Origin of the sequence: Thalassospira sp., from assembly GCF_002709775.1 — a bacterium.
Classification (GTDB): Bacteria; Pseudomonadota; Alphaproteobacteria; order Rhodospirillales; family Thalassospiraceae; genus Thalassospira.
This window is the reverse complement of record NZ_PAQR01000004.1, coordinates 1-107,983: the sequence shown is the minus strand read 5'-3', so window position 1 is coordinate 107,983 and position 107,983 is coordinate 1. Positions and strand designations below refer to the sequence as shown.

General features: G+C 55.7%; 90 protein-coding genes, 2 tRNA genes and 1 riboswitch. Of the genes, 47 read left to right on the top strand and 45 right to left on the bottom strand.

Annotation, left to right across the window (positions count from 1 at the left end; all coding sequences use genetic code 11):
* Both mdoH and CMO10_RS02120 read left to right on the top strand, forming a co-directional pair.
* Window positions 1–2,013: glucans biosynthesis glucosyltransferase MdoH (gene mdoH / locus CMO10_RS02125; protein ID WP_297018665.1), on the top strand; the 2,013-nt coding region annotated here is incomplete at its 5' end.
* A gap of 137 nt (window positions 2,014–2,150) precedes the next feature.
* Window positions 2,151–2,630 carry a hypothetical protein gene (locus tag CMO10_RS02120; protein ID WP_297018664.1) on the top strand — a complete coding sequence of 160 codons (480 nt, stop codon included), beginning with the start codon at window positions 2,151–2,153 and terminating at the stop codon, window positions 2,628–2,630.
* 292 nt (window positions 2,631–2,922) lie between these two features.
* Here CMO10_RS02120 and CMO10_RS02115 read toward each other — a convergent pair whose 3' ends face one another.
* From CMO10_RS02115 to iadA, 14 genes are all read right to left on the bottom strand, one after another.
* Window positions 2,923–3,816: an SDR family oxidoreductase gene (locus CMO10_RS02115; protein WP_297018663.1), complete on the bottom strand. Its 894-nt coding sequence runs from the start codon at window positions 3,814–3,816 to the stop codon at window positions 2,923–2,925.
* Between the two features lie 22 nt (window positions 3,817–3,838).
* Window positions 3,839–4,645, bottom strand: coding sequence for an enoyl-CoA hydratase/isomerase family protein (locus tag CMO10_RS02110; RefSeq protein WP_297018662.1), 807 nt, complete (start codon window positions 4,643–4,645; stop codon window positions 3,839–3,841).
* Window positions 4,646–4,705: 60 nt separating this feature from the next.
* Window positions 4,706–5,236, bottom strand: coding sequence for an acyl-CoA thioesterase (locus CMO10_RS02105; protein ID WP_297018661.1), 531 nt, complete (start codon window positions 5,234–5,236; stop codon window positions 4,706–4,708).
* Window positions 5,237–5,291: 55 nt separating this feature from the next.
* A complete protein-coding gene (locus CMO10_RS02100; protein ID WP_297018660.1) occupies window positions 5,292–7,076 on the bottom strand; it encodes an acyl-CoA dehydrogenase C-terminal domain-containing protein in 1,785 nt (594 codons plus the stop codon).
* Between the two features lie 22 nt (window positions 7,077–7,098).
* A complete protein-coding gene (locus tag CMO10_RS02095) occupies window positions 7,099–9,423 on the bottom strand; it encodes a 3-hydroxyacyl-CoA dehydrogenase/enoyl-CoA hydratase family protein (protein WP_297018659.1) in 2,325 nt (774 codons plus the stop codon).
* Window positions 9,423–10,559 carry a thiolase family protein gene (locus CMO10_RS02090; protein ID WP_297018658.1) on the bottom strand — a complete coding sequence of 379 codons (1,137 nt, stop codon included), beginning with the start codon at window positions 10,557–10,559 and terminating at the stop codon, window positions 9,423–9,425. The genes CMO10_RS02095 and CMO10_RS02090 overlap by 1 nt, the downstream gene beginning before the upstream one ends.
* Before the next feature lie 45 nt (window positions 10,560–10,604).
* Complete coding sequence (locus tag CMO10_RS02085; RefSeq protein ID WP_297018657.1) at window positions 10,605–11,009, bottom strand: MerR family transcriptional regulator; 405 nt, start codon at window positions 11,007–11,009, stop codon at window positions 10,605–10,607.
* Between the two features lie 104 nt (window positions 11,010–11,113).
* Entirely contained in the window at window positions 11,114–12,805 is a 1,692-nt protein-coding gene (locus CMO10_RS02080) for a long-chain-fatty-acid--CoA ligase (protein ID WP_297018656.1), read from the bottom strand.
* Between the two features lie 95 nt (window positions 12,806–12,900).
* Window positions 12,901–14,244, bottom strand: a complete 1,344-nt coding sequence (locus CMO10_RS02075; RefSeq protein WP_297018655.1) for an OmpP1/FadL family transporter — start codon at window positions 14,242–14,244, stop codon at window positions 12,901–12,903.
* A gap of 18 nt (window positions 14,245–14,262) precedes the next feature.
* Entirely contained in the window at window positions 14,263–14,931 is a 669-nt protein-coding gene (locus CMO10_RS02070) for a DUF6134 family protein (RefSeq protein ID WP_297018654.1), read from the bottom strand.
* A 32-nt stretch (window positions 14,932–14,963) separates the two neighbouring features.
* Window positions 14,964–15,260, bottom strand: a complete 297-nt coding sequence (locus CMO10_RS02065) for an SCP2 sterol-binding domain-containing protein (protein ID WP_052657683.1) — start codon at window positions 15,258–15,260, stop codon at window positions 14,964–14,966.
* 236 nt (window positions 15,261–15,496) lie between these two features.
* Window positions 15,497–16,084: an RT0821/Lpp0805 family surface protein gene (locus tag CMO10_RS02060; RefSeq protein WP_297018653.1), complete on the bottom strand. Its 588-nt coding sequence runs from the start codon at window positions 16,082–16,084 to the stop codon at window positions 15,497–15,499.
* Window positions 16,081–16,314, bottom strand: coding sequence for a hypothetical protein (locus CMO10_RS02055; RefSeq protein WP_297018652.1), 234 nt, complete (start codon window positions 16,312–16,314; stop codon window positions 16,081–16,083). Before CMO10_RS02055 ends, CMO10_RS02060 begins: the two co-directional genes overlap by 4 nt.
* 204 nt (window positions 16,315–16,518) lie before the next feature.
* Window positions 16,519–17,688, bottom strand: coding sequence for a beta-aspartyl-peptidase (gene iadA, locus CMO10_RS02050; protein WP_297018651.1), 1,170 nt, complete (start codon window positions 17,686–17,688; stop codon window positions 16,519–16,521).
* Window positions 17,689–17,848: 160 nt separating this feature from the next.
* On the opposite strand from iadA, the gene CMO10_RS02045 reads away from it, so the two are divergent.
* The 8 genes from CMO10_RS02045 (at window position 17,849) to CMO10_RS02010 (ending at window position 26,272) form a co-directional block, all read left to right on the top strand.
* Entirely contained in the window at window positions 17,849–18,481 is a 633-nt protein-coding gene (locus CMO10_RS02045) for a LysE family translocator (RefSeq protein WP_297018650.1), read from the top strand.
* An 82-nt stretch (window positions 18,482–18,563) separates the two neighbouring features.
* Entirely contained in the window at window positions 18,564–19,820 is a 1,257-nt protein-coding gene (locus CMO10_RS02040) for a CynX/NimT family MFS transporter (RefSeq protein ID WP_297018649.1), read from the top strand.
* A 194-nt stretch (window positions 19,821–20,014) separates the two neighbouring features.
* Entirely contained in the window at window positions 20,015–20,182 is a 168-nt protein-coding gene (gene hemP / locus CMO10_RS02035; RefSeq protein WP_082049848.1) for a hemin uptake protein HemP, read from the top strand.
* A 118-nt stretch (window positions 20,183–20,300) separates the two neighbouring features.
* Window positions 20,301–22,361, top strand: a complete 2,061-nt coding sequence (locus tag CMO10_RS02030; protein ID WP_297018648.1) for a TonB-dependent hemoglobin/transferrin/lactoferrin family receptor — start codon at window positions 20,301–20,303, stop codon at window positions 22,359–22,361.
* 60 nt (window positions 22,362–22,421) lie between these two features.
* Window positions 22,422–23,495 carry a hemin-degrading factor gene (locus CMO10_RS02025; protein WP_297018647.1) on the top strand — a complete coding sequence of 358 codons (1,074 nt, stop codon included), beginning with the start codon at window positions 22,422–22,424 and terminating at the stop codon, window positions 23,493–23,495.
* Window positions 23,496–23,502: 7 nt separating this feature from the next.
* Window positions 23,503–24,360, top strand: a complete 858-nt coding sequence (locus tag CMO10_RS02020) for a heme/hemin ABC transporter substrate-binding protein (RefSeq protein WP_297018646.1) — start codon at window positions 23,503–23,505, stop codon at window positions 24,358–24,360.
* 26 nt (window positions 24,361–24,386) lie between these two features.
* Window positions 24,387–25,442, top strand: a complete 1,056-nt coding sequence (locus tag CMO10_RS02015; protein WP_297018645.1) for a FecCD family ABC transporter permease — start codon at window positions 24,387–24,389, stop codon at window positions 25,440–25,442.
* The gene (locus tag CMO10_RS02010) at window positions 25,439–26,272 is read left to right on the top strand and encodes a heme ABC transporter ATP-binding protein (protein WP_297018644.1); all 834 of its coding nucleotides are present in this window, start codon (window positions 25,439–25,441) and stop codon (window positions 26,270–26,272) included. The genes CMO10_RS02015 and CMO10_RS02010 overlap by 4 nt, the downstream gene beginning before the upstream one ends.
* A 12-nt stretch (window positions 26,273–26,284) precedes the next feature.
* On the opposite strand, the gene gcvA is transcribed toward CMO10_RS02010, so the two are convergent.
* On the bottom strand, window positions 26,285–27,217 hold the full coding sequence (gene gcvA, locus CMO10_RS02005; RefSeq protein ID WP_008888607.1) for a transcriptional regulator GcvA: 933 nt from the start codon (window positions 27,215–27,217) through the stop codon (window positions 26,285–26,287).
* A 278-nt stretch (window positions 27,218–27,495) separates the two neighbouring features.
* Between gcvA and CMO10_RS02000 the strand changes: the two genes are divergently transcribed.
* From CMO10_RS02000 to CMO10_RS01980, 5 genes are all read left to right on the top strand, one after another.
* Window positions 27,496–28,683 (top strand): NAD(P)/FAD-dependent oxidoreductase, encoded by a 1,188-nt coding sequence (locus tag CMO10_RS02000; protein ID WP_297018643.1) that lies wholly within the window; start codon window positions 27,496–27,498, stop codon window positions 28,681–28,683.
* A gap of 31 nt (window positions 28,684–28,714) precedes the next feature.
* A complete protein-coding gene (locus CMO10_RS01995) occupies window positions 28,715–30,031 on the top strand; it encodes an aspartate aminotransferase family protein (RefSeq protein WP_297018642.1) in 1,317 nt (438 codons plus the stop codon).
* 60 nt (window positions 30,032–30,091) lie between these two features.
* Window positions 30,092–31,591: an L-piperidine-6-carboxylate dehydrogenase gene (gene amaB, locus CMO10_RS01990; protein WP_044829779.1), complete on the top strand. Its 1,500-nt coding sequence runs from the start codon at window positions 30,092–30,094 to the stop codon at window positions 31,589–31,591.
* 123 nt (window positions 31,592–31,714) lie between these two features.
* Entirely contained in the window at window positions 31,715–31,972 is a 258-nt protein-coding gene (locus CMO10_RS01985) for a CopG family ribbon-helix-helix protein (protein ID WP_297018641.1), read from the top strand.
* Window positions 31,969–32,253: a type II toxin-antitoxin system RelE/ParE family toxin gene (locus CMO10_RS01980; RefSeq protein WP_297018640.1), complete on the top strand. Its 285-nt coding sequence runs from the start codon at window positions 31,969–31,971 to the stop codon at window positions 32,251–32,253. The genes CMO10_RS01985 and CMO10_RS01980 overlap by 4 nt, the downstream gene beginning before the upstream one ends.
* Before the next feature lie 63 nt (window positions 32,254–32,316).
* On the opposite strand, the gene CMO10_RS01975 is transcribed toward CMO10_RS01980, so the two are convergent.
* The 5 genes from CMO10_RS01975 to CMO10_RS01955 all read right to left on the bottom strand — a co-directional run bounded on the left by CMO10_RS01975 (window position 32,317) and on the right by CMO10_RS01955 (window position 37,816).
* Complete coding sequence (locus CMO10_RS01975) at window positions 32,317–32,922, bottom strand: superoxide dismutase (protein ID WP_297018639.1); 606 nt, start codon at window positions 32,920–32,922, stop codon at window positions 32,317–32,319.
* Window positions 32,923–33,218: 296 nt separating this feature from the next.
* A complete protein-coding gene (locus CMO10_RS01970) occupies window positions 33,219–33,557 on the bottom strand; it encodes a hypothetical protein (RefSeq protein WP_235285123.1) in 339 nt (112 codons plus the stop codon).
* A gap of 130 nt (window positions 33,558–33,687) precedes the next feature.
* Window positions 33,688–34,332, bottom strand: a complete 645-nt coding sequence (gene thiE / locus CMO10_RS01965) for a thiamine phosphate synthase (RefSeq protein WP_297018638.1) — start codon at window positions 34,330–34,332, stop codon at window positions 33,688–33,690.
* The gene (gene thiM, locus CMO10_RS01960) at window positions 34,329–35,138 is read right to left on the bottom strand and encodes a hydroxyethylthiazole kinase (RefSeq protein ID WP_297018637.1); all 810 of its coding nucleotides are present in this window, start codon (window positions 35,136–35,138) and stop codon (window positions 34,329–34,331) included. The genes thiE and thiM overlap by 4 nt, the downstream gene beginning before the upstream one ends.
* A gap of 70 nt (window positions 35,139–35,208) precedes the next feature.
* Window positions 35,209–35,325: riboswitch (TPP riboswitch) on the bottom strand.
* A gap of 124 nt (window positions 35,326–35,449) precedes the next feature.
* Window positions 35,450–37,816 carry a Tex family protein gene (locus CMO10_RS01955; protein WP_297018636.1) on the bottom strand — a complete coding sequence of 789 codons (2,367 nt, stop codon included), beginning with the start codon at window positions 37,814–37,816 and terminating at the stop codon, window positions 35,450–35,452.
* 246 nt (window positions 37,817–38,062) lie between these two features.
* Between CMO10_RS01955 and CMO10_RS01950 the strand changes: the two genes are divergently transcribed.
* Window positions 38,063–38,326 (top strand): DUF1674 domain-containing protein, encoded by a 264-nt coding sequence (locus CMO10_RS01950; protein WP_297018635.1) that lies wholly within the window; start codon window positions 38,063–38,065, stop codon window positions 38,324–38,326.
* Between the two features lie 86 nt (window positions 38,327–38,412).
* Here CMO10_RS01950 and rpe read toward each other — a convergent pair whose 3' ends face one another.
* Complete coding sequence (gene rpe, locus CMO10_RS01945; protein ID WP_210515605.1) at window positions 38,413–39,078, bottom strand: ribulose-phosphate 3-epimerase; 666 nt, start codon at window positions 39,076–39,078, stop codon at window positions 38,413–38,415.
* A gap of 132 nt (window positions 39,079–39,210) precedes the next feature.
* Window positions 39,211–40,554 (bottom strand): RsmB/NOP family class I SAM-dependent RNA methyltransferase, encoded by a 1,344-nt coding sequence (locus CMO10_RS01940; RefSeq protein WP_297018634.1) that lies wholly within the window; start codon window positions 40,552–40,554, stop codon window positions 39,211–39,213.
* 199 nt (window positions 40,555–40,753) lie between these two features.
* Here CMO10_RS01940 and CMO10_RS01935 point away from each other — a divergent pair, with 199 nt between their 5' ends.
* The 4 genes from CMO10_RS01935 to purH all read left to right on the top strand — a co-directional run bounded on the left by CMO10_RS01935 (window position 40,754) and on the right by purH (window position 47,399).
* A complete protein-coding gene (locus CMO10_RS01935; protein ID WP_297018633.1) occupies window positions 40,754–41,764 on the top strand; it encodes an MraY family glycosyltransferase in 1,011 nt (336 codons plus the stop codon).
* Between the two features lie 178 nt (window positions 41,765–41,942).
* Window positions 41,943–43,841 (top strand): polysaccharide biosynthesis protein, encoded by a 1,899-nt coding sequence (locus CMO10_RS01930; protein ID WP_297018632.1) that lies wholly within the window; start codon window positions 41,943–41,945, stop codon window positions 43,839–43,841.
* Between the two features lie 223 nt (window positions 43,842–44,064).
* Entirely contained in the window at window positions 44,065–45,477 is a 1,413-nt protein-coding gene (gene hglS, locus CMO10_RS01925) for a 2-oxoadipate dioxygenase/decarboxylase HglS (RefSeq protein WP_297018631.1), read from the top strand.
* 344 nt (window positions 45,478–45,821) lie between these two features.
* A complete protein-coding gene (gene purH / locus CMO10_RS01920) occupies window positions 45,822–47,399 on the top strand; it encodes a bifunctional phosphoribosylaminoimidazolecarboxamide formyltransferase/IMP cyclohydrolase (protein ID WP_297018630.1) in 1,578 nt (525 codons plus the stop codon).
* Between the two features lie 48 nt (window positions 47,400–47,447).
* Here the strand turns inward: purH and CMO10_RS01915 are convergent, their stop codons facing one another.
* From CMO10_RS01915 to hemC, 5 genes are read right to left on the bottom strand one after another with little or no spacing between them, the layout of a single operon-like run.
* Window positions 47,448–48,767 carry an adenylate/guanylate cyclase domain-containing protein gene (locus CMO10_RS01915; RefSeq protein ID WP_297018629.1) on the bottom strand — a complete coding sequence of 440 codons (1,320 nt, stop codon included), beginning with the start codon at window positions 48,765–48,767 and terminating at the stop codon, window positions 47,448–47,450.
* Between the two features lie 30 nt (window positions 48,768–48,797).
* On the bottom strand, window positions 48,798–50,210 hold the full coding sequence (locus CMO10_RS01910; protein ID WP_297018628.1) for a heme biosynthesis protein HemY: 1,413 nt from the start codon (window positions 50,208–50,210) through the stop codon (window positions 48,798–48,800).
* On the bottom strand, window positions 50,207–51,721 hold the full coding sequence (locus tag CMO10_RS01905) for a COG4223 family protein (RefSeq protein WP_297018627.1): 1,515 nt from the start codon (window positions 51,719–51,721) through the stop codon (window positions 50,207–50,209). The genes CMO10_RS01910 and CMO10_RS01905 overlap by 4 nt, the downstream gene beginning before the upstream one ends.
* 57 nt (window positions 51,722–51,778) lie before the next feature.
* Entirely contained in the window at window positions 51,779–52,498 is a 720-nt protein-coding gene (locus tag CMO10_RS01900) for a uroporphyrinogen-III synthase (RefSeq protein WP_297018626.1), read from the bottom strand.
* A gap of 38 nt (window positions 52,499–52,536) precedes the next feature.
* Complete coding sequence (gene hemC / locus CMO10_RS01895) at window positions 52,537–53,481, bottom strand: hydroxymethylbilane synthase (protein ID WP_297018625.1); 945 nt, start codon at window positions 53,479–53,481, stop codon at window positions 52,537–52,539.
* Window positions 53,482–53,770: 289 nt separating this feature from the next.
* Here hemC and tsaD point away from each other — a divergent pair, with 289 nt between their 5' ends.
* From tsaD to CMO10_RS01870, 5 genes are all read left to right on the top strand, one after another.
* On the top strand, window positions 53,771–54,829 hold the full coding sequence (gene tsaD / locus CMO10_RS01890) for a tRNA (adenosine(37)-N6)-threonylcarbamoyltransferase complex transferase subunit TsaD (RefSeq protein WP_297018624.1): 1,059 nt from the start codon (window positions 53,771–53,773) through the stop codon (window positions 54,827–54,829).
* A gap of 51 nt (window positions 54,830–54,880) precedes the next feature.
* A complete protein-coding gene (locus tag CMO10_RS01885; protein WP_297018623.1) occupies window positions 54,881–55,885 on the top strand; it encodes an NAD(P)H-dependent glycerol-3-phosphate dehydrogenase in 1,005 nt (334 codons plus the stop codon).
* Between the two features lie 102 nt (window positions 55,886–55,987).
* Window positions 55,988–56,266, top strand: coding sequence for a YciI family protein (locus CMO10_RS01880; protein ID WP_008888584.1), 279 nt, complete (start codon window positions 55,988–55,990; stop codon window positions 56,264–56,266).
* 3 nt (window positions 56,267–56,269) lie between these two features.
* Window positions 56,270–56,683 (top strand): EVE domain-containing protein, encoded by a 414-nt coding sequence (locus tag CMO10_RS01875; protein WP_297018622.1) that lies wholly within the window; start codon window positions 56,270–56,272, stop codon window positions 56,681–56,683.
* The gene (locus CMO10_RS01870; protein WP_297018621.1) at window positions 56,680–57,015 is read left to right on the top strand and encodes a Rieske (2Fe-2S) protein; all 336 of its coding nucleotides are present in this window, start codon (window positions 56,680–56,682) and stop codon (window positions 57,013–57,015) included. The genes CMO10_RS01875 and CMO10_RS01870 overlap by 4 nt, the downstream gene beginning before the upstream one ends.
* Before the next feature lie 38 nt (window positions 57,016–57,053).
* Here CMO10_RS01870 and CMO10_RS01865 read toward each other — a convergent pair whose 3' ends face one another.
* The gene (locus tag CMO10_RS01865) at window positions 57,054–57,863 is read right to left on the bottom strand and encodes an alpha/beta hydrolase (protein WP_297018620.1); all 810 of its coding nucleotides are present in this window, start codon (window positions 57,861–57,863) and stop codon (window positions 57,054–57,056) included.
* A gap of 57 nt (window positions 57,864–57,920) precedes the next feature.
* Here CMO10_RS01865 and CMO10_RS01860 point away from each other — a divergent pair, with 57 nt between their 5' ends.
* From CMO10_RS01860 to CMO10_RS01845, 4 genes are all read left to right on the top strand, one after another.
* The gene (locus CMO10_RS01860; RefSeq protein WP_297018619.1) at window positions 57,921–59,135 is read left to right on the top strand and encodes a glycosyltransferase family 4 protein; all 1,215 of its coding nucleotides are present in this window, start codon (window positions 57,921–57,923) and stop codon (window positions 59,133–59,135) included.
* Entirely contained in the window at window positions 59,132–60,166 is a 1,035-nt protein-coding gene (locus CMO10_RS01855) for a glycosyltransferase family 9 protein (RefSeq protein ID WP_297018618.1), read from the top strand. Before CMO10_RS01860 ends, CMO10_RS01855 begins: the two co-directional genes overlap by 4 nt.
* A 236-nt stretch (window positions 60,167–60,402) precedes the next feature.
* Window positions 60,403–60,918 (top strand): translation initiation factor IF-3, encoded by a 516-nt coding sequence (infC, locus tag CMO10_RS01850; RefSeq protein WP_044829758.1) that lies wholly within the window; start codon window positions 60,403–60,405, stop codon window positions 60,916–60,918.
* A gap of 51 nt (window positions 60,919–60,969) precedes the next feature.
* Window positions 60,970–61,374: a response regulator gene (locus tag CMO10_RS01845; RefSeq protein ID WP_297018617.1), complete on the top strand. Its 405-nt coding sequence runs from the start codon at window positions 60,970–60,972 to the stop codon at window positions 61,372–61,374.
* Window positions 61,375–61,446: 72 nt separating this feature from the next.
* On the opposite strand, the gene CMO10_RS01840 is transcribed toward CMO10_RS01845, so the two are convergent.
* On the bottom strand, window positions 61,447–62,394 hold the full coding sequence (locus CMO10_RS01840; protein ID WP_297018616.1) for an AEC family transporter: 948 nt from the start codon (window positions 62,392–62,394) through the stop codon (window positions 61,447–61,449).
* A 254-nt stretch (window positions 62,395–62,648) separates the two neighbouring features.
* On the opposite strand from CMO10_RS01840, the gene rpmI reads away from it, so the two are divergent.
* The 4 genes from rpmI to pheT all read left to right on the top strand — a co-directional run bounded on the left by rpmI (window position 62,649) and on the right by pheT (window position 66,818).
* The gene (rpmI, locus tag CMO10_RS01835; protein WP_297018615.1) at window positions 62,649–62,846 is read left to right on the top strand and encodes a 50S ribosomal protein L35; all 198 of its coding nucleotides are present in this window, start codon (window positions 62,649–62,651) and stop codon (window positions 62,844–62,846) included.
* Window positions 62,847–62,863: 17 nt separating this feature from the next.
* The gene (gene rplT, locus CMO10_RS01830; RefSeq protein ID WP_008888574.1) at window positions 62,864–63,220 is read left to right on the top strand and encodes a 50S ribosomal protein L20; all 357 of its coding nucleotides are present in this window, start codon (window positions 62,864–62,866) and stop codon (window positions 63,218–63,220) included.
* A gap of 114 nt (window positions 63,221–63,334) precedes the next feature.
* On the top strand, window positions 63,335–64,405 hold the full coding sequence (gene pheS, locus CMO10_RS01825; protein ID WP_297018614.1) for a phenylalanine--tRNA ligase subunit alpha: 1,071 nt from the start codon (window positions 63,335–63,337) through the stop codon (window positions 64,403–64,405).
* Window positions 64,406–64,409: 4 nt separating this feature from the next.
* Window positions 64,410–66,818, top strand: coding sequence for a phenylalanine--tRNA ligase subunit beta (pheT, locus tag CMO10_RS01820; protein ID WP_297018613.1), 2,409 nt, complete (start codon window positions 64,410–64,412; stop codon window positions 66,816–66,818).
* Window positions 66,819–66,896: 78 nt separating this feature from the next.
* Here the strand turns inward: pheT and CMO10_RS01815 are convergent, their stop codons facing one another.
* Together CMO10_RS01815 and CMO10_RS01810 are read right to left on the bottom strand one after the other, a co-directional pair.
* Window positions 66,897–67,370, bottom strand: a complete 474-nt coding sequence (locus tag CMO10_RS01815; RefSeq protein ID WP_297018612.1) for a hypothetical protein — start codon at window positions 67,368–67,370, stop codon at window positions 66,897–66,899.
* A gap of 122 nt (window positions 67,371–67,492) precedes the next feature.
* Window positions 67,493–69,556 (bottom strand): sensor histidine kinase, encoded by a 2,064-nt coding sequence (locus tag CMO10_RS01810; RefSeq protein WP_297018611.1) that lies wholly within the window; start codon window positions 69,554–69,556, stop codon window positions 67,493–67,495.
* Window positions 69,557–70,100: 544 nt separating this feature from the next.
* On the opposite strand from CMO10_RS01810, the gene lepA reads away from it, so the two are divergent.
* Both lepA and CMO10_RS01800 read left to right on the top strand, forming a co-directional pair.
* On the top strand, window positions 70,101–71,906 hold the full coding sequence (lepA, locus tag CMO10_RS01805) for a translation elongation factor 4 (RefSeq protein ID WP_044829751.1): 1,806 nt from the start codon (window positions 70,101–70,103) through the stop codon (window positions 71,904–71,906).
* Window positions 71,907–72,039: 133 nt separating this feature from the next.
* Window positions 72,040–72,498 carry a heme-degrading domain-containing protein gene (locus CMO10_RS01800; protein ID WP_297018610.1) on the top strand — a complete coding sequence of 153 codons (459 nt, stop codon included), beginning with the start codon at window positions 72,040–72,042 and terminating at the stop codon, window positions 72,496–72,498.
* Window positions 72,499–72,504: 6 nt separating this feature from the next.
* Here CMO10_RS01800 and CMO10_RS01795 read toward each other — a convergent pair whose 3' ends face one another.
* The gene (locus CMO10_RS01795) at window positions 72,505–72,903 is read right to left on the bottom strand and encodes a GFA family protein (protein ID WP_297018609.1); all 399 of its coding nucleotides are present in this window, start codon (window positions 72,901–72,903) and stop codon (window positions 72,505–72,507) included.
* A gap of 36 nt (window positions 72,904–72,939) precedes the next feature.
* A complete protein-coding gene (locus tag CMO10_RS01790; protein ID WP_297018608.1) occupies window positions 72,940–73,962 on the bottom strand; it encodes an NAD(P)/FAD-dependent oxidoreductase in 1,023 nt (340 codons plus the stop codon).
* 230 nt (window positions 73,963–74,192) lie between these two features.
* Between CMO10_RS01790 and tsaE the strand changes: the two genes are divergently transcribed.
* The 5 genes from tsaE to trxA (CMO10_RS01760) all read left to right on the top strand — a co-directional run bounded on the left by tsaE (window position 74,193) and on the right by trxA (CMO10_RS01760) (window position 83,655).
* Window positions 74,193–74,669, top strand: a complete 477-nt coding sequence (gene tsaE, locus CMO10_RS01785; protein WP_297018607.1) for a tRNA (adenosine(37)-N6)-threonylcarbamoyltransferase complex ATPase subunit type 1 TsaE — start codon at window positions 74,193–74,195, stop codon at window positions 74,667–74,669.
* Window positions 74,666–76,549 carry a phosphotransferase gene (locus tag CMO10_RS19770; RefSeq protein WP_363928320.1) on the top strand — a complete coding sequence of 628 codons (1,884 nt, stop codon included), beginning with the start codon at window positions 74,666–74,668 and terminating at the stop codon, window positions 76,547–76,549. The genes tsaE and CMO10_RS19770 overlap by 4 nt, the downstream gene beginning before the upstream one ends.
* Window positions 76,549–79,710, top strand: coding sequence for a double-strand break repair protein AddB (gene addB / locus CMO10_RS01770; protein WP_297018606.1), 3,162 nt, complete (start codon window positions 76,549–76,551; stop codon window positions 79,708–79,710). The genes CMO10_RS19770 and addB overlap by 1 nt, the downstream gene beginning before the upstream one ends.
* Window positions 79,707–83,171, top strand: coding sequence for a double-strand break repair helicase AddA (gene addA, locus CMO10_RS01765; protein ID WP_297018605.1), 3,465 nt, complete (start codon window positions 79,707–79,709; stop codon window positions 83,169–83,171). The genes addB and addA overlap by 4 nt, the downstream gene beginning before the upstream one ends.
* A gap of 163 nt (window positions 83,172–83,334) precedes the next feature.
* A complete protein-coding gene (gene trxA, locus CMO10_RS01760) occupies window positions 83,335–83,655 on the top strand; it encodes a thioredoxin TrxA (RefSeq protein ID WP_008888557.1) in 321 nt (106 codons plus the stop codon).
* A 75-nt stretch (window positions 83,656–83,730) separates the two neighbouring features.
* Here the strand turns inward: trxA (CMO10_RS01760) and CMO10_RS01755 are convergent, their stop codons facing one another.
* The 5 genes from CMO10_RS01755 to CMO10_RS01735 all read right to left on the bottom strand — a co-directional run bounded on the left by CMO10_RS01755 (window position 83,731) and on the right by CMO10_RS01735 (window position 91,529).
* Window positions 83,731–85,416 (bottom strand): methyl-accepting chemotaxis protein, encoded by a 1,686-nt coding sequence (locus CMO10_RS01755; RefSeq protein ID WP_297018604.1) that lies wholly within the window; start codon window positions 85,414–85,416, stop codon window positions 83,731–83,733.
* A gap of 449 nt (window positions 85,417–85,865) precedes the next feature.
* Window positions 85,866–88,316, bottom strand: coding sequence for a DNA translocase FtsK (locus tag CMO10_RS01750; protein WP_297018603.1), 2,451 nt, complete (start codon window positions 88,314–88,316; stop codon window positions 85,866–85,868).
* Window positions 88,317–88,370: 54 nt separating this feature from the next.
* Window positions 88,371–89,561, bottom strand: a complete 1,191-nt coding sequence (locus CMO10_RS01745) for an aminotransferase class I/II-fold pyridoxal phosphate-dependent enzyme (protein WP_297018602.1) — start codon at window positions 89,559–89,561, stop codon at window positions 88,371–88,373.
* 277 nt (window positions 89,562–89,838) lie between these two features.
* Window positions 89,839–91,167 carry an ammonium transporter gene (amt, locus tag CMO10_RS01740; RefSeq protein ID WP_297018601.1) on the bottom strand — a complete coding sequence of 443 codons (1,329 nt, stop codon included), beginning with the start codon at window positions 91,165–91,167 and terminating at the stop codon, window positions 89,839–89,841.
* Between the two features lie 23 nt (window positions 91,168–91,190).
* The gene (locus tag CMO10_RS01735) at window positions 91,191–91,529 is read right to left on the bottom strand and encodes a P-II family nitrogen regulator (protein ID WP_007088725.1); all 339 of its coding nucleotides are present in this window, start codon (window positions 91,527–91,529) and stop codon (window positions 91,191–91,193) included.
* A 575-nt stretch (window positions 91,530–92,104) separates the two neighbouring features.
* On the opposite strand from CMO10_RS01735, the gene ubiH reads away from it, so the two are divergent.
* Both ubiH and CMO10_RS01725 read left to right on the top strand, forming a co-directional pair.
* Window positions 92,105–93,328 carry a 2-octaprenyl-6-methoxyphenyl hydroxylase gene (gene ubiH, locus CMO10_RS01730; RefSeq protein ID WP_297018600.1) on the top strand — a complete coding sequence of 408 codons (1,224 nt, stop codon included), beginning with the start codon at window positions 92,105–92,107 and terminating at the stop codon, window positions 93,326–93,328.
* A gap of 199 nt (window positions 93,329–93,527) precedes the next feature.
* Window positions 93,528–94,184, top strand: coding sequence for an OmpW/AlkL family protein (locus tag CMO10_RS01725; RefSeq protein WP_297018599.1), 657 nt, complete (start codon window positions 93,528–93,530; stop codon window positions 94,182–94,184).
* A 125-nt stretch (window positions 94,185–94,309) separates the two neighbouring features.
* On the opposite strand, the gene CMO10_RS01720 is transcribed toward CMO10_RS01725, so the two are convergent.
* The 5 genes from CMO10_RS01720 to CMO10_RS01700 all read right to left on the bottom strand — a co-directional run bounded on the left by CMO10_RS01720 (window position 94,310) and on the right by CMO10_RS01700 (window position 97,212).
* Entirely contained in the window at window positions 94,310–94,693 is a 384-nt protein-coding gene (locus CMO10_RS01720) for a gamma-butyrobetaine hydroxylase family protein (protein WP_297018598.1), read from the bottom strand.
* Window positions 94,694–94,711: 18 nt separating this feature from the next.
* Window positions 94,712–94,900 (bottom strand): Trm112 family protein, encoded by a 189-nt coding sequence (locus CMO10_RS01715; protein WP_167720321.1) that lies wholly within the window; start codon window positions 94,898–94,900, stop codon window positions 94,712–94,714.
* A 46-nt stretch (window positions 94,901–94,946) separates the two neighbouring features.
* Window positions 94,947–95,636 carry an LON peptidase substrate-binding domain-containing protein gene (locus tag CMO10_RS01710; protein ID WP_297018597.1) on the bottom strand — a complete coding sequence of 230 codons (690 nt, stop codon included), beginning with the start codon at window positions 95,634–95,636 and terminating at the stop codon, window positions 94,947–94,949.
* Window positions 95,633–96,559 carry a thioredoxin gene (gene trxA, locus CMO10_RS01705; protein WP_297018596.1) on the bottom strand — a complete coding sequence of 309 codons (927 nt, stop codon included), beginning with the start codon at window positions 96,557–96,559 and terminating at the stop codon, window positions 95,633–95,635. Before trxA (CMO10_RS01705) ends, CMO10_RS01710 begins: the two co-directional genes overlap by 4 nt.
* Window positions 96,560–96,702: 143 nt before the next feature.
* Entirely contained in the window at window positions 96,703–97,212 is a 510-nt protein-coding gene (locus CMO10_RS01700) for a prolyl-tRNA synthetase associated domain-containing protein (RefSeq protein WP_297018595.1), read from the bottom strand.
* 218 nt (window positions 97,213–97,430) lie between these two features.
* Between CMO10_RS01700 and CMO10_RS01695 the strand changes: the two genes are divergently transcribed.
* The 4 genes from CMO10_RS01695 to CMO10_RS01680 all read left to right on the top strand — a co-directional run bounded on the left by CMO10_RS01695 (window position 97,431) and on the right by CMO10_RS01680 (window position 100,747).
* Window positions 97,431–97,505: transfer RNA gene (locus CMO10_RS01695), tRNA-Gly, on the top strand.
* Between the two features lie 37 nt (window positions 97,506–97,542).
* Window positions 97,543–97,617 (top strand) — tRNA-Gly (locus CMO10_RS01690).
* 270 nt (window positions 97,618–97,887) lie between these two features.
* Complete coding sequence (locus CMO10_RS01685) at window positions 97,888–100,050, top strand: putative bifunctional diguanylate cyclase/phosphodiesterase (protein WP_297018594.1); 2,163 nt, start codon at window positions 97,888–97,890, stop codon at window positions 100,048–100,050.
* 49 nt (window positions 100,051–100,099) lie between these two features.
* A complete protein-coding gene (locus CMO10_RS01680; protein WP_297018593.1) occupies window positions 100,100–100,747 on the top strand; it encodes a DUF488 domain-containing protein in 648 nt (215 codons plus the stop codon).
* A 15-nt stretch (window positions 100,748–100,762) separates the two neighbouring features.
* Here CMO10_RS01680 and fabI read toward each other — a convergent pair whose 3' ends face one another.
* The gene (gene fabI, locus CMO10_RS01675; RefSeq protein WP_297018592.1) at window positions 100,763–101,521 is read right to left on the bottom strand and encodes an enoyl-ACP reductase FabI; all 759 of its coding nucleotides are present in this window, start codon (window positions 101,519–101,521) and stop codon (window positions 100,763–100,765) included.
* A gap of 371 nt (window positions 101,522–101,892) precedes the next feature.
* Between fabI and CMO10_RS01670 the strand changes: the two genes are divergently transcribed.
* The gene (locus CMO10_RS01670) at window positions 101,893–106,728 is read left to right on the top strand and encodes an NAD-glutamate dehydrogenase (protein ID WP_297018591.1); all 4,836 of its coding nucleotides are present in this window, start codon (window positions 101,893–101,895) and stop codon (window positions 106,726–106,728) included.
* 82 nt (window positions 106,729–106,810) lie between these two features.
* Here the strand turns inward: CMO10_RS01670 and CMO10_RS01665 are convergent, their stop codons facing one another.
* Window positions 106,811–107,446 carry a hypothetical protein gene (locus CMO10_RS01665; protein ID WP_297018590.1) on the bottom strand — a complete coding sequence of 212 codons (636 nt, stop codon included), beginning with the start codon at window positions 107,444–107,446 and terminating at the stop codon, window positions 106,811–106,813.
* Window positions 107,447–107,983 lie beyond the last annotated feature (537 nt).

Here is a 107,983-nt window from a genome sequence, read left to right as displayed (position 1 = left end):
GCGCGACGTTTCTTCCTGTTTGGTGCATCAATTGCGGCGACAGCCTATGCGGCGTGGTTGATGACCGATGTTCTGGGTGCGGATCAGCTGACCATCATGGAAATGGTGGTGGTGGCGTTCTTTGCCATCAACTTCGCCTGGATTTCGCTGTCCTTCTTTACCGGGATTGTCGGACTGGTTTTGCGTGGACTTAAACTTGATGCGATCACGCTCAAACGGCTTAAACCCATTGTGCGCAAGGGTCGTTTGCGATCGAAGAACGTTGTGGTGATCCCGGTTTATAACGAAGATCCCAACCGCGTCTTTGCCGGATTGCGTGCAAGCTATGAAAGTCTGGTCGCAACCGGCGAGCTTGATGCATTTCATTTCTTTGTCCTGTCAGACACGCGCGATCCAGACATCTGGATTGCCGAGGAAATGGCATGGGCCAAGGCGTGTTCGGATCTGAATGCACGGGGCAAGATTTTCTTCCGCCGCCGGGCTGAGAACACCGAACGCAAGTCCGGCAACCTCAAGGAATTCTGCGAGACCTATGCGGCAAATTACGATCACATGATCGTCTTTGACGCCGACAGCGTCATGTCGGGCGAGGCCATGGTCAATATGGCCTATCTGATGGAAAACAACCCGGATGCCGGCATCATTCAAAGCCCGCCGCAGCCGACCGGGCGTCAGACCCTGTTTGCCCGCATCCTGCAGTTCATTTCGCGCGTGCATGGCCCGACCATGTCGGCAGGCCTGTCATTCTGGTGCATGGGCAGCTCGAACTATTGGGGCCACAACGCGATCATTCGCACCAAGGCGTTTATCGAATGCTGCGGCCTGCCGGTCTTGTCGGGCAAGCCGCCGATGGGTGGCCATATCCTGAGCCACGATTTCGTTGAGGCTGCCTTTATGCGCAAGGCTGGTTGGCGGTGCTGGCTGATCCCGCAGCTTGAAGGCAGCTGGGAAGAATTGCCGCCCAACCTGATTGATTTTGCCATCCGGGACCGTCGCTGGTGTCAGGGCAATATGCAGCATGCGCGCTTGATGGTGGCACCCGGTTTCAAACCGCTTAGCCGTCTGCATTTCTTTATGGGGGTGATGAGCTTTGTGTCATCGCCGCTGTGGCTTTTGCTGTTGCTGAGCTCGACAATTGCGACGCTTCAGAACACCCAGCTGACCTATAGCTTCTTCCCCGGTCAGTTCACCATGTTCCCGCAATGGCCGGTGGACCGGTCGTTTGAAATGCTGGTGTTGCTGGTCTTTACCATCGGCATGCTGGTTCTGCCCAAGATCATCTCGATCCTGATGGTGTGTCTGGGCCGCGATCGCAAGCAGTATGGTGGTGTGATGGTGCTGGCAAGTGGTCTGCTTGAAACCCTGTATTCCGCCTTGCAGGCCCCTATCATGATGATGCTGCATTCACAGTTCGTGTTTTCGGTCCTGACCGGTAATCAGGTTGGCTGGGATGCTCAGGAACGCGATGATGCCGGGGTGCCGTTCAAGGCAGCGCTTAAAACCCACCGCACCATTATCGTGCTTGGTCTGGTCTGGGGTGCGATTGCCGTCTTTGTTGATACGGCTTTCTTCTGGTGGCTGTCGCCAATTCTGGCTGGTCTGGTTCTGTCGCCCTGGCTGACTCACTATTCCAGCAGCCTTGCCATCGGGCAGGCCGCACGCCGGATGAAGCTTTTTGTCACGCCCGAAGAATATGACAGCCCGGACGAGCTGCGCGCATTGGAACGCATCAACGCCGAAAGCGGTGATGAAGACGTCAAAGACGGGTTGCTGCGCCTGATCGAAGATCCGTATGCCAATGCGCTGCATTCGGCCTTGTTGCCGGTGCGCAAACCTGATGCCCGGACTGCGATCGAGATCGGGATCATCTATGAAAAGCTTGCGAGGCTTGGTGTCGAAAGCCTGACGCGGGATGAAAAGCTTCTGATCCTGTCATGGCCGGTCAAACCGCTTGATCAGATCATGGCAGGACGTGATCACGTGGCGGTTGATGGGCCGAAAACGGCCAGCTAGTGATTTGTTCTAAAAAGATTTTGTGCGCCACAAAAACGCCCAGATTCGAGCAAATTATCCCGCGTTTTTTCAGCGATGCTCATCCTTAACAACACGTTAAATATTGCTGATTGTTCACCGCCCGGAGGGCCTTACGAATGACTGACATGACCGTTGCAAAACAGGGTTTCACCTATGCCGCATTTGAATCGGCGGCGATGACGCGCCTGATCGAAGATACGGCACGTGCGTGGCTGCGGTCGTTTGGTGTAACTGCCCCGCAGGCCAGTCAGCGCATGATCAATGCCCTTCGTGAAGCACTGGCAGAAGACAGCATTGCGGCCAATGACCGGGCCAGCATGCAGGACATTCTTGATCAGGCCGCCCATGATGCAATTGCCAGCTGGTTGACCCAGGTGACAGGCGAGCATGACTGCCATGGCTCAAGCCGTTTTTCGATGCTGCGTTGTGCGTTTCTTTCGGCCAACTGTGATGGCATCTGGTCGGAAGATTTCCTCGATACCAAACGCGATCACCGCGACCTTGGTATGGCGCTTTCGGTCCAGATGATGCTTCCGACACCAAGCCTTGTAGCTTGTGAAATGCCGCGCCAGACATTGGAACGCCGCGCCTCCTGAACCGCCCTGACCCCTTAAATACCTATTCCTTCGCTTCACGCTTTTTCATCATACCCCTCAACGTTTCCCTCAACGTTTGGCGTTTTATAGCGAAGGCGGCACCGCCATTATCCCCGTGGCGGTGCCTTTATGTGCGCAACTTGTATACTGTTTGCGCAAAAAAGAACCCGCCACAAAGGGCGGGTTGAGTTCAGCGGGCGAGTGAGCCCGATTTTCAGTGCAGATCATCTACAGCCGTAAAATCAGGCCCCTACGAGACGCCGAAGCACACACTTCCCCGGCGCCATGACGGTCAGGCTGCTTTGTGAAAGCGGCCCAGTTTCGTAAGAAGTTTTGCAACCTCGGGGTCGTTCTTGCCGTTGCAATCAAGCTCAAGGAAGAAGTCCGGATAGGGCGGTTTGCCCAGTGTCAGGTTGTATTGTTCGAAGTCGGTTACGCCGATGGCTTCCAACACGCTTTCATCGGTAAAGAAACCACCCGTGACGTCGCGCGCGGGTGCGGTCAGGATCGCGTGCGCTGCATCGGCAATGATTTGCGGTGTGCGTGCCCGGCCCTGTTCCAGGCCGGGGATCATGTTGAGGGCTGCGGTCTCGATCACCGTGACTGGCCAAAGCGAGTTCACAGCAACCCCTTCATCGACAAATTCAGCCGCCAGACCAAGGGTGATCAGGCTCATGCCGTATTTTGAAATCGTATAGGCCGTGTGATTGGCAAACCATTGCGGCGACAGGTTTGGCGGTGGCGACATCGTCAGTATGTGCGGATTGTCCGATTTCAAAAGGTGCGGCAAGCAGGCCTGTGCACAGGCAAAGCTCGCGCGCGTATTGACCTGATGCATCAGATCAAACCGCTTCATCGGGGTTTGCAGCGTCGGCGTCAGATTGATCGCGCTGGCATTGTTGATCAGGATGTCGATCCCGCCGAACGTTTCGACTGTTTTGGCAACAGCCTCGGCAATCTGGTCTTCGTCGCGGATATCGGTCTTAAGGGCCAGTGCTTTACCACCGGCTTCTTCGATTTCGGCTGCAGCACTATGGATGGTGCCGGGCAGTTTCGGATGAGGTTCATCGGTTTTGGCAATGATTGCGACATTGGCCCCATCGCGTGCGGCACGCAGGGCGATTTCCTTGCCGATCCCGCGCGATGCGCCGGTGATGAACAGTGTTTTGCCTTTAAGACTCGTCATCAAATTCTTCCCTGAATTCTTTTTATGATTTGCCAAAACGCGCTGTGCGCTTTTCGACAAAGGCTGTAACGCCTTCGCGGAAATCGGCACTTGTCGCGCAATCGCCAAATGATTTGGCCTCGGCCTTCAGCTGGGTCTGCAGATCGGCATTGGGGGCGGCATTGAGCAGCGCCTTGGTGCGCGCAATCGCATCGCGCGGGCCGGTTGCCAGCCGGGTGGCGTATTTCGCGGTAACCGATGGCAACAGATCGGCCGGGACGACCTTGTTGATCAGGCCGCAATCATGGGCCTCGTCGGCGCCAAACCGGTCGCCCAGCAGGGCGATTTCCTTGGCCTTTTTCATGCCGACCAACCGGGTTAGCGAATGGGTCGCACCGCCATCGGGCGAGGTGCCGATGTGGATATAGGCCAGGGTAAAAACGGTTTCCTCAGCCGCAATCGCAAGGTCGCAGGCATTCATCAGGCTGACACCAAATCCGGCAACGGCCCCTTCGAGCTTGGCAATCACCGGACGGGGCAGGTCATTGATGCGCAGAACAATGTCATGGACCCGATCAATCAGTGCCTCGATCAGGGAGCGGGCATCTTCGACCGGACCTTTGCATACCTGATGGAAGAACTTCACATCGCCGCCGGCCATGAACGTGCCGCCCGATCCTTCGATAATAACCGCACCAATATCGGCAATATTGGCCTCGATCTTGTCAATGGCGGCGGACAGACCGCTGACCATTGCCTGATCAAGGGCGTTCATGCGGTCCGGGCGGTTCAGCGTGATGGTTGCGACCGCATCAGTGATGTTAAGCAATACGGCGTCATCAGAAGCCATGGTGTTTCCTCCTGCGCGGTTTTTCCGCATGTGTCCCGGTTTGCCGGTTGTTGGTGTGTGTTAAATCGCCAGTCGTGCTTCAATCGCGGTTTCCATATCAGGCCATCCCGAAAGCCAGTCGGGCATGGAAGGGGATGTTTCATCCGCACCCACCATCCGACAGACATCTTCGGGGGCCACAATGCCATCCGGGCCGACAAAGACGGCCTTCACGACGCCAAGGGCTAGCGTTTTGCCATTCGCGACAAAGCGTTGTTCAAGATAGAACCCTTTGTCGTCCCAATAGAGCGCCTGGGTTTCGAGGGCGAATTTCTGAAACGGTTTGATCGCGCGTTTGAACCGCATGGTCGATCCCGACACGACCGGTTGCCATTTGCGTTTAAGCATCTGTTTGGCAATGCCGTTGCGCACGATCAGTTCCGTCCGCCCCAGATCCATCAGCGCGAAATAGCGCGAATTGGTCATATGCACGTTGATATCAAGATCCAGCGGCCATGCCCGGAAATGCAGGGTCGATGGATCAAGCGGGTGCAGGCGGGGCCGCAACAAGGACAGGATCACCACACGGATCAGTCGGAAAATCAGGTTCACGACAAAGCTCCGTTCGCGGATGACCGGTCTTGATATATGCGGCCCACAGCCATGATCAGAACAGCTCCTCGTCCAGTTCCATCATGGTCGAAGACCCCGACATGATCTGGCTGAACAGCGCACCTGATTGCGGCAGGACGCGTTCCATATAGAACTTGGCCGTCACCAGCTTGCCCTTATAGAAGCCGTCTTCGTCATCACCCTGTTTGGCAAGGGCGATTTCCGCCATCCGGGCCCACATGAAGCCAACAGCCACCAGACCAAACAGACGCAAGAACTCGGTTGCGGCTGCCCCGGCTTCATCCGGGTTTTTCATGCCGCGCTGAGCCAGTTCGCCAGTGGCCTGCTGCAGGCGCATGAAGGCTTTTGCCAGTGGCTGAACAAACTCACCAAGTTCGCCGTTCGAGACATTGGCTTCGATATATTCCTGCACCGGATGGAAGAAACGGCGCAGGTAACGACCGGCCTTGGTCGGCATTTTGCGGCCGACAAGGTCAAGTGCCTGAATGCCGTTGGTGCCTTCGTAAATCTGGGCAATACGGGCATCCCGGACATATTGTTCCATGCCCCATTCGCGGATATAGCCGTGCCCGCCAAAGACCTGCACACCAAGGTTGGTGTTATCAAAGCCCCAGTCGGTGAACAGCGCCTTGACGATCGGGGTCATCAGCTGAACGAACTCGTCGGCCTCTTCACGTTTGACCGGATCTGCATGATGCTTGGCGGTATCAAGTGCACGCGCGACCCACATGCCCATCGCGCGGCAGCCTTCATTGGTTGCCTTGGCGGTCAGCAGCATGCGCCGCACATCGGGATGAACGATGATGGAGTCCGCGGGCTGATTGGGGGATTTCGCACCAGTCAGGGCGCGACCCTGCAGGCGGTCCTTGGCATAGGCACGTGCACCCTGATAGGCCGCTTCGCCCAAACCAAGACCCTGAATGCCAACCGACAGGCGTTCCTGGTTCATCATGGTGAACATGGCGGGCATGCCCTGATGGGGCTCACCGACCAGATAACCAACCGCACCATCAAAGTTCATCACACAGGTGGATGATGCCTTGATGCCCATCTTGTGTTCGATGGAGCCGCATTTGACCGCATTGCGACGCCTAAGCGATCCGTCGTCGCCAACCATGAACTTCGGCACAAGGAAAAGCGAAATGCCCTTGGTGCCGCTTGGTGCGTCAGGCAGTTTGGCCAGAACCAGATGGATGATATTTTCCGTCAGGTCGTGTTCGCCCGCCGAGATAAAGATCTTGGTTCCGGAAATCGCATAGGACCCGTCGCCCAGCGGTTCGGCCTTGGTCTTGATAATGCCAAGATCGGTACCGCAATGCGGTTCGGTCAGGCACATGGTGCCCGACCAGGTGCCTTCGACCATCTTGGGCAGGTATTTGTCTTTCAGTTCGTCCGATGCATGGGCATGCATGGCGGCATAGGCGCCAAAGGACAGACCCGGATACATGCCAAAGGACAGGTTGGTCGAACAGATCATTTCCTCGACCAGGGCATTAAGTGATTTCGGTGCGCCCTGACCACCATATTTCGGGTCGCAGGCAATCCCGGTCCAGCCGCCTTCGGCAAAGGTTTGGTAAGCTTCCTTGAAGCCCTTGGGGGTTGTAACAACCCCGTCATCCCAGGTGCAGCCTTCCTCATCACCCGACCGGTTGATCGGGTAAAGGACTTCTTCGCAGACCTTGGCGGCCTCCTCGAGGACGGCATCGACCACATCAGGGGTGAAATCCTCGCAACCGGGCATCTGATTGATATCGTTGTAATCAAACAGCTCGGTCAGGACGAAGCGCATATCGCGCAGGGGTGCTTTATATTCAGCCATTTTATGTTTCCTCCCGGACCGGTCAGTTGCGCAACGGCTTGCCGGTCAGCAGCATATGCTCGACCCGGGCCATGGTGCCTTCGTTGCGGACCAGACGCATGAAGCCTTCGCGTTCCAGTTCAAGAATATCGTCTTCGGAAAGTTCCTCGGTAACGTCGGTGTCACCACCGGCCAGAACCTTTGCCAATTCACCGGCGACCACACGGTCATAATCGGTGGCCTTACCAAGACGGTGGAAGCCATCGACCGCCATTTCAAAGGCAACCCGGGCCGCTTCGCCCGGAAGACGATAGGTGAATTCCTCGGGTGCTTCGTAACCATCAACCATGGAAAGCGCGCGTTCCTTGGCATCAGCCAGCAAACGGTTGCGGTTCATGGTGATGCCGTCACCCTCGCGGAAGAACAGGTTTTCCTTGGCCTCCATCGCCGATTTGGCAACGGTCGCGACCGAGATGATCTCGAACGCCTTCGCACTTGGCGCCATCGGGCCTTTAACAAACTTCGGATTTTCCGCCCAGCGACGGATCATTTCCTTACACCCGCCCCAGGCAGGGATCAGGCCCACACCGGGCTCAACCAACCCGATATAGGTTTCACCGTGCGCCTGAACCGCATCACAATGCAGCAGAACTTCACAACCACCACCAAGGGCAAGACCACTTGGGGCACCAACAACCGGGAAGGGCGAATATTTCAGCGCCTTGTAGGTTTCCTGACCGGTTTCAACGAGGTTTTCGATCTCTGGCCAGGCGGCGATATTGGCGGCAAACAGGGCCAGACCAAGGTTGGCGCCTGCTGAGAAATTGCTGCCTTCGTTATAAATCACCATCGCTTTGAACTGCTTTTTGACAGTCCGGATGGATGTCTTGATTGCACCAAGCACGTCAGCATCAAGCGCATTCATTTTGGTATGGAATTCAAGGCAGGCGACACCATCGCCGATATCCCAAAGTGACGCTGCACGATTGCCGGCAACGCGTTCGGATTTGCGTTTGATATCTTCGAGCAGGATGACGCCATCCGGGCGGGTGACCTTGGCGTATTCACCATCGAAACCAAGGAAATAAAGGTCACCATCCTCGATCTTGTAGAACGACTTGCCTGCGGCCTTTTTCAACAAGGCCGGGATTTCGACGCCGTCTTGTTCGAGCATCGAAATCAGGGCATCTACGCCGATGGCATCCATTAGCTCAAACGGCCCGGTTTTCCAAGCGTAACCCAGCTTCATCGCGTCATCTACATCAACGATGGAATTTGCTGCTGCCTCTGCGATAAAGGCGGCATAGGCAAGGGTCTTGCCCATGACTGCGCGGCCATATTGGCCACCCTTGTCAGATGCTTCCATCATCTTGCGGGGGTCTTTGCCAGCGGCCCGGACACTGCCAAGGCGCGCCTTTTCGGATTTGGCAAATTCACCGGTTTGCAGATCAACCGACTCTTTCACCTTCTGACCGCCATCACGGTTCAGGCGGTAAAAACCACCCTTGCCCTTGCGCCCGGTATAGCCATCGGCAATCAGTTTGCTGACCAGATCGCTTTCGCGGTAGATGGCGTGGAACGGATCGGATTTATCGAGAAGGCCGGCCATGCTTGATTGCACGTGGGGCATCAGATCAAGGCCAACCAGATCCATCAGGCCAAATACCCCGGTTTTGGGAATGCCAAACGGGCGGCCAATGACACTGTCGGCTTCTTCGACGGTCAGTTTGCGGTCCATGGCTTCGACCATGGCGGCCTGAATCCAGTAGACACCCAGGCGGTTGGCGATAAAGCCCGGCTCGTCATGGCAGGTGACACAGGTCTTGCCCAGTTTGCGATCGGCAAAATCGGCAACCGCATCAATCACGCCATCACGCGTGACACCCGACCCAACCAGCTCCAGCAAACGCATATAGCGCGGCGGGTTGAAGAAATGGGTGATGATGAAGTCCTGTGCGAAGCTTTCATCCATCCCGTCAATCAAAGTGGCGAGCGGAATGGTCGATGTGTTCGATGACACCACCGATCCCTTGGCGCGCACCGCATCAATCTTGCGATAGAGATCCTGCTTGATATCAAGGCGTTCAATGACAGCCTCGATCACCCAGTCACATTTGGCGATCTTATCAAGGTCATCCTCGATATTGCCGCACGTGATCAGCTTGGCGACCCGTTTGGACATGAAGGGTGCCGGGTCGGTTTTAAGCATCTTGGCAACCGCGCCTTCGGCAACCGCATTGCGGTTTTTGGCCCCTTCGGGCACGATGTCAAGCAGCAGGACAGGCGTCCCGGAGTTGGCGATATGGGCAGCGATCCCCGCCCCCATAACACCGGCGCCAATAACGGCGACCTGTTTGATGGTGGTCATTACATCGCCTCCAGAATGGTCGCGATCCCCTGACCCCCGCCAATGCACTGGGACGCCAGCGCATATTTGCCGCCATCACGTTTGAGGATTGCAGCAGCCTTGCCAACGATGCGCGCCCCGGTCGCACCCAGCGGATGACCAATTGCAAGCGCGCCGCCATCGATATTCACTTTGGCCGCATCCAGACCCAGATCGGAAATGCTTGCCATCGCCTGGGACGAGAAGGCTTCGTTAAGCTCGGTCACGTCAATATCGGCCGCTGTCAGACCAGCCCGCGCAAGCGCCTTTTTCGATGCCCCAATTGGGCCGATGCCCATGATTTCCGGCAGGCAGCCATCAACCGCAACCGATTTGACGCGTGCAATCGGGGTCAGGCCGTTTTTGGCGGCATATTCTTCGGAGCAAACAAGAACCGCCGACGCGCCATCGGTCAGCGGGGAAGAGGTTCCTGCTGTTACAACACCATCTGCCTTGAAGGCAGGCTTGAGGTCCGCCAAACCTTCGGCGGTGGTTTCCCCACGGATGCAGCCATCTTCGGAGACAACGCCGTCTTTGGTCTGGATCGGGATGATTTCATCAACAAACTTGCCGGCTGCCTGTGCCGCTGCGGCACGTTTGTGGCTTTCAACCGCAAAGGCTTCCTGGTCGGCACGGGTCAGGCTGTATTTGGCCGCAACATTTTCGGCGGTATCGCCCATGCCCATATAGGCTTCGGGCATGGCTTTATAAAGCTCCGGATTGGGCAGCGGGTTAAAGCCCATCATCGGAACGCGGGTCATGCTTTCAACACCGGCACAGATAAAGGCATCACCAGCGCCAATCGCAATTGCGCCAGCAGCCTGATGGATTGATTGCATGGAAGAACCGCAGAACCGGTTGACCGTCACACCGGCGACAGAGCGCGGCAGATCGGCAAGGAACGTGATCAGACGGGCGACGTTAAAGCCCTGCTCACCCTCGGGGAAGGCGCAGCCAAGGATCAGGTCCTCGATCGCGTTGGGATCAATGCCGGTCTTTTCGACCAGACCTTTGACGACCTGTGCCGCAAGGTCGTCAGGACGGACCTTGGCAAGGGCCCCTTTACGGGCCGGGGTAAAGGGCGACCGGACATATCCGGCAATTACGGCGTTGGTCATGGCTTTGTCTTCCTTCCTGAGCTTTCCTCTGATCCGGCATTGTTGTTACGTTGCCGGATCGATTCCTTTTTCTTCAAGCGCATCAACCGATTGCTGTTCGATTTCGCGCAGTTCATCCAGTGTGACGTCCAGTGCCTGACGCTGTTCTTCCAGGTCAGAAATCCGTTCCCGTACACGCCCCAGAAGCATCTTGATCTGCTCTGCCTGGGTCGGGTCCGCGCCATAAAGATCGAGATAATCCGCGATCTCCTTCAGGCTGAAGCCCAGTCGCTTGCCCCGCAAAATCAGGAGCAGCTTGGCGCGATCCTGCCGGGTATAGACCCGGGTCGTGCCGGCACGCTGCGGGTTTAGGAGCCCCTTTTGCTCGTAAAACCGGATGGTGCGCGGTGTGATGCCAAGATCGTCGGCCAGTTCGGGAACGGTATAAAACCGTTCGTCAATTTTGGTCATTGTTCGCCCCTAATGGTATCTATTTTTCACTTTACGTCAATTAGTTTACGTTAACGTCACTTAGATTTTTTCAGTGTGTGTGCCGTGACGCTAACGCATTGTAACTAAGCCGTATTTCCTTCTCTTTTTTGGCGTTCTTCCTCGACCAGTTCCTTTTTCGACAGTTTGCCGACCATGGTCTTGGGAAGTTCTTCGCGAATTTCGATTTCGCGCGGCATCTCGATTCTCGAGATTTTGTCATCAAGGAATGCTCGCAAATCTTCGGCCGTCACATCGGTCACGCCGTCTTTGAGCCGGACAAATGCCTTGGGCGCCTGACCACGATATTGATCGGGCACCCCGATGCAGGTGACTTCGGCGATCTGGTCATGCAGATAAAGCGCCTCTTCAATTGCGCGCGGATAGACGTTGTAGCCGCTGCACAGGATCACGTCCTTGAGGCGATCGACCAGAAATGTGTAGCCGTCCTCATCCTGGTAGCCGACATCGCCGGTGCGTAACCATCCATCAACAAAGGTCTCATTGGTGGCGGCGTCGTTCTGCCAATAGCCCGGCATGACTTGCGGGCCGCGAATACAGACCTCGCCCTTTTCGCCAAGCGGCATGGGTTTTTCCGGACGGTCGAGCGACCGGACTTCGATCTCTGTTCCCGGCAAGGGGCGGCCGATCGAGCCTTCCTTGTTCTCGCCCTTCAGCGGGTTGCAAGTGCAAACCGGGCTTGCTTCCGACAGGCCGTATCCCTCCACGACCTTGGAGCCGGTGATTTCCTCAAACCGGTGTTTGACCTCTACCGGCAGCGGTGCGCCCCCCGAAATACAGCAACGAATGTGCGACAGATCGTGTTTGAGTGTTTCCGGCGAATTGTTGATCGCCGTATAGATCGTCGGAACACCCGGGAAGATGGTGGCCTTTTTCTTGTCCAGCGCCTTGATCAGGGAATTCAGTTCAAAGCGTGGCTGCAACACCATTTCCGCTCCGAGATTGACTGATGTGTTGAGCGCCACCGTCATGGCAAAGACATGGAAGAATGGCAAAACACAAAGTGTTACTTCCTGTCCCGGTTTGGCGTCAGGCATCCAGCGGGTCAACTGATCGACATTGGCACTCAGATTGGCATGGGTCAGCATCGCGCCCTTGGGACGCCCGGTGGTGCCGCCGGTATATTGCAGAACCGCCAGATCATGGACGTCGATATCGATCACGCGATCAATCGGTTTGCATCCGATCACCCGTGAATAGGGGATGTGGCGCAGGTCGGTCGGCACATCGGCCAGTTCGCTGCGCTTGAACAGCGAAAACAGAACGCTTTTGACCGGCGGCAGAATGTTGCTCATTTCGCACACAACAATTCGCTTCAGGCAGGTCTCATCCAGACAAGCCGCGACCTTGGGATAAATCTGTTTGAGGTTCAGCGTCACCATCAGACGACACCCGGAATCCTCAATCTGATAGGCGATCTCGCGCTTGGCATAGAGCGGGTTGAAATTCACAACCACACCGCCGCATTTCAGGATCGCGTAATAGCAGACGACATAATAGGGCGTATTGGGCAGGCACAGCCCGACCTTGTCACCCTTGCGCACGCCAAGCTGTTTGAAGCCTTCGGCAGCACGGTCAATCTGCTCGGAGATAGTCTTGTAATCATAAATCCGACCGAGGAAATCCAGACACGGGCGCAGCGGAAACCGGGCAGCCGCATTGTCGAAGATTTCATGCACAGGACGCGTTTTGACGGGCGAGCTGATATCAACGCCATCGCGCAGGATCGGGGATTCTTGAACGTTTACTTTGTTCACTTGCGTTAACTCCATTACGTTAACGTCACTTTGCGGGCAAAAAAAGGGAGCCCGATGCGAAGCGCTCAGCACCCCGCACCGGACAGCATAGCAGATCAGAACTTGAATTTCGCCTGCAGCGCGATGATGTCGACCTCGGATTCGTATTTTCCGGAGAATGATCCGACTGAGGTGCTAGAGAGGTTTACGTCAGCAGTGTGAGCAAAGATGTGCGTGTATCCTAGCGAAACCTCTGCCCAGTCGGCAGCTTTGTAGCTGGCTCCAAGAGATGTCCAATATCGATTGGAATCCGGCAAACGCACGGAACGATGAAGGTCAGTGACCGGAGTTTCATCAAAAGCAAAACCACCACTAAATCGCCAGTTTTCATCGTATTGATATTGCGCGCCTAGACTGTAAAACCATCCTGTGCCCCACTTAAATGTGTCCGAGCTGGAGTTTTGGTTTCCGGCAATCGCGGTATTCGTGTCACCGCTAAAGTTGAAGGTCAATGTGTCGATGCTGTTCCAATTCGTCCATTGGGCATCTGCCATAACAGTCCATTTCTCTCCAAACTTCTGAGAAATGCCAAAAGCAATTGCTTCTGGGGTTTCGACTTTTGCGGTTACATCGCGATCAACGTAAGACAAGCCTTCTGCAGCGCTGTCAAAATCGATTTTTCCCTTCAGTGTGTGTTTGATTGAGGAATTGTAGGCCAACCCGATACGGGTTTCCGGCAGAACTTGCCAATTCAGCCCGGCCTGCCATCCCATGGCGGTGTCATCGCCGCGGACAGAGCTATTACCTTCGACGCCCGTTGCGCGAGCAACAGCCTTGTCAAAACGGGCTTCAAAGTATTGAATCTGTGGTCCCATTCCAATCGAGAGACCATTGTCAAAGCGATAGGCGAGGACCGGTTTCAAGTTGATCGATTTTATCGCTGAAGTTGTACCGAAGTAGCGGCCTGCAAAATCGTTTTCATAGTCGGTTACAAGACCCCACGGAGATGTAATGGACATTCCAAGGTTGATATTTTCCGTGAGCTTCCATACCGCATGTGCGTTTGGAACAAAGGCATCAACTGCCATATCTCCATAGTCAGTGCGCGAAAGGTCGATACCAGTGGAAAGACCGCTCGCTGTACCTTTGCCGCTGACCATTTTTGAGCGCGGTACGATCAAGGATCCACCTGCGCTATAGGTCGTCTCCTCGTACTGGCCGATAGTACCTGGATTATAGAATGCCGTAGATGCATCGGTGGACAGGGTGGTCATGCCGGCAAAGCTTGAACCCTGCAGGGTGCCGCTGGTTTCGCGGACCTGAAAACCTGATGCATGTGCGGTGCCAACGCTGGCAAGCGCGCATAGAAGTGCGGTACCCGAAGCTGCTCCCCAGAGGCAGCCCTTCTTGAAGTAGGACATCTGTTTCTCCCTTAATCTTTTATAACGCTTCAAATCCATGATTTAAAACGCCCGCTTTTATTGCTGAGGGTTTATCGCATCGACCCTGATAAAATCGATGTCGTAACCCTTTCTTTTAAAACTCGTTTTGAGCAGTTTTCCGTCGGTGCCGTACCATAGATCCCGTTCGACATCGCCAGACATTTCGTAATGGACTGCCGGTGTTTCCCGGCTTTCGACCATGACGGTTTCTTCAGCGACCCTTTGTGTGTCGACGGTATAGGGTTCGGCATTGATGACGCTGAAAAGGTCGGCTTTGCCAGTAACGTCCTCGTGCCACAAGGTCAGTGGCCAGGCCCCGTCACAGGAATCGCGTTTACCGACACCCTTGCCAGCCAGCGCATAACAATCTGCGTCATAGCTTGCCTGCCAGGTGTAGTGTGTGCCGTCATCATTGGTGGTGGTTTCGACCGAGACCAGCTTTCCGTCCTGCCATTGCTCGGTCCGCTGATGATCGTAGTGGAACTTCAAAAACAGCACCCGAACATCGGTCAGGGTTTCAACCTTGACGGTCTGGCCGGTTGCAGTCGGGGTGATTTCGACTTTTTCATAGCCAATTGGTTCCCCGTCCTTAAGAACGCGAAAGTTCAGTATTTCCGCTCCTGATGCCAGCGAAGGTGCCGCAAGCTGGATCGCAAATCCGGCAATCAGGGCCGATAGGCTGCCATTTTTGATGCGATTACGCATGTTTCCCCCATAAAACGTATCATCCCGACCGGTTAGTCGAGCATGGATGACAGCTTGGCTGCCACGCCCATCGAACCCTTGATCTTGAGTTTGCCCATGGTGAAGGCAAGCATCGGATCAAGCTTTCCGGCGATCAGTTTTTCGAGGTTGGCTTTCTTGATTTTAAGAATGCAATCGGCATCAGACAGGTCGTCGTCGCTGATTTCCGGTTCATCACCGGTGGCATCAACAACAATATGCCCATCATCGCCGCAATCAAAGGCGACGACAGCATTCAAACCGCGGAGTTGCGGCAGTTTTTCTTTTACGGTTTCGAGGATGTCATCCACGAACGCCTCCCTCAGTCAGCTGGTATTCTTGTTTTGATTATGTCAGGACTGTAATACAAAGTGACGTTAACGTAAAACAAATAACGAATGCGAAACTCGTTCGACGATTAAGACATTGAATTGCAATTATTTAAGATACGGTTCCGACTGAAAAAAGCACACAAAAAAGCCCGGCACTGCCGGGCTTTTTGCAAGATAAAACCTCAGATTGCATTGCGCTTGGCAGTCCCATGACGTCAGGACACAATTTGCCAGGAACCATCCGCCTGACGGCATGCGGTGCCAAACGTTTTCTGCAGTTCCCCGCCGATATTGGCCGTTGCACTGTATTCCCGACAATAGCGTCCTTCGGCATTTTGCCAGCTGTTCGTCGGCACAACATTGTAGCTGCGCCCCGAATCGGGGTTTTGCCAGCGAACATGTTGACCATCGGGTGCGCGCTGCAAGGCGTATCCTGTGCAGGCTTGATCACCCTGATCAAGGGTCTGGCCAATCGAATAGCCACTCAGCATGCCAAGAATGGCGCCACCGATCATGGCCGCATCCCGACCACTTCCTTTGCCGACAGTCGATCCAAGAACTGCACCGGCACCACCACCAATGATTGCACCAACCACATCACGGTTACAGCGTAGGAAGCCACCGTCCGAGACAAAAAGCTCATTGCCGTGACGGGTATAGTCACGTTTGTGGCCCTTATGCTGCTTGGCGCGATAGCCGTGGGCTGGTGCCCATGATGGCGGATCGGCTTTTGCCGGAACCGGTGTTGCTAGCGGCATTGCGAGTGCAAGACCGGCTGCGAGAAGGATGCCCCGCTTCATCATTCGCGGGCCTTTTCGTTCTCGTGCATGATATAGCCGGCACCGGTACCAACCGCGCCACCAATAACAGCACCGCAGGTGACGCAGCCACCGGTGATCACGGTTCCGACGGCGCCGACACCGGCACCAATGGCACCGCCGCTGAGCATTTTCTGGTCGCGGTCATTCAATCCACTGCACGCGGACAGTCCCAATGCACCGGCAACGACAATAATCGTGGCTGTCTTTCGCATCTCTCGTATCCCTTCGTGTTTGCTCTTATTGCTTGGTCATTCAAGGACCTTTTTGAGGTAAGCGAGCATGGATAAGAAAACGGGAAGCAGTTTGGCCGGAATAGGGGCTGTTTGGGGCAGTTATGTCGATAAAAAGGCAGCTCACACGGCTTTCCGAAGCGAAAATCCGTGTTTTCGAGCGCCATTTGGGTGTTTCAGGCCCGTTTAGTCCTCAAAAGTGCCGCGAAGGTGCCGTTCATTGGCAATCATGGCCGGTTTTCCGCGGGAAATTACGCTGTCGGGGGTGAGCGCATCATCCAAAACAAGGATATCGGCATCATAACCGACCTTGATTTGTCCTTTGTGTGCGGCAAGGCCCAGCATCCGGGCCGGGTTAATCGTGATCGGGGCGAGGGCCGTCGGTATATCAAGTTTTTCGACGGCAATCAGATCGGCAAATTCGCGCGGTACGGTTTCAAATCCTGCCACAGAAAGCCCGATCATATTGCCATCGGCATCAAAATCCGGAAGCGACCCGTTGCCATCTGACGTCATGGATATGCGATCAAGCGGTACGCCATCCGCCAGACACTCGGCAATGCTGGTTGATGTTTTACTTGCCCCTTTGGGATCGAGTTCGGCATCAATCCCGGTAGTGAAATCGATATTGCCGCCGCGCTTGGCCCAGAGTTTGGCGGCATCAAGCAGGGCGCGTTTGCGGTTCACATGGGTTGGGATGAACTGACCGATCGGGATTTCGGTTTGATCAATCACGGCGAGCAACGGATCAAAGTGACCGTCTCCATCCCCAAGATGAACAACCACCGACCCGGCCTTGCCCGATGTCATACCGCCAATGCGTGATTGCGATGCGATGCGGGCCAGTTCGTCGACCGTGCTTTGGCTGCTGCGATGATCGGAAATGGCGGTTTTAAGGCCGATACAGGCGTCAAGAAACGTCACGTCATCGCCGATATTACCGGTCAGGGTTGGGGAGGGCACGCGATAGCCACCCGTAAAGAACCAGGCAGAAATGCCTTCGGTCCGAAGTGCTTTGGTCTTGGCATAAAGCGATGCGATATGGCGGGTGGCAGCATCGGTGCCGAGTAGTCCGCAGACAGATGTAATGCCAGCCTCAATCAGTTTGCCGATTGCGACTTCCGGTGTGCGGGTGGCAAAACCGCCTTCGCCACCACCGCCGATCAGATGCACATGCCCGTCGATAAAGCCCGGTACGGTCATGTTGCCACCAAGGTCGATGGTCTTGATTTCGGCTGGAACCGAAACAACCAGATCCGGGGCAATGGCAACGATTTTTTCGTCACAGATCAGGATATCATTGATGCCAAGCGGGGTCGGGGCGAAGACGTTGGCATTCTTGAGAAGCAGAAACATGTTTTAAAACCGTATTTTACGAAAAGCAGCGTTCAGGTGGCGGGATGGCGCGGATGCGCATCATAGCGATAGTTCATTTCCGTTGAAACGGTTCTGGCAAGCAGATAGCTTTCGATAAAACCAAGCGGGAACCAAACCTGCGCCATCCAAAGGAAACGTCATGAGCTTCGCCGCCTGGTTGTCGGTTGCAACCATCTGTGTTCTTGGCGCAATGACACCAGGCCCCAGTCTGGCTGTTGTGTTGCGTTATTCCGTCGGTCATTCACGTCAGGCGGGCTTTGCCTGTGCCTTCGCGCATGCGCTGGGGATCGGTTTTTATGCCGTCATCACCATGACCGGGCTTGGCATCCTGTTTCAGACAGTGCCGGTCTTTCACAATGCGGTCAGCATTCTTGGTGCGCTTTATCTGATTTGGCTTGCGATCAAGGCATGGCGCGGTGCGAAGGCAGGGGCGAAGTTTGATGTTGATGGGTCTGGCAAGGTATCGGGATCAATCCTGCAGGCCGCACGCGACGGGTTTATGATCGCGTTCCTCAATCCCAAGATCGCGCTGTTTTTCCTCGCCCTTTTCAGCCAGTTCGTTTCGCCCGAATTTGAATGGGCCGGCAAGTTCCTGCTGGCGATGACTGCAGCGGTGATTGATGGGGCGTGGTATTGCCTTGTGGCGGTCGGGCTTTCGCACGGGGCCGTTTTGCCGTGGTTGCGCGATCATGCTGCCTGGATTGAACGCATCATTGCGGTTCTGTTCGTACTGATCGCGTTTCGCGTATTGTGGGGTGTTGTCGCGCCTTAGGATGCTTAGCGCCTGAACCTGTACCCACCCAAAATTCTGATCGCGCCACCACCGCCATCACGACGTAACACGGATCACCCAGATGACTGACAAGACTGCCCCGAAAACGACCTCTACCGACGCAGCATCAGCGGGAAGAAACAACGCGCCTGATGCCGGGCGTGGGTTCCATCATCTGGGCGCACATATTGGCTTCTTGCTCGCGATCCTGCTTCTGGCTGCGAACATGCGCGGCAGTATTGTCGGCTTGGGCCCGCTTGCGGAAATCATCGGTACGGATCTGTCGCTTTCCGGCACGCAGCTGGGTTTGCTGACAACCCTTCCGGTTCTGAGCTTTGGTGTGTTGTCGATGTTTGCCCCGCGTCTGGGGCAGAAATTCGGCCTTGAAGCGACACTTTTGACCATGCTGTTGTTCATTGCCATCGGGCAGGGGCTTCGGGCCAGTGGTGCCTATGACATCATGGTGGTCGGGACCATTATCCTTGGGGCAGCGATTGCGGTTCTGAACGTACTTACCCCGTCGCTGGTGCGGCGCAGTTTCCCGACCCATGTGGCGTTGGTGACAGCCCTTTATACCTTTACCATGTCAAGCGGTGCGACGATTGCGGCATTTGTTTCGATCCCGATCCGAAATGCAGCTGACGGCGACTGGCGCTGGTCGCTGGGTGTTTGGGCAGTGTTTGCCGCCATTGCCTTTGTCTGCTGGCTGCCGATGCTGCGTTATCGCCATGTCGGGGCGGCACCGAGCCCTGTTGCGCGCATTTCGCTTTGGAAAAATGTCGAAGCCTGGTGGTTGGCGCTGTTTTTCGGCTGTCAGTCACTGATGTTCTATACCGGCACTGCCTGGGTTGCCAAAGTCTTCATCGACCACGGCATTTCCGAGGCCGAAGCGGCTACCCTGCTCACGCTGTTTAACGTATTTGGCATTCCGGCCGCGTTTGGCGCGCCATTGATTTATTCGAAAATCGCCAACAAGAAACTGGCGATGCTGGTGCTGCATATCCCGCTGATCATCGCTATTCCGGGCTTTGTCTTTGCCACCACGGAGCTTCCTTATGTCTGGGCGGTGTGCATGGGGCTTGGACAGGGCAGCATGATCAGTATTGCCCTGACCCTTGTCGGCATGCGTGGGGCGGATCCGCAAACATCTGCGCGCTTGTCGGGTATGGCGCAATCGGTGGGGTATCTGTTTGCCGCTATCGGCCCGGTTCTGTTCGGGGCATTGCATGACCTTCTGGGCGACTGGCAGGTCGCACTTTACTTCCTGTTTGTCGTTGTCGCGGTGCAGCTTTGTGCTTCGATGCGTGCCGGATCTGCCAAGAAGATCGGTGCTGATTAGCAAAAGCAGCGTGATCTCGGCATCTTGCAGAACGCAGAAAGGCACCACCGGTATTCGTCGGGGTGCCTTTTTTGATGCGTGATCTTGATCACCACAACCTACGCATATTCCAAAATGAACTTGACTTGCATTCGCAACAAACATATAGCACTGCAAATCATTATTAATAACATTCCATCAGCAAGGAGTTTGCGATGCCCGACATCGCAGCAAAACCGGGGCATGCAGGAAAGTCCGAAACAGTGAAACAGATGCAGGTGCAGGAACTGATGGGCGATGACCGTGAAGTCATCATCGTTCATCAGGGGGAAGAATACAGACTGCGCCTGACATCAAATAACAAACTGATCCTGACCAAATAGGCGTCCAAACGCCGTCTCACACCACACCATTTGCCAGCCAGCGCGCCAGTGCCCTGCACAAGCCAGCCAGCCAGCCGAAATCGGTACAAAGCTAAAGCTGCCTTACAGGGGAATCATTATGGTTCGAACCACTTCTGTGCGCCTTCTTCTGGCGACAGTTTCCACACTCGCTCTCAATGTTGCCGCCCATGCCCAGGAACCGGCGTCAGCGCCCACCACCGACACCCAGACCACGGAAAGCCAAAACGCACCGGCTGCTGAAACGGCTGTTGTGCTTGATACGGTTACTGTCACTGCCAACAAACGCGATACCAAGGTTATTGATGCACCGGCTTCCATCTCGGTGATTGACGAGGACGAACTCGAACGTCGTCAGGCATCCGATCTGAGCGACATTCTTCGCGGACTCCCGGGCGTTGAAATCTATGGCGGCCCGCGCAGTACGGTGCAGGAGCCTATCATCCGTGGTTTGACCGGTGACAGGGTCGTTGTACGTGTCGATGGCGTTCGTGCCAACATGAGTGTCGGGCACAAAGGTCGGTTTTTCTTTGACCCGGAAGTGATGAAATCGGTCGAGGTTTATCGCGGCGCAGCCTCAACCATGCAGGGCACCGGTGCGCTTGGCGGCGTCATTGCACTGACCACCAAGGATGCCAATGATCTGCTTGAAGCGGGTGAAAATCTTGGGGCACGGGTCAAAGTTGGTTATGCATCTGTCGACCATGGTCTGACGACGAATGGTATGGCTTATGGCCGTCCGACCGAAAATACAGATTTTCTTGTAAGTCTGACGCGTGAGAGCACCGGTAACTTTGAAGCCGGCGACGGCAACAAGCAACCTTACACCGATGACGACTACATCAATGGTCTCGTTAAAGGCGGGATCGATATCAATGATGCAAGCCGCCTGACCCTTGCCCTGCAGCGCTATAGTGATGATCATCAATTACCCGCAGCCCCTGATAGTGGCGCGGCGGTGAACTCCACTAGCAACTATCTCGTGAACCGCGAGAGTGAAGAAACCTCGATGGTGCTTGGTTACAGCTATCACGACAGCAGCAATGATCTGATTGATGCCAATGTAAATGCCTATGGCATGCGCACAGATCTTGATGAAAAACGCGTCAGTGATGGCCGCCACGATGAACGTACCCTCGATACCATCGGTCTTGACGGCAGCAATACCTCGCGCTTTGACCTTTCCGGTCGTGAACTTGCCGTAACGGTCGGTGGCGAGATCTATCAGGACTCGCAGGAGGGGCGCCGTGATGGTGTTGCTGTTTCCAACCTGTTCCCTGACGCAGACATGACTATTTATGGTGTCTATGTCGATAACGCCTTTGCTGTCACCGACGCGCTCGATGTGACAGCAGGTGTGCGATTTGACTCCTATGATCTATCAGCGTCCGGCCAGCGTTCGCGCGAAGACAGCGCAGTTTCGCCGCGCTTCTCTGCAAGCTACCGCGTGACCGAATGGATGCAGCCTTACATCAGCTACGCCGAAGCCTTCCGCGCGCCTGCAATGACCGAAATGTACGCAAGCGGCTATCACTTCCCTGGCAACAACTTTGTCGCAAACCCGGATTTGGAAGCCGAAAAAGCTAAAACGTGGGAGTTCGGGACGAACTTCAAGTCCGACAATCTGTTCAGTACCGGTGACGCACTTCGCGCCAAGGTCGCGTATTTCCAGAACGATATCGAAGACTATATCGAACAACAGGGTGCGACTTTTGGCAGTTCGGAAACCAGAAGCGTCAACGTACCGGAAGCTGAAATCAAAGGTTTCGAAGCCGAGATTTCATATGACACAGGGCTGATGTTTGCCGGTTTGGTCGCGTCGCGTATTCGCGGTGAGAACACCCGGACTGGTGCAAACCTTTCCAATATTCCGGCTGACAAGGTTGCCCTTTCTGGCGGCTATCGGTTTGCCGACCAGTCTGTCGAAGTGGGCGGCAGGGCAAATATCGTCGATCGTCTGACCCACATTTCGTCGGGGTACGAAGTGCCGGGTTACGCAACTTTCGACCTGTTTGTTCGTTGGGATGCAGATGAAACCCTGCCAGGTCTGAGCCTCAACGCTGGCATCGATAACCTTCTGGATCGCAATTACCAGACTGCGGACAACGGGCTGTACGAGCCGGGTCGCAACTTCAAAATTTCCGCAAGCATGAAATTCTAAGCCAAAGCATCAGACGAAGCAGCTTCTGCTTCGTCTGATCTTGCAGGAGGTATAAACGCCATGAGTGAAAACAATTTCAAAACTGCCAATGAAGCTTGGGCGGCATTTGCCGCAGGTGAGGCAAAGGGATATGCCGTCGATATCGCGGCCGAGCTTGGCTTAAGCGAGGGCGAGCTGGTTGCAGCGGGCATCGGCACCAATGTCGTGCGCCTTGATGCCGATTGGGGGGATTTTATTCCCCGCCTCGAAGAACTGGGTCAGGTCAAGATCCTGACGCGCAACCCCAGTGTCGTGCACGAAAAGATCGGCACCTTTGGCAAGGTCAGTATTAATGGCGAGATGGGGCTTGTGCTTAATCACGATGTTGATTTGCGCCTGTTCCTGGGTCATTGGGGTCACGCGTTTGCCGTTGAAACCAACAACCCGCGCGCGGGACGCCGCCGCAGCTTCCAGATCTTTGATCTGGACGGGCGCGCCGTTCACAAGATTTTCCTGACCGAGCAGTCTGATGAAGCTGCCTATGACAAGCTGATCAGTGATTTCAAGGCGGACAACCAGTCGCCCGGCATCGAAGTCCTGCCACCTTTGCCAAAGGCCGTCACACTACCCGATCAGGATGTTGATGTTGAAAACCTGCGCGCGCACTGGCGTCGCATGACAGACGTCCATCAGTATCACGGGATGCTCAAGGACTTTAATGTCGGCCGTCAGCAAGGCATGCGTCTGGCTGGGTCGGAATTTGCCGAACGGCTGAGTGCCGATGCGCTGAAAACCCTGCTTGAAAAGGCATCGGAAAGCGGCATTTCGATCATGGTCTTTGTTGGCAATAGCGGTGCCATTCAGATCCATACCGGCCCGATCGAAACCATTCGCGAAATGGGCGACTGGATCAACATCATGGATCCGACCTTTACCCTGCATCTGCGTATGGATCAGATTTTCGAAGCATGGATTGTTCGCAAGCCGATCCGCGAGGGTGTGGTGACGACGGTCGAGCTTTATGACGCCGATCTGAACAATTTCGCGATCTTCTGTGGGGAGCGCAAACGCAAGGACCCGGAAAATCCCGATTGGCAGAAACTGGCCGAGAGCCTGCCGCGTTTGGAAACCACCATGGCAGCAGTGGCGGAGTAACCAATTAATGCGTCATTTCACCGGATTTATCCTGGCGATCATCGGCTTTGTCGGGCTGTGCCTACCCGCCCTTGCCGATGATACGCCCCAGCGTGTGATCACTGTCGGGGCGCCTGCAACCGAGATCGTTTTTGCCCTTGGCGCGGGCAATAGCGTGATTGCGACTGATACAACAAGCACCCGACCAGAACCGGTGCTGACCCTGCCGAAGGTTGGCTATATGCGCAATCTGGCGGCCGAGGGCATCATTGGCCTGAAGCCGGACCTGATTGTTGCGGTCGAGAAATCCGGCCCGGATGTCGTGCTTTCTGAACTGACTGATCTTGGCATTCCGATTGTCATCCTGCCGTCGCTGGCAAAGATGGAAAACCTGCCGGGTGCCATTGTGCAGGTGGGCGATGCCCTGGGTCGGGTTGATGCGGCGCAGGCGCTTTCTGATCGGGTGCAGGCTGATCTAGCCGAACTCAAGGGCAGTGATGGCGCTGATCGGCCAAGCATCGTATTCCTGATGGCGGTCGGCCATGGCAAGCCACTGTCGGCTGGGCAGGAAACCACGGCAGATGAAATCATAACCATGATTGGCGGGACCAACAGCATGGCGGGGTTTGATGGTTTCAAGCCCGTCTCGCCCGAGGTGATTGCATCGGACGCATCCGATTATGTGCTGGTGACCCAGTCGACCCTTGATCAACTGGGCGGGCTTGAGGGACTTCAGGCCCATCCGATCCTTGGTCTGAACAAGGCGGTGGCGAATGGCCGGGTACTTGCCATTTCAGCCTCGACCATTCTTGGTTTTGGTCCGGCGTCAGCCGAAGAAATTCGCGATCTTGCGGCCCATCTTCGCAGCATCGAACAGGGATCGTGATCGCTGTGAAACAAAGGGTCGCTACCTTGCAGATACAGCTGCCGGTCAACCGATCGGCGCTGTTTCTGGTGCTTTTGATGATAGGGCTTTGTGCTGCCACTGTGATGTCACTTGGCATGGGCGGGATGGAGATTTCGGTTGGCGATGTGTTTGTCCATCTAGCGCACCGCATTGGTATCACCGAAGTCGGCATTGACGCCTTTGATGCCCGCATTCTTGATAGCCTGCGTCTGCCAAGGATACTGCGCGCAATTATAATTGGTGCCGGGTTGGGGCTTGCCGGGGCAGTGATGCAAAGCCTGTTTCGCAATCCGATAGCTGATCCCGGCATTATTGGTGTTTCAGCCAGTGCCGCCTTTGGCGCGGTGAGCATGATTGTCGCAGGTCACCTGATTCTCGGCAGCTATTATGCGGCCATCGGGCCCTATGGTGTGCCGATTGCGGCTTTCGGTGGGGCAGTTCTTGCCACGGTCGTGATCAGCATTCTGTCACGTCAGGATGGCCGCACCGATGCAGCGATCATGTTGCTGATCGGTGTTGCGATCAATGCCATCGCCTTCGCTGGGGTCGGTGTCTTTACCTATATGGCCGACGATGCCCAACTGCGCAGCCTGACCTTCTGGCAGATGGGGGCACTTTCGGGCAATGGTCCGACCGATATGCCGGCCCTGATCGTCATGGCGCTCGGGATTGCCTATCTGATCCGGCTGGGTACGCCGCTTAATCTGTTTTTGCTGGGTGAGGCCGAAGCACGCCATCTGGGTGTTGAGGTCGAACATCTTAAACGTCGGGCCACCGTCATTACCGCCCTTGTCGTCGGTGCAGCGGTGGCGGTTTCCGGCATCATCGGTTTTGTCGGGCTGGTCGCCCCGCATCTGGTGCGTCTGGCAACCGGGCCGGATAACCGTTACGTGCTGCCCGCATCTGCGATGGGCGGGGCGATTATTCTGACCGCGGCAGATGCGGTGGCGCGCATTATCGTCCTTCCGGCCGAACTACCCATTGGGCTGGTTACCGGCATTGTCGGTGGGCCGTTTTTCCTGGGTCTTTTGATCGTTGAAAAGAAAAGGCGTCGTCTATGACCCTGATGGCGCATAAGGCAGACTTCAAGGCGCGCGGGCGTTACCTGCTGCGCGATGTTTCGATTGCTGTCGAACCGGGTGAGGTTTTGGCGATTCTGGGGCCAAACGGGGCAGGGAAGTCGACCTTGCTAAAGGTCCTGGCAGGCGAACTTTCGCCAAGTGGTGGCAAGGTGTTTCAGAACGGACGGGCGCTTTCGAGTATTTCTGCACTGGAGCTGGCGCAGGAACGCGCGGTGATGCCACAGGCTGCCTCGATGACCTTTCCGTTCACGGTGTTTGATGTTGTTGCACTGGGTCGTGCGCCCTATCGCAAGGTGTCTACCCGCCAGTTTGATCAGAAACAGGTGCGCCGCGCGATTGAGCTTGCCGATATCACCCATCTGGCTGATCGGGCCTATCCGGCCTTGTCAGGCGGCGAGAAACAGCGTGTGCATCTGGCACGCGCGCTGGTGCAGCTTTGGGGCATGACAGATACCAGTCAACGCAGCGCGGCCAGCAATGGCGACGATGAGCAACCGTCTGTCGTGCGCTTCCTGCTGCTTGATGAGCCGACAGCGGGTCTGGATGTCTCCCACCAACATGCGGTTCTGGCCCTTGCCCGCCAGGAGGCGAAAGAACGCGGCGTTGGGGTCCTGATGATCCTGCATGATTTCAATCAGGTCCTGACCTATGCCGATCGGGTCGCGATCCTGAGTTCGGGCGAAGTCGTCGAACAGGGATCGGTATCAGATGTCATGACACCGGATTTGCTGTCATCGGTGTTCAAAAGCCCGATCCGGGCCATCAAGGACCCGGCAGGGGGCATCGTGCTGGTCAGTCAATCGGCCTGATATCGGGGGGTGTCAGGCCGCAGAGCCGGACGGGATGGTGCGACCATCCTGTTCGGTCCGGCACGTGGCAATCAGCCAGTCGCGAAACGCGCGGACCGCAAAGTTGTTTTCCTTCTCTTTGGGATACACAACGTAATAGGCATGCTGATTGGGGATCGCCACATCAAACGGTGCCACCAGACGCCCGCTTTCAAGTTCTTCACGCACCAGAAATTCCGGCAATAGTGCCAGTCCAAGACCCGCCACAGCCGCCTGAATCACCATGTGGAAATGTTCAAACCGTGGGCCAGCCAATTCATCGACCACGGCAACGCCGGTCGCCGCCAGCCAGTCCTGCCAGGCGCGCGGGCGGGTGGAATGCTGCAAAAGGGTACAGTTGCGTACCCGTTCACGCGCAATCGGCAGATCGTCATTTTCCTTAAGCAGCTTGGGTGCACAAACCGCGATCAGGGTTTCGCCCATCAAACGATGTGTGACACAGCCGGGCAGGTTGTCTTCGCCAAAGTGAATGGCGATATCAATACCCTCGCGGTCGAAATTAAACTCGCGCGTCTGGGTAATGAGATTGAGCTGAATGTCAGGCCAGGTTGCCTTGAAATCACCAAGTCGCGGAACCAGCCAGCGTGCGCCAAAGGTCGGTAGCGTTCCGACATTCAACATCCCGCCGGCATCGGAATAGGCCATGACCTGCAAGGTGGCGGCCTCGGCCCGATCCAGAAGATCACGGACCTGGGCGGCGTAGGCTTCACCGGCTGCGGTCAGCTTGAGGCGTTTCTTCACCCGGCGAAACAGATCACGCCCCAGATATTCCTCAAGCGCACGGATCTGACGGCTGATTGCACTTTGCGTGACATTGAGTTCCTCGGCCGCCCGGGTAAAGGACAAATGGCGGGCCGAACTTTCAAAGAATTGCAGGGCGGTAAGCGATGGCAGGACGCGGCGCATGGTGAAACCAGTTCATAACAAAACGGAATGATATGGTGCGAATATATCGTTTGTTTGCTTTGCAGCCAAGGCGTACCGTTTTAAACGGTTCCAAGCCCCCTCGCGCCACCCCAAGATGCGTTTGGGCGAAAAGCCAACCGCGCTGGAATACTGTTACTTTGGAATGTTTTGGAAGGATGGCTTCCCTTCATTTGGGTAACGGATTTCAGTGCAATGTCGCAAAATGCCGGTCCGAAAATGGCCGGAAAGCAACAATTTGCATCGGGTAGAAGGCAAGAATGGGTTCTGTTGACGAAAATTATGATGTGATCATCGTCGGTGGTGCGGTTATTGGCAGTTCCATCGCATGGCATCTGACAGGCCGTGATGATTTCAAGGGTCGGGTTCTGGTGATTGAAAAAGACTCGACCTACGAGTTCTGTTCGACCGCCCTTTCGGCGGCATCGATCCGCCAGCAGTTTTCAACACCGATCAATATCGAAATGTCGGCTTATGGCATTCAGTTCCTGCACAATCTGAACCGCGATCTGGACCCGGACGTTGATATTGCCCTGCATGAGAAGGGCTATCTCATCCTCGCAACCGATCAGGGCCGCGATATCCTGCGTCAGAACCATGCGACGCAAACCGAATTTGGCGGCGACATCATCTGGATGGAACCCGACGAACTTGCCGCGAAATCCCCGTGGATGAATACATCCGATCTTTCGGCGGGGTGCTGGGGCCGCACGGGGGAGGGCTGGTTTGATGCCTATTCCCTGATGCAGTCATTCCGCAAACAGGCGCGTCGCCGCGGTGCCGATTATATCGACGGCGAAGTGGTCGAGGTCCTGCGCGATGGCGATCAGGTGACGGGTGTGGTGCTGAAAGACGGTCGTCGTTTCGGTTGTGGTCAGCTTGTGAACGCGGCAGGTACAGGCGGATCAAAGGTCGCCCGGATGGCGGGTCTGGAAATCCCGGTCGAGCCGCGCAAACGCTGCATCTTTGTGTTTAATTGCCGGGATGCCGAGGACATCAACGCGACTTGCCCGATGCTGATTGACCCAAGCGGTCTTTATGTCCGCCCGGAAGGTGAATTCTTCATTACCGGCATTGCCCCGCCCAAGGATCGCGATCCGGAATGCTGGGATTTTGAGGTCGACCATAGCCTGTTTGACGACATCATCTGGCCCAGCCTCTATGAGCGGTGCGAACGGTTCGAGGCGATCAAGGTCGTCAATGCCTGGGCGGGTCATTATTCCTATAACCTGCTGGATCAGAACGCGATTCTTGGCCGCCATACCGATGTTAAAAACTTCATCTTTGCCAACGGGTTCTCGGGTCATGGCCTGCAGCAAAGCCCGGCGGTTGGCCGTGGCATTGCCGAGCTGATTGCAACAAACGGCTATGAAACCCTTGATCTGTCGGTGTTTGGTTATGAGCGCATCCGCGACAACGCCCCAGTGCTTGAACTGAACGTCATTTAAATCATCATTGAAAAGGTCGGAGCAGCCCCATATGCCCCGTGACGAAAACACCAAACCAACCCAGGACAGCGCGCAGATGCGCGACCGTGCGGCCACGTCTGTTTCGGCTGGCGTGCGCAACGTGCATCCGGTCTATCTTGATCGCGCACTCAATGCCGAGGCATGGGATGTCGAAGGTACACGCTATATCGATTTCATTGGCGGGATCGGTGTTTTGACTGTCGGCCATCGCAACCCGGTGGTGATGGAACGCGTTGTCGCCCAGTGCGAACGTTTTACCCACAGCTGCTATAACGCGCTGCCACATGAACCCTATGTCGCGGTAACCGAATGGTTGGCGGCGAACTGCCCGATCGAAGGTCCGGCAAAATCAATGCTGACCAATTCCGGGGCAGAGGCGATGGAAAATGCGCTGAAGCTTGCGCGTGCCTTTACCGGTCGCACCGGGGTCATTGCATTTGAGGGCGGCTTCCATGGCCGAACTCTGGCCACCCTCGCACTGACGGGTAAAACCAAACCCTATAAAACCGGACTTGGCCCGTTGCCGGGGCCGGTGTGGCATTTGCCATATCCTTGCCCGGAAACAGGTGTATCGGTTGACGATGCGATGGCCGCCATCGCCAAACTGTTTGCCGTTTCCGCTGATCCGGCATCGGTCGGCGCGGTGGTAATTGAACCAGTACAGGGCGAAGGCGGTTTTCGGGCCGCCGATGGTGAGTTTCTCGTCGCGCTGCGTCGCCTGTGTGATGAAAACGGCATGGTTCTGATTGCTGATGAAATCCAGTCGGGCTTTGCCCGGACCGGCAAGATGTTTGCCATCGAGCATGCCGGGGTTTCGCCTGATATCCTTGTTATGGGCAAGGGGATTGGCGGTGGCTTCCCGCTGGCTGCGATCACCGGGGCTGAGGATGTCATGAATGCGCTGGCCCCGGGCGGGCTTGGCGGAACCTATTCGGGCAATCCGGTCGCATGTGCGGCGGCAGCTGGCGTGTTTGAGGTGCTTGAGGCTGACAAGCTTATCGCACGCGCCAAACAGCTTGGTGAAAAATACGCCACCCATATCGCATGGCTGCGCGACCTGCCCGGCGGGCATGTGATCGGCAATATGCGCGGGATTGGGGCGATGCGTGCCTTTGAATTGATTGCAGATGACGGCAAACCGTCACCCAAACGTCTGCAAAGCTTGTTGCAACTGGCCCGCGCAAACGGGCTATTGTTAATGCCAAGTGGTGAACACGCCAATGTGGTGCGGCTGCTGGCACCTTTGACCATTCCGTTTGATCAGGTTGATGAGGCCTTTGCCATCATCGCCAAGCTGCTGCCAAAAGTAGCCGAAATCAAGGATTGAACAGAGATCGAATTTGCCGGTGATCCGCGCCGGAAAGTTTAAAACGAAGGGAGTTTTACTGTGAGCTACAAATCCATTCTGACCGAACTTGGTCTGTCCGAAGCAGAGATTGCCAATGGCACCCTCAGTGTCCAGACCCCGGTTGACGGTTCGGAATTCGCAAGCGTAACCGAAACCACCCCGGCCGAGATGACCGATGTCATCGGCAATGCCAAAAAGGCATTTGGCGCATGGCGTCAGGTTCCCGGTCCGCGTCGTGGCGAGCTGGTACGTCTTTTGGGCGAAGAGCTGCGCGCTGCCAAGGAACCGCTGGGCCGTCTGGTATCGCTTGAATGCGGCAAGATCTATCAGGAAGGTCTTGGTGAAGTTCAGGAAATGATCGATATCTGCGACTTCGCCCTTGGCCTGTCGCGTCAGCTGTATGGTCTGACCATCGCGTCCGAACGTCCGGGCCACAAAATGATGGAAAACTGGCATCCGCTGGGTGTTGTCGGCCTGATCACCGCGTTTAACTTCCCGGTGGCACCGTGGGCATGGAACACCGCCCTTGCACTGGCTTGCGGTAACGCCGTGATCTGGAAACCGTCGGAAAAGACCCCGGTCACCGCCCTTGCCTGCCAGAAAATCCTCGAAAAGGCGATTGCCAAATTCGGTGATGCTCCGGCCAACCTGCATCAGGTCGTTGTCGGTGATCGCGCCATCGGTGAAATCATGACCGACAGCCGCGACGTCGCGCTGATTTCGGCCACCGGTTCGACCCGCATGGGCCGCGAAGTCGCCCCGCGCGTTGCTGAGCGCTTTGGCCGCACCATTCTTGAGCTTGGTGGCAACAACGCCATGATTGTGACCCCGTCGGCGGATCTCGACATGACCGTGCGCGCAGTTGTGTTCTCCGCTGTTGGCACCTGTGGTCAGCGTTGCACGTCGCTTCGTCGCCTGATCGTTCACAAGGACGTCAAGGATCAGCTGTTGCCGAAAATCATTGCGGCTTACAAGTCGGTGAAAATTGGCGATCCGCTGGCCGATGGTGTTCTGGTTGGTCCGCTGATCGACGAAGAAGCCTACACCAACATGCAGACCGCCCTTGGCAACGCCAAGAAAGACGGCGGCACCGTGCATGGTGGTGAACGTACCCTGGAATCGGAATATCCGAACGCGTTTTATGTTACCCCGTCGGTGGTTGAAATGCCGGGTCAGACCGACACCGTGCGTCATGAAACCTTCGCACCGATCCTCTATGTCATGACCTACGAGACCCTTGAAGAAGCCATCGCGCTTCAGAACGACGTCCCGCAGGGCCTGTCATCGTGCATCTTCTCGACCGATCTGCGTGAAACTGAACTGTTCCTGTCGTCGGTTGGTTCCGATTGCGGTATCGCCAACGTCAATATCGGCCCGTCCGGTGCGGAAATCGGTGGTGCCTTCGGTGGTGAAAAAGAAACCGGTGGCGGTCGTGAATCCGGATCGGACGCATGGAAAGGCTACATGCGCCGCGCAACCAACACCATCAACTACTCCCGCGAGCTGCCGCTGGCTCAGGGCATCAAATTTGATATCTGATCTCGCGCCTGATCAGCTTCGGTTCAAACCCCGCCGGTTCGCTGGCGGGGTTTTTCTTTGTTCATTTTTGCGCTAGAATACGTTGTATTACGTCGCAAACACCGCCAGCCGAAAGGAGCTATCATGAGCAAGGATACCTTGGCCGTCCGGGTTGATCCTGCGTTACGCGAACGCCTCGATAAGCTGGCCGATGCCTTTGGTCAAACACGGTCGAGTATCATTAATGATGCGCTGCGTCAGTTTGCTGATCATCAAGAATGGCAAGTGGAATTGATTGCAGAACGCGCCCAAAGTATCGCCTCTGGCGATGCGACGCTTGTTGGTCATGAGGATGTGCTCGCCGAATTTGACGAACGGTTTGTCGGTAAGAAGGCAGGATGAGAATTGTCTGGGACAGCAGGGCTGTCGGAGACCTAAGGGCCATTCTTGACTATATCGAAGAACGTAACCCGACTGCGGCACTCAAGACCTATCAGTTGATATCAGGATCGGTTTCGCAGTTGACAACCCATCCTTTTATCGGTCGGGTTGGTCGGGTAACCGAGACGCGCGAAATGATTGTTAACGGCACACCTTATCTGATTGCTTATGCAATTGGTGACGAGGCGATTACCGTCATTGCGGTCTTGCATGCTTCGCGCCGCTGGCCGGAAGAATTCTGAACGTATAAAAAGCGGCCCCCGAAGGAGCCGCTTTCTTTAATTTCGTCTCAAAGCAGGGCTTGATTAGCCGGCTTTGGAGAAGCGCTCTGCGACATATTCCCAGTTTACCAGGCTGTCGAGGAAGGCTTTGACATAGTCCGGGCGCGCGTTGCGGTAATCGATGTAGTAGGAGTGTTCCCAAACATCGCAACCGAGCAGCGGGGTCTGACCGTGAACGAGCGGGTTTTCCGCGTTCGGTGTCTTGGTGACGACCAGCTTGCCGGACTTGTCCATTGCCAGCCAGCACCAGCCGGAACCGAACTGGGTGACGCCAGCCTGAATGAAGGCTTCCTTGAAGGCATCGACAGAGCCGAAATCTTCAACGATTTTCTTTTCGAGTTCACCCGGGATGGCGCCGCCGCCATTGCCCTTCATCATCTGCCAGAACTCGATGTGGTTCCAGTGCTGGGCAGCGTTGTTGAACAGGCCTGCTTTGGAAGCGTCGCCATAAGAAGCAACAACGATTTCCTCAAGCGACTTGCCTTCAAGGCCCGAACCTTCGAGCAGCTTGTTGCCGTTCACAACATAGGCGTTGTGGTGTTTGTCATGGTGAAACTCGAGAGTTTCAGACGACATGACCGGTGCAAGCGCGTCATATGCATACGGAAGTGCTGGGAGTTCAAATGCCATGATACAGTTCCTCGACTTTCATTATTAATCTGTGCGGTAACGCAACATATCCCTTTTTGCGCCTTCGATAAAAGTGAAAATCCCGTGCAACATGTTGGAAACCTTTGTTGCAGGCGTTATCGGTGCATCAGGCGCGTTACCTGTGATCTTTTATCTAGCGCGCATTGGCGTTTATGCAATGCGGGGCTGCGTTAACGTTCGATAGATCGATATATGATGAACATTCCTGTGCCAAAAACGTTCCCGGAAATCCTGGAAATTTTTGACGGCGTCGGACATGGAAACAGGCCGTCTGCCTATTCCTTGTAGAGTCCGACCATCTTCTGGCTTTCATCACCATTTGTCAGGGTGACGTCATATTCCCCGCGCTTGAGCGAGGAGATATCGATCTTGCACGGGAAACGAACGCAATCGCGTTTGATCGCGACGGTCCCGTCTTCCTGATGGCTGAGTGTGACTTCACCCTTGGCCATTTCGGAATGAATGGTGACGCTGTCCGTCGTTGGTTTCGGTGCAGATTTGATTGCAGCCAGCGCGGCTGTCGTGATCGTCATAAGACCAATCAAGGCAATGGCAACCGGCTTGCTGCGCAGAGATCTAAGCATGTCTTCCTCGCGCGGTTGTGCTTGGTTCATGCGTAGTAATCTGAGCTACGAAGCCGAAAAATTAACGGCGCAAATAGGGCATTTCCGTGCCGACGGTAGCAATCAGGGCGTGACAGCCATGCGTCTGGCGCGCGGACGAGCCGGTTGATTGGTGGGTTACCTAGGTCAGATGTCCCCGCGCAGATTTAAGCTTTTCCGCGATGTCTGCGGTGGCTTTTTGCGGATCATCCTGCCCGCAGATGGCTGACACAACCGCCAGCCCGTCCGCACCGCTTTCAAGAACCGGCAGGACATGCTCCCCCTTAAGTCCGCCGATTGCCACTGAGGGCAGGCCGACCATCCGCACAAGTTTTTCCAGCCCGTCAAAACCGATGGCCGGTTTGTGATCCGGCTTGGTGGGTGTGGCAAATACCGGGCCGATGCCGACATAATCGACAATGGTGCGGTCAACCTTTTGCGCAACCTCTTCGCTTTCGATCGAAAGGCCGATGATCTTGTCCGGGCCAAGGCGTTTGCGTGCGATCTGGGACGGCAGATCGTCCTGCCCGACATGCAATCCATGTGCGCCAATCGCGATGGCAGCCTCAAGATCGTCATTGACGATCAGTGGCACATTTGTGCCTTCCATCGCCTGCATCAATTCCCGGCCAACGCGAATGAGGCCGTCAGTTCCGGCCTCCTTGTCGCGCAGCTGAATGATGGTGGCGCCGCCTGCAATCGCAGCCATCGTGGTTTCGACCATCGAATGGTTACGACAAAGGTCGGGATCAAGCACAAGATAAAGCGACAGATCAAAAGGCGTCATTGCGGATCAATCCGAAGGGTTTTGGCGTAGGTTTCGGCGTCAAGATTGTGCAGGCCATCAATAAAGGCAGTCATGAAGGATGCCGGGCCGTTTGCCGTCTTGGCTGCGATCTCGCCTGCCACGGCAAAGTTGCCAAGTGCGGCAATGGTGGCTTCAAACGCCTGATCAGGTGCGATGGCCAGATAGGCGCCAACAAGGGCGGTCAGCGAGCACCCCGTGGCTGTGATTTTCGGCATCAGGTCCGACCCGCCGGCAATGCGCACCGAACGCGTACCATCAGTTACGAAATCGACCTCTCCGGTAACGGCAACAACGCAACCTTGACTGCTTGCAAGTCCACGTGCAGCTTCTTCGGCCTGTTCGACCGGATCGCCACTATCAACGCCCTGACCGGCACTTTGACCGCCGCCAAGGGCGATGATTTCTGATGCGTTGCCACGAATGACGGTGGGGTGGAGTTTCAAAAGCGCTGCCACAGTGTCCCGGCGATAGCCGGTGGCAAAATGGGCGACCGGATCAAGCACCCAAGGCTTGCCGGCGTCATTTGCCGACTTGGCAGCGGCAATCATGCCCTCAACCCAGTTGGGCGACAGGGTGCCGATATTGACCGTCAACGCACCTGCGATGGCGGCAAACTCACCTGATTCCTCGGGACTATGCACCATGGCGGGCGAGGCACCGGCGGCCAGCAGGACATTGGCGGCATAATTCATCGCGACATAGTTGGTGATGCACTGAACCAGCGGATTGGTCGCACGCATGCGTTCAAACAAATCGGTCGCGGTTTGGGAAATTTCGGTCGTCATGTCGAGGCTCCAATGCAGAACTTTTGCGGTTGGAGACCCAGTTCGAAGTCGGAAAGATGGAGAACGTCGTGATCCGCGTTCGCACCGTCCCTACGCCAGTATGAACTGGATCAGGTTCAACGGGTCACTGCGCTGCTTTCACACGGCAGTTTCTCAGCCCCCTGTCGGGGCTCCCCTTGGTGAGTGCCCAAGATGGGTTTTATTGCGCTTTCTGTCAATTCATCCGATGGGCAGGACCCGGCAAAAGAGAAACGGCGGAAGGACATCCGTCCATCCCGCCGTTTCCATCATTTCACGTTAAGGCCGTTGGCTTACTTGCGGCGTTCCATTGCGGCCTTGAGCGCTGCTGCCATCGCACTACCATCACCGCCGGAATTGCCACCGGCATTGCCGCGACCTTGGCCGCCTTGCGGGCGGTTACCCGATGAATGTTGTGGACGGTTGCCGCCACGGGGTGCCGCACCACGATTGTCGGCGCGCTTTTCACGCGTGCCTTCGTAATCGGGGGCCGATTTCATCGAAAGCCCGATACGTTTACGCGGGGCATCGACTTCCATGACAGTGACCGAGACAATCTGACCCGCCTTGACCACCTGACGGGGGTCTTCGACGAACTTGTCGGCCAGCTGTGAGATATGGACAAGGCCATCCTGATGCACACCGATATCCACGAACGCGCCGAAGTTGGTGACGTTGGTGACCGTGCCTTCAAGCTTCATGCCGGTACGCAGATCCTTGATCTCGTTCACACCCTCGGTGAATTTGGCGGTCTTGAATTCCGGGCGCGGGTCACGACCGGGTTTATCAAGCTCGGCAATGATGTCGCGGATGGTCGGAACGCCAAATGTCTCATCGGCGAAATCTTCTGCCCGCAGCGTCTTGATAAAGGGCGAGTCCCCGATCAATTCTGCCAAAGGCTTGGCGGCCTTCGCACTGATCTTTTCGACCAGCGGGTAGGCTTCCGGGTGTACGGCCGATGCATCCAGCGGGTTGGTCGCCCCGCGAATACGCAAGAAGCCGGCACATTGCTCAAACGCCTTCGGTCCCAGACGTTCGACCTTTTTAAGGTCGGCGCGCGACTGGAACGCACCGTTGGAGTCGCGATAGCCGACAATATTGCGCGCCAGTGTCTCGGTCAGGCCAGCGACACGGGTCAGAAGCGGGATGGAGGCGGTGTTAAGGTCAACACCGACACCGTTCACGCAATCCTCAACCACGGCATCGAGCGAACGCGCCAGTTTGGTTTCCGATACGTCATGCTGATATTGCCCGACACCGATCGATTTTGGTTCGATCTTCACCAGTTCTGCCAACGGATCCTGCAGGCGGCGGGCGATGGATGCCGCTCCACGCAGCGACACATCCAGATCGGGGAATTCTTCGGCTGCGAACTGGGATGCTGAATAAACCGACGCACCGGCCTCATTGACGATGACCTTGGTGGCCTTAAGGGCCGGGAAACGTTTCAGGAGCTGACCGGCAAGCTCGTCGGTTTCACGTGAAAAGGTTCCGTTGCCAATCGCGATCAGTTCGATCTGATGGCGTGATGCGAGCGCCGCAAGGGTATTAAGCGCCCCTTCAACGTCATTGCGCGGCTGGAAGGGATAGACGGTTGCCGTATCAACCAGCTTGCCGGTGGCATCGACTACTGCGACCTTGACCCCGGTACGCACACCCGGATCAAGCCCCATGGTGGCCTTTTGCCCGGCGGGGGCTGCCAGCAACAGGTCCTTGAGGTTATCGGCAAACACCTTGATCGCACCTTCTTCGGCGGAATCGCGCAACGTGCCAAACAGATCAAGCTCGATCGACAGCGACAGTTTGACGCGCCAGGTCCAGCGCACAGTATCCATCAGCCACTTGTCGGCGGCCCGGCCCTTGTCCGCAATGCCGACATGGGCAGCAATCATGACTTCTGCCCGGCCCGGCTGGCTGCGCGGACGGTCTTCGTCCTCTTTGCCAAGGGTCAGTTTCAGTTGCAGGATATCTTCATTGCGGCCGCGGAAAAGGGCGAGCGCACGGTGCGACGGGCAAGTTTTGATTTTTTCGGAATGCTCGAAATAGTCCGAGAACTTGGCACCTTCGGCCTGTTTGCCTTCGATGACCGATGCGGTGATTTCGCCTTCATTCCACAAATGATCACGCAGCTTGGCGACAAGATCGGCATCCTCGGCAAAGCGTTCCATCAGGATCTGACGTGCGCCATCAAGGGCAGCTTTCGTGTCTTCCACGCCCTTTTCGGCATCAACAAACTTGGCGGCCTCGGTTTCCGGATCAAGGGTCGGATCGTTAAACAGGCTATCGGCCAACGGCTCCAGCCCCGCTTCGCGCGCGATCTGGGCTTTGGTGCGGCGCTTTTTCTTATAGGGCAGATACAAATCTTCAAGGCGGGTCTTGGTATCGGCCTCGTTGATCTGGGCTTCAAGTTCCGGGGTAAGCTTTTCCTGCTCGCGGATGCTTTCGAGCACGGATGCACGGCGTTCTTCAAGCTCGGTCAGATAGCGCAGGCGTTCTTCCAGCGTACGAAGTTGGGTGTCATCAAGCCCGCCGGTTTTCTCTTTACGGTAACGGGCGATGAACGGAACGGTCGAGCCTTCATTGAGCATCTCGATGGTGGCAATGACCTGTTCCGGACGAACCGAAAGTTCTTCGGCGATACGCTGGGGAATTGGACGCATGGTTTCTCCTTGTTTTGCTCGTACGCTTGGAATAGCGGCTTTGAGCGCACTCGAAAAGAGTCTGTTTTCCGCAAATTTTCGGGTACGCCCACATCAGGATTCCCTGTTTGATTCCAAAGGCCTGAAATCACATGGGTTTGTGCGTGCTTTTACCCACGGTCACGCGGACTTGCCGATATGGGTCGCGCACGTTATTTCTTTGGCAAATGTGATTTATCGGGCCACGCCCAAAGCAGGAGAAGACGAATGGCCGGAAAGTTCCGCGAAACCGTCATTCACGAAGTTCCCAAGGAAAAGGCAGAACCGCAGGCCGATGCCAATCCGGCGTCTGATGCGATCGCCGGGGCAGAGGAAGCACCCAAGCTTTCTCAGGATGCAATCAATGCGCTGGCGGAAGCCAAAGCCGCCAAGGAAGCCGCCGCCAAGGCCCGCGAAATCGGCGGACCCAAAGGTCCGGAGCCGACCCGCTTTGGCGATTGGGAAAACAAGGGCCGCTGCATCGATTTCTGATCGCAGCGTTTGAACGTAGATAAGAGAAAGGCCGAAGCATTTTGCTCCGGCCTTTTGTCTTTTCAGGTCATCAACGCGTCTGCAATTTAGGCGCCGCGGATGGCCTTGATGTTGTTGGCATATTCGCCCGGGCCGCCTTTGAAGGTGGCGGAACCTGCGACCAGAACATTGGCACCGGCTTCGATCACCTTCGGCGCGATTTCCGGGTTTACGCCGCCATCGACTTCAAGGTCGATATCACGACCGGTCGCATCAATCATCTTGCGGATGCGTTTGATCTTCTCAAGCTGGCTCGGAATGAATTTCTGACCACCAAAGCCTGGGTTCACGGTCATCACCAAAACCAGATCAACCATGTCCATGACATATTCAATCACACTTTCCGGGGTCGATGGGTTCAGCGACACACCGGCCTTTTTGCCCAGCGATTTGATCAGCTGCAGCGAGCGATGCAGGTGCGGGCCGGCTTCGGCGTGGATCGTGATGATATCGGAACCGGCATTGGCGAATGCCTCGATATAGGGATCGACCGGTGCGATCATCAGATGCACGTCAAACACCTTGTCGCTATGTGGGCGCAGTGCCTTGACCACGTCCGGGCCAATGGTGATGTTCGGTACATAGTGACCATCCATCACATCGATATGGATGTAGTCGGCACCGGCTTCGTCGACAGCGCGAACATCAACGCCAAGTTGGGCGAAATCGGCCGAAAGGATCGAAGGTGCGATTTTAATGTTTGACGTGGTCATGCGTCACAGGTCCTGAAGCGATATGGGATACGGGAAATTCGCGGCCTTGATACCCCAGATTGCCCGTCATGTCACCCGAATGGGACTCATGGCTGCCTTGTCTGCGCAAAACGCGGATCTTCTGGCAGAAGATCAGGCTTTTTTGACCAAGCGGGCGCAGAAAAAGCCGTCCATGCCGCCAAAATCGGCCATGTGGATCGGCAGAATGCGCAATTCACCGACCTCATTGATTGCTTCATCCCAGCCACCAAGTTCATCGGCGGAAATGGCTTTGCGTTCATAGTTCGGATGATCGGCAAGGAAGGATTTTACCTGATGCTCGCCCTCTTCGGGTTGCAGGGAACAGGTGCAATAAATCAGCTCGCCACCAACATTCAAAAGCTTGTCGGCCTGACGCAGAAGTTTGCTTTGGATCGGCAGAAGCGATTGCATCAGTTTGTCATTCTGCCGCAATAGAATGTCGGGATGGCGGCGAATGGTGCCCGTGGCCGAACATGGCGCATCAAGCAGGACGGCATCTGCACGCGGCGTATCAGGCGCCAGATCGGTGGCATCGCCGGTGACGACCGCGGCACCGAGCGAGACACGCTCAAGGTTCTCGAAAACGCGTTTCAGGCGGCCTTCGGATTTATCAACCGCAATCGCACTGGCGCCAAGGGATGCCAGCTGCATGGTCTTGCCACCCGGTGCAGCGCAAAGATCGTAGATGGTTTTGTCTTTATAGGCCGAAAACAGGGTTGCCGGGATGGCTGCTGCTGCATCCTGCACCCACCAGTCACCATCCTTGTAGCCTGGCAGGTCGCGAATGCGGCGACCCGGTTCAAGCCGTACCGACCCGGTCGGCAGCACAATGCCATCCATCTTTTCGGCCCAATCGGCCGACTGCGTGCGATCCTTGAGTGACAGATCGAGCATCGCATGACCAAGGCAGGATTCGGCAATGCCTTGGGCGGTTTCCGCACCATAGGCCTTTTTCCAGGATCCGCGCAGCCATGCCGGGATGTTGAGCTGCCAGTCTTCGACGCCTTCCGGCCATTCAAAGCCATCGCGCTGCAAGCCGCGCAGAACGGCATTGATCAGTTTGGTGTATTTATGCAAACCCGCATCACGCGCGAGATTGACCGTACTGTCGACCGCACCGTAGTCGGATGTATCCATAAAGAACAACTGCGCGACACCCAGACGCAGGATGTTGGTCAGACGTGCGGCAACCCGGTCCTGCGGCGGTTGATAGCGCGGGGCAAGCACCGCATCAATTTCGCCCAGATGGCGCAGGGTTGTGCCCAGCAATTGACGTAGGAAATTTCGATCAAGCGATGGCAGGCCATAGCCATGCTTTGACAGAAGTTCATCCAACGTCACTTCACCGCCGCGCAATTCCTGCAGGGTCTTGAGCGCAAGCATGCGCGGATCCGGGGCCTCCACCTGTTTGCGGGGGGCGTTGCGCTGGGATGGACGGGAACGACGTTCTGCCAAAGGATATCTCCGGTTTCAGTTTATGTGCTGTAGTTAAGCCCAGCATGGCAAACTGTAAAGCATCAAGCACGGTTTTGCGCGACATGGCTGCCTTGTGCGGTTGGGCTTGCCGCAATCATCGGGTGAAAAGCCTTGCGATGGGCAATGGGTCCGGCTAATCCAGACGGATCAAACTGGCAGGGACAAGGGCAACCCAACGATGACTTTTGCAGGAATTGCGACCTTTGCAAGCATCTTTCTGATCGGCTCGATGTTGCTGACGTGGGTGGTGCTGAACTATCTGCGGCGCAAGGCCATCCTTGATATGCCCAACCACCGTTCCAGTCATGCTGTCCCCACCCCGCGCGGTGGTGGGCTTGCCGTAACACCGCTTTTGATTGTTTTGGTTGCAGGTGTCTTTGCCATGACCGGTGTCACGGCCATTGGCGACTGGTTGATGCTGGGGGCTTGTACCGGGCTTGGCTTGCTCAGTTGGCTTGATGACCGTCATGATCTTTCTGCCGCCAAACGGTTTGCCCTGCAATTCGTTGCCGTGATCATTGGCATGCTGGCGCTTGATAAACCGGTTCTGGGCGGATTGGTGCCAATCTGGCTGGATCATGTTCTGGTGGTGTTGGCCTGGGTCTGGTTCATCAATCTGTTTAATTTCATGGACGGGATCGACGGTATTACCGGGGTTGAGGCCGGATCGATCGGCCTTGGGATTTTTATCCTCGCCCTTTTTGTCCCGCTGCCGCAATTCATCGGGCTTGGCTATATCGGGCTTGGTATTCTTGCGATCATGATCGGGTTCCTGATCTGGAACTGGTATCCGGCGAAGCTGTTTCTTGGTGATGTCGGATCAATCCCGCTTGGGTTTATTCTGGGTTGGCTCTTGTTAAAGGTCGCTTCTGAGGGGGCGTGGGCCATCGCCCTGATCCTGCCGTCCTATTACCTGTTTGATGCGACATTTACCCTGATCAAACGGGCCTTGCGGCGAGAGAAAATCTGGCAGGCGCACCGTGAGCATTTCTATCAGAAAGCCACCCAGCGCGGCTTTTCCCATGCCAGGGTCTCGATGATGGTTCTGATCAGCAATCTTGTCCTGATTGGTGTTTGCTTTGCCCAAAGCGACACGCCAGGCTGGATGCGCGTGATTGCTGCCCTGATTGTTGTGCTTGGATTGGTTGGCATGATGGTCCGAATGCCGGTGCGCGGCAATGCGAGCTGAAGAACGTTCATCTGATGCGCGCACGGCTTGACTTGATCCGGGCAGGGCGCGAAAAGAAAGCCTTATCCGCCGGTCGCAAAGCGGGTATATCCTTATAAAAACAGAAACCTTGCGAATAAGGGACCGCATGTCGCGATTGTTTCCTCGAAGTTACGTCGCCTTTGTCCATGACATATTCATGGCGGCAATCTCTTTCCCGTTGGCTTTGTACCTGCGGGTCGGCGATGGTGTGGTTTACTATACTCCCCATAGCGTTCTGTTTTCGGCAGGGGTCTTTACGCTGATTGCGGCGGCATCCTTCTGGTATTTCGGGCTCTATCGGGGCATCTGGCGGTATGCATCGCTCAATGATGTGATCCGGATTGCCAAGGCGGTTTCGGTTGCGGTGGCTGTTCTTTTCCTTGTTCTGTTTTTGACAACACGTCTCGACTGGATGCCGCGTTCGGCACCGATCATTCAGTGGTTCCTGCTGATGGCGTTTTTGGGTGGGTCGCGTCTGACCTACCGGATTGCCAAGGACAAATCGACCGCTCGTGCGTTGGTGCGCCAGGGCACGTCACTTCTGCCGGTTCTGTTGATCGGGGCAGGGGATGAGGCCGAAGCTTTCATCCGTGAAACCGAACGATCCGTTGACTCCCCCTTCAAGGTCATCGGCATCGTTTCCCTGACCCAGGGCCGTGTTGGGCGCAACATGCATGGGGTTGATGTTCTGGCGACTGTCGATCAGCTCGAAGACGTCATTCAGAAGCTGCAAAAGGGCCGGCATGGCCTTCCTCGGCGTCTTGTTCTGAGCGGGGATGCACTGCGTCACGAAGACAACGCCAAGTGGGTCGAGATTGCAGATCGCTATGGCATGACTTTGGCCCGTTTGCCAAAGCTTGGCGATTTGCGCGAAGGCCTTGCTGATCCGATGCAAATCCGCCCGGTGGCGATTGAGGATTTGCTCGGCCGCCCGCAAGCACGACTGGATCGGGATCGCGTTCGTGAAATGATTGCTGGCAAGCGGGTGTTGGTCACCGGTGCCGGGGGGTCAATCGGTTCGGAACTGGTGCGTCAGATTGCATCCTATGGCCCAAGCAGCCTGACCTTGCTTGATGCCGGGGAGTTCCAGCTTTATGCCATTGATATGGAAATGGCGGAAAAATATCCTGACCTGCCGCGTGACAGCATCCTTGGCGATGTTCGCGACCAAACCCGGATCGGTCAGGTCTTTGCCCGTTACAAACCGGAAATCGTTTTCCATGCAGCGGCCTACAAGCATGTGCCGCTGGTCGAACACAACCCCAATGAAGGCATTCTGACCAACACGCTTGGCACACGTAATGTGGCGGAGGCCTGTCGCGCCGCTGGTGTCGCCACGATGGTTCTGATTTCGACTGACAAGGCGGTCAATCCGGCCAATGTCATGGGGGCCTCAAAACGGCTGGCGGAATGTTATTGTCAGGCGCTGGAAACCCTGCCGCTCGAACAACGCGGATCGACCCGCTTTGTCACTGTACGCTTTGGCAATGTTCTCGGCTCGACCGGATCTGTGGTGCCCTTGTTCAAGCGTCAACTTGAAGCCGGTGGGCCGCTGACCGTCACCCACGAAGGCATCACCCGATACTTCATGACCATTGCCGAGGCAGTAGAGCTTGTTCTGCAATCTGCTGAACTCGGGCGCCATGGCGTGACTGAAGGTGGCAAGATTTTCGTTCTTGATATGGGCCGCCCGGTCAAGATCGTTGATCTGGCCCGACAGATGATTTTGCTATCGGGTCTGCAGCCCGACAAGGATGTCGAAATCAAGGTTACTGGCTTGCGTCCGGGCGAAAAGCTATACGAAGAGCTGTTCCACGATTCCGAACCCCCCGTGCCGACCGAAACCGACGGGGTGCTTTTGGCGGCCCCGCGTGTGGTGGATTATAGCTTGATCAAGCAGGTGTTTGATGCGCTCGAAGACAGTGCCACCAACCGCGACACGGTAAAAACGCTGGAGCTGATCAGTCAGCTGGTACCGGAATTCCAGCCGCCCGAGATCGGTGTGAAGTCGATCTTCGCCGATAACAAGGGCAGCGAAACAGAGACGGCCTCTTAAGGCTGTCTCGACGCGGCTAGGTGCCAACAGCGTCTGAGTTCATTTCCGATTGCTGTTTCAATAATCTCTATGTTCATTCTTTCATGGAATGAATTCGTGCTAAATTGTCGTTTGTCATGCCCGAAACCGGGTCATATTTTGCCATCCTGATGATGAATGGGAATGATCTTGCCCGACAAGGCCATTCCATCGGTTCAATATGATCCCGTCTTTTGGAGGCCCCATGTCGACAGACGCCTTTGTCCATCCTGATGAAATCCGTTCGATGTTTTCCAGCGCGATGTCTGACATGTATCGCAGCGAAGTACCCCAATACGGCACCCTGATGGAACTGGTTTCCGAGATCAATCAGAACACACTCGATGCTGATTCCAAGCTTGCCGAAAGCCTTGACTATAATGGCGAGCTTGAGCGTATCGACCTTGAACGCCACGGGGCGATCCGGCTTGGCAAACCCGAAGAGCTTTTCAATATGCGTCGCCTGTTTGCGGTCATGGGCATGCATCCGGTGGGCTATTACGATCTGTCTGTCGCCGGTGTGCCGGTACATTCAACCGCGTTTCGCCCGATTGACGAGGAAGCACTGAAACGCAATCCGTTTCGTGTCTTTACTTCGCTCCTGCGTCTGGAACTGATTGAAGACGAAGATCTGCGCCATCAGGCCGAGAGCATCCTTGCCAAGCGTGACATCTTTACCGCAGATGCCATCAAGCTGATTTACCTGGCAGAGAAAAATGGCGGCCTGACCCGGACACAGGCCGAACAGTTCGTTGCCGAGGCGCTGGAAACTTTCCGCTGGCACAGCAATGCGACTGTAACGCTTGAAACCTATCAGAAGCTTCATGACGCCCATCGTCTGATTGCCGATGTTGTCTGCTTCAAGGGTCCGCATATCAACCACCTGACCCCGCGCACCCTGGATATCGATGCCGTGCAGCAGGACATGCCCAAACGCGGTATCACGCCCAAAGCAATCGTCGAGGGTCCGCCCGCGCGGTCCTGCCCGATCCTGCTGCGTCAGACCAGTTTCAAGGCGCTTGAAGAACGGGTGAAGTTTATCGGCGACAGTTTTGATGAATCGCTTGGCACCCACACAGCACGCTTTGGCGAGATCGAGCAACGCGGCATCGCCCTGACGGCAGAGGGCCGCAAGCTTTATGACACGCTTCTGGCCGCAACCCGTCACGCTGTGCAGATCAATGCCGGTGGCTCAAACGCGCGTGATTATGAAACCGAACTGGCAGAACGTTTCCGCGCCTTCCCCGATGATTACGAGACGCTTCGCGTCGAGAAACTGGCCTTCTTCCGCTATAACGTGACCAAGGCCGGGCTGAATGCAGCCAAGAAAGGCGATATTGATCCGGCAACCCCGGTCAATGAACTGGTCGATCAGGGCTATTTGCGGGCCGATCCGATCATTTACGAGGATTTCCTGCCAGTCAGTGCCGCCGGGATCTTCCAGTCCAACCTCGGCAGTGACGAGCAGAAAAACTATTCCGAACAATCCAACCAGCACGTGTTCGAGGAATGCCTTGGCGCGCCGGTGGGTGATGAACTTGCCCTGTATGCCGGGCTTGAGCAAGACTCGCTTGACTATGCACTCAAAATGCTCGGTGTGCGTAAAAACGTTGCCTGATCGGGTACTTGTTAAAATCGCAACGGGGTGGCAGCGATGTCGCCCCGTTTTGCGTGGGGCACAGGGTTTGATGGTCTGATTGTTAAAAGCCGCCATGCAAGAATTCGGGGTCCACATTTTGCGCCGCACATGCTAAAGCTCCGCGCGAAACATGGTTCGGACTCATTGATCATGTGTCGGCCCGGATCGGATGCGTTGTTATCTGGTCCCGTTAAAAGGCCGGTTTGCCCGCAACACTGTCATTTCGCATGCACGAGCAGCCATGCGCATTCCTGATTTTGTGGGCCGATATATCATCAATGGGTCCGCAACCTTCATCACATTGATGCATGAAAGCGAACCCAATGACTGCTCGTATTGCGCGCGCGCTTATTTCCGTTTCCGACAAGACCGGTCTGGTCGAATTTGCCAAATCCCTCCACGCACAGGGTGTTGAAATCCTTTCGACCGGCGGCTCTGCCAAGGCGATCGAAGCCGCTGGTGTGCCGGTCAAGGAAGTTGCCGATCACACCGGTTTTCCTGAAATCATGGACGGTCGCGTCAAGACTCTTCATCCGAAGATTCACGGCGGCCTTCTGGGTCGCCGTTCTCTTTCCAGCCATATGCAGGCGATGGAAGATAACCACATTTCCCCGATCGATCTGGTTTGTGTGAACCTGTATCCGTTCGAGGAAACCGTTGCCAAGGGTGCCGATTTCGACACCTGCATCGAAAACATCGACATCGGCGGGCCGAGCATGATCCGCTCTGCGGCCAAGAACCATGAATCGGTGACAGTCGTTGTTGATCCGTCCGACTATGACCGCGTCGTTGCCGAGATGAACGACAATGGTGGTGCCACCACCGCTGAGACCCGCCGCGTTCTGGCCGCCAAGGCGTTCGCCCGTACGGGTGCTTATGACTCGGCGATTTCAAGCTGGTTTGCCGGTGAACTTGGTGAAACCTTCCCGCAGCGTCTTAATGTTTCTGCCGAACTGAAACAGACGCTTCGTTACGGTGAAAACCCGCATCAGCAGGCCGCATTCTACACCAACGGCAAAAACCGCCCGGGTGTCTCCACCGCGACCCAGCTGCAGGGCAAGGAACTGTCATTTAACAACCTCAATGACACCGATGCTGCCTTCGAACTGGTTTCCGAGTTCGATGAAAAGCCGGCTGTCGCGATCATCAAGCACGCCAACCCGTGCGGCGTTGCCGAAGGCGAAAGCCTGATTGATGCCTATCACAAGGCTCTGTCTTGCGATCCGGTATCGGCATTTGGCGGCATCATCGCGGTCAACCGCACCCTTGATAAGCAAACCGCCGAAGAAATCGCCAAGCTGTTTGCCGAAGTCGTGATCTGCCCGGATGCAGATGACGCCGCCAAGGAAGTCCTGGCAGCAAAGAAAAACCTGCGTCTTTTGGTCACCGGCGGCATGGCCGATCCGGCTGGTGAAGACATGACGCTTCGTTCGCTTGCAGGTGGCTACCTGCTTCAGAACCGCGATGCGGGTCGGGTCAAACGCGAAGAGCTCAAGGTTGTCACCAAGCGCAAGCCGTCCGAGGCAGAGCTTGATGACCTTCTGTTTGCCTTCCGTGTTGGCAAGCACGTCAAATCGAACGCCATCGTTTATGTAAAAGACGGCAAAACCGTCGGCATCGGTGCCGGTCAGATGAGCCGTGTCGACAGCTCGCGCATTGCCGCATGGAAAGCCGAAGAAGCTGGCAAGAATGCCGGTGAAGGCGATCTGCGGACACAGGGTTCGGTCGTATCCTCGGACGCGTTCTTCCCGTTTGCCGATGGCCTTCTCGCAGCGGTCAAGGCAGGTGCCACCGCTGTGATCCAGCCGGGCGGCTCCATGCGTGATGAGGAAGTCATCGCTGCTGCCGATGAAAATGACATCGCAATGGTCTTTACCGGTATGCGCCACTTCCGCCACTAAGCGGCTGGTTCTGCCAACAAGGTCATTTTGAAAATTCGGCGTCTCCGGTTAGCGTTCCGGAGACGCCGTTTTTGTTGGGATATGTTTGCGCCGGATGACAAGCGGTGCGGTTCGGCCCTTGACCGTGAGTTTCTCAAGCGGGCCGAAATTCTCTTCGGTCAGACTGGCATCAACAACGATTTCTCTGGCTTCTGCCGCAGAACAGAGCCGTGCTGCAACATTGACCGAATCCCCAATGACGGTGAAGTCACGGCGGTCCTCAGGGCCAATGGCCCCTGAAATAACTGAGCCGCGATAAACACCGATGCCCAAGGCGCGTGGGAAATTGAACCGGCCCATGGTTGTCAGGATTTCTTCAGCCGCGCGAAGGGCATTTTTTGCGCCATCATCGCCGTCAAACCGTGCAAGGATCGCATCCCCGATCATCTTGTCGATATCCCCGCCATGAGCACGCAAAATGCGAACTTGCAGCGACATCAGTTCGTTAAGAAAGTCGACAACGTCCTCGGGCGTGTTCTGTTCGGAAAATCCGGTAAAGTCGCGAATGTCGGAAAAGAACAGCGTAGTTATCACATTCTGCGAGGTTATTTCGCCGTGCTGGCCAGTTCCGCGTGCGGCATTAGCCGCTGATTTCGAAACAAAGGATTCCAACCGTCGCCGCAATTCGTTAAGTGCACCCGTGCGGGCATCAATATCGCTTTGTGCACGACCGACGAGCCGGTTAAGAACCCAGAAAAGCCCTAGCAGCAACACCAGCGGTACAGCGACGGACGGGATGATCGTGCGGGCAAAGATCTTGTCGAGATAACCGACCGGTTCATAAAGTTCGAAAACAGCGCGGAGGGTGTTTTCGGTATCAAAGACCGGGACATACAGTTCGTATTGCTGGGCACCGTCGGCCAGATCCTTGGTGACAATTTCAGGTGCGGCATTGTCGATCACGGAAATCAGGGCAGGACCATCTTCCGTGGTGCCGATCTCTGACGTATTGGTAGCAAAAAGAACCTTTTTCTCAAGATCATAGACCTTGAGCTCCGGAAGATTGAGCTCTTTCACCTCATCGGAAAATGCACGAAGAAGCAGCGATGCGTCGGCAAGGTGGCTGAGTTCTTCGGCCGTTTGTCTCGCCATCAATGATCGCCAGGCGGTCGGTGCGGCGTCTTCGACAGCGCGTGCGATTGTTTGCGCGCGTCGCTGGGCAAGCTCCAGATAAATTGACCCGACGATTTCGCGGGCGGTCATCCCGATCAGCAATACCGACAAAAGTAGGAAAAGAACAGCCATCGGCATGAAACGGCGCTGGAACAACCGCCTTAACGGAAAGGGTTGTTCCAGATTGACCGGTTCATGCGTTGATTTTTCGCTCATCCGGGGTGTGCAACCTTATCCGGTTTAACCTCATGTGCCTTGGGCGGCGTGTTTGTCGGTTGTCGCCTGATCGTCCGGGGCGTGGTCGATCACATCCCCCTCAATTGCAACGGCGGGTGTCGGCTTGGACGGTTTGGTGTTTGGTTCGTCCTGATGCACGCGCAGCGGCGCACGCCAGTCGACACTGCCAAAGGAATGGCAGGACGGGCAGGACACAACCCAACGATCCGTTTCAGCCCCGCAGGCCCCGCAACGCCAATCCGGATCAGGGTTGGCATGGCTTGCCTTGATCAGTAATTCACGGGCCTTTGCACCATCCTGGTTTTCGCGCAATTCAAGATCGGCCAGCAGGCGGTAATGACGTGCTTGGGCCTTGGTTGCCATGGCCTTTTCAAGGTTGCCGCGTGCAATCCCCCAAAGATCGGCTTCAAGGGCAGCTTCGGCCAGAACAATCTGGCTTTCGACATGATCGGGATTGTTCGCGACCAGCTTTTCGACCGATTTGACTTTCGCCAACGGATCACCGGTCAGGGTTTCACGGAAAATCGCCCCCAAGGCGGCAGACGGTGCCGCGCGCCAGCTTTGGATTACGACATCACGTGCCTTGCCATCCTGTTTCAGATCACGATAAAGCCCTGCCAGCAGAACTGCTGCACCGGTGAAATCCGATGCCGAGTTCAACGCCTTGCGCAGCAGTTTTATGGCTTCTGCATTTTCGCCTGCGGTAATGGCATCTTCGGCCTTTGCCGTGATCAGAAGGGCACGGCGATGGGTCAGTTCGGCTTCGCTAAAGACCGATGCCTTTTGCGCATCAACCAGCAGGCCCAGCGCCCGATCCCAGCGGCGCGAGGTCAGCAGCAGATCAAACAGTGTTACGATGACAGCCGGATTGCGCGGACGCAGACGATGTGCACGTTCGGCATAGTCAAGGGCTGCTTCACGGTCATTGGCCTTCAGCGCCAGCTGCAAAAGGCCCCGCAATCCAAAGAACGCGGAGTCGGGCTTTTCCAGCATGGCTTCGAACTGGCGTTTGGCTGCGTCATTATTGCCATCAAGCTCTGCTGCTTGCGCAGTCAGAAGCCGGGTCAGGGTGTCATCTTCAAGATAACGGTCAACTGCCCTTGTATGTTTCAGTGCTTGGCGCACATCACCCGATGCCAGTTCCAGCAACCCCATGGTCAGTGCCTGCTGGCCCTTCTTGCGACGGCGGCTGCCCAACAGGCGGCCAAGCCAGCCCGGCGAATTGGCAATGATCGTCCAGCCGCGCCACAGCAGAACCAGAACAGCAGTCAGCGCAAGCAAGCCAAGGGCAACCATGCCGATGGATCCGTCAAAGCGATAGCCCAGCCAGACAATGGTCATGTTGCCCGGATTATCTGCAAACCAGACGGTGCAGAATACCAGTGCCGCCGTGATCAGAATGAAAAGCAGAAGGCGGATCATTGGCTGCCCTCCGGACCCGTACCGGTCAGAATGCCAATTGCGTGCGAGCTCAGCGTTGCAATTGATGCATTCAGGGTCTGACGGTTTTCAGCCGCCCGCAGCCAGTCACTTACAGCTGCGGCCGCGTGATCGCCTTCAACACCCTGAAGGGCTGCAACTGCAGCATCAAGATCATCCTGTGCCAACGCGTTCTCGGCCAGAACCAGACGGCCTTCAAGCGACTCCTCGCCTGCTGCATCAACGCGTCGGATCGGAACCAGTTTCTTGATATTCGCCCAGGTCGCATCAAGCACACTGCCCGAATGATCATCGGTGGCAGCAGCAACGGCTTCCTGTGCCATGACCGGGAAGGATTGGCGCAGTTTTTCAAGCGTTGGTGCGCCCTGTTCGGAAAGTGGTTTCAGGGTTGCGATCTGTTCTGCGATCACCGCGTCATCGCCAGCGCTGCGTTCGAGCTGGTTGAGCGCAATGACAAACGGTCCCCCCCGTTGAAGAGCATCACGCAGAATGGTAACCGCCATGGCAATTGCCTGACCGCGGCTTTCGACACGCAGACCGCTGGTCGCACGGATTTCTTCTTCCATGGTCGACAGGCGGGCAGACAGTTCGCGCATTTCATTGGCGACACCCGCCAGTTCGCTTTCGACCCGTGCCAGTTCCTCGATCGGGGCGGTACGGGTTTCGATTTCGGCCATGCGGCGCGCAACCGTGTTGCTGAGTGTATCACCACGTTCGTTGTTCAGGCGCTCGCGAAGGGCGTCAATCGTACCTTCCAGGCGCGACAGGCGTTCGGTCAGGTCCGGATCAATGACAACCGACCCATCCGGGATGGGTTCGGCATTCGCCGTTGTGGTATTGTCAGATGATGCATCGGGCAGCATTTCCTCGGTCGCAACCTCGCCATCACCCTTTTCCGTCATGGCGGCATCTTCGTTTGGTGCCGGAAGGGTTGCGTCATCCGAAGAACCGCTATCGGCAGGGGCGTTGGTTGCCGTGATTTCGCTATCGGTTGTTGCGCTCGGGGCAGTGCCCTCTGGCGCGATTTGGGCAAGAAGATCACTCGGCACATACTGGGCTAGAACCGGTTCTGCATCGCGCCACCAGATTGCGCGCGTCAGCCAGCCTGCTGCCAACCCACCAACGATAATGATCACAAACAAGAGTAGTGCTTTGCCACCACCGCTTTTGCGTTTTGCCGGTGTGCCCGGTTTTGTTGCAGACGCCTTTGCGCTATCACCGGCTTTCGCGTCAGGTTTTGACGTGCTGCCTGCTGCTGGATTTGGGCTGCTTGCGGTCTTGTCCGCGGAACCGGTTTCCTTTGTCGATGTGGTTTCGCCGGACTTGGCCGTCCCGGTGTTTGGCACACTCGATTTGGCAGCAGTCGCTGTCTCGGGCTTTGTCGTGGTCGAGTTCGCATTGCCCTTGCTATCGACGGAAATGGTATCGGACGATTCTTTGGTGTCGGCCGATTTTGCGGAAGCATTGGTTTTTGGCGTTTCTGGTGTTTTCACGATCAGACCATTGCAGTTTGCGGTTATTCCCAAAACGGCGTCAGGCGCAGGAAGCCATCACGACAGGGACCCTAGCTCGGAAAGAAGGTATTCTTGTGTCGGTTGTGATGCAACGCGCGTTCTATGCCATGTAAGATCGGATATCTTCGATTGCACCGCCGGACTCAGGCAAATCGCACTGGTTCCGGCCAAGTCTCTCTCAAGCTTATAGCTATGCACAAGCTTAACAAAGGTTTCCGCAGTGCGGGGAGAGAAAAATAAAACGGCTTCAACATGATGTCCGCGAAGGGCTTCAATGACCTCTTCTGGAAACGTGCTGCTTTCGTTGGCTTCGTAGACGGTTTGTCGATCAACGCTATACCCATCCGCCAAAAGCATCTGACCCAGATCACCCGCAGTTTTACGGGCGGCTGGATGGAAAAGCGGTCCGCGTGCGGGATCAACTATTTTGCGAATCAGCGCGGCCAGATCATGGATGTCACCATTGGCCGAATGCACATCGTTAAAACCATATTCGGCGCAGGTGCGGGCTGTGGCATCGCCAACGCAATAGGCCGGAAGCAATCGGTCATCGCTCAGTTTGGCAAAGGCCCGAACCCCGTTTGCCGAAGTAAAGACCACGCCCTGATAGGCCGCGATATCAATCGGGGTATCCGGTTGCGGAAAAGTGATGCCAAGCATCGGCGCAGACAGATGGCGATAGCCGCGCTCATCAAGCGCGGCCAAAAGGTCGGCAGAGTCGGTATCGGGCCGGGTATTTAGTACCAAGGGTCCCATCTGCGTCCCTGTCTGTTGCCAAGGGTCCTTAATTCTCGTCAGGCGGAAATGAAGTCCGGTCCGCCACGTTGCTTGAGTTCTTCGCCCGCATCTGTGCCCGCCGCACTAGCCGTTTCCATGTCTGGTTTGGCAATCATGCGTTCGGTATCAAGGCGCTCGCTGCCATCCGGGCGGACAATCGATACACGCAGGCGCATGCTGCCATCATCCTGAAACTCGGCCAGGGCGGCAATCGGTGTACGGCATGAACCATCAAGCGCTCTGAGCGCAGCGCGTTCGGCAGCAACACGAATGGCGGATGTTTCGCAATGAAGGGCGGAAAGCCAGTCTTTGCTTTGGGTATCGCTTTCGCGGATGGTGATGCCGATGGCACCCTGCGCGACGGCGGGTAGCATATCGTCTTCGGATATCGGGGCGGTTGCGATGTCGGGCTGTCCCAGACGGTTCAGGCCGGCCATGGCAAGAAGCGTGGCATCAACCTGCTCTTCGCCAAGCTTGCGCAGGCGAGTCTGAACGTTGCCGCGGAAGGTCACGACCTTCAGATCCGGATATTTGTTCAGGATCATTGCCTGACGACGCAGGGAAGCCGATCCGATTACGGAGCCAGCCGGCATTTCGGCAAAGCTTTTATACTTCAGCGAAATAAACGCATCGCGGACATCTTCACGCGGCAAAATGGTCGGCAGGATCATGGCATCGGGCAGAACCGTTGGCACATCCTTCATGCTGTGAACCGCAAGATCGATCTCGCCACCCAGAAGGGCGTCATCAATTTCCTTGGTAAACAATCCCTTGCCGCCAATTTCCGACAGGGCACGATCAAGGATCTTGTCACCGGTGGTGGTGATCACGGTGATGGCAATCGCGCCTTCCTCGGCAAGTTCCGGATGGGCCTTTGCCAGTTTGTCACGGACCTCATGTGCCTGCGCCAGAGCGAGGGGCGAACCACGGGTGCCGATGCGAAGTTTTGCTGTATCTGTCATGGGTGAAGTCTTAGTCTTAAAACTGTTTAAAAACAAGGTCTGCGGGGAGCTGAGTGCCCCCGACAAAAGGTGCAAATTTTCGCTGATTGTAATTGCTCGAAATTCGGCTGCATTGATTTAGGTCGCGGGTCGAAAACTTCGCAAGCGTCGCGAAACGCGATAACTGCATATGGCAGTTGCGCCGTGAAGGGGTGGAAAGCGCGGAAACTTTCCGCTACATCATCGGCACACCTGTAATAGGATTCCGATTGCCGCGCATGTCGGCAGAGTTGGTAAATGGATCAGGATCATGATCGTTCTGGGTATCGAAACAAGCTGTGATGAAACGGCCGCCGCTGTCGTGAATGACAAGCGCGAAATTCTGGCAAACCGTGTTTTGTCCCAGCTTGACGATCATCGCCCCTATGGCGGGGTTGTGCCCGAAATTGCCGCGCGTGCCCATCTTGAACATCTTGATCGTCTGGTGGCCGAGGCCATGGACGATGCCGGTGTTGATTTTGATGATCTTGATGCCGTGGCCTGCACTGGTGGGCCGGGCCTGATCGGGGGGGTCATGGTTGGCACCATGACCGCCAAGGCGATTGCCTTTGCCGCGCAAAAGCCGTTCCTAGCGGTTAATCATCTTGAAGGCCATGCCTTGACCGTCCGCCTGACGGATGATGTGGCATTCCCTTATTTGCTGTTGCTGGTGTCCGGTGGGCATTGTCAGGTCCTGATTGTCGAGGGTGTTGGCAAATACAAACGTATCGGAACCACCATCGACGATGCGGTTGGTGAGGCGTTTGACAAAACTGCCAAGATGATGGGGCTCGGTTACCCCGGTGGCCCAGCACTTGAAAAGATTGCCGCCAAGGGTGACCCCAACCGCTTTGGGCTGCCACGTCCGCTGCGTGGGCGGCCGGGCTGTGATTTTTCCTTCTCGGGTCTTAAGACGGCTGTGCGCACCTATCTCGACAGTTTCCCGGTCGAACAACAGACCGAGGAAGTCAAAGCCGATCTTGCCGCGTCCTTCCAGCGGGCGGTGGGCGATACGCTGATTGATCGGGCACGCAACGCGGTGTTTGAATTCATGCGCGGTTACCCCGGCGGCAAAACGCTGGTGCTTGCGGGCGGTGTTGCGGCAAACAAATATCTGCGTACCCGTTTGGTGGAACTGACCGATCAGGCCGGGATGGAACTGGTCGCACCACCGCTTAATCTTTGCACCGATAACGCTGCAATGATTGCCTGGGCCGGGCTTGAACGTTTCCGTATGGGCGAACGCGATGATCTTGATTTCAAGCCGCGCCCGCGCTGGCCACTTGATCCCGAAGCGCCCAAGCGCCCGGGTGCCGGGGTCAAGGCTTAAAGCTTCCATCCGAATTACTGCACGACTTCATCTTTTGCCGGAATTTTGATCATGAAAAAGCGCATTACAGTTGTGGGTGGCGGTGCCTGGGGAACAGCCCTGGCCGTGCAGGCTGTGCGAGCTGGCGAAGATGTTGAACTGATCTTGCGCAATGAAGAACTGGCAGATCGGATCAATACTACGGGTGAAAATGACCTGTATCTGCCCGGCATCGAGTTGCCGGGCGCGCTTCGTGCAACCACCCATGTTGAAGGTTTGCGCGATTCTGATGCGGTCCTGCTGGTTACCCCCGCACAACATTTGCGCGAAACCCTGACCAAATTGTCGGCGCATTGGCCAGATCAGCTTCCGGCGGTGATTTGCTGCAAGGGTATTGAGAAGGAAACTGGCGCACTGATGGCGCAGGTCGTTTCCGAAACGCTTGGCGATGTCCCGGTTGCGGTCCTGTCCGGCCCGACCTTTGCCCAGGAGGTTGCTGTTGGTCTGCCGGCGGCGATTACGCTGGCCTGCGAAGATCGCGCGCTCGGCAAACGGTTGGTTGAGTTGATTGGAACCCCGGAGTTCCGACCCTATTTCAGCACTGACGTCGCTGGTGTTGAGGTGGCAGGTGCCATCAAGAACGTTCTTGCGATTGCCAGTGGCGTGGTAGCTGGTTTGAAGCTGGGTGACAATGCACGCGCGGCTCTGATTACCCGCGGGATTGCCGAAATGTCACGATTGGCCTCGGCCATGGGAGGTCGGGTTGAAACCATGTTGGGGCTTGCAGGTCTTGGCGACTTGACCCTGACCTGCACCGGAACGCTGTCACGGAACTACACCTTTGGCGTTGCGCTGGGCGAAGGCCGTAAGGCGCAAGACATTCTGGCGGAGCGTCGGTCTGTGACTGAAGGCGTGCATACGGCAGCATCCATTACTGCCGTTGCCAATAAATATGGCGTGGAAATGCCGATCTGTGCGGCTGTTGATCAGGTGGCCAATCATGACGCCGATCTGCGCAGCACGATCAATGCCCTGTTGCAGCGCCCCTTCCGTGACGAGCTTGAAAACGCCAACTAAATCCCGTCATCACGATTATGTGCAACGCGGTTCGGCTTGAGAATACATGGGGCTTCTGGCACTTTACGGACATTGATCCCATAAAGAAGCAGGAAACCGTTCATGCATTTCTATATTCGTTGCGTTGACAAGCCGGGCCACCTTGATGTGCGCAAGGCCAATCGTGAAGACCATCTGGCCTATATCAAAGGCGGCTTTGCTGATCGTATCGTTGCCGCGGGCCCGACCCTTGATCCCGATATGGAAGGCATGAATGGTTCGGTCTTTATCATCGAATTTGATGCCATCGAAGATGCGCGCGAATTTGCCGCCAATGATCCCTATGCAAAGGCAGGCTTGTTCGAATCCGTCGTCATTCGCCCGTTCAAGAAGGTCTTCTGATCCATGGCATACTGGCTGGTCAAAACCGAACCGGGAAGCTGGTCGTGGGACGACCAGGTCAAAAAGGGTGTCGAAGGCTGGGATGGTGTGCGTAACCATCAGGCTGCCAAGAACCTGCGTGCGATGAAGATTGGCGACAAGGCGTTCTTTTATCATTCGGTGAATGAAAAACGCATTGTCGGGATTGTCGAAGTGGTGCGCGAATATTACCCGGACCCGACCGATGAAAAGGGGAAGTTCGTCCAGGTGGATTTCGAAACGGTCAAGCCGTTGAAAACCGCCGTGACCCTTGCCGATATCAAGGCCGATCCGCGTTTTGCTGATCTTGCCTTGCTCAAGCAGTCGCGTTTGTCGGTGATGCCGATTGATGATGCATCATGGGCCGCCATCTGCGAAATGGGCGGGGTTGACCCATGAGCGATCTGCCTGCGGTTGGCACGGTGCTTTGCACGCTTAGCGATCTTGATGCCACCGGTGCCAAGGGCCTTAATCTTGGCGGCACCGGCATCTTTGTCGTACGCAGTGGTGATGACGTCTTTGGCTATATCAACAGCTGCCCGCATATCGGCGTGCCGCTGGATATGGAACCGGACGAGTTCATCAGCGATTTTGGTGATGAAATCATCTGTTCGACCCATGGCGCGCGTTTTCGCATCGAGGATGGCGAATGTGTATCCGGCCCGTGCACGGGCGATATGCTTGAGCCGGTTGCAGTGAAAATAAATGACGATCAGGTCGTTCTGGCCTGATCGTCTGTCATATCCGAACTTGAAGCATAGACGGTGCGTTATCCCGACGTCTTTGCGATCATTTCATCAATATGTTTGGTGATGACGTCTAGCTGATCAGGCTCTGACAGGCGATGATCGCCGGTCTTGATCAGATCCACCCGGACATCATCGGTAACCAGTGCCTCGGTCAGGCGGATCGCCGTTTGCCAGGGCACATCCGGGTCTTGCATGCCCTGAACCAGTCGGACCGGACATTTCAGATCAATCGGCTGGCGCAGCAAAAGCTGGTTACGGCCGTCCTCGATCAGATCACGGGTGATGGTATAGGGATCGTCACCATATTCGGTCGGCTCGATCAGCGCGCCTTCATCCATGATGGTCTTTTTCTGCTCTTCGCTGAACTGCGCCCACATCAGGTCTTCGGTAAAGTCGGGGGCAGCAGCGATGCCGACCAGTCCCGCAATGCGTTCCTTACGTGCAAGGGCCGCCAGAAGCATGATCCATCCCCCCATCGACGAGCCGACAAGAATCTGCGGGCCAGAGGTGATTTCATCAAGAACTGCAATGGCATCACTGGCCCATTGTCCGATGGTGCCATCGGCAAATTTGCCCGACGATTGTCCGTGACCGGAATAGTCAAAGCGGGTATAAGCCACCCCCTGCCGAATGCAGTGCGCCTCAAGGTGGGTTGCCTTGGTGCCGGTCATGTCCGACATGAAACCGCCAAGAAACATCACACCGGGCGTATTGGGCACCTGTACGTTAGATGGCTTGCCCGGTACGTGATGGTATGCGATTTTTAAACCATCTGGCCGGTTGAGATATTCGGGCTTTGCGGGCTGTTGCGTCGGCAGGTCATGTGTCATCCGGGGCGTCTGTCCTTGGGTGTTGGTGGTTGGAGTTGCATGAGCGCGTCAGAAGTAATGACAGAGACAGTCTATCGATCAGAGCCCCAAGCGCAAGGCGGGGACTATCGACCTGCCGTTATTTTACAGGTCCTTCCGGAACTTGATGCCGGTGGTGTCGAGCGCGGCACAGTAGATATCGCGCGCGCCATCGTTGATGGTGGCGGCAAGGCGCTGGTTGCATCACAGGGTGGTCGGCTGGAACGCGAACTTGATCGCATTGGTGCCAAGCACATTACTCTGCCGCTCAAATCAAAAAACATCCTGACCATGCGCAAGAATATCGATGCGCTCGTCAAGGTCATCCGTGATGAAGGTGTCGATATCATCCACGCCCGCTCGCGCGCGCCGGCATGGAGCGCGGTTTTTGCCGCGCGCAAGACCGGTATCCCGTTTGTCACGACCTTCCATGGCACCTATTCCGGTTACAACAACCCGTTCAAGCGTCGCTATAACGCGATCATGACTATGGGGGATCAGGTGATCGCGATCTCCAAGCATATCGCCAATCACATCAACAAATATTACAAGGTCGAACCCGACCGACTGAACATTGTACCGCGCGGCACGAATGTTGATCTGTTTAATCCGGAAAATGTCAGCCAGGAGCGCTTGATCGCCCTGTCAAACCTGTGGCGTTTGGACGGGGAAGAGTATGTCATCATGCTGCCCGGACGGATCACCCGTTGGAAAGGCCATAGCTTCTTGATTCGCGCATTGCCCTCTGTTCTTGAAGCCCTCGGACACCGCAAGGTCCGCTGTCTGATCGTCGGTTCTGACCAAGGACGTACCGGATATCGCGAGGAAGTCTTGCAGATGACCCGCAAGCTTGGCCTAGAAGACATCGTTCACATCGTTGATCACTGTAATGACATGCCAGCTGCTTACATGCTGGCAGATGTTGTCGCTTGTCCTTCAGTGGAGCCAGAGGCCTTCGGTCGTATTCCGTCCGAGGCACAGGCTATGGGGCGTCCAGTTGTCTCGACCGCACATGGCGGGGCGATGGAAACGGTTTTGCCGGGGGAGACCGGTTGGCTGGTGAGCACGGGTGAGGTTGATCAGCTGTCGCGTGCGCTTGTGCAGGTCTTGAGCCTGACACCAGAAAAACGTGCCAAACTGGCTGCCAAGGGGCGTGATCATGTGATTGCCGAATACTCGCTAGAGCAAATGGCAGAGCGGACTCTGAATGTTTACGCCAAGGCGCTCAAGCGGGTTATCAGGAACGCTGCATGACCGACAAGCAAACTGAAACTTCGCCTGCTGACGCGCAAAATTCAGAGAATGATGGTCAGACGGTTGCAGCAATGGAGGAACCAAAGCGTGAGCGTATTCTGGTTATCAAGCTCTCTGCTTTGGGCGATGTTGTATTGGCCATGGGGCCGTTTGCGGCCATCCGTGCGGCTCACCCTGATGCGCATATCACGGTTTTGACTACGCGGCCGTATGTTGATTTGATGAAGGCGAGTGGCTTTTTTGACTCAATTGCCATCGACCGCCGTCCGAAACTGAGCAACGTGCGCGAAGTCCTGGCGCTGCGCCGGTTCCTGCGCAATGGCAATTTTGACCGGGTTTATGATCTGCAGACGTCGGATCGATCCGGATTTTACTACAAACTATTTTGGCCGGGTCCAAAGCCCGAATGGTCCGGGATTGCGCGTGGGTGCTCGCATCCACATGCCAATCCTGAACGCTCAAACATGCATACGATTGATCGACATGCGGATCAGCTTGCTGATGCCGGTATCAAGGATGTCCCTGCCCCTTATATTTCCGGGCCGGATATTGATCTCGACCGATTTGGTATTCGCAGCCCGTTCGTGTTGATTTGTCCTGGTGGGGCGCCGCATCGTCCGGCGAAACGTTGGCCAGCGGAGCGGTTTGGTCTTTTGGCGAAGAAGCTGGCGGACTATCGGCTGACGCCGGTTCTGATCGGGACCGACAGCGAAGCCGATGTTTTGAACCGCATTGATCAGATGTGCCCCAAGGCGCGTAATCTGATGGGCCGGACCGGGTTCCTTGATATCGCCTCCCTTGCCGCGCGTTCGGTGCTGGCGATTGGTAATGATACCGGGCCTATGCATATCGCCGCAGCGGCGGGTGCGCCTTCGATTGTGTTGTTTTCGCGCGAGTCTGATCCGAAGCTCAGTGCGCCGCGCGGTCATGGGCAGAATGCGGTCAGTGTTGTTCGCGAAAACGATCTGCGCCAACTCACCGTCAACCGCGTGATGGATGTCATTCGCGAGCGTCTTGATCTCACCGACTAGGATTGCGGAATTTATCTGTTTTGGCTTTCGGGAACAAAGGCGCGGAAAATGGCGCTTTGAGGCCGATCTAGTTGCCTAAAATCATTGCTTTCTGAACGCGCGTGGATATGCTAGGTGAGGTCTCATGGAAAACACCATGGTGCTTCTGTACTTCCATGTGCGCTTTCCTGCTTCTGTTTCTGACCGATTTGTTTGATGACCATAGGAGATTATCCATAGCACGACCACGCAAACCGATGCAGCCGACCAAGGAAGGTCCGCGCGTCAATGAGGATATCAAAGCCCGTTCCATCTGTGTCGTTGACGCCGAAGGCAACATGTCCGACCCGATTACGGTGCGTGAAGGCATTGAAATGGCAGCGGAAGTTGGACTCGACCTTGTCGAAGTCGCTCCGAATGCCGAGCCGCCAGTTTGCAAGCTGATTGATTACGGCAAGTTCAAATACGAACAAAGCAAGAAGCAGAACGAGGCCAAAAAGAAACAGAAGGTTATCGAGGTCAAGGAGATCAAACTCCGTCCGAACATCGATGTCCATGACTACAACGTCAAACTGCGAGCTGCGCAGAAGTTTCTTGGCGGTGGAGACAAGGTGAAAGTCACGTTGCGTTTCCGCGGACGTGAGATGGCTCACCAGGACCTTGGTCTTGGCATGCTCCAGCGTTTTTCGGGGGATCTTGAAGACCTCGCAAAACCGGAAATGATGCCAAAGATGGAAGGCCGTGTTATGATTATGGTGCTGGCGCCGCGTTAAGACGCGGCGTTTTGCCTTTTACCCCAAGGTTCAAGCCAAAGAGGGAATGCCATGCCAGTCGGAAATGATCTTCTGATCGTGGGCGTCGATGACGATCCCAAGAGTCTGGTTCTACTGAAACGAATCGTCGAAAGTGGCGGGTTCTCGTTTCAGGGTGTTTCCTCTGGAAAGGAACTTCTCAAACTCGTTAAGACCAAACGTCCGCGCATCATCCTGATGGATATCATGATGCCTGACATGAACGGTTTCGAAACCGCGATCAATGTCCGGACCCAGTTCCCCGACCTGTCCTGTGCGATCATTTATGTCACCGCCCGTCAGGGTGAGGAAGACCTGCGTGGTGGTGTTGCTGCTGGCGGGAATGATTTCGTGCTCAAGCCGATCAACCGTGAAAAGCTGATGAGCCGAATCGAGAAATGGGTTGGTCGGGCGCATACCATCAAGACCGCCATCTAATCGGTTTTCTACGGCTGCTCTTGATCGAGCCCCATTTGAGCAGGTCCGTTTTAGTCCTGCCTTTTTGGTAGTTCAACCGAGCCATCCGACGATCATATCAATATAGACCGAGAATGCTGAAAAGCTGATCACGCCAAGTGCAGTGGTCACCAGCACGATTGATGAACTGCGCACGATATAGCGATCATAGGTCGTCGCGATCACAAAAACATTCCCGGCAGTTGGCAAGGCGGCGAGCAACAGAACTGCTTTTGCCTCAAACCCGCTAACAGAACCAACAATCCAGAACCCGATAAACACCGCAACGGGATGGGCGATCAGTTTGGCGACAGACATGGTGGCAAGTTCGGCCTGCTTTTGCGCAATCGGCCGACCAACAAGTGCAACACCAATCGCAAACAGGGCGGCCGGACCGGCACTTTGCCCAAGAAGATCAAGCAGGTAGTCAACACCATCAGGCCAATCAAGATCAAGCAGGCTCACCAGGACCCCTGCGATAATTGCAAGGACCACCGGGTTGGTGAATGTGCCACGTACAATCTTGCCGATCGTGTTGCTGTCTTGGGCGTGCTTGGCACCCTCAAGCAGCAAAAGCGAGAGCGGCAGCATCACAACCAGATCAATCGCAAGTGCCACAATCAACGGAACAGTCGCCGCCGGACCCAGCAGGCCGATGATCAGTGGCAGTCCCATGAACCCGACATTGCCCATGGTCCCGGCAAAGGAAAACAGTGTTCGGCTGGTGGGATCAAGGCCGAACACCCGGGCGGCGATCAGGCGCGAAATGCCATAGACCACAAGGGTGCCACCGCCATAAGCCAGCATGATGTCGGGCTGCCAGATTTCTGAAGGGCTTCGGGTGGCAAGCGCCTTGAACAGAAGGGCCGGCAGGGCAAAATAGAACACGAAGCCGTTAATGCCGCGCATACCATCCGGCGATACGATCTTGAACTTGCCGCCAATCCAGCCAAGGCCGATCAGCGCAAAGAACGGCAAAATGATTGATGTGATTTGCGACATGTGATCAGTCAGATGGGGAATAAGGGGATGGCGGATCGGGCCTTGAAAAGCCGTGCTTGGGCACAATGGCGGCTCAATGCCGCAAAAAGCAAGGGGAAAGGGCTGAATTGGCCCTTGAAAAAGGTAAAGTCGGAGTCTATAACCACCCGTCCCCAAAACAGGTGGTGAGGCTGGAAGGTNTGTATTTGATCCTTCAGGGCATGCCCAGCCGCCGTAGGGGATTTCGTTTTCATTGCTTNTGCAAGGATAGAAAAATGCCCAAGATGAAGACCAAANCGAGNGCGAAAAAACGCTTTCGCCTGACNGCNAGCGGNAAAGTCCGTCACAACGTGGCAAACAANCGCCACCTTCTGACTGCGAAACCGACCAAGATGAAGCGCCAGGCACGTGGCACGGAGATCCTCTGTGACGCAGATGCCCGCATCGTCAAAAAATTCCTGCCGTACGGTTAAGGTTGAAGGAGAGTTAAATGGCTCGTGTAAAAGGGGGCGTGTCTTCGCACGCTCGTCACCGCAAGGTTATTAAGGCTGCCAAGGGTTACCGCGGTCGCCGCAACAATACTTTCCGCACCGCCGTTCAGGCTGTGGAAAAAGGTCTGCAGTATGCATACCGCGATCGTCGCGTTAAGAAACGCCAGTTCCGCTCGCTCTGGATCCAGCGTATCAACGCTGGCGCGCGTGAGAACGGTCTGAGCTACTCCCAGTTCATGAACGGCCTCAAAAAGGCTGGTGTTGAGCTGGACCGTAAAGTTCTTGCCGACATCGCAGTGCGTGAGCCGGAAGCTTTCAAAGCTCTGGTCACCCAGGCGCAGGCTGCACTGGACTGATAAACCTTTGTAAAAAGGTTTCATCGGCACTTGCCTGATTTGATCAGGGGCGGCCATATTGGCCGTCCCTTTTCTTTTTGTGATTTTTAAACCCAAGCCAAAGCGTCGGAAGTTATGGAAAACATCGAAGCATTGCGCGAAGAGGTTCTGGCGGAAGTCGAAAAGGCAGCGGATCTTACCGCGCTTGAAGACGTCCGCATCAGCGCCCTTGGCAAGAAAGGCCGCATTACCGGTCTGATGAAAAACCTTGGCAAGATGGACCCGGACCAGCGTCGTGAATTTGGTCAGACGCTCAATGCCGTCAAGGACCAGGTCGCTGGCGCAATCGAGACCCGCAAAACTGCCCTTGAAGATGCTGCCCTTGAAGCGCGTCTGTCGGGCGAGCGGATCGACGTCACCCTGTCCTCGCGTCCGGATGAAACTGCGGGTCGCATTCACCCGATCAGCCAGACGATTGATGAAATCGTCTCGATCTTTGGCGAGATGGGCTTTGCCCTTGCCGAAGGTCCGGATGTTGAAGACGACTTCCATAACTTTACCGCGCTGAATATTCCGCCGGAACATCCCGCGCGCGAAATGCAGGACACTTTCTATCTGCCTGAACAGGAAGACGGTTCGCGCCTTGTGCTGCGCACCCATACCTCGCCGGTGCAGATCCGGACCATGCAGTCCAAAACCCCGCCGATCCGCATCATTGCGCCGGGTCGTACCTATCGCTCTGACAGCGATATGACCCATACGCCGATGTTCCATCAGGTCGAAGGCCTGGTCATCGACAAGAAGACCCACATGGGTCATCTGAAGGGTTGCCTGCTTGAGTTCGTCAAAACCTATTTCGAACTTGATGATGTGCCGGTCCGCTATCGTCCGAGCTTCTTCCCCTTCACCGAACCGAGTGCCGAAATGGATATCGGTTGCTCGCGCAAGGGTGGGGAACTGAAAATTGGTGAAGGCGACGACTGGCTGGAAATCCTTGGCTGCGGCATGGTTCATCCGCGTGTTCTGGCTGCCTGTGGTCTTGATCCCGAAGAATATCAGGGCTTTGCCTTTGGCATGGGGATCGAACGCATCGCGATGCTGAAATACGGTATTCCCGATCTTCGCACCTTCTTCGATACCGATCTTCGCTGGCTGAAACATTATGGTTTCGTGCCGCTGGATGTACCGAACATGGTAAGGGGCTGAGATTATGAAATTCACACTGAATTGGCTGAAACAGCACCTTGATACCGATGCGTCGATCGAGGTTGTCGCCGAAAAACTGACCGATATCGGTCTCGAAATTGAAGGCGTGACCGACCGCGCGGCAGCCCTTGCCGACATCCGCGTCGCCCACATCGAAGAAGCCGGCCAGCATCCTGATGCCGACCGTCTGAAGCTTTGCCGTGTGAATACCGGCGATAAAATCATTCAGGTCGTTTGTGGTGCACCCAATGCACGTACGGGCCTCAAGGTCGCGTTGGCACAGCCGGGTGCGATCATTCCGATTGATGGTTCCAAGCTGAAACCGGGCAAGATCCGTGGTGTCGAAAGTCAGGGCATGATGTGCTCCACCCGTGAGCTGTGCCTTGGTGAAGACCATGACGGCATCATCGAACTGCCAGAAGACGCTGAAATCGGTGCATCGGTCGCAAGCGTCCTTGGTGCGGATGATCCGATCATTGAAATCGGCCTGACCCCGAACCGCCCTGATTGCACCGGTGTGCGTGGCATTGCCCGCGATCTGGCCGCAGCAGGTATCGGAACCCTTAAGGCTGATCCGCGCGAGCAAGCAGTCGCAGGCTCGTTTGACAGCCCGATTGGCGTTGCGATCAGCGGCGATATCGCCAGCAACAACGCGGTTCCGGCATTCTATGGTCGTTATATCCGTGGTGTGAAAAACGCCGAAAGCCCGGAATGGCTAAAAGCCCGCCTAGAAGCCATCGGTCTGCGTCCGATCTCGGCACTGGTGGATATCACCAACCTTGTGACCCACGATCTGGGCCGCCCGCTGCACGTATTTGACGCCGACAAGCTGTCGGGTGACATCAATGTGCGCTACGCGACCAATAGTGAAAAGATCGCAGCCCTTGATAACAAGGAATACGAACTTTCCGATTCCATGGTTGTCATTGCCGATCAGGCCAAGGCACTTGGTATTGGCGGGATCATCGGCGGCGAAGAAACCGGCTGCCTTGAAGAAACCACCAATGTGTTTGTCGAATGTGCGCTGTTCGATCCGATCAGCATCGCCAAGACCGGCCGTAAGCTTCAGGTCAATTCCGATGCCCGTTATCGGTTTGAGCGCGGCGTTGATCCGCAGTCGATCGCATGGGGCATGGAAGTTGCCACCCAACTGATTACCGAACTCTGTGGTGGCGAAGTCTCGCATGTCGTTAAGGCAGGCAAAGTACCCAACCCGCGCAATTCATTTGATCTGCGCATTGACCGTATTCTCGAGCTCGGCGGTGTTGCTGTTGAGGCCGATCGTGCCATCGACATTCTGAAATCGCTTGGTTTCGAGGTCAGTGGTTCCGCACCGGTTATCACTGCCGTCGCACCGACCTGGCGCCCGGACATCATCGGTGAAGCCGATCTGGTCGAGGAAGTCCTGCGCATTGTCGGTTATGACAAAATCCCGACCGTGCCGCTGGAACGTGAAAGCAGCCTGCCGGTGCCGGCTCTGTCCCCGATGCAAAAGCGTGTCGGTCTGACCCGCCGTGTACTTGCGTCGCGAGGTCTTTATGAAACCGTGACCTGGTCCTTTACGGACTCGCGTTGGGCCAAGCTGTTTGGCGAGCTTAAAGAAGGTCTGTATCTGGCCAACCCGATCAGCTCAGATCTTGATATCATGCGCCCGAACGCCCTGATCAACATGATCGCGGCTGCCGGTCGTAACCAGGCACGTGGTTTTTCTGACCTTGCCCTGTTTGAAGTCGGTCCGGAATTCTTTGGCGATCAGCCGGGTGATCAGCGTCTGGTGGCTGCTGGTCTGCGCGCCGGTGCGACGACCCCTCGCAGCTGGACCGGTTCGCGCCGTGATGTTGATGTCTTTGACGTCAAGGCCGATGCCGAAGCCCTGATCGAAGCACTTGGCACCAATGCCGCCAATGTTCAGGTCAATACCGACGGTGCGCCGGAATGGTATCACCCGGGTCGTTCAGCTGCCCTGCAGCTGGGTCCGAAAAACGTTCTGGGCTATTTTGGTGAACTGCATCCGAAGGTGCTTAAGGCGCTTGGTGTCAAAGGCCGCGTTGTGGCGTTTGAACTGTTTGTTGAAAACGTGCCAATGCCCAAGAAAAAGGGTACGGCCCGTCCGGCATTGAATGCTTCAAGCTTCCAGTCGGTCGAGCGTGACTTTGCCTTCCTTCTTGATGAAGGCGTGAAGGCCGAAGCAATCATCAAGGCCGCCAAGGGCGCTGATCGCAATCTGATTACGGATGTGACGATCTTTGACCTTTATGCTGGCAAGGGGATTGAGGATGGTAAAAAATCACTCGCCTTCTCGATCACGTTGCAGCCGACCAAGGCAACCCTGACCGAAGAAGAAATCGAAGCGGTCTGCAAAAAGGTTGTCGAGGCGGTCGAAAAGGCCACCGGCGGTTCACTGCGCGCTTAAGGTTGCACTGAATATCTCAATAAAAACGGGCTGCTCCTTGTGGGGCAGCCCGTTTTGTTTGCGGCAAACCGGTCAAAATTACCGACCGGGACGTTTGCGCAAGATGGCATATTCGTCCTCATCCAAATCAAGCGCGATCAGATCCGGGCCATTGGTGAAAATATGCCATTCCATATCGGTGTCATCGCATTCGATGGTCAGCTGATCGACCATGCTGTTCCATTCACACCGTTCGCGATCGTCATCGGCCTCCAAGCGGCCGGTGCCATCGTCATAGAGATGCATGACCAGAAGCTGCTCGTCCTCGTCAATTGAATAGACCGCATACGTTTCGTTTGCAAAACGGTAATTGATTTCTGCGCCATCCAACCGCCGCCAGCCGCGCGGCAATGGCTCGCCCGGTTCATGTTCGGCAAAGTAATAGGCCAGTGTCTGCATGTGGCTGTCATTCATGGTGCGCATGTCCGAGCCGCATGCGCTGAGTGCCAAAAGGCCGAGCATCGCCAGAATGGGTTTAAGGATCGGGCGGGGCAGGATCACGGTCTTGAACATTTAACGCTCCATAACAGGCACAGGGCAGCTTTTACCTGTCTGCCCGTCTCATGCAAAAGACGAAGCAAGATACTTGCCATCCGGGCGTGTGAGGCCCGGGCAAAAACGGTCAGCAGATAAGCTTACCGGCTTTCGCGTTGATCAGGGTGATGGACCCGCAGGGTAAAGATGATGGTCGTGCCCGGATCACTGACAGGGCGGCTGGTATCAAGCCAGATGCGACCCCCATGTTGTTCAACGATCTTGCGACAAAGCGAAAGCCCAAGTCCCGTTCCGGAAAACTCGTCCTTATGCAGGCGCTGGAACAGGCGGAAAATCCGCTGTGCATGTTCGGGATGAATGCCAATGCCATTATCGCGGACCGAAAAACGCCAGTAATCGCGCATTACCGGATCGGGTTCGACCGTGATGGAAATATGCGGCGGTACACCCGGACGACGATACTTTATCGCGTTGGACAACAGGTTCTGGAACAGCCGCGAAAGTGCTATGCGGTCGCCCTTGATGGTTGGAAGGTCATCATGGGTGATGGTGGCATGTTCGCGTCCGATCACGTCCTTGAGGTCCGCCTGCGCCTCGTTCAGAACCTGATTACAGTCAATGACGCTGAATTCCTCGCTGGTGCCGGTTTTGGCATATTCAAGCAGGTGGCTGATCAGCTTGTGCATGCGCTTGGCGCCATCGACGGCAAAGTCGATATATTCGTCGGCTTCCTGATCAAGGGTGCCGCTGTAGCGCTGTTTGAGAAGCTGGGTATAGCTTGCCACCATGCGCAGCGGCTGCTGCAAATCGTGCGATGCCACATAGGCGAACTGTTCAAGGTCTTCGTTACTGCGTTTGAGCTGATCAAGCGTGTCGCGCAGCTTGTTGGCGTTTTCAACGAACTCGGTCACGTCGCGCGCACTGCAAAAGATCATGTCGTCAAATGGGCCAACACAATGCCAGGCCAGCCAGTGGGTATTTCCCTTGCGGTCCAGAACACGCAGGATGGATTTGCCATCACCCAGCATCGCTGTCCCGCTTTTCTGGCGCATGGCGGTCATTGCCGTTTGCTGGTCTTCCGGCACGAACAGTTTGAAGAACTGCTTGTTGACGATGTCATGCACCGGCAGCCCCATCAGTTCTTCCAGCGCCGGGCTGAAGCCACGCAGAACGCCCTCGCTATCAATCGCGATTGCCGGTTCCGGCGTATGGCGCAAATAGGTCTCGAACGGATGGCACAGTTCCTGTTGGGATGCGGTTTCAAGCAGCAGCACCGAAATGAATTGCTCATCCTGTTCGGTATAGCGATGCGCCATCAGGTAAAAACGCTGCATCAGGTTTTTGGCCGTGCGGATATCAACCATCGTGCCAACCCGCGCATCGGGCCAGACATTCTCGATCAACGGGCCGCGCAATTTGGTGCGCGATGCCGGTGCCAGCCGATCAAGGAAATCGGTCATGGTCGGGGCCAGATTTTCGGAACTTGATCCCAGAATTTCCGGCCAGTTCAACTGGGTTGTCAGTTTGCCGTCGCTTGTGTCGACCGGCCAGCTGATCACCGCACAACCACATTCCGAAAGGGTATTTTCCGTATCGCTGAAATGTTCGGCAAGGTGGGCTGCACGCATGTGCTGGCGTTTAAGGCGCTGCCACAACCAGATCGCAAGCCCGCACAGGATGGTCATCGCCATGACAAACATCAGGGCATGCAAGATGAAGGCATCGCGCCAGTTATGTAACAGCGTGCTTCGCGGTGTGTAGGTGACCACAATCCGGTTGATGTCGGGCAGTTTGCTATAGGCCAGCACCATGACCTCGCTGCCATGAACGCACAGAAGCGAATCACGGTCGGTGTCCTGGGTGCTGATATATTCGCCAAGATCGCCCAGCAAATGCGGCGGGATAAATCCCTTGATCTGGTTCAGGTCATTATCAAGCAGGCCGACAATGATATCTGAATTGTCTGAGACGATCTTTTGCAGATCGACATCATCATGAAGCAACAGCATCGACCCAAGCCGGAACGCGGTCGCTTCAAGCTGGGCACTGGCATGTTCGACCGCGCTGTCATAAAGCGTTTTCTGGATAAAGAAGAAGGAAAACAGCAGGACAAAAACACCCGTCATAGTCAGGGCCGCAAGTCGTTTGCGCAGCTTCACGAGGCTGCGTCGGGACAGGGATGGCTCGATGGATGTTATGAACATGTTTTTGGCGAGGTCCTGCCGACAGAAAAAACGTTTCCTTCAGGTTGAAATCTAAGACCTTTTCACCCGGTTGAAAAGGATGCAAACAAATGAATTCATGCGTTTGACGCCATCGCAGCCCGCGATTGTGCCGCTTGGGATCAGGCAAAAACCCGAACAATCGCGACATCCGCGCAACGGTCATGGCAGTGCAAGTCACCCGCAGGCAATTTGTGTATGGCTGGAACATAACACAACGCTTCTAATTCCGTGCAAAAACCCCTATAAACCCGCTGGTGATTGATCCGGGAAATGACAAAACCGATTTCCCGAACGATGCAATGATCGCGTAATGCTGGTTTTTTAGATCATGCCCTTTTGCATCCAACATGTGATGCGGCCTGACGTCGCTGCCAAAAACGGCTGGCTGACGGGGCAGGGGATATTGCAAAGACTTGCGATTTGCGCGTTGTTGCTCAACCGGGTATCGGGTGATCACACCGTTTCGAAACAATGTGCCACGCGGCGAAATGCCAGCCAATTTTAGTGCCAGAAGCAGCCAAAAATGACTGACCTTAAGAACATTCGTAACTTTTCGATCATCGCCCATATCGACCACGGTAAATCTACCCTGGCCGACCGCCTGATCCAGTTGACCGGTGGCCTGACCGAACGTGAAATGGCCGATCAGGTTCTCGATTCGATGGATATCGAACGCGAACGTGGCATCACCATCAAATCCCAAGCCGTTCGGTTGAAATACACTGCCAAGGACGGGCAGGAATATACCCTCAACCTGATGGATACGCCGGGCCACGTTGACTTTGCCTATGAAGTGTCGCGCTCGCTTGCTGCGTGCGAAGGATCGCTTCTGGTTGTTGATGCCGCCCAGGGTGTTGAAGCACAGACCCTTGCCAACGTCTATCAGGCGATCGAAAACAACCACGAAATCGTCCCGGTCCTGAACAAGGTCGACCTTCCGGCCGCCGAACCCGATCAGGTCAAGGAACAGATCGAGGAAGTGATTGGCATTGATGCCTCTGACGCGGTGATGATTTCGGCCAAGACCGGCCTGGGTGTGCCTGACGTGCTTGAGGCCCTTGTTCATCGTCTTCCGGCCCCGACCGGGGATGCGGACGCGCCGCTTGAAGTGCTTCTGGTCGATAGCTGGTATGACACCTATCTTGGTGTGATGATTCTGGTGCGCGTGAAGGAAGGTACCCTGAAAAAGGGTCAGAAAGTCCGCTTCATGAACGCCAAGGTCACCCATCAGATCGAACGTGTTGGCGTCTTTACGCCAAAACCGCTTGCTCTTGATGAACTCGGCCCGGGTGAGGTCGGCTTTATCAACTGCGGTATGAAAACCGTTGCTGAATGTGAAGTCGGTGACACGATTACCGAGGAAAAACGCCCCTGCGCCAAGCCACTGGCCGGTTTCAAGCCGTCCATCCCGGTTGTGTTCTGTGGCATCTTCCCGGTCGATACCAGCGAATATGAAGTGCTGCGGGATGCGCTCGAAAAGCTGCATCTCAATGATGCATCCTTCCAGTTCGAACCGGAAAACTCGACTGCTCTTGGTCTTGGCTTCCGTTGTGGCTTCCTTGGTCTGCTTCACCTTGAAATCATTCAGGAACGTCTGGAACGCGAGTTCGAGCTTGATCTGATCACCACCGCCCCGTCGGTGTCTTATAAGATCACGCTGAGCAAGGGCGAAGAAATCATGCTGCATAACCCGGCAGATTTCCCTGACGTCACCAAGATCAAGGCGATCGAAGAGCCTTGGATCAAGGCATCGATCATGGTGCCGGACGAATATCTTGGCGGCATCCTGACCCTTTGCACCGAACGCCGTGGTGTTCAGCTTGACCTTACCTATGTCGGTAACCGGGCAATGGCAGTTTACAAACTGCCGCTCAACGAAGTCGTCTTTGACTTCTATGACCGTCTGAAATCGATCTCGCGTGGCTATGCCAGCTTCGATTACGAGATCGCCGGCTACGATGAAAGCGATCTGGTCAAGGTTTCCATCCTGGTCAATGAAGAACCGGTTGATGCACTGGCGCTCATGGTTCACCGTTCGGCCGCCGAATATCGTGGTCGCGAGATCTGTAAGCGTCTTAAGGACCTGATCCCGCGCCAAATGTTCCGCATCGCCATTCAGGCCGCCATCGGTGGCAAGGTGATTGCCCGTGAAACCGTATCCGCACTCCGTAAGGACGTGACGGCGAAATGTTACGGCGGTGACGTTTCGCGTAAACGTAAGCTTCTTGAAAAACAGAAGGCCGGTAAGAAAAAGATGCGTCAGTTCGGCAAGGTCGAAATTCCGCAATCGGCCTTTATCAACGCGCTCAAGATGGGCGACGACAAGTAAGTCGAAATTACGATATCGAAACAAAGGCTGTATTCCCTCGCGGATGCAGCCTTTTTTCTTTGTGGTTTCCCATAGCCCCCTTACTGCGTTATGGATGGCCAGACCAACCCGCTATTTGACCAAGGAGCCCCCGATGGATTTGGACCAGCTTGCCAGACAGGAAGACATTCTGGTGTTTGACCGCTTTGACGAAGACACCGCCTGGTCAATCGGCTCCAAACTGGTGGGGGTTGCGCAGGCGAAAAATGCCCCGGTCGCGGTTAATATCCGCACCCCGGACCGCACCCTGTTTCATGCATCCCTTGCCGGTGCGAAACCGGCAAATGATGCGTGGGCGCGCCGCAAAAGCAATCTGGTGCTGCGCGAACATCAAAGCTCAATGCGTTTTGGTGCGGAACTGAAAGCCAAGGGTAAAACATTGGCCGATCACGGTATTGATTTTGCCGACTATGCCGATCACGGCGGCAGCTTCCCGATCCGCGTTGCCAGTGTGGGTGTGATTGGCGCGATTACGGTTTCGGGTCTCGCATCGCACGAAGATCACGGCATGATTGTTGATGTTCTGGCTGAGCATCTTGGTGTTTCGATCTGAGATAACTCAGTCGAAATGCTCGATATCGGGATCAACGCCGGCAAAGCTTGTCAGGGCTGTGCGCATCCAAAGATGCTTCTTTGCCTTGAACGGGCTTGGATCGTCAAAGCTTCCAAGGCGGAAATCGATGAAACTGTCGTCATCGTCCTTGCGCCAGGTGATGCTTGATCCGCATTTCGGGCAAAAGCCGCGATACTTGCCGGGCGAGCTTTCATAATCGGTCGGTTTGCCGTCCCACAAAACGGCGCTGGCCGGGAAGCTGACAAAGGTCGAGACACCTGAACCACTATCCTTTCGACACATGCCACAATGGCAATGATTGCCGCCAATCGGCTCCCCGGATGCAACAAAGCGCACCGCGCCACAAAGACAACCCCCATGATGTTCGGGATGTTTTGTGGTCATGGTGCGCTTCCTTGAAAACTTTGACCAAATGTCGGGTTATTCGTTCGGAACACCCGTCGTGGTCGAATATTCGAAGTGGAATTCCTTGTCCGGGAACAGGTATGAGCGCGCGGCGTGGATCGCACTTGCACCTTCGGCAAAGCCCGACAGGATCAGTTTGAGCTTGTGCTCATAGGTCGCGATATCGCCGATGGCAAAGATGCCCGGGACCGATGTTTCCATGGTCGCCTGTTTGACGCCGATATGGTTCTTCTCAAGATTAAGACCCCAATCGGCAATCGGGCCAAGTTCCATGGCAAGACCAAAGAACGGCAGAAGATGATCGGCTTCAAGCTCGCGCTCTTCACCCTTGAGCGTCGCGACAACCACGTGTGACAGGATGCCGTTTTCACCCTTAAGGCCTTTCAGCTGATAGGGAATGACCATCTCGATCTTGCCGGCTTCGGCCAGCGCCTGCAGCTTCGCACTGCTGTCAGGGGCGGCACGGAATTTCGGACGACGATGGACAACCATCACCTTGGCCGCAATGTCATGCAGCGAAAGGGCCCAGTCGACAGCTGAATCACCGCCACCGGCAATCACGACGTTCTTGCCGGCAAAGTCGGCACGACGTTTGACGTAATACTGAACGCCACCCGATCCTTCGTAATCCTCAAGACCATCCATCGGCGGCTTGTTCGGGCCGAATGCACCGCAACCGGCTGCAATCACAACCGCACCGGCGTCAATCACGGTGCCCTTGGTGGTTTCCAGCGTGAAACGACCATCGTCGCGTTTCTCAAGCTTGGTGACCTGCTGACCCAGATGATAGGTCGGCTCAAACGGATCGGCCTGTTTGGCAAGCTGATGAATAAGGTCCTGACCGGCAATCTGCGGGTGGGCCGGAATGTCAAAAATCGGCTTTTCCGGATACAGCGCGCTGCACTGGCCGCCGACCATATCAAGCGCGTCAATCACATGGGATTTAAGCCCCAGCATACCGGCTTCGAAAACCGCAAAAAGCCCGACGGGGCCTGCGCCAATAATGGCAATATCTGTGCTATGCGATGCGTCTGACATACTTCTTCCATCCAAATAAAATCGAATTTGGGTAGGGTGCTGACCCCAAGCCCGGCGGTGTGCGGGATTTCTTATGCAGCCAGATAGCATCTGGGGCACGATATCGCAATGTAAACCGGCCTTTTTCCGGCTTTGCGTCGTGAATTGCAGCACATGGGTCAAAACTCATTGCGAAAGGCCGCATCAACCCCCTAAAACAGAGTGCAAGAGCCATTCAAAAGACGGACATCATGACCAGGACAGTCACTGTCAGCGATCAGAACGGGACCGAAGCCCTTGCCGCCAAGCTTGCCGCTGTTGCCAGGGCAGGCGATGTGATCTTGATGCATGGCACATTGGGCATGGGCAAAAGTGCCTTTTGCCGGGCCTTCATCCGGGCCGTGGCCGATAACCCGCATGAAGAAGTCCCCAGTCCGACTTTCACACTTGTGCAGATCTATGAGCTTGATCGTGTGCCGGTCTGGCATTTTGACCTCTATCGTTTGTCCGATCCCGAAGAAGTCCATGAATTGGATATCGAGGATGCCTTTTCCGATGCCATCAGTCTGATCGAATGGCCGGATCGGTTGGAATATCTTACTCCGGAAAACCGACTTGATATTCATATCGAACCCGGATCGACCCCCGATGGGCGTGTGTTTAACCTTGAACCGCATGGTGAGGATTGGACCGCGCGGATCAATGATCTGGTGGTAAGCCCGTCATGAACCGCGCAAGCCCCGATCAGGAACGCCGCAACGCCGAACGCCATGATTTTCTGGTCACGTGTGGCTGGCAGACCGCGCAGGTCATGCCGTTGGTTGATGATGCCTCGGCCCGGAAATATTTCCGCCTTGAACGGCGTCATGACACCGCGCTTCTGATGGATTTTCCGCCCTCGGCCATTCATGTCGATCCGCATGGTATTCATGACAGTCCCGAACGCCCGGCCTCGGTAAGCCCGGTTTTGCAAACCACCAGCCTGTTTCAAAAGGCCGGTTGGCGGGTGCCGGAAATCTACGCGGCGGATGAAAAGCGCGGGCTGGTCCTGATCGAGGATTTCGGTGACATCACCTTTGCCGAGGCGCTTCAAGGAAGCGCGATGCTTGATAGCACAACTGAGGATGCGCTTTATCTGCGTGCCGTCGTACAACTGATCACCCTGCATCGCTTCTGCGACGCGGGCGGGATGAATGATTGCCGTCTGGTGCGCTATGGCCCGGAAAACCTGCGCCGGATGCTGGCAAGCTTCAAGACCGATTATCTGCCATTGATCATCCCGGATGCGGCCAAGCGCGAGGCGGCAAGTACCGCTTTTGATCAGCTTCTTGAAACCGTCTTGCCGCTCTGCTGGCAGGTGGGGGAAGTGATCATTCACCGCGATTATCATGTTGATAACCTGATGCTGGTCGAAAATGGCGAGGGCGGCGATGATTGCGGCATCATTGATTTTCAGGACGCCGCCATTGCGCCAAGGCCCTATGATCTGGCTTCGCTCCTGCGCGATGTGCGCTATGATATCGGCCCGGATCTTGAAACGCGAATGAAGGAATACTATCTCGCCGCGTTCCCGGATGTTGATCGTTCTGATTTCGAAACGGCTTATATCGCGACATCGATGGTGCGCAATTTCCGCATCCTTGGCCGGTTTGGCTGGCTTGCGATCAAGGCTGGCAAAACCCGCTATTTCGACTTTATCCCGCGTTGTTGGGACATGATCCTGCGTGGGGCTTCTGATCACTTGCCAGCCCTTCAGGATTGGGTGGATGCCCATATCCCGACCGATGCGCGCACCGCCCCCGGCACTTGTGAAAAACCAAACCCCATCCGGCAAAGAGGCAAACTCATGAGCGCACCAGAAACAAAGGCACAGGCCATGGTTCTGGCGGCGGGCCTTGGCAAGCGCATGCGCCCGATCACCGATACAATGCCAAAGCCGCTGATATCGGTCGCGGGCAAGCCGATGCTCGATCACGTGCTTGATAAACTGGCAAATTCCGGTGTCACGCAGGCCGTGGTTAATTCGCACTATCTTGGTCAGCAGATCATTGATCATGTTGCCGACAGAACCGCGCCCGCCATTGTCACCTCGCCCGAGGTGGATCTACTTGAAACCGGCGGCGGGGTTAAAAATGCGCTCTCGAAGCTTAATGACGATGCGGTCTTGGTTGCCAATGCCGATGTCTTCTGGACCGAGGGTTCCGAGCCACTGTTTGATCGCCTGATCAATGCCTTTGACCCGGAACATATGGACGCGCTTCTGGCTCTTTATCCGGTTGCAGATGGCTATGGTTATGACGGGGCAGGCGATTTCTTCTGGCAGGTGGATGGGCGGCTCAAACGGCGCGGTGATGCGCCGTCAGCCCCTTATTTCTTTACCGGTGTGCAGGTATTGGCACCGCACCTGTTTGAAAGCACACCCGATGGCGCCTGGTCGCTCAATGTCGTTTATGACAAGGCGCTTGCGGCTGGTCGGGGTTATGGTCTGGTGCATGATGGTGGATATTTCCATATCGGTACGCCAGAGGCGCTTAAGGATTCCGAGCCTGTCATCGCCAAGGCGCTTGAGACTGAGCGCGCCAAGAAAGCTGCATCCGGGGGAGTTTGATGGCCGACCTGTTTGATTACATGGACGCGCCCGACTATGACGAAGCCTCCTTCGCCGGCGAGGTCACGCCACCCTCAAACCTGTTTTTCATCCCGCCCGGAGTTGCCTTTGCCGATCTGATTGCCAAACAGCTGATCACTGAGACCGCTGATCAGCCAGATGCGCTGCCTGACTATGTCCTGATGGTGCCTAACCGGCGTTCCGCCAAGGTGATGCGCGATGCCTTCTTGCGGCAATCGCAAGGTGCCGTAACCCTGCTTCCAACCATTCGACCGCTGGGCGAGGCAGATGAGGATGAATTGGCGATTTATGGTGCGGGCGGCGAACAGGCGGCTCTTGATCTGCCGCCCGCCATCCCCGATCTGCAGCGCAAGTTGCTTCTGACCCAGCTCATCATGGGCCGTCCCGATCATCGCGGTGAAAAACCAACTGCCGATCAGGCTGCCCGTCTTGCTGGCGAACTGGCGCGCTTTCTTGATCAGGTGCAAACCGAAAACTGCGCCTTTGACGACCTCAAGGGACTGGTGCCCGAAGAATTCGCCGAACACTGGCAGCTCACCCTCGAATTTCTGCAAATTCTCACCATCCACTGGCCGGGGATTCTGGCTTCGCAGGATGTCAGTGACAGGGCGATGCGGCGTAATGCTCTGATTGCCGCACAGATCGATCTTTGGGATGTAAACCCGCCCGAAACGCCGGTTCTGATCGTTGGCTCCACCGGCCCGTTTCCGGCCTTGCGCGATTTGATGAAGGCAGTTCTCGCCATGCCACAGGGCCGCGTGGTTCTGCCCGGTCTGATGGCGGGGCTGAGCCACGAAGACTGGGCGGCGATTTCTGACGATGCCGCCCATCCACAACATCTTCTGGGTAAGACGCTCGGCCATATTGGTCGTCATGCCGACAGTGTTCTGCCTTGGCCGGCCCTTGACCCCGAAAGCGATGCCTCCATCGAACGTCGCCGTCTTGCCCGCGAGGCGCTCAGACCTGCCAAAACCACCCATCACTGGCGCTATATCACAGGCTTCGCCGCGGATGTGATGGATGGCGTTTTGCGTGTTGATTGCTCTGGCGCGCGCGAAGAGGCAACCACGATTGCCCTTATGATGCGCGAGGCGCTTGAACATCCCGAAAAGACCTGTGCGCTGGTTACCCCGGATCGTGGCCTTGCCCGGCGTGTGGCGACCGAGCTTCGCCGGTGGGAGGTCGAAATTGATGACTCGGCCGGTATCCCGCTGCATGACACCGCACCGGCGATCTATCTGCGTTTGGTCGTACGTGCCGTTCAGGAAGAATTCGCCCCGGTTCCGCTTCTGGAATTGCTGAAACATCCGCTCTCGGCGGCGGGGCTGTCACCCGAGACCTTCCGCGTTCTAACCCGCTTGCTCGAAAAGGAAGTTCTGCGTGGTGCCCGACCCGGGCCCGGGTTGGATGGGTTGCAAACCGCCCTTGATGGCTGGTGCGAGGATACCGTTGCTCGACTGAGTAATTCCGGGTCAGACAGTGCCATCGGCCGGATTGAGCGCATCCGCGATGATCATGCGCGGCTGAGCGATCTGGTCGCCCGTTTTAAAACCTGTCTTGATCCGCTTGATGACCTGACCGGCAACAAAACCCATGCGCCGGTCCATCTGCTGCGCAGCCACATCACTGCGGCTGAGGCACTGGCAGCCAGCGACACCCAAACCGGGGCTGATCGCCTGTGGCGCGGCGAAGCGGGTGAGGCATTGGCGGATTTTGTCCATGAATTGCTGAATGCACTTGGTGATTTTGCCTCGATGCCGGGCAACCGGTATGGCGCATTTCTGGATGCGCTTATGGCAGATCGGGCGGTGCGTCCGCGCTATGGCAAACATCCGCGTCTGTTTATCTGGGGGACGGTCGAAGCCCAGATGCAGCAAGCCGATCTGACCATTCTGGGTGGTCTTAATGAAGGCGTCTGGCCGCCGGAAGCCGGCGCTGATCCGTGGATGAGCCGCCCGATGCGCCGTAATTTCGGTTTGCCTGCGCCCGAACACCGGGTCGGGCAATCGGCCCATGATTTCCAGCAGCTGTTTTGTTCGCCCGATGTGGTGATGACCCGTGCCCTGCGTATCGAAGGTACGCCGACTGTGCCGTCGCGCTGGTTGTTACGGATTGAAAACATTCTTCGGAAATCAGGCGTTTCAATGGAAAAACCCGATGCAGCCGAATGGCGTGCGCTGGCCGACCTGATTGATGAACCCGCACCTGATATGCGTATCAAGATCGGGCGCCCGGCACCCAAGCCACCCGTATCAGCCCGCCCGGATCGCCTGTCGGTCACCCAGATCGAAACATGGATGCGCGATCCTTATGCCATCTATGCCCGTCATATCCTTGGCTTGCGCAAACTTGATGGTGTCGATGAGGATCCCGGTGCAGCCGATTACGGCAACCTGATCCACGAGGCCCTTGATCAATTCATCGCCCGTCATCCCGAACATTTGCCGCCCGACGGGGAACAGGAATTGCTGATTATTGGCCGTGAAGTGTTCAAACCGCTGGCCGCCCGTCCGGGCCTTTGGGCCTTCTGGTGGCCACGGTTCGAACGCATCGCCAAATGGTTCATCCAGACCGAAGCCGCCCGGCGGGATGCGGTGCGGAAATCCTATACAGAGCAGGCCGGAACCCTTGATACCAGCAGCGGTTTTCAGGTCTATGCCCGGGCTGACCGCATCGATGCGTTGCGCGATGGTGGCATTGCAATCATTGACTATAAAACCGGCGCCCCGCCCAGTCAGGGGGATGTTGCCAACGGCTTTGCCCCACAATTGCCGCTTGAAGCCGCGATTGCCGAAATGGGTGGCTTTGGCGATGTGCCCGCAGGCCCCCCGGCCAGCATGGCGTTCTGGAAACTCTCGGGCGGTGATCCGGCGGGTGAGATCGTTGAGATCAACACAGGCCGGATGAAAACCACGCCAGCCGAGCTTGCCCATGCGGCGGTGGATGGTGTCAACGGGCTTGCCGCGGCCTTTGCAGATCCCAAAACACCCTATCTCAGTGTGCCGCACCCCGATCACGCGCCGAAATATTCCGATTATGTCCATCTCGCCCGTCTGCGTGAATGGATGGGCAGCGAGGATGCTGATGACAGCGCTAACATCGAAGAAAAACAGGATGATGGCGAAGGGGACGCGTCATGACCGAAATGCGCGGAACCGATCCCAACGTCCTGCAACGCAATGCGTCTGATCCCAATGCATCGGTCTGGGTGTCGGCCTCGGCAGGTGCCGGCAAAACCAAGGTGCTCTCTGATCGCGTGTTGCGCCTGATGCTGTCGGGCACTGAACCGCATCGTATCCTGTGTCTGACCTTTACCAAGGCTGCCGCGGCCGAGATGGCCAACCGTGTCAATGAACGCTTGGGCCGCTGGGCCACGATGGAAGACCGCGATCTTCAGGCCGATCTTGCCAATCTTGCCGGCACAGCGCCCAGTGCCGATGAAACCATTCGTGCGCGCCAGCTTTTTGCGCGTGTTTTGGATGCGCCGGGCGGGATGAAAATCCAGACCATTCATGCCTTCTGTCAGTCGCTTCTGCGCCGCTTCCCGCTTGAAGCCGGTCTGGCGCCGCATTTTGAAATCATGGATGACCGTACAGCTGCTGAAACTATGGCCGATGTGCAGGAAGAGGTTCTGGCATTCGCCCGCACCGGCCGAGATGAAGATCTGGCCCATGCCTTGTCGGTCGTCACTAGCCAGGTCCGCGAAGGCGCCTTTGGCGAAGTCATGAGCGAACTGGCCCGTGAACGTGGCCGGCTTAAACGCATGCTCTCCAATCTTGGCGGGGCCAATCGCATGCGCGACGCGGTCTATAAGGCACTTGGCGTGCCGGTTGGGCTTGATGATGAAACCATTCTGGCCAAGGCGCTTTCCGATGATGCCTTTGATCACGATGGCTTGATGCGAGGGCTGGCAGCGCTTGAGGCCGGAACAAAAACCGATATCGCCCGCGTTCCGGCATTGGCGCAATTCCTTGAAAAGACAACTGTCGAGGACCGCCTTGCGGTGTTCAATGAATATCGCAGCGTCTTTTTCACCACGGCCGGTGAACCGCGTGCCAAGCTGATTACCAAGGGAGCGGCTGAAAACCATCCGATGGGTGCGGACGCGCTTGAGCAGGAATGTGCCCGTCTGATCGAGGTCGACCGCAAGCGCAAGGCCGCCGCCATGGCCGGTGCGACTTCGGCCCTGATTACCATCGGCAATGCGATGCTGGATCGCTATGCCACCAAAAAGGCCCTGCATGCCCGCCTTGATTACGATGACCTGATCCTGACCAGCTTGCAGCTTCTGCAACGTCAGGCCGGGATTGCCGGTTGGGTGCTGTTCAAGCTGGACGAGGGCCTGGACCACGTCCTGATTGACGAGGCGCAGGATACCAACCCCGAACAGTGGGAAGTGGTGCGTATTCTGGCCGAGGAATTCTTTATCGATGCCGGGCGTCATGCCGATAAGCCACGCACCATCTTTGCCGTCGGCGATGCCAAACAATCGATCTATAGCTTCCAGCGCGCCGATCCGGAGAAGTTCGCAGAAATGCGCCGATATTTCCGTGATCGGGCGCGTGAAATCGCCGCTGACTGGCGCGAAGTACCGATGAACATCTCGTTCCGCTCCACCGATGCGGTGCTGGGCACGGTGGACCGTGTCTTCGCCGGTCCGGTTGCCAAGCAGGGGGTCGGCGATGACGGGGCGGATGTTCTCCACAGCCCGTTCCGCGTCGGGCAGGCTGGCCGGATTGAACTCTGGCCGGCGGTTGAGCCCGAAGAACGCGAAGCCGAAGATCCCTGGACCCCACCAACCCGGATTGTTCGCCTTGAAGATCCGGAAATTCGCTTGGCACGTGTGATCGCCGGGCGTATTCGCCATGCGATTGATGAAAAGGAAACCCTGACATCACGCGGCCGTCCGGTCCGCGCGGGCGACTTCATGATCCTTGTGCGCCGTCGGACTGCCTTTGTTGATGAGGTCGTCAAGGCGCTGAAGGAACGCAACGTTCCGGTCGCTGGGGTCGACCGTATGCAGATCACCGATCAGCTTGCGGTGATGGATCTGGTGGCGTTCGGGCGGTTCCTGCTGATGCCCGAAGATGACCTGACCCTGGCCGAGGTGCTTAAAAGCCCGCTGATCGGCCTTGATGATGATCAGCTGTTTGAAATTGCCCATAATCGTCCCAGAACCCTGTGGTATGCTTTGCGTGAAAAGGCCGCCATGGTCGAAGATGGATCACCATTTGCGCGTGCCTACGCCTTTTTGTTCAAGTGGCTGGGCCGGGGCGATTACGAACGCCCGTTCGAACTTTATGCCGAACTTCTGGGCGGTCGCGGCGAAGAAGCCCGCGGTGTCCGCGCCCGTCTGGTTGGCCGTTTGGGGATCGAGGCCAATGACCCGATTGACGAATTCCTCAACCTCGCCATGGGGTATGAAGCCGACCATGCGCCGACGCTTCAAGGTTTCCTGCACTGGCTGATGGCCGGCGATGCTGAAATCAAGCGTGACCTTGAACAAAGCGGTCGCGATGAAGTTCGCATCATGACCGTTCATGGTGCCAAGGGGCTTCAGGCCCCGATCGTCTTCCTGCCCGATACCATGCAGGTGCCAACTCAGGCCCCGAACCTGTTTTGGCAGGAAGATCGCAACCTGATGTTCTGGTTGCCACGTGTGGCGCTTGAAACCGACATTGTAGCGCGCCTGCGCGATGACATCGCGCTCAAACGCGATCAGGAATATAACCGCCTGCTTTATGTGGCTCTGACACGGGCCGAAGACCGGCTTTACATTTGCGGCTGGCAGGGGCGGCGCAAGGCACCGGGGCATTGCTGGTACAATCTGTGTAGCCAGGCAATGGAAGGCTACGCCAAACCAGCACAGATTGATCTTTCGACCTATTCCGGATCGGGCTGGAACGGTGAAGGTTGGGTCTGGGAAACCGATCAAAGTCAGGAGCCAAAGCCCGATCGCACGGATGATGTTTCGAATTCAAAACAATCTACGAAACGTCAGTTGATCCGCGCTGTTGCCCCCGAAGAATCCTTCCCGCCCAAGCCACTCGCCCCCAGTCGTCCGCTCGAAGACGAACCGGCGGTTCAGTCCCCGCTTGGCGGCGATCAGGGCCAAAGCTTTAAGCGTGGCCTTCTGATCCACAAGCTTCTGGAACTGTTGCCCGATCTGCCAGTGCAGGCCCGCCAGAAGGCGGCGGAACGTTTCCTTGCCCAGCCAATCCATGCACTTGATGCCGATTTGCAGGTGGAAATCGCCAATGAAACGCTGGGCATCTTCGATAACTCGGATTTCGCACCGGTCTTTGCGCCGGGATCGCGGGCCGAGGTGCCCTTGGTGGGTATTGTTGGCGGGGACGTGGTTTCCGCCCAGATCGACAGGCTTGTGGTGCGTGATGATGAAGTGATGATTGTCGATTACAAAACCAATCGTCCGCCGCCACGCGATGTTGAGGACACGCCACGCGCCTATCGTCTGCAGATGTCGATCTATCGCGCAGCCCTTGCGCAGATGTATCCGGGCAAGAAGGTCAGGTGTTTCATCCTCTGGACCAACGGGCCGTGGATGGTGGAGTTGCCCAAGCATATTTTGACATTTTGCTGATGTTATCGACTCTGCGTCATGCCTGACTTCGCGCGGGTGTGATAATGCGCAGGGTCCCAATGCGCTTGACGTTTGCATCCGTGCTGCCTACCTTGGCCTCATAAAGCGGATCGAGGTTCGCGGGTTCGCCCGCCTTGCCTCGTAACAACTAGGATCTGAAAGTATGACCACGATTAAAGTTTCCGACGGTTCGTTCGATACCGACGTTCTGGGTTCCAACGACCCGGTTTTGGTCGATTTCTGGGCTGAGTGGTGCGGTCCGTGCAAACAGATTGCCCCATATCTCGATGAAATCGCTGGTGAACTGGGCGGCAAGCTCAAGATCGCCAAGGTGAATATCGACGAAAACCCGAACACCCCGGCGAAATACGGTGTTCGTGGCATTCCGACCCTGATGATCTTCAAGGGCGGGGAAGTCGCGGCGATGAAAGTCGGCGCACTGCCGAAAAGCGCCCTTGTCGACTGGATCAACCAGTCGATCTGATCTTCGTCGGATCATGAAATCAAAAAAGGCGGGCTGAATTTCAGCCCGCCTTTTTTCTGTTCGCTGCCTTTGAAATCAGGCGGCCCGGATGTCTTCAAGGAACCGCTTGATCTGCCACAGAAGGGCCTGCGATTTGTCCGACAGGCTGTTGGATGCGCTAAGCACCTCACCGGATGACTGACGTTCTTCCTCGGCAGATTCACGAAGGCCAACCACGTTATGCGCAACTTCCTTGGTGCCTGCGGCGGCTTCGGCGACGTTACGCGCGATTTCACCGGTTGCGGCGTCCTGTTCGCTCACGGCTGCGGCGATGCCACCGGCAACCTCGTTCAGTTCCTTCATACGCGATGACAGATGTTCAATCGCGCCAAGGGCACCTTGTGTGCTGTTCTGAATGCCTTCGATCTGCCCGGCGATGTCTTCGGTCGCGCGTGTGGTCTGATTGGCAAGGTTTTTGACCTCGGCTGCGACAACGGCAAAGCCTTTGCCAGCTTCACCCGCACGTGCGGCCTCGATCGTCGCATTTAGGGCCAGAAGGTTGGTCTGTTCGGCAATCGACTGGATGAGCTCAACCACTTCGCCAATCTTGTCTGATGCATTTGCCAGTTCGGCAAAGATCGAGCTGGCGTCATCTGCCTCATCGGCACCTGATTGTGCAATATCCGATGAACGGCTAACCTGGGCGGTGATTTCATCAATGGCGGCTGCCAGCTGCTCGGCAGCGGACGCAACTGTCTCAACGTTGGTTGCGGCCTGTTCGGTGGCGGCCGCAACATTTGCGGCCTGACTTGATGTTTGATCAGACTGGGCTGCCATGCCGGTTGCTGTGCCACGCAGTTGATCAACCGCGGCATTGACCACGGTCAGATCGCTTTCGACATCCTGTTCGAACTGTGCAATGCGGGCAGCGACCTGTTTGGCGCGTGCAAGCTGGGCATCGTTTGCGGCTTCCTGTTCCTTTTGCAGACGATCGGCTTTTTCACGGTTCTCCCGGAAGACTTCCAGCGCGCGGGCCAGATCACCGATTTCGTCCTTACGATCTGCAGCGTCACTACTGACCGAAGTATCCCCATCGGCAAGGCGTGACAGCGCCGCGGTGATGCCGCGCATTGGGGCGGTTGTGCTGCGTTCGATCGCAAAGGCGAGCCCGCCAATCACGGCCATGATGATCACGAGGGCGATAATATCGAGGGTTGCGACATTCCAGAAAGCAGCATCAACATCATCTGTATAAATGCCTGCGGCAACGACCAGATCCCAACCCTTTACCAGCTTGGCATAGGCCAGTTTCGGCTCATCATTGTTCGTGCTTGGGTGCGGCCAGACATAGGAAACAAATCCCTCACCTGCCTGAACGGCAACGGTGCTCAGATCCGCAATCGGGGTCGCGCCGGTCGGATCCTTGATTGACCCGGCACTTTTACCGACCAGATTGGGGGCCAGCGGATGCATTGCCATCGTGCCGTCGCGTTCCATGACAAAGACATAGTTGTTGTTATCAAATCGCTGGCTCGCAAGTGTGGCAAGCGCGGTTTCCTTCGCCTCGGCCTCGCTCATGTCGCCGGCCTTGGCGCGCTTGGCGTAGTCCTGAACGATGCTCGTCGACTGATCCACAACATAGCGCAGGGTGATCTTGCGATCTTCGACCATGGTTTCGTAAAGGGAGTACAAGTTCAGAATGGAAGACGCCGCCAGCGCGATTGCCACCAGAACCATTACGCCGCGCAACTTCCACGCGAATGAAAAATCAGAGAGCCTCATTGTAGGACCTAACCCGAATGTATGATGAGTGTATGTGGACCGATTGATCGAAGAAAAAGCAGATCAAGTGTGGCTATAGTGAACTCTGAGAATCATACATTGATGTGAATTAAATCACTGAAGAAAAACACGCTAAGTGTATGAAAATAAAACATCTATATATTGTAATCGGGTAAATTATGTTCTTTTGATTTAGTTGTAAATATTAAAAAGAACGCAATGTGCGTGTCTTGCTGGGGAATCGCGACCTGGCCCGAACGGGCTGGCCGGGTTTCAACCCCGGGTAAATGATCCTGTCCGCGCGGCAAGCAACCCAATTTTCACCTGGCGGTTCGAGTCGACTGCCAAACAATTTCATTTTTACCTTTGATGACAAAAGGCGGGCCACCATCGTGACCCGCCTTTATATATCTCTGGAATGACGCTCAGCCGATCAACTCAGCGATGGATCAGTACTTGTAGGGCGTACCATCCATGTTTTCCATCAGGACCTCGCGCTTGCCGACATGGTTGGCGGCCGAAACGACGCCGTTTTCTTCCATCTGTTCGATGATGCGCGCTGCGCGGTTGTAGCCGATGGAAAGCTTGCGCTGGATGAAGCTGGTTGATGCCTTCTTCTCGCGAAGCACGATGCCGACTGCCTGATTGTAAAGATCATCATCTGATCCTGCACCGCCGCCAGCACCAGCATTGCCGCCGCCCATATAGGCTGCAACCGGGTCTTCTTCAGGTTCTTCGGTAACGGTTTCAAGATAGGCCGGATCGCCCTGATCGCGCAGATGCTTGACGATGCTTTCGACTTCCTCGTCGGAAACAAACGGGCCGTGAACACGTTGCAAACGGCCACCCTGACCCATGTAAAGCATATCACCCTGACCCAGGAGCTGCTCCGCGCCCATTTCACCCAGAATGGTGCGTGAGTCGATCTTGGACGTCACGGAATAGGAAATACGTGTCGGGAAGTTGGCCTTGATCGTACCGGTAATAACGTCGACCGACGGACGCTGGGTCGCCATGATCAGGTGCAGGCCGGCCGCACGCGCCATCTGTGCCAGACGCTGGATGGAGGCCTCGACATCCTTGCCGGCAACCAACATCAGGTCGGCCATCTCGTCAACGATGATGACGATAAACGGCAGCGGCTCCATCGGCAGTTCCTGATCTTCAAAGATCGGTTTGCCGGTTTCCGGATCAAAGCCGGTCTGAACGCGTCGGGTCAGTTGCTCGCCCTTGGCAGCGGCTTCCTTGATGCGTTTGTTATAGCCCGCAATGTTACGAACCCCGACCTGGCTCATGGCGCGATACCGGTCTTCCATCTCGCGCACCGCCCATTTCAGGGCGACAACAGCCTTGTGCGGGTCGGTGACAACCGGGGTCAGCAGGTGCGGGATGCCATCATAGATCGACAGTTCAAGCATCTTGGGGTCGATCATGATGAAGCGGCATTCTTCGGGCTTCATTCGATACAGCAATGACAGGATCATCGCATTCACACCAACCGACTTACCCGAACCGGTAGTACCGGCAATCAGCAAGTGCGGCATTTTGGCAAGGTCGGCAATCACCGGGGTGCCGCCGATATCCTTGCCCAGGCTCATATTGAGCTTGCCGCTATTCTTTTCAAAATCACTCGATGCCAGAATTTCATGCAGATGCACGGTTTCACGCCGCACATTGGGAAGCTCGATCCCGATGACGTTACGCCCCGGCACCACGGCAACACGGGCAGCAATCGCACTCATGGAGCGCGCAATATCATCGGCAAGGCCAATGACGCGCGATGATTTGACGCCCGCAGCCGGCTCCAGCTCATAAAGTGTGACAACCGGGCCCGGACGGACCTGCACGATCTCGCCCTTGACGCCAAAGTCCTGAAGCACGGTTTCAAGCAGGCGGGCATTTTGCGCCAGTGCTTCCTGATCAATCGGGTTGGCATCGGCCGGATCGGCTTCCTGCAATAGATCAAGCGGCGGGAAGCGGTATTCTTCAGATCCCAGATCAAATGATGCCTGCCGTTGGGCTGCGGCCTTCTGGCTTGGTTGCAGCTTGGCTGCCGGGGCGGCAACGATATGTACCGGCGGTTCGTGATCGCCGTCATCATCGTCAAACCCGTCATCGTCATCGGCGGTGGTCGTCGGTTCGGACTTGCGGGTCGAAATCGCCGTGCCAAGCTTCGATTTGCCCTTGTCCATCGACGGTTCCTGACGCGAGCCGGGTGCACGTTTGGCAATCGGTTCGTCATTGCTGCCGGTCGGGATAATGGCGCGAATTCCCGAAATCACCTTGCCGCCCGCAAAGGAAAGCGCGGTGCCCAACCGTTCCCATTCCGACAGGGAATAGGCCATGCAAAAGATCGTCAGCGCCAGACCAAGCACCATGGATGCCAGCGCAATCAATGCCCGTGCACCGGGCACACCGATCATGGCAAAACCGGCCTGAAGCTTGCCCAGCAGCAAATCACCGGCAAAGCCGCCAAGTCCGACGGTGAGCGGCCAATGCATGCCCGGCTGAATGGCTGCGGCCGAGGTTGCCACCAGAAGCAGGGCCAGCGGCAGAACAAGGAAGCGCACCCACATCCAGCGGAACGGTTTCACCGCAATCAGGCGCAATCCCCAACCAACCAGCAAAACCGTAATCAGTGCAGACGCCAGACCAAGTGTACGCAGCATCACATCCGCGCCATAGGCACCAACAATGCCCAGCGGATTAAATACCGTCGTGCGGTCCGTGGCATGGTTAAAGGATGGGTCGCCCGGATGGAAGCCGATCAGCATGACGAACAGCGCCATGGCCAGCAATACCAGCCCAAGGCCGCAAAACCGCAAACCACTGCGCTTGAGCAGTGTTACGAGACTGCCGGGCATGAAAGCGGTTCCAAGAGTGTTTGACTGGCTGCTCATCTGGGTATCCGTTCTGGTTAAGTCCTGCTGTTCTGCCGGGGCGAGGTGCCGGGTTTAGCTTTCCAACGCCTTTGCGATGCGGGTCAGTCCTTCCCGCGTGGTTTCAAGATCATGGACAAGGGCAATGCGGATGAACTGTTTGCCCGGATTGTTGCCCTTGGCATCGGTCATCGAAAGATAGCTGCCCGGGATGACCTTGACCCCGGTTTCTTTCCAGATTTTCTGGGTAGCGGCTTCGTCATCGCCGACATCAAGCCACAGGAAAAATCCACCCGGCGGGCGATAAAAGCCGAACCGGTTGCCAAAGACTTCCTCGGCAATATCGATTTTGGCGCGATAGATGTCGCGATTGGCTTCAGCATGGGCATCATCGTTCCAAAGCGCTGTGGACGCCGCCATAACCGGCATTGGAATGGTGGCGGAGCAATAGCTGCGAAGTGCCGTGAAGCGTTTGATGATTTTTTCATCACCGGCAACGAAGCCCGATCTCAGGCCCGGCGCACTGGAACGTTTCGACAGGCTGTGGAACACAAGGATGTTGTCCATCTTGCCGCCCTGCGCCGCACAAATCTCAAGCGCCCCGGTCGGTGCGGTCCGGTCATAGATATCGGCGTAACATTCATCCATCGCCAGTACGAAGTCATGTTTGCGGGCCAGGGCAATGATCTGTTCAAGATAGTCCCGCGATGCAATCGCCCCTTGCGGATTGGCAGGCGAGCACAGGAAGAATAGGGCACAGGCATCAAGGTCCTTGGGATCAATCTGATCAAGATCGGGCAGGAAACCGTTTTCCGGGCCGGCGGCGAGCGGTACCATTTCGGCATCATTGAGAACGGCCGCCCCGCAATAGACCTGATAGAACGGGTTGGGCAGCAAGACCTTTGGTTTTGGTCCCGGCTGATCCTGTGGAATGACGGTGGTTGCGATCAGATAAAGCGCTTCGCGCGTGCCTGCGACCGGCAGGACGTGATCATCGCGATCAATCATGTCTGTCGGCAGGTTATAGCGGCGATCGAGCCAGTTCTTGATGGCCTCGCGCAGTTCGGGTGTACCGGCACCGGGCGGGTATTTGTGCCAAAGGCTGGCATATTTAACCATCGCCTCGGTGATCATGGCGGGCGGTTCATGCTGGGGTTCGCCGATCGACATGACAAGCGGCGGCTGGCCGGGTTCGATACCGTCCAGCAGGGTTGCCAATCGCGGAAACGGATAGGCAGGCAATTGATCCAGGCGCGCGTTAAACATGTTCGTCGTCATTCCAGCATGGTCTGTGGTCCGCGTTTCACGGCCCCGTTATTCAGAAGATGGGTAAAATCCCCTGACTTTACCCCTATGCCAAAAGTGCAAAGAAACATTTAAGAGCGGCGTGAAATCGGCTTTATACGGCGGCTGACAGGCTTGCGTGAAATAAGTGCAGCCCTTGGCTCCGCCATAAGAAAAGCCCGCCCGGGTTTCCCCGGACGGGCCTTTGATCTGATGGATTGGATCCCATGCGAACATGGGATCCGTCAGAAAGTCTCGCTTAGAAGCGCTGGGAACCCTTACCGAATTCCGGATAGGCTTCCATGCCAAGCTCGGTCGCGTCTGCACCGTTGGCTTCTTCTTCCTCGGAGAGGCGAATACCAACAGTGAACTTCAGAGCCAGCCAAACGATCGACGAAGCAACGATGGTGAAGGCACCCATTGCAACGATACCGGTGATCTGCGTACCGAAGGAAGCACCGTCATTGGTGAACGGAACAGCAAGCGTGCCCCAGATACCAGCAACAAGGTGAACCGAAACAGCACCGACAACGTCGTCGATTTTGAGTTTGTCGAGCAGCGGAACCGCGATGACAACCAGAAGGCCACCGATTGCACCGATGATGATCGCCGAACCAATGGTCGGGGTGTCCGGAGCAGCAGTGATCGAGACCAGACCAGCCAGTGCACCGTTAAGTGCCATGGTGAGGTCGACCTTTTTGTAAAGGATCTGGGTCAGGAGCATTGCGGCAACTACACCACCAGCAGCAGCCATCGTGGTGTTGCCATAGATGTTGGCAATCGCGATGACGTCAGCGCCGGTGCCCATAGCAAGCTGGGAACCACCGTTGAAGCCGAACCAGCCGAGCCACAGGATGAAGGTACCAAGCGTTGCAAGAGGAAGGTTCGAACCCGGCATCGGGTGAACGGAACCGTCTGCTCCGAATTTGCCTTTACGTGCACCAAGGATGATCGCACCAGTCAGAGCAGCCCAGCCGCCGACGGAGTGAACAATGGTGGAACCGGCAAAGTCAGAGAAGCCCATCTCTGCGGGCCAGCCGCCGCCCCAGGTCCATGCACCGGTGATCGGATACAGAACGCCAGTCAGAACAACGACGAAGATCAGGAACGGCCACAGTTTGATACGCTCGGCAACAGTACCGGAAACGATCGAAGCTGCGGTAGCAACGAAGACCATCTGGAAGAACCAGTCGGACGTTGCGGAATAACCGCCAGAGAAATCGCCACCAAGTGCGGCGGAGTCATCTGCGCTCCACAGGCTCAGCGAGCCAATCCAGCCAGATACATCCATGTACATCAGGTTGTAACCGATGAGGTAATACATGATGCCCGCGATTGCGAACAGGCTGATGTTTTTCAGCAGAATGGTGGTTACGTTTTTGGTACGAACCAGGCCGCTTTCAAGCATCGCAAAGCCAGCAGCCATGAACATGACGATTGCGCCACTGAACAGGAAGCTGAAGCTGTTGAGAATAAACTGGGTTTCAGCCGGAACGCCTGCGTCCTGTGCAAAAGCCGGAGAAGCGATTGCCAGAAGGGCGGTAGCTGCCGCAGCAGCAAGGCCGGTTTTCTTCATGGAAATAGTCATAATGTCTCCCCTTGTCTCTGGACTTACAGGGCGTCGTCGCCGGTTTCACCAGTGCGGATACGGACCGCCTGGCTTACATCAAGAACGAAAATCTTACCGTCCCCGATTTTCCCGGTTTGAGCAGTTTTGGTGATAGCTTCGACAACCTGATCAACCAGATTATCCGTGATGGCGACTTCCAGCTTCACCTTCGGCAGGAAGCTGACCATGTATTCAGCACCACGATAAATTTCGGTCTGACCTTTCTGACGGCCAAAACCTTTAACTTCAGTGACCGTCAAACCCTGAACGCCCAAAGCGCTGAGCGCTTCGCGGACTTCGTCCAGTTTGAACGGCTTAATGACAGCAGTAACAAGTTTCATAATATTGCGACCTCCCGGCATATCCGTTGAGTACCAACGTGGTAATCACGATTTCGCAGTCCCCCGTTCCAAACCAAGAATCGTGCCAGACTCAAAATTAATTTCATAAATATCTGTTTTTGCTAGATAAAATTATGAATCTCCTTGCCGGGATTGTGACTTTTCTCTGTCATCTCCGGATTAAAAACTGCACAAAATCTGTGGCTGTTCAAAAAATATGCATATTTTTTAATCAACCTGCTGCGGAATCGAAAAGCGCTTGCAGCTCAAGGCTCTGTAGCGGCTCGTATCTTGGTCGGTATCGCGGTATCGCAACCAAGGGGTGATGACTTCTCTGGGTGTGATTGTGGTTCGGATCGGCTTAGCTCAGCCCGGTTTCAATAGTGTTTTGGGTGTGGCGGGCCGGATAACGGCCTTCGGATGATCGGTGCGGGTTGTGGCTGCGTATCGGGCAGGGTAAAGATGTGCAAACAACGCTTTCACGGCACCCTATTGCGTCAGGTCAACGCGGGATGTCGATCTGCACGGTAAACCGGCATCACAGGCCGAGGCCAAACGACACAGGAAATTGCGACATGCATGATCAGCCGGCACTTCATACCGATGTCATCATTCTTGGGGGTGGGCTGAACGGCGCCTCGATGGCTTTGGCTTTGGCCCATGGTGGTATCAAGTCGGTGGTGATTGATTATGCAGACCCCAAAACCATCCTGACCGCCAATTATGACGGTCGCACCTGTGCGATTGCGGCTGCCTCCAAGTCGGTGCTTGAGGTCATTGGAGCCTGGGACAAGATGGCGGACGGCGCGGAACCGATCCTCGATATCCGGATTGCCGACGGTCAAAGCCCGCTATTCCTGCATTATGATCATCATGACGTTGGTGACGAGCCGCTCGGCTATATCGTCGAAAACCTTGTGACACGCAGTGCGCTTTATCGTGCCATCGAAAAAAGCGATCTGGTCAAGATGATTGCACCGGCAAAGGTCGAAACCATTGCCCGCGATCAGGGGGGCATGACCATAACGCTCGCCGACGGGCAGTCCATCCGAGCTCCCCTTGCCATCGGTGCAGAAGGACGCAAATCCATGCTGCGCGAATGGGCCGGGATCAAGACCTATAACTGGAGCTACAAGCAAAGTGCGGTTGTCTGCACGGTTAAGCACAAGGTTCCGCACAATGGTCTGGCGGTCGAACACTTCCTGCCGGCAGGTCCGTTCGCGATCTTGCCGATGACCGATAACCGCTGCTCGATCGTCTGGACCGAGGGGACTGAGCAGGCCAACTATCTGGTCAATCTGGATGACCAGACCTTTCTTGATGAATTGCACCGCCGCTTTGACGGCTATCTGGGCGATCTTGAAGTGATTGGTCCGCGTTTCTGCTACCCGCTTGGACTGCAGCATGCCTATCACTATACGCAGGATCGTCTTGCACTCATTGGGGATGCAGCACATGGCATGCACCCGATTGCAGGCCAGGGTCTGAATATGGGGATCCGCGATGTGGCGGTTCTCGCCGAAATTCTGGTCAATGCCCGCCGCCTCGGCCGCGATATCGGCAGTGCCGATGTTCTGGCCGAGTACGAACAGTGGCGCCGCTTTGATAATACAGTGATGTTGGCGGTAACTGATATCACGACTCGTTTGTTCTCGAACGACATTGCTCCGATCCGCTGGGCGCGTGATCTTGGGCTTGCCATTGTCGAGAAAATCCCGCCACTGAAAAAGACTTTCATGTCTCATGCCATGGGCTATGCGGGCACTTTGCCAAAGCTCATGCAGGGAAAGTCGCTCTAACGGTTTGATTTCGCGAAGAAAAACGCCCAGCATTTTGCGACTTTTTCGTTAGAAAAATTGCAATAAGTGATCGATGGTCACTTATAATCGTTCAAAACTCTGTCGTTTTTTGTTTCGACTTCTTGATTTGTGTCAACAAGTCAGCAAACAGAAAAGCGCAATGTCCCTCCCAGTTAATCAAACTAACAGGGGACAGATAATGTCATTCAAATCCAAACTTCTTGGCACCGCGTTGTTGGGTGGCATGATGGCCGCTTCGCTCGTTGCAGCCAATCCGGCTTCCGCACAGACCGCCGAATTCAAAACCAAACAGGCCGGTGACTTCGTCATCCGTGCACGTGGTATCGCGATGGTTCCGGATGAGGACACCTACGACGATACAATTGGTACCGGCGAAGGTAAGCTGAACAACGATGTTGTTCCTGAGGTGGATTTCTCCTACTTCGTTACCGATAACATCGCACTCGAACTGATTGCGGCAACCACCCAGCACGATCTGGATTGGTCGAACCCGAGCCTTGATGCCGGTTCCGTGCGTCTACTGCCGCCGACCTTGACCCTGCAGTATCACTTCATGCCGGAAAGCCGTTGGAGCCCGTATGTCGGTGCAGGTATCAACTACACCTTCTTCTATGACTCCAAGCCGGGCCAGTTCGGTTCCGTCAAATATGACGATGGTTTTGGCTATGCTTTCCAAGCCGGTTTTGACTACGCGATTTCTGGTCCGTGGTCGGTCAACCTTGATGTCAAAAAGATCTTCCTCGATACCGACGTCAATATCGACAACGGTTCCAACACATCCAAAGCGCACCTTGATCCGTGGGTCTTCGGTGTTGGTGTAGGTTACCGATTCTAAGAAGCGCGTCTGCGAGGTGCTTGCTTCGCTCAGACAGTTAAAAAACGGTCCTGTCTTTGGCAGGGCCGTTTTTGCTTCTAGGTGTGTGATGTGAAGGTTAGAGAGCGCTGGAAAGACCGGGTCGACTAGCGCGAAGGATCGCGTGATAGGCCGCGTGCTTCAAGCGCTGCGAGATAGTCTTTCCACAGCTTGTCCTGATTGTCGTGCATCTCGCGAAGATATTGCCAGCTGAACAGACCGCTATCATGCAGGTCATCAAAGCTGATCCGAACGGCATAATTTCCCACCGGCGCGATATCAATGACGCCGACATGCCGGCGACCAGAGATAATCTTCTTTTCCGAGGGGTGATGCCCCTGAACTTCGGCTGACGGGCTTTCGACCCGTAGCAGTTCAGCGCTCAGATACGTCTTAGCGCCATCATCCCAGATGATTTCCAGAATGCGGTCATCGCGCAGATAATTGATTTCGACCGGGCTGAATGCTGGGGTAAAGCCGTCATTGGACATTTAGGGTATGTCCTTGCCTTAATCTTCGATGGCGCGGGCTTCGTCGGGGAGCATGATCGGAATGCCGTCGCGGATCGGGTATGCAAGGCCGGCCTTCGGGCTGATCAGCTCGTTATTTTCACGATCATATTCCAGCGCCTGCTTGGTGACCGGACAGACAAGTATTTCAAGAAGTTTCGGGTCTACCGGGCTTGGGGTCGCGGTCATGAATTCAGCCTTCAAATTGGGTATGCCGTAGCAATGGCATCTATGTTCAGTTGGTGTTGCTATACGATTGCTTGGGATCTGCGTGCACTGCCATCTCAAGCAAGGTCGTCAGCATATCGCCGCGATCATACAGGGTTGTGCATTCGAGCAAAGCCTGTTTTTCAAGCGGACTAAGCCGACAGCCCATCGAAATGGTCGTGATCAGCATTTCATCATCGCTATCAGCCAGCGTATCCCAGCAAGACCGAAGTGAATGTTGCGCAAAATAGGCCTCAAGTGCGATACGCAGCCGGTCACGATTGATCGACATATCCTCACCCGGCAGTGCGAGATCATCCTGCCACGGCGCAAAATCGCCACGCACAGTGCGATAGCCGCGACCGTTTTCGGGCAATTCCTCAAGGACGGTAAAACGACACACACCGGTCAGCGTGATCAAAAAACGCCCATCGTCGGTTTCGCTAAAGGCGGTAATGCGGCCCGCACATCCTGTTGAAAAGATCTCCGGATTGTCCGGGTTCATGAAATAGGCATCGCGTTGATTAGGGCGGGGCTGGATCATGCCAATCATCCGGTCCTGACCAAGTGCATCGCTGACCATATTCATGTATCGCGGCTCAAAGATATTGAGCGGCAAATGCCCGCGCGGCAGCAACAGTGCACCGCTTAACGGGAATACCGGCATGGTTTCCGGGAGATCCGATAGTTCAGGATCAAAGGGGCCGCATATGCTCATGAAAATAGTACCGTTGATAAGGCACGGCGTCCGGCGACGCTGGCGGGATCCATCGGGCCCCAGGCTTCAAAAAACTTCAGGAGCTGGGTACGTCCTGCATCTTCATTCCATTCGCGGTTGGTGCGAATGATGGTGATCATGGCATTCACCGCCTCATCACGCTTGTTCGCGGCAAAGCACGCCATGCCGTAATCATATTGCGCCTGCGGGTCGTTCGGGTTGGCTTCGGCTTTGGCGCGCGCCGCATCAAGGTCTTCCCCTGACACACCGGTTTCGGCCAGTTCAAGCGCGCTGATGGCGGCCGCAATTGGCGCCTTCATGCGATCAAGATCGGACATGTTGTCAACAAAGTGGCGGGCTTCTTCAACTTCGCCCATGCCGACCATGCAACGTATCATCCCGCCAATGGCAATTTCATTTTCCTGTTCGCGTTCAAGTACGCTGACATAAAATCCGTGTGCCGTTTCAAAGTCGTCTTCCGCAAGTGCGGCACTTGCTTGTTCAAGCAGCATCTCGATCGGGCTTTCAATCGGGCCGCCGGCAAGCTTTTCATAAAAGGCGCGCACTTCGCTTTCCGGCTGCGCACCCTGAAAACCATCGACCGGGCGGCCGCCCTTGAAGGCATAAACCGTCGGAACCGACTGAATGCGCAGCTGCATCGCCAATTCCTGGTTTTCGTCGATATTGACTTTGACCAGCTTCACGCGTCCACCAGCCTCACGTGTGACCTTTTCGATCACCGGAGTCAGGTTTTTGCACGGACCGCACCAGGGCGCCCAGAAATCGACAACAACCGGCACTTCCATGGACGGTTCAATGACGTCCTGAACGAAAGTTTCAACAGTGCTGTCCTTGATCAGGTCGGAATCCTGATTTTGGCTGGTGGCGCTATCTGGCGCATTTGCGTCAAGAATGATCGACATTATTGTTCACTCACTAATTCTGAATTCTAGATGATACCGCCATGCCCGGACGACAAGAGGCATCCATATGATATTGCGTGTCACCTATACTTAAATATAAGCGAATTTAAGGACTTACTCAGGTGTCCAGGGTTCATTTATCGTTATTCGGCGGCGGGTTCGGCATCAAAATCAATAATCATCGCCTCATATCCAAGCGAGCCGATGAAGGTTAACAGATCTGCCGAGGAAATTGTCGTGGTTCGGTCATTTCGCAAGGGGTGAAAATTCAACACATCCCCGTTGGCAAGCTTGGCATCAAGCGCCAGTTTGACCTTGCGATCCTGATCATTAAGCAAGGCAAAGGGTGTCACCGAGCCCGGCTTGATGCCCAGCGTTTCGATCAGAAGCTCTGGCTTGCCAAAGGACAGGCGCGCGCATCCCAACCGCTTATGCAGGTGGTTCATGCGGATTTCGGTCTCTTCCTCGGCAACGACCAGCCACAACTCACCCTTCTTGTCTTTGACAAACAGGTTCTTGGAATGCAGTCCCGGCAGGTCCCCGCGCAGCTTTTGCGAATCCTCGACCGTAAACAGCGGTTCGTGCTCATGTGTTGTCGTTTCGATGCCCAATTTGGCCAGGTGATCGAAAAGCTGGGTTGATGGATCGCTCATGCTCTTTCCCTTGCGGCTGTGCGCCAAAAGATAACCAAGTTCAAAACCGGACGCAAATTTGCGTAAACCGGGTCGGATTTCGACAATTGAAGCCCTTAAAGTCAAGGAAAACCGCCAAAATTCCCGATGTTACGTTTTCATGGAAAAAAGGGTTGCAATCGCTCTTTGTTGGGCTATTATCCGCGCCGCTCCACAGGGGCAGAAACAATCTGATGAACGCGGGCGTAGCTCAGGGGTAGAGCATAACCTTGCCAAGGTTAGGGTCGAGAGTTCGAATCTCTTCGCCCGCTCCATCAGACCGGTTTCATAGATCATCGCTTTCATGATGATGCGGGCGTAGCTCAGGGGTAGAGCATAACCTTGCCAAGGTTAGGGTCGAGAGTTCGAATCTCTTCGCCCGCTCCATGATGAAAGTTCTAAAAAGGCCGTCCTTCGGGGCGGTCTTTTTCGTTTCGAGTCGTCTTTTGGGCGTGTGAAATAAATCCGTCGATTTATCCGGTACCAAGCCCAATTTCTAACGTTCGGCTATTGAAAAATCATCTATCTCGGCAAACCTTACAGGTTAATGTATGCTATCCAAAAGTGGTGGTTCTAAGGGGCGTATGCTCTGCAAAGGGATGATGGGTGCCAAACTCCGGGTTTTTCTCACATAAAAACTTTCTGCTGACGCGGACCTTGCCGGTCGCGATTGCGGTGCTGTTGCTCAATTTCGGGGGCTTCTGGTTGTTGTATTGGACGACGCAAGAAGCCGACAACGTTGCCTATGAGCGCCAGAAATACATGTTTGAACGCGTTATAGGTGACATGCTTGATCAGGTCGCCCATGAGCAGGAAAGTGTGACCATCTGGAACGACACGATCAACGCGGTGCGCAATGGTGATGAAGAATGGGTCGAGTGGAATCTTGGCATCTGGATGCAGGATTACTTCGGTCATGACGGGTTGTTCGTTCTTTCGCCTGACGATCAGCTGCTTCACGAATATGTCGAGGAAAAATCAAAGGACACTTTGTCTTTCGCCATCGTTGGACAAACGATTTTTGGCCTTGTGAAGTCCTTGCGTCGGAAGCTGCTTGATGAATGGGAACTCGACCTGAAAGCCTATCTGCAATCGCCAGGTGTCGGCGAAATGGCGGTTATCAATGGGCGTCCGGCCATCATCAGTGCCAAACCGATTGTTTCTGACGATGGCACGATTATCCAGACTCCTGGTAACGAGAATGTCTTTGTTGCCATTCGCTTTCTTGATGACGAGTTCCTAAGCGAGGTCGAACACAAGTTCCTGTTTGACCAGCTCCGTTTCTCGCGCATGAATGATCGCACCGGGCGCGAGCTTTCCAGTCGACTTGTGGACGCCAATAGCAACACCATCGGCTATTTCATCTGGGTGCCCTACCAGCCCGGAAGTCGCGTATTTTCCTTCCTCTCGCCGATGTTGATAGCGCTTGGTGCCGTCATTGCCATCCTTGTGGTTGTCTTCTCGCTGCAATTGCGCACCCGTTATCGCGAACAGCGACAGGCGGCAAGCAAGATGCTGTATATGGCCCGTCATGACTCCCTGACCGGCTTGCCAAACCGATCCTGTTTCAATGACCGTGTCGACCGCGAACTGGCAGACAAGAACCGCTCGCCATCGGGCGTGGCGCTGCTGTTTGTCGACATTGATCACTTCAAGCAGATCAACGACACCCTTGGTCATCAGTCCGGGGATAAGATGATCTGTGCCGTTGCCAAGCGCCTTGAGTCCTTGCTGCCCGATGATGAGCTGATTGCGCGCGTTGGTGGTGATGAATTTACCTTGCTGCTGGGACGGATTTCGTCAGCCTTAGATGCGGAAGCATTCTGTGAACGATTGTATCAGGCCTGCAATGAGCCGGTAGATATTGACGGGCGCAAAGTGCCCATCGCCATGAGCATCGGTTTTGCCTTTGATGATGAGGATGCGCTTGGCCGCGAGGAATTGATCCGCCGTGCTGATGTCGCGCTATACTGGGCCAAGAATAATGGCCGTAACCAGTTTGTGGCCTTTGATCCCGAAATGGATGCGCGAAACCGGGAAAAACGTCAGATCGAACATGATCTGCGTTTGGCACTCGATGCCGGTGCATCCCAGTTGTATCTTCATTTCCAGCCAGTCTACAGCCTGCCAGAGGAAACATTGCTGGGGGTAGAGGCCCTTGCACGCTGGGAGCATCCGGCACATGGCCTCATTCCCCCCGACAGGTTCATTCCTGTCGCTGAGGAAACCGGCATGATCCGCGAACTTGGTGCGTGGGCCTTGCAAACGGCATGTGAAGAGGCCGTTAAATGGCCAGAAATCTCTGTGTCTGTGAATGTCTCGGTACTGGAATTCGAAGACCCCGGATATACCGCACGTGTGAGCGACGTATTGCAGAAAACCGGCCTCGCTCCGTCACGCCTGATCATTGAGGTAACGGAAACGATCATTGCCACCGGCGAACGCAGCGACCGTGTCCTCGCCGAACTGACAGAGCTTGGTGTCATGGTCGCGATTGATGATTTTGGAACCGGCTTCTCGTCCCTTGGGCGGCTCAGGAGCATGGATGTCGATATCATCAAGATCGACAGGGTCTTCATCGAGCAGATCGACGTTTCTGTGCATGATCGCGAGCTCGTCCGTGCGGTAATCGATTTCGCGCATGTTGCTGGTTTGCAGGCAACCGCCGAAGGTGTCGAAACGACGGCACAGTTGGAATGCTTGCGCAAGATCGGCTGCGATAACGTGCAGGGCTATTACTATTCCCGTCCGGTCGGTGCGGACGCAATTGCGCAAATGGTAAAGCATCAGCCGATCTCATCACTCGAGGCGAGTGGATAAAACCGTTTGCAGGCTTGCCTTTGCTGTCTTTATCGGCTGTCTTGTCTTTATGACCAATCAGCAAACCGAAATGCCTGCCGTCCATACCGAAAACCGTGTGATCTACACCGTTGGCTATGCTGGCCATGATCGGGACAGTTTGCTTGCGCTGTTTCGGGCGCATGGCATTACGGCGGTGGCCGATATCCGCACTTTCAAGCGATCAAGCTACTGGACAGCGTTCGACGCTGACAGTTTCGGGCCGTTCCTGCGCGAAAACGGCATTGCCTATGTCTTTATGGGTGATGTGATGGGCGGCAAGCCGCAAATTCCTGAACTGTATCCTGATGGGCAACTTGATTATGGCCTTATGGCCGCACGGCCCGATTTCAAATCCGGGATCGAACGATTGGTCTCCGGCGCGAAGAAATACCGCATCTGCCTTATGTGCGCCGAAAAGGATCCACTGGATTGCCATCGCACGCTTCTGATCGCGCCCGCCCTGAAAGAAGCCGGTTTTGATCTGTGCCATCTGGTCGAAGGGCGGGTTGAAAGCCAGTCTGAAACCGATGCTAGGATGATTGCGATCAATGGCGGGGATGCGCCCGATCTGTTTGCCGCCGCTGAACCTGATCCGGATGCCGAGGCCAAACTGGCACTTGCACGTCAGATCAAGCGCGTCGCACCCAAGGCAGAAGACGCGATCAAGCGCCGCTAGCCGCGAACAGGCCAATCAGCCCATGATGTTATAACCACCATCAATATGTACCACGTCCCCGGTCAGTGATTTGGCGCGGTCACTGGCGAGAAAGGCTGCCAATTCACCAATTTCATCAATGGTCACCAGACGATGTGATGGTGCGCGTTCGGTTGCTTCATCCATCAGATACTGGAATTCGGCAATGCCGGAGGCCGCCCGGGTCAAAAGCGGCCCCGGTGAAATCGCATGGCAGCGAATGCCTTTGGGTCCAAGCTCGGCCGCCATATAGCGAGTCGTACTTTCAAGTGCTGCCTTGACCGGCCCCATGACGCCATAATGATCAATGACCCGTTCCGATCCCATATAGGTCACGGTCAAAAGCGTGCCGCCATCGCGCATCAATGGCTCTGCACGTTTGGCAAGCCGTGCAAAGGAATGGCACGAAATATCCATCGCTGCCATGAACCCGTCGCGAGAACAATCCACCACCCGTCCATGCAGGTCATCTGCCGGGGCAAAGGCGATGGAATGCAAAACGAAATCAAGCTTTCCCCACTTCTGTTCGATTTCGCCAAACAGCGCGTCTTCCTGCGATGCGTCACGCACATCAAGCGGGGCGAAGATCGCAGCGTCGATTTCCTCGGCCAGCGGTTTGACAAACCGCTTGGCCTTGTCGTTCAGATACGTCACCGCGATATCTGCGCCTTCGCGCTTGAAAACGCGCGCGCAGCCCCAGGCGATGGACAATTCATTGGCAATTCCGACGATCAGCCCTTTTTTGCCTTCAAGCATGCCGTGGTTCCTTCTCGGATCATGTGCGGGTGCGAAGAAATTCTCAAATCGGGGCGCATTTCAAAGTGTAACCGGTTTTGCATCGCAAAAAAGTGCAAAATTCTGTGACAATCGCTCCCTGCCGATGATCTTGCGGCCGCATGCTAGTCTGTTGGTTAAATGAATTTTTTTTGTGCAGAAGCATAGTTTTTAGGCAGATGATCCGTTATGTGTAGGCGTGAAGGGATGCTCGGGAGTTCCACGTGGGTTTATGGTGGAAAGCCCCAGTTTCCTTCCCAAATAAAGAGACAAAATCAGTGGTGTGTTGCACCGGTCGCAAAGATCGGTGTTTCGGTTCTGGCAAACAGAACCGGGAAAAAGGGAATTAGGTCATGAAAGCCCGAAACGGCGACCCAAAACGGGAAGTCATCGACAAGGTTGTCGAAAAAATCCATCAGCGAATGTCTGGCGAAATGGCGAAGGATGCAGAAGCATTCGTTCGCCTTTTTTATAAGGATGTTCCGCCTGACGACATGGCGGGTCGATCAGTCGACTCGCTTTATGGCGCGGCACTTACACTTTACAAATTCGCGCAAAAGCGCCCCTCGGCCGATACGGCGAAAATCCGGGTCTATAACCCCGATCTCGAAGAGCATGGCTGGACGTCCGATCACACGGTCATTGAAATCAACAATACCGATATGCCGTTCCTCGTGGACTCGGTCACGGCCGCCCTGCATGAACTTGATCTGACGGTTCATCTTGTTATCCACCCGATCATGCGCATCGCGCGTAATGACAAGGGTGAATTGCAACATGTCGCCGGTGTCGAGGAAACCGACGATCCGCGTGAATCGGTCATGCATGTCGAAATTGACGAGCAGACCGACAAAGAGGTCCTTGCCAAGGTCCATGACCGCCTTGAAAACAGCCTGACCGACGTCGCACTTGCCGTACGCGACTGGCAGCCGATGCTTAAAAAGGTCTCCGAGGTTCTTGATGAAATCGGCGAGTTCAAGGCGGCCGAGACCGACGAAGACCGCCGTGAAGTCCAGGATTTCCTGGGCTGGCTGCATAACGATCACTTCACCTTCCTCGGCTACCGCGAATACAGCTTCAAGCCGGGCGGCAAGAAGTCTGCTGTGGATGTCGAGGTCAAAAATCAGCTCGGCATTCTGTCACGCGAAGGCACGCACGTTTTTGATGAGCTGCGCCAGATTGGCAACCTGTCGGCCGAGGTGCAGGACTTTGTCACCAAGCCGAACCTGTTGATGGTCACCAAGGCCAACAAGCAATCCACCGTGCATCGCCCGGTGCATCTCGACACCATCGTCGTCAAACAGTTCGATGCCAAGGGCAAGGTCGTTGGCCAGCATCTGTTTGTCGGCCTGTTTACCTCGGTCGCTTATAACCTAAGCCCGCGTCTGATTCCGCTTCTGCGCATGAAGCTTGCCGAAACCGTCAAGCGCGCAGGATTCCCGCCGGCAAGTCACGATGGCAAGGCGCTGGTCAATATCCTTGAAACCTATCCGCGTGATGAACTGTTCCAGGTTGATCTGGATGATCTCTATCATACCTGCATGGGTATCCTGCATCTTCAGGAACGCCAGCGTATTGCGCTTTTCGTACGCCGTGACGCCTTTGAACGGTTTGTCTCCTGCCAGCTGTTCTGCCCCCGTGATCGTTTCACCACCAAGCTGCGCCTGAAGTTCCAGACGGTGATTGAGAACGCCTTTGATGGCAAGGTGACCGCTCATTACACCCTGATCGGGGATAGCCCGCTGGCACGCCTGCATTTGCTGGTTAAAACCAATCCGGGTGAACTGCCCGAATACAGTGTCGCCGATATCGAACGCCAGCTTGTCGAAGCTGCGCGTGACTGGTCCGATACCCTGCGTCAGGTGCTTGTGCGTGAACTGGGCGAGGAACGTGGCCTGGCCCTGCATCGTCGCTACGGCGAAAGCTTCTCTACCGATTATCGTGAACGCTTCACGGTCGAAAGTGCCGAACTTGATATCGAACGCATCGAAGAGGTCATCAAGGCCAATGACCTGCGGGTGAACCTTTATCGCCCGATCGAAGCTGCCGAAAACGAGCTGCGCTTCAAAATCTATAACCCGGGTGCCCCGGTGCCGCTGTCCGATGTCCTGCCCATGCTTGAAAACATGGGGCTTAAGGTCATCACCGAAAACCCGTTCACGGTCAGTCCGCGCGATGTTGATACCGACGTCCGCATTCATGATTTCGGGGTCGAGGTCGACGGCGAATTCAGCCTGCATGACGTGCGTAACAAGTTCCAGGAACTGTTTGTGCGCATGTGGCATGGCGAAGTTGAAAATGATGCCTTTAACCGCCTTGTTCTGCTGGGCAACCTGCATTGGCGCGAAGTCGTTATTCTGCGTGCCTACGCGCGCTATACCCGCCAGACCGGCTCTGCCTTCTCGCAGGCCTATATGGCAAAGACCCTTGCCAACAACCCGACACTGGCGTCCGCCCTTGTGTCGCTGTTTGTTGCCCGCTTTGACCCGGACCGCGATCCGGGATTGGCAGCCGAGGTCGAGGCGATTGAAGCTGACATCATCACCCGCCTTGAAGATGTGATGAACCCGGATGAAGACCGCATCTTGCGCGCCTTCCTCAATCTGGTTCAGGCGACCTTGCGCACCAACTTCTTCCAGTATGATGCAGACGGAAACCCGAAATCCTATCTGTCGGTCAAATTCAACTCGTCCATCATCGAAGATTTGCCGCTGCCGCGTCCGTGGCGTGAAATCTTTGTCTATTCCCCACGGGTTGAGGCCGTCCATCTGCGCGGTGGTCCGGTTGCCCGTGGCGGCATTCGCTGGTCTGACCGTCAGGAAGATTTCCGTACCGAAATCCTTGGTCTGGTCAAAGCCCAGATGGTCAAGAACGCGGTTATCGTTCCGGTCGGCTCCAAGGGTGGCTTTGTCGTCAAACGCCCGCCCGCCGATGGCTCGCGCGAAGCATTCCTTGAAGAAGGCATTGCCTGCTACAAAACACTCATGAGCGGGATGCTCGATATCACCGACAATATCGTTGCTGGTGAAATCGTTCCGCCTGAACGCGTGCGTCGTCTTGATGATGATGACCCCTATCTGGTCGTTGCGGCTGACAAGGGCACAGCGACCTTCTCGGACATCGCCAACGGTGTGGCGCGTGATTACGGCTTCTGGCTCGATGATGCCTTTGCCTCTGGCGGCTCGCAGGGCTACGACCACAAGAAAATGGGCATCACCGCCCGTGGTGCGTGGGAGTCGGTCAAACGTCACTTCCGCGAAATGGGCAAAAACATCCAGACCACGCCATTTACCGTGGCCGGTGTCGGGGATATGTCGGGCGATGTGTTTGGTAATGGCATGCTGCTGTCCGAGCAGATCAAGCTGGTTGCTGCCTTCAACCACATGCATATCTTTGTCGATCCCGACCCGGATCCGGCCAAAAGCTTTGCCGAACGCAAACGCCTGTTTGATATGCCGCGCTCAAGCTGGACCGATTATGACAAGAAAACCTTGTCCAAGGGCGGCGATATCTTTGACCGCAAGGCCAAGACCCTTGATCCCTCTGCCGAGGTCCGCAAACTTCTCGGGCTTGGCAGTGGCAAGGTCACTCCGGCCGATATGATGAAGGCCATCCTGAAATCCGAAGTCGAACTTCTGTGGTTTGGCGGGATCGGGACCTATATCAAATCCAGCCTAGAATCCAATGCCGATGCCGGCGACCGCGCCAATGATGCCATCCGCATCAATGGTCGCGAAGTCCGCGCCAAGGTCGTTGGCGAGGGCGCAAACCTTGGTGCGACCCAGCGTGGCCGTATCGAGTATGCCCATTCGGGTGGTCGCCTAAATACCGATGCGATCGATAACGCTGCCGGCGTGAACTGCTCGGATCACGAGGTCAATATCAAGATCCTCGTTGGCGAGGTGGTCGCGGCAGGCGACATGACCGAAAAGCAGCGTAACAAGCTTCTGGTCGACATGACCGACGAGGTCGGCGAACTGGTGCTGCGCGATAACTATCTGCAAAGCCAGGCGATCTCGAACTCGGATGCGGAAGGTGCCGATATCCTTGATGCACAGGTGCGTTTGATCCGCATGCTGGAACGCGAAGGGCGTCTGAACCGGGAAATCGAATATCTTCCCGATGACGAGGAACTTACCCGTCGCGCCAACGCGCATGAAGGCCTGACCCGTCCGGAAGTTTCGGTTTTGATGCCTTATGCGAAATTGTGGCTCTATGACGAAATTCTAGAGTCCGATTTGCCCGATGATCCGGTTCTGGTCGAAGAACTGGTGCGCTATTTCCCGACGCCGCTTCGCAAGAAATACGCAAATGCGATCTCGAACCACCGTCTGAGACGCGAAATCATCGCGACTGTGGCGACCAACAGTCTGGTCAACCGGGTTGGCGGCACCTTTGTCCATGACATGATGGAAGCTACCGGCATGTCGGCGGTTGATGTGTCGCGCGGCTATCTCATCACGCGCTCTGTCTTTGGTCTGCGGGAATTGTGGGACGGGATCGAGGCGCTTGATAATATCGTTCTGGCCAAACTCCAGACCAGCATGTTCCGCGAAATCAACCGCATGGTAAACGACGTCACCCAATGGTTCCTGCGCAATTGCGAGGATCTCAATGTCGGTGAAAAGATCGAAATATTCCGCCCGGCGGTGTCCAAGGTCATCGAAAGCTTCGAGGAAATCGTTCCCGAAGATGCCGCTGCCCGCAAGGCACTGGCAGACAAGGCCAAATCACTCGTCGCGCAAGGCGTGCACGAAGACATCGCTTGGCGGGTGGCATCGGCAACCCAGCTGGTGGCGATCTGTGACGTTGTCCGCATTGCCGAGGCAACCGGACGCGATGTTATTGAAGTATCTGCCACCTACTTTGCGGTCGGGGCACGCTTCCAGCTTGGCCTGATGCGCTCGGCCGCCGAGTCTATTGAAGCTGATACCCATTGGCAGAAACTGGCCCGTGCGGCTGTGATTGATGATCTGTTTGGCCATCAACGCGAACTGACCCGTTCTGTCCTTGCCGCGGGCAAGAAGGGCACGGCCGGTTCTGATCTGCTTGATATCTGGGTGCAGGATCGTCAGCGCGGCTGTGCGCGTTGTGATGATCTGATCAACGAACTGCGTTCTGCCGGTCAGATCGATCTTGCCATGATCACGGTGGCCAACCGACAGATCCGGGCTTTGACCGGGGCTTGATCAGGCTTTCGCATCCGGGGGTTTGCCGGGTGTGACACGCAAAAAGGGAAGGGCGCCATTTATTGGCGCCCTTCCTTTATTTCTAACGCTCGGCCGCGGCTACCGTGCGCCTCATTTCGAGATACAAGTCGTTATCAAGATTAAGGATCGGTCCCTGCCATGTGCCCGCTTCGGCCGGTGATGGTGCATCCCAGTCAATCTCGGGCGGGGGCGGCAGGTTGTCCGCCGATGGCCAGCGACTGCCGCCAAACAGTTCTTCGCGATAATCGGCAATCGTGCCAATGGTGCCGGCTTCACCCTCGGTCACGGTCAGGCGGTTGCCGTATTTGCGGCGCAGGTCGTTTTCGACAAATGCGTCAAGCTCATCACCCGTCAGGCCCAGCTTTTCGCCGTCATTTTTGGCCGAACGATATTCAAATGCGTAGTTCATATCGTTTGAAATGTTGGCATTATCGCGGCCAAACACGGCGGTCAATTTCCCATCAAGGTAATAGGCGCGTGTGACTTCGGTGTCGGCATGCTCATCGAGCCAATTTTTCAGATTGTTCTCGGCGGTTTTCTGGGTCTCGCTGAACGCGGTCTGGCGTTCCTGCCAAAGCGCTTTCCATTCATCGACGGAATAGGCATCACTGTATTCGCCTGTCCGGAAATCAATCAGACGCTGCGGTGTAATCATCCGCCCGCCAACCAGCGAATATTGTCCTTCAATATTAACCATGATGTTTCTCCTGCTGCTCCCATCCCTTGGGGGAATTATCCAAGCAATTGCAGGGCCATTTTGACGTGTAGGCGTGATTGCCCTTGATGCCTGCGGTGATTGGGCGGTCGGGCTGGATGCCGGAGCCGCAATGGTGCAGAAAATATAGCTATAACAGCGGGTTAATCGGCATAAACTTCCCACCCGTTAGGGCAGCGGGCTTATACCTTTGTGGAATGATCGGTCCAAAATTGCCCAGTATGCTCGCGCTGTGGGGAGGGGCCCGGTGTAAGGAGTCGGAAACCGGTGGCTTGGTTGGCTTTTCGGAAAAATTGGATCCAACATACCACTTTACTGGCAGGTATGAGGATTTCACACGGCTTGCGCTAAGTCACAGAAATCCGCGGGAATCCTGTCATTATGCTACCACATTCATATGACTTATTTACAATATTAGCCGGGTATTTCTTGAAAAATACCAACCGGTATGTATATCTGGCTTATACAAAAAGGACAGGTCAAGGTTATGAGGAACGCAGAAGAAACCCGGATCAAGCT

Excerpts from the sequence above, each read along its gene's own strand:
- CMO10_RS02120 (WP_297018664.1), top strand. The coding sequence starts at position 2,151 with ATGACTGACATGACCGTTGCAAAACAGGGTTTCACCTATGCCGCATTT.
- CMO10_RS02115 (WP_297018663.1), bottom strand. The coding sequence starts at position 3,816 with ATGACGAGTCTTAAAGGCAAAACACTGTTCATCACCGGCGCATCGCGC.
- CMO10_RS02110 (WP_297018662.1), bottom strand. The coding sequence starts at position 4,645 with ATGGCTTCTGATGACGCCGTATTGCTTAACATCACTGATGCGGTCGCA.
- CMO10_RS02100 (WP_297018660.1), bottom strand. The coding sequence starts at position 7,076 with ATGGCTGAATATAAAGCACCCCTGCGCGATATGCGCTTCGTCCTGACC.
- CMO10_RS02095 (WP_297018659.1), bottom strand. The coding sequence starts at position 9,423 with ATGACCACCATCAAACAGGTCGCCGTTATTGGCGCCGGTGTTATGGGG.
- CMO10_RS02090 (WP_297018658.1), bottom strand. The coding sequence starts at position 10,559 with ATGACCAACGCCGTAATTGCCGGATATGTCCGGTCGCCCTTTACCCCG.
- CMO10_RS02085 (WP_297018657.1), bottom strand. The coding sequence starts at position 11,009 with ATGACCAAAATTGACGAACGGTTTTATACCGTTCCCGAACTGGCCGAC.
- CMO10_RS02075 (WP_297018655.1), bottom strand. The coding sequence starts at position 14,244 with ATGGATTTGAAGCGTTATAAAAGATTAAGGGAGAAACAGATGTCCTAC.
- CMO10_RS02070 (WP_297018654.1), bottom strand. The coding sequence starts at position 14,931 with ATGCGTAATCGCATCAAAAATGGCAGCCTATCGGCCCTGATTGCCGGA.
- CMO10_RS02060 (WP_297018653.1), bottom strand. The coding sequence starts at position 16,084 with ATGATGAAGCGGGGCATCCTTCTCGCAGCCGGTCTTGCACTCGCAATG.
- CMO10_RS02055 (WP_297018652.1), bottom strand. The coding sequence starts at position 16,314 with ATGCGAAAGACAGCCACGATTATTGTCGTTGCCGGTGCATTGGGACTG.
- iadA (WP_297018651.1), bottom strand. The coding sequence starts at position 17,688 with ATGTTTCTGCTTCTCAAGAATGCCAACGTCTTCGCCCCGACCCCGCTT.
- CMO10_RS02045 (WP_297018650.1), top strand. The coding sequence starts at position 17,849 with ATGAGCTTCGCCGCCTGGTTGTCGGTTGCAACCATCTGTGTTCTTGGC.
- CMO10_RS02040 (WP_297018649.1), top strand. The coding sequence starts at position 18,564 with ATGACTGACAAGACTGCCCCGAAAACGACCTCTACCGACGCAGCATCA.
- hemP (WP_082049848.1), top strand. The coding sequence starts at position 20,015 with ATGCCCGACATCGCAGCAAAACCGGGGCATGCAGGAAAGTCCGAAACA.
- CMO10_RS02030 (WP_297018648.1), top strand. The coding sequence starts at position 20,301 with ATGGTTCGAACCACTTCTGTGCGCCTTCTTCTGGCGACAGTTTCCACA.
- CMO10_RS02025 (WP_297018647.1), top strand. The coding sequence starts at position 22,422 with ATGAGTGAAAACAATTTCAAAACTGCCAATGAAGCTTGGGCGGCATTT.
- CMO10_RS02020 (WP_297018646.1), top strand. The coding sequence starts at position 23,503 with ATGCGTCATTTCACCGGATTTATCCTGGCGATCATCGGCTTTGTCGGG.
- CMO10_RS02010 (WP_297018644.1), top strand. The coding sequence starts at position 25,439 with ATGACCCTGATGGCGCATAAGGCAGACTTCAAGGCGCGCGGGCGTTAC.
- gcvA (WP_008888607.1), bottom strand. The coding sequence starts at position 27,217 with ATGCGCCGCGTCCTGCCATCGCTTACCGCCCTGCAATTCTTTGAAAGT.
- CMO10_RS02000 (WP_297018643.1), top strand. The coding sequence starts at position 27,496 with ATGGGTTCTGTTGACGAAAATTATGATGTGATCATCGTCGGTGGTGCG.
- CMO10_RS01995 (WP_297018642.1), top strand. The coding sequence starts at position 28,715 with ATGCCCCGTGACGAAAACACCAAACCAACCCAGGACAGCGCGCAGATG.
- CMO10_RS01985 (WP_297018641.1), top strand. The coding sequence starts at position 31,715 with ATGAGCAAGGATACCTTGGCCGTCCGGGTTGATCCTGCGTTACGCGAA.
- CMO10_RS01980 (WP_297018640.1), top strand. The coding sequence starts at position 31,969 with ATGAGAATTGTCTGGGACAGCAGGGCTGTCGGAGACCTAAGGGCCATT.
- CMO10_RS01975 (WP_297018639.1), bottom strand. The coding sequence starts at position 32,922 with ATGGCATTTGAACTCCCAGCACTTCCGTATGCATATGACGCGCTTGCA.
- CMO10_RS01970 (WP_235285123.1), bottom strand. The coding sequence starts at position 33,557 with ATGAACCAAGCACAACCGCGCGAGGAAGACATGCTTAGATCTCTGCGC.
- thiE (WP_297018638.1), bottom strand. The coding sequence starts at position 34,332 with ATGACGCCTTTTGATCTGTCGCTTTATCTTGTGCTTGATCCCGACCTT.
- thiM (WP_297018637.1), bottom strand. The coding sequence starts at position 35,138 with ATGACGACCGAAATTTCCCAAACCGCGACCGATTTGTTTGAACGCATG.
- CMO10_RS01955 (WP_297018636.1), bottom strand. The coding sequence starts at position 37,816 with ATGCGTCCAATTCCCCAGCGTATCGCCGAAGAACTTTCGGTTCGTCCG.
- CMO10_RS01950 (WP_297018635.1), top strand. The coding sequence starts at position 38,063 with ATGGCCGGAAAGTTCCGCGAAACCGTCATTCACGAAGTTCCCAAGGAA.
- rpe (WP_210515605.1), bottom strand. The coding sequence starts at position 39,078 with ATGACCACGTCAAACATTAAAATCGCACCTTCGATCCTTTCGGCCGAT.
- CMO10_RS01935 (WP_297018633.1), top strand. The coding sequence starts at position 40,754 with ATGACTTTTGCAGGAATTGCGACCTTTGCAAGCATCTTTCTGATCGGC.
- CMO10_RS01930 (WP_297018632.1), top strand. The coding sequence starts at position 41,943 with ATGGCGGCAATCTCTTTCCCGTTGGCTTTGTACCTGCGGGTCGGCGAT.
- hglS (WP_297018631.1), top strand. The coding sequence starts at position 44,065 with ATGTCGACAGACGCCTTTGTCCATCCTGATGAAATCCGTTCGATGTTT.
- purH (WP_297018630.1), top strand. The coding sequence starts at position 45,822 with ATGACTGCTCGTATTGCGCGCGCGCTTATTTCCGTTTCCGACAAGACC.
- CMO10_RS01915 (WP_297018629.1), bottom strand. The coding sequence starts at position 48,767 with ATGAGCGAAAAATCAACGCATGAACCGGTCAATCTGGAACAACCCTTT.
- CMO10_RS01910 (WP_297018628.1), bottom strand. The coding sequence starts at position 50,210 with ATGATCCGCCTTCTGCTTTTCATTCTGATCACGGCGGCACTGGTATTC.
- CMO10_RS01900 (WP_297018626.1), bottom strand. The coding sequence starts at position 52,498 with ATGGGACCCTTGGTACTAAATACCCGGCCCGATACCGACTCTGCCGAC.
- hemC (WP_297018625.1), bottom strand. The coding sequence starts at position 53,481 with ATGACAGATACAGCAAAACTTCGCATCGGCACCCGTGGTTCGCCCCTC.
- tsaD (WP_297018624.1), top strand. The coding sequence starts at position 53,771 with ATGATCGTTCTGGGTATCGAAACAAGCTGTGATGAAACGGCCGCCGCT.
- CMO10_RS01885 (WP_297018623.1), top strand. The coding sequence starts at position 54,881 with ATGAAAAAGCGCATTACAGTTGTGGGTGGCGGTGCCTGGGGAACAGCC.
- CMO10_RS01880 (WP_008888584.1), top strand. The coding sequence starts at position 55,988 with ATGCATTTCTATATTCGTTGCGTTGACAAGCCGGGCCACCTTGATGTG.
- CMO10_RS01875 (WP_297018622.1), top strand. The coding sequence starts at position 56,270 with ATGGCATACTGGCTGGTCAAAACCGAACCGGGAAGCTGGTCGTGGGAC.
- CMO10_RS01870 (WP_297018621.1), top strand. The coding sequence starts at position 56,680 with ATGAGCGATCTGCCTGCGGTTGGCACGGTGCTTTGCACGCTTAGCGAT.
- CMO10_RS01865 (WP_297018620.1), bottom strand. The coding sequence starts at position 57,863 with ATGACACATGACCTGCCGACGCAACAGCCCGCAAAGCCCGAATATCTC.
- CMO10_RS01860 (WP_297018619.1), top strand. The coding sequence starts at position 57,921 with ATGACAGAGACAGTCTATCGATCAGAGCCCCAAGCGCAAGGCGGGGAC.
- CMO10_RS01855 (WP_297018618.1), top strand. The coding sequence starts at position 59,132 with ATGACCGACAAGCAAACTGAAACTTCGCCTGCTGACGCGCAAAATTCA.
- infC (WP_044829758.1), top strand. The coding sequence starts at position 60,403 with ATGCAGCCGACCAAGGAAGGTCCGCGCGTCAATGAGGATATCAAAGCC.
- CMO10_RS01845 (WP_297018617.1), top strand. The coding sequence starts at position 60,970 with ATGCCAGTCGGAAATGATCTTCTGATCGTGGGCGTCGATGACGATCCC.
- CMO10_RS01840 (WP_297018616.1), bottom strand. The coding sequence starts at position 62,394 with ATGTCGCAAATCACATCAATCATTTTGCCGTTCTTTGCGCTGATCGGC.
- rplT (WP_008888574.1), top strand. The coding sequence starts at position 62,864 with ATGGCTCGTGTAAAAGGGGGCGTGTCTTCGCACGCTCGTCACCGCAAG.
- pheS (WP_297018614.1), top strand. The coding sequence starts at position 63,335 with ATGGAAAACATCGAAGCATTGCGCGAAGAGGTTCTGGCGGAAGTCGAA.
- pheT (WP_297018613.1), top strand. The coding sequence starts at position 64,410 with ATGAAATTCACACTGAATTGGCTGAAACAGCACCTTGATACCGATGCG.
- CMO10_RS01815 (WP_297018612.1), bottom strand. The coding sequence starts at position 67,370 with ATGTTCAAGACCGTGATCCTGCCCCGCCCGATCCTTAAACCCATTCTG.
- CMO10_RS01810 (WP_297018611.1), bottom strand. The coding sequence starts at position 69,556 with ATGTTCATAACATCCATCGAGCCATCCCTGTCCCGACGCAGCCTCGTG.
- lepA (WP_044829751.1), top strand. The coding sequence starts at position 70,101 with ATGACTGACCTTAAGAACATTCGTAACTTTTCGATCATCGCCCATATC.
- CMO10_RS01800 (WP_297018610.1), top strand. The coding sequence starts at position 72,040 with ATGGATTTGGACCAGCTTGCCAGACAGGAAGACATTCTGGTGTTTGAC.
- CMO10_RS01795 (WP_297018609.1), bottom strand. The coding sequence starts at position 72,903 with ATGACCACAAAACATCCCGAACATCATGGGGGTTGTCTTTGTGGCGCG.
- CMO10_RS01790 (WP_297018608.1), bottom strand. The coding sequence starts at position 73,962 with ATGTCAGACGCATCGCATAGCACAGATATTGCCATTATTGGCGCAGGC.
- tsaE (WP_297018607.1), top strand. The coding sequence starts at position 74,193 with ATGACCAGGACAGTCACTGTCAGCGATCAGAACGGGACCGAAGCCCTT.
- CMO10_RS19770 (WP_363928320.1), top strand. The coding sequence starts at position 74,666 with ATGAACCGCGCAAGCCCCGATCAGGAACGCCGCAACGCCGAACGCCAT.
- addB (WP_297018606.1), top strand. The coding sequence starts at position 76,549 with ATGGCCGACCTGTTTGATTACATGGACGCGCCCGACTATGACGAAGCC.
- addA (WP_297018605.1), top strand. The coding sequence starts at position 79,707 with ATGACCGAAATGCGCGGAACCGATCCCAACGTCCTGCAACGCAATGCG.
- trxA (WP_008888557.1), top strand. The coding sequence starts at position 83,335 with ATGACCACGATTAAAGTTTCCGACGGTTCGTTCGATACCGACGTTCTG.
- CMO10_RS01755 (WP_297018604.1), bottom strand. The coding sequence starts at position 85,416 with ATGAGGCTCTCTGATTTTTCATTCGCGTGGAAGTTGCGCGGCGTAATG.
- CMO10_RS01750 (WP_297018603.1), bottom strand. The coding sequence starts at position 88,316 with ATGAGCAGCCAGTCAAACACTCTTGGAACCGCTTTCATGCCCGGCAGT.
- CMO10_RS01745 (WP_297018602.1), bottom strand. The coding sequence starts at position 89,561 with ATGTTTAACGCGCGCCTGGATCAATTGCCTGCCTATCCGTTTCCGCGA.
- amt (WP_297018601.1), bottom strand. The coding sequence starts at position 91,167 with ATGACTATTTCCATGAAGAAAACCGGCCTTGCTGCTGCGGCAGCTACC.
- CMO10_RS01735 (WP_007088725.1), bottom strand. The coding sequence starts at position 91,529 with ATGAAACTTGTTACTGCTGTCATTAAGCCGTTCAAACTGGACGAAGTC.
- ubiH (WP_297018600.1), top strand. The coding sequence starts at position 92,105 with ATGCATGATCAGCCGGCACTTCATACCGATGTCATCATTCTTGGGGGT.
- CMO10_RS01725 (WP_297018599.1), top strand. The coding sequence starts at position 93,528 with ATGTCATTCAAATCCAAACTTCTTGGCACCGCGTTGTTGGGTGGCATG.
- CMO10_RS01720 (WP_297018598.1), bottom strand. The coding sequence starts at position 94,693 with ATGTCCAATGACGGCTTTACCCCAGCATTCAGCCCGGTCGAAATCAAT.
- CMO10_RS01715 (WP_167720321.1), bottom strand. The coding sequence starts at position 94,900 with ATGACCGCGACCCCAAGCCCGGTAGACCCGAAACTTCTTGAAATACTT.
- CMO10_RS01710 (WP_297018597.1), bottom strand. The coding sequence starts at position 95,636 with ATGAGCATATGCGGCCCCTTTGATCCTGAACTATCGGATCTCCCGGAA.
- trxA (WP_297018596.1), bottom strand. The coding sequence starts at position 96,559 with ATGTCGATCATTCTTGACGCAAATGCGCCAGATAGCGCCACCAGCCAA.
- CMO10_RS01700 (WP_297018595.1), bottom strand. The coding sequence starts at position 97,212 with ATGAGCGATCCATCAACCCAGCTTTTCGATCACCTGGCCAAATTGGGC.
- CMO10_RS01680 (WP_297018593.1), top strand. The coding sequence starts at position 100,100 with ATGACCAATCAGCAAACCGAAATGCCTGCCGTCCATACCGAAAACCGT.
- fabI (WP_297018592.1), bottom strand. The coding sequence starts at position 101,521 with ATGCTTGAAGGCAAAAAAGGGCTGATCGTCGGAATTGCCAATGAATTG.
- CMO10_RS01670 (WP_297018591.1), top strand. The coding sequence starts at position 101,893 with ATGAAAGCCCGAAACGGCGACCCAAAACGGGAAGTCATCGACAAGGTT.
- CMO10_RS01665 (WP_297018590.1), bottom strand. The coding sequence starts at position 107,446 with ATGGTTAATATTGAAGGACAATATTCGCTGGTTGGCGGGCGGATGATT.